At 58.8% G+C, this 115,343-nt stretch carries 104 protein-coding genes and 2 pseudogenes (1 of these 106 cut by a window edge); 59 read left to right on the top strand and 47 right to left on the bottom strand.

The window, feature by feature from the left end; translation table 11 throughout:
* Positions 1-79: 79 nt before the first annotated feature.
* Both KP808_RS21835 and KP808_RS21830 read right to left on the bottom strand, forming a co-directional pair.
* Entirely contained in the window at positions 80-1,396 is a 1,317-nt protein-coding gene (locus KP808_RS21835; protein ID WP_058402605.1) for a bifunctional DedA family/phosphatase PAP2 family protein, read from the bottom strand.
* Positions 1,397-1,399: 3 nt separating this feature from the next.
* Complete coding sequence (locus KP808_RS21830; RefSeq protein WP_058402604.1) at positions 1,400-2,071, bottom strand: DNA-3-methyladenine glycosylase; 672 nt, start codon at positions 2,069-2,071, stop codon at positions 1,400-1,402.
* 284 nt (positions 2,072-2,355) lie between these two features.
* Here KP808_RS21830 and KP808_RS21825 point away from each other — a divergent pair, with 284 nt between their 5' ends.
* The 12 genes from KP808_RS21825 (at position 2,356) to lipA (ending at position 13,767) form a co-directional block, all read left to right on the top strand.
* Positions 2,356-3,621 (top strand): glutamate-5-semialdehyde dehydrogenase, encoded by a 1,266-nt coding sequence (locus KP808_RS21825; protein ID WP_002555339.1) that lies wholly within the window; start codon positions 2,356-2,358, stop codon positions 3,619-3,621.
* A gap of 22 nt (positions 3,622-3,643) precedes the next feature.
* Positions 3,644-4,303 carry a nicotinate-nucleotide adenylyltransferase gene (nadD, locus tag KP808_RS21820; RefSeq protein WP_161794688.1) on the top strand — a complete coding sequence of 220 codons (660 nt, stop codon included), beginning with the start codon at positions 3,644-3,646 and terminating at the stop codon, positions 4,301-4,303.
* Between the two features lie 60 nt (positions 4,304-4,363).
* The gene (gene rsfS, locus KP808_RS21815) at positions 4,364-4,750 is read left to right on the top strand and encodes a ribosome silencing factor (RefSeq protein ID WP_002555337.1); all 387 of its coding nucleotides are present in this window, start codon (positions 4,364-4,366) and stop codon (positions 4,748-4,750) included.
* A 9-nt stretch (positions 4,751-4,759) separates the two neighbouring features.
* Positions 4,760-5,227 (top strand): 23S rRNA (pseudouridine(1915)-N(3))-methyltransferase RlmH, encoded by a 468-nt coding sequence (rlmH, locus tag KP808_RS21810; RefSeq protein WP_002555336.1) that lies wholly within the window; start codon positions 4,760-4,762, stop codon positions 5,225-5,227.
* Positions 5,228-5,255: 28 nt separating this feature from the next.
* Complete coding sequence (gene mrdA / locus KP808_RS21805; RefSeq protein ID WP_058402603.1) at positions 5,256-7,151, top strand: penicillin-binding protein 2; 1,896 nt, start codon at positions 5,256-5,258, stop codon at positions 7,149-7,151.
* A gap of 31 nt (positions 7,152-7,182) precedes the next feature.
* The gene (gene rodA / locus KP808_RS21800; RefSeq protein WP_003368803.1) at positions 7,183-8,286 is read left to right on the top strand and encodes a rod shape-determining protein RodA; all 1,104 of its coding nucleotides are present in this window, start codon (positions 7,183-7,185) and stop codon (positions 8,284-8,286) included.
* A gap of 17 nt (positions 8,287-8,303) precedes the next feature.
* On the top strand, positions 8,304-9,311 hold the full coding sequence (mltB, locus tag KP808_RS21795) for a lytic murein transglycosylase B (protein ID WP_002555333.1): 1,008 nt from the start codon (positions 8,304-8,306) through the stop codon (positions 9,309-9,311).
* Complete coding sequence (locus KP808_RS21790; protein ID WP_002555332.1) at positions 9,311-10,339, top strand: septal ring lytic transglycosylase RlpA family protein; 1,029 nt, start codon at positions 9,311-9,313, stop codon at positions 10,337-10,339. Before mltB ends, KP808_RS21790 begins: the two co-directional genes overlap by 1 nt.
* Before the next feature lie 242 nt (positions 10,340-10,581).
* Positions 10,582-11,742: a D-alanyl-D-alanine carboxypeptidase family protein gene (locus KP808_RS21785; RefSeq protein WP_002555330.1), complete on the top strand. Its 1,161-nt coding sequence runs from the start codon at positions 10,582-10,584 to the stop codon at positions 11,740-11,742.
* A gap of 93 nt (positions 11,743-11,835) precedes the next feature.
* Entirely contained in the window at positions 11,836-12,111 is a 276-nt protein-coding gene (locus KP808_RS21780; protein ID WP_002555329.1) for a DUF493 domain-containing protein, read from the top strand.
* Positions 12,111-12,767 (top strand): lipoyl(octanoyl) transferase LipB, encoded by a 657-nt coding sequence (gene lipB, locus KP808_RS21775; RefSeq protein WP_005745386.1) that lies wholly within the window; start codon positions 12,111-12,113, stop codon positions 12,765-12,767. Before KP808_RS21780 ends, lipB begins: the two co-directional genes overlap by 1 nt.
* A complete protein-coding gene (gene lipA, locus KP808_RS21770) occupies positions 12,760-13,767 on the top strand; it encodes a lipoyl synthase (protein WP_002555327.1) in 1,008 nt (335 codons plus the stop codon). The genes lipB and lipA overlap by 8 nt, the downstream gene beginning before the upstream one ends.
* Before the next feature lie 121 nt (positions 13,768-13,888).
* Here lipA and KP808_RS21765 read toward each other — a convergent pair whose 3' ends face one another.
* The 5 genes from KP808_RS21765 to leuS form a co-directional block, all read right to left on the bottom strand.
* Positions 13,889-15,226, bottom strand: a complete 1,338-nt coding sequence (locus KP808_RS21765; RefSeq protein WP_058408687.1) for a lytic murein transglycosylase — start codon at positions 15,224-15,226, stop codon at positions 13,889-13,891.
* A gap of 83 nt (positions 15,227-15,309) precedes the next feature.
* Positions 15,310-15,465 carry an alternative ribosome rescue factor ArfA gene (arfA, locus tag KP808_RS21760; protein WP_002555325.1) on the bottom strand — a complete coding sequence of 52 codons (156 nt, stop codon included), beginning with the start codon at positions 15,463-15,465 and terminating at the stop codon, positions 15,310-15,312.
* A gap of 284 nt (positions 15,466-15,749) precedes the next feature.
* Complete coding sequence (gene holA, locus KP808_RS21755; RefSeq protein WP_057402161.1) at positions 15,750-16,787, bottom strand: DNA polymerase III subunit delta; 1,038 nt, start codon at positions 16,785-16,787, stop codon at positions 15,750-15,752.
* 41 nt (positions 16,788-16,828) lie between these two features.
* On the bottom strand, positions 16,829-17,434 hold the full coding sequence (locus tag KP808_RS21750) for an LPS-assembly lipoprotein LptE (protein WP_002555323.1): 606 nt from the start codon (positions 17,432-17,434) through the stop codon (positions 16,829-16,831).
* Between the two features lie 89 nt (positions 17,435-17,523).
* Entirely contained in the window at positions 17,524-20,130 is a 2,607-nt protein-coding gene (gene leuS, locus KP808_RS21745; RefSeq protein ID WP_058408688.1) for a leucine--tRNA ligase, read from the bottom strand.
* 311 nt (positions 20,131-20,441) lie between these two features.
* Here leuS and KP808_RS21740 point away from each other — a divergent pair, with 311 nt between their 5' ends.
* On the top strand, positions 20,442-20,771 hold the full coding sequence (locus tag KP808_RS21740; protein ID WP_058402600.1) for a hypothetical protein: 330 nt from the start codon (positions 20,442-20,444) through the stop codon (positions 20,769-20,771).
* A 106-nt stretch (positions 20,772-20,877) separates the two neighbouring features.
* Positions 20,878-21,648, top strand: a complete 771-nt coding sequence (locus KP808_RS21735) for a YdcF family protein (protein ID WP_058402599.1) — start codon at positions 20,878-20,880, stop codon at positions 21,646-21,648.
* Between the two features lie 48 nt (positions 21,649-21,696).
* On the opposite strand, the gene lnt is transcribed toward KP808_RS21735, so the two are convergent.
* The 5 genes from lnt to miaB all read right to left on the bottom strand — a co-directional run bounded on the left by lnt (position 21,697) and on the right by miaB (position 27,114).
* The gene (gene lnt, locus KP808_RS21730; RefSeq protein ID WP_058402598.1) at positions 21,697-23,217 is read right to left on the bottom strand and encodes an apolipoprotein N-acyltransferase; all 1,521 of its coding nucleotides are present in this window, start codon (positions 23,215-23,217) and stop codon (positions 21,697-21,699) included.
* A gap of 28 nt (positions 23,218-23,245) precedes the next feature.
* A complete protein-coding gene (locus tag KP808_RS21725; protein WP_002555318.1) occupies positions 23,246-24,088 on the bottom strand; it encodes an HlyC/CorC family transporter in 843 nt (280 codons plus the stop codon).
* Between the two features lie 5 nt (positions 24,089-24,093).
* Positions 24,094-24,594 (bottom strand): rRNA maturation RNase YbeY, encoded by a 501-nt coding sequence (gene ybeY / locus KP808_RS21720; RefSeq protein ID WP_002555317.1) that lies wholly within the window; start codon positions 24,592-24,594, stop codon positions 24,094-24,096.
* Positions 24,587-25,609: a PhoH family protein gene (locus KP808_RS21715; protein WP_004666280.1), complete on the bottom strand. Its 1,023-nt coding sequence runs from the start codon at positions 25,607-25,609 to the stop codon at positions 24,587-24,589. The genes ybeY and KP808_RS21715 overlap by 8 nt, the downstream gene beginning before the upstream one ends.
* Before the next feature lie 176 nt (positions 25,610-25,785).
* Positions 25,786-27,114 (bottom strand): tRNA (N6-isopentenyl adenosine(37)-C2)-methylthiotransferase MiaB, encoded by a 1,329-nt coding sequence (gene miaB, locus KP808_RS21710; RefSeq protein WP_005732197.1) that lies wholly within the window; start codon positions 27,112-27,114, stop codon positions 25,786-25,788.
* Positions 27,115-27,244: 130 nt separating this feature from the next.
* Here miaB and KP808_RS21705 point away from each other — a divergent pair, with 130 nt between their 5' ends.
* Complete coding sequence (locus KP808_RS21705; protein WP_003368785.1) at positions 27,245-27,571, top strand: DUF1820 family protein; 327 nt, start codon at positions 27,245-27,247, stop codon at positions 27,569-27,571.
* Between the two features lie 33 nt (positions 27,572-27,604).
* Here the strand turns inward: KP808_RS21705 and KP808_RS21700 are convergent, their stop codons facing one another.
* The 4 genes from KP808_RS21700 to KP808_RS21685 form a co-directional block, all read right to left on the bottom strand.
* Complete coding sequence (locus KP808_RS21700) at positions 27,605-28,153, bottom strand: tetratricopeptide repeat protein (protein WP_058402597.1); 549 nt, start codon at positions 28,151-28,153, stop codon at positions 27,605-27,607.
* Between the two features lie 296 nt (positions 28,154-28,449).
* The gene (gene hemL, locus KP808_RS21695; RefSeq protein ID WP_058402596.1) at positions 28,450-29,733 is read right to left on the bottom strand and encodes a glutamate-1-semialdehyde 2,1-aminomutase; all 1,284 of its coding nucleotides are present in this window, start codon (positions 29,731-29,733) and stop codon (positions 28,450-28,452) included.
* Between the two features lie 266 nt (positions 29,734-29,999).
* Positions 30,000-30,617 carry a thiamine phosphate synthase gene (gene thiE, locus KP808_RS21690; protein WP_044318441.1) on the bottom strand — a complete coding sequence of 206 codons (618 nt, stop codon included), beginning with the start codon at positions 30,615-30,617 and terminating at the stop codon, positions 30,000-30,002.
* Between the two features lie 23 nt (positions 30,618-30,640).
* Positions 30,641-31,438 (bottom strand): hydroxymethylpyrimidine/phosphomethylpyrimidine kinase, encoded by a 798-nt coding sequence (locus tag KP808_RS21685; protein WP_010193235.1) that lies wholly within the window; start codon positions 31,436-31,438, stop codon positions 30,641-30,643.
* Positions 31,439-31,809: 371 nt separating this feature from the next.
* Here KP808_RS21685 and KP808_RS21680 point away from each other — a divergent pair, with 371 nt between their 5' ends.
* The 4 genes from KP808_RS21680 to KP808_RS21665 all read left to right on the top strand — a co-directional run bounded on the left by KP808_RS21680 (position 31,810) and on the right by KP808_RS21665 (position 37,806).
* Complete coding sequence (locus KP808_RS21680) at positions 31,810-33,804, top strand: sensor histidine kinase (RefSeq protein WP_058402595.1); 1,995 nt, start codon at positions 31,810-31,812, stop codon at positions 33,802-33,804.
* A 125-nt stretch (positions 33,805-33,929) separates the two neighbouring features.
* Positions 33,930-35,579: an acyl-CoA dehydrogenase family protein gene (locus KP808_RS21675; protein WP_230016875.1), complete on the top strand. Its 1,650-nt coding sequence runs from the start codon at positions 33,930-33,932 to the stop codon at positions 35,577-35,579.
* Between the two features lie 52 nt (positions 35,580-35,631).
* Complete coding sequence (amn, locus tag KP808_RS21670; RefSeq protein ID WP_058408695.1) at positions 35,632-37,095, top strand: AMP nucleosidase; 1,464 nt, start codon at positions 35,632-35,634, stop codon at positions 37,093-37,095.
* 78 nt (positions 37,096-37,173) lie between these two features.
* Positions 37,174-37,806, top strand: a complete 633-nt coding sequence (locus KP808_RS21665; protein WP_230016872.1) for a pseudouridine synthase — start codon at positions 37,174-37,176, stop codon at positions 37,804-37,806.
* A gap of 13 nt (positions 37,807-37,819) precedes the next feature.
* Here KP808_RS21665 and KP808_RS21660 read toward each other — a convergent pair whose 3' ends face one another.
* Positions 37,820-38,299: an Lrp/AsnC family transcriptional regulator gene (locus KP808_RS21660; protein ID WP_002555305.1), complete on the bottom strand. Its 480-nt coding sequence runs from the start codon at positions 38,297-38,299 to the stop codon at positions 37,820-37,822.
* Positions 38,300-38,647: 348 nt separating this feature from the next.
* Positions 38,648-39,196: a hypothetical protein gene (locus tag KP808_RS26005; protein ID WP_326839552.1), complete on the bottom strand. Its 549-nt coding sequence runs from the start codon at positions 39,194-39,196 to the stop codon at positions 38,648-38,650.
* Here KP808_RS26005 and KP808_RS26000 point away from each other — a divergent pair.
* On the top strand, positions 39,140-39,862 hold the full coding sequence (locus KP808_RS26000; protein WP_219171842.1) for a DUF6515 family protein: 723 nt from the start codon (positions 39,140-39,142) through the stop codon (positions 39,860-39,862). The two genes, KP808_RS26005 and KP808_RS26000, sit on opposite strands and share 57 nt — an antisense overlap.
* Positions 39,863-39,868: 6 nt before the next feature.
* Here KP808_RS26000 and KP808_RS21650 read toward each other — a convergent pair whose 3' ends face one another.
* Together KP808_RS21650 and KP808_RS21645 are read right to left on the bottom strand one after the other, a co-directional pair.
* Positions 39,869-40,762 (bottom strand): cation diffusion facilitator family transporter, encoded by an 894-nt coding sequence (locus KP808_RS21650; RefSeq protein WP_002555303.1) that lies wholly within the window; start codon positions 40,760-40,762, stop codon positions 39,869-39,871.
* A gap of 25 nt (positions 40,763-40,787) precedes the next feature.
* Positions 40,788-41,207: a hypothetical protein gene (locus tag KP808_RS21645; RefSeq protein WP_002555302.1), complete on the bottom strand. Its 420-nt coding sequence runs from the start codon at positions 41,205-41,207 to the stop codon at positions 40,788-40,790.
* 288 nt (positions 41,208-41,495) lie between these two features.
* Between KP808_RS21645 and KP808_RS21640 the strand changes: the two genes are divergently transcribed.
* Positions 41,496-42,422, top strand: a complete 927-nt coding sequence (locus tag KP808_RS21640; RefSeq protein ID WP_058402591.1) for a Gfo/Idh/MocA family protein — start codon at positions 41,496-41,498, stop codon at positions 42,420-42,422.
* Positions 42,423-42,496: 74 nt separating this feature from the next.
* Positions 42,497-43,468 (top strand): alpha/beta hydrolase, encoded by a 972-nt coding sequence (locus tag KP808_RS21635; protein ID WP_230016869.1) that lies wholly within the window; start codon positions 42,497-42,499, stop codon positions 43,466-43,468.
* A gap of 9 nt (positions 43,469-43,477) precedes the next feature.
* Here KP808_RS21635 and KP808_RS21630 read toward each other — a convergent pair whose 3' ends face one another.
* Together KP808_RS21630 and KP808_RS21625 are read right to left on the bottom strand one after the other, a co-directional pair.
* Positions 43,478-44,017, bottom strand: a complete 540-nt coding sequence (locus KP808_RS21630; protein ID WP_230016866.1) for a DsbA family protein — start codon at positions 44,015-44,017, stop codon at positions 43,478-43,480.
* A 343-nt stretch (positions 44,018-44,360) separates the two neighbouring features.
* Positions 44,361-45,056: a tRNA (adenine(22)-N(1))-methyltransferase gene (locus KP808_RS21625; protein WP_326839551.1), complete on the bottom strand. Its 696-nt coding sequence runs from the start codon at positions 45,054-45,056 to the stop codon at positions 44,361-44,363.
* A 167-nt stretch (positions 45,057-45,223) separates the two neighbouring features.
* Between KP808_RS21625 and KP808_RS21620 the strand changes: the two genes are divergently transcribed.
* From KP808_RS21620 to KP808_RS21590, 7 genes and pseudogenes are all read left to right on the top strand, one after another.
* Entirely contained in the window at positions 45,224-45,607 is a 384-nt protein-coding gene (locus KP808_RS21620) for a RidA family protein (protein ID WP_230016865.1), read from the top strand.
* Between the two features lie 126 nt (positions 45,608-45,733).
* Complete coding sequence (locus tag KP808_RS21615) at positions 45,734-46,723, top strand: hypothetical protein (protein ID WP_080396422.1); 990 nt, start codon at positions 45,734-45,736, stop codon at positions 46,721-46,723.
* A gap of 49 nt (positions 46,724-46,772) precedes the next feature.
* The gene (locus tag KP808_RS21610; protein ID WP_058402587.1) at positions 46,773-47,396 is read left to right on the top strand and encodes a glutathione S-transferase family protein; all 624 of its coding nucleotides are present in this window, start codon (positions 46,773-46,775) and stop codon (positions 47,394-47,396) included.
* 397 nt (positions 47,397-47,793) lie between these two features.
* Positions 47,794-48,693, top strand: a pseudogene (locus KP808_RS21605) (J domain-containing protein); the annotation flags it as partial.
* A gap of 119 nt (positions 48,694-48,812) precedes the next feature.
* On the top strand, positions 48,813-51,347 hold the full coding sequence (gene hrpB, locus KP808_RS21600) for an ATP-dependent helicase HrpB (RefSeq protein WP_219170261.1): 2,535 nt from the start codon (positions 48,813-48,815) through the stop codon (positions 51,345-51,347).
* A 207-nt stretch (positions 51,348-51,554) separates the two neighbouring features.
* Entirely contained in the window at positions 51,555-52,511 is a 957-nt protein-coding gene (locus KP808_RS21595; RefSeq protein ID WP_230016861.1) for a hypothetical protein, read from the top strand.
* A 1-nt stretch (position 52,512) separates the two neighbouring features.
* A complete protein-coding gene (locus KP808_RS21590) occupies positions 52,513-53,007 on the top strand; it encodes a hypothetical protein (protein WP_230016858.1) in 495 nt (164 codons plus the stop codon).
* A gap of 772 nt (positions 53,008-53,779) precedes the next feature.
* Here the strand turns inward: KP808_RS21590 and KP808_RS21585 are convergent.
* Positions 53,780-55,552, bottom strand: a complete 1,773-nt coding sequence (locus KP808_RS21585; RefSeq protein WP_230016856.1) for a retron Ec67 family RNA-directed DNA polymerase/endonuclease — start codon at positions 55,550-55,552, stop codon at positions 53,780-53,782.
* A 411-nt stretch (positions 55,553-55,963) separates the two neighbouring features.
* On the bottom strand, positions 55,964-56,212 hold the full coding sequence (locus KP808_RS21580) for a hypothetical protein (RefSeq protein ID WP_004666267.1): 249 nt from the start codon (positions 56,210-56,212) through the stop codon (positions 55,964-55,966).
* 305 nt (positions 56,213-56,517) lie between these two features.
* On the opposite strand from KP808_RS21580, the gene KP808_RS21575 reads away from it, so the two are divergent.
* Positions 56,518-57,285 (top strand): hypothetical protein, encoded by a 768-nt coding sequence (locus KP808_RS21575; RefSeq protein ID WP_230018946.1) that lies wholly within the window; start codon positions 56,518-56,520, stop codon positions 57,283-57,285.
* A gap of 121 nt (positions 57,286-57,406) precedes the next feature.
* On the opposite strand, the gene KP808_RS21570 is transcribed toward KP808_RS21575, so the two are convergent.
* From KP808_RS21570 to KP808_RS21560, 3 genes are read right to left on the bottom strand one after another with little or no spacing between them, the layout of a single operon-like run.
* Positions 57,407-57,817 (bottom strand): hypothetical protein, encoded by a 411-nt coding sequence (locus KP808_RS21570; RefSeq protein WP_230016854.1) that lies wholly within the window; start codon positions 57,815-57,817, stop codon positions 57,407-57,409.
* 49 nt (positions 57,818-57,866) lie between these two features.
* The gene (locus tag KP808_RS21565; RefSeq protein ID WP_230016852.1) at positions 57,867-59,009 is read right to left on the bottom strand and encodes an endonuclease/exonuclease/phosphatase family protein; all 1,143 of its coding nucleotides are present in this window, start codon (positions 59,007-59,009) and stop codon (positions 57,867-57,869) included.
* Positions 59,010-59,042: 33 nt separating this feature from the next.
* Positions 59,043-59,705, bottom strand: coding sequence for a YciC family protein (locus tag KP808_RS21560; protein ID WP_230016848.1), 663 nt, complete (start codon positions 59,703-59,705; stop codon positions 59,043-59,045).
* A gap of 197 nt (positions 59,706-59,902) precedes the next feature.
* Here KP808_RS21560 and KP808_RS21555 point away from each other — a divergent pair, with 197 nt between their 5' ends.
* From KP808_RS21555 to KP808_RS21545, 3 genes are all read left to right on the top strand, one after another.
* A complete protein-coding gene (locus tag KP808_RS21555; RefSeq protein WP_230016844.1) occupies positions 59,903-60,607 on the top strand; it encodes a DUF2076 domain-containing protein in 705 nt (234 codons plus the stop codon).
* Positions 60,608-60,877: 270 nt separating this feature from the next.
* Entirely contained in the window at positions 60,878-61,354 is a 477-nt protein-coding gene (locus KP808_RS21550; protein WP_002555259.1) for an NYN domain-containing protein, read from the top strand.
* Between the two features lie 21 nt (positions 61,355-61,375).
* On the top strand, positions 61,376-61,987 hold the full coding sequence (locus KP808_RS21545; protein ID WP_044321051.1) for a 3'-5' exonuclease: 612 nt from the start codon (positions 61,376-61,378) through the stop codon (positions 61,985-61,987).
* A 4-nt stretch (positions 61,988-61,991) separates the two neighbouring features.
* Here the strand turns inward: KP808_RS21545 and KP808_RS21540 are convergent, their stop codons facing one another.
* A complete protein-coding gene (locus tag KP808_RS21540) occupies positions 61,992-62,459 on the bottom strand; it encodes an Lrp/AsnC family transcriptional regulator (RefSeq protein WP_002555257.1) in 468 nt (155 codons plus the stop codon).
* A gap of 167 nt (positions 62,460-62,626) precedes the next feature.
* Here KP808_RS21540 and yedA point away from each other — a divergent pair, with 167 nt between their 5' ends.
* A complete protein-coding gene (gene yedA / locus KP808_RS21535) occupies positions 62,627-63,541 on the top strand; it encodes a drug/metabolite exporter YedA (protein WP_230016843.1) in 915 nt (304 codons plus the stop codon).
* Positions 63,542-63,603: 62 nt separating this feature from the next.
* A complete protein-coding gene (locus tag KP808_RS21530; RefSeq protein ID WP_010193188.1) occupies positions 63,604-64,932 on the top strand; it encodes a DEAD/DEAH box helicase in 1,329 nt (442 codons plus the stop codon).
* Between the two features lie 17 nt (positions 64,933-64,949).
* Here KP808_RS21530 and KP808_RS21525 read toward each other — a convergent pair whose 3' ends face one another.
* Both KP808_RS21525 and KP808_RS21520 read right to left on the bottom strand, forming a co-directional pair.
* Positions 64,950-66,188, bottom strand: coding sequence for a TIGR03862 family flavoprotein (locus KP808_RS21525; RefSeq protein ID WP_230018944.1), 1,239 nt, complete (start codon positions 66,186-66,188; stop codon positions 64,950-64,952).
* A gap of 106 nt (positions 66,189-66,294) precedes the next feature.
* Complete coding sequence (locus tag KP808_RS21520) at positions 66,295-67,212, bottom strand: histone deacetylase family protein (RefSeq protein ID WP_002555253.1); 918 nt, start codon at positions 67,210-67,212, stop codon at positions 66,295-66,297.
* Between the two features lie 120 nt (positions 67,213-67,332).
* On the opposite strand from KP808_RS21520, the gene KP808_RS21515 reads away from it, so the two are divergent.
* From KP808_RS21515 to KP808_RS21505, 3 genes are all read left to right on the top strand, one after another.
* The gene (locus KP808_RS21515) at positions 67,333-67,902 is read left to right on the top strand and encodes a GNAT family N-acetyltransferase (RefSeq protein WP_044322982.1); all 570 of its coding nucleotides are present in this window, start codon (positions 67,333-67,335) and stop codon (positions 67,900-67,902) included.
* A gap of 139 nt (positions 67,903-68,041) precedes the next feature.
* Positions 68,042-68,911, top strand: coding sequence for an acyl-CoA thioesterase II (gene tesB / locus KP808_RS21510; protein WP_044322981.1), 870 nt, complete (start codon positions 68,042-68,044; stop codon positions 68,909-68,911).
* Complete coding sequence (locus tag KP808_RS21505; protein WP_058402578.1) at positions 68,908-69,498, top strand: HAD family hydrolase; 591 nt, start codon at positions 68,908-68,910, stop codon at positions 69,496-69,498. Before tesB ends, KP808_RS21505 begins: the two co-directional genes overlap by 4 nt.
* 177 nt (positions 69,499-69,675) lie before the next feature.
* On the opposite strand, the gene KP808_RS21500 is transcribed toward KP808_RS21505, so the two are convergent.
* From KP808_RS21500 to KP808_RS21480, 5 genes are all read right to left on the bottom strand, one after another.
* Entirely contained in the window at positions 69,676-70,665 is a 990-nt protein-coding gene (locus KP808_RS21500; protein ID WP_004655548.1) for a hypothetical protein, read from the bottom strand.
* A gap of 4 nt (positions 70,666-70,669) precedes the next feature.
* A complete protein-coding gene (ypfJ, locus tag KP808_RS21495) occupies positions 70,670-71,560 on the bottom strand; it encodes a KPN_02809 family neutral zinc metallopeptidase (protein ID WP_058402577.1) in 891 nt (296 codons plus the stop codon).
* Between the two features lie 136 nt (positions 71,561-71,696).
* A complete protein-coding gene (locus KP808_RS21490; protein ID WP_122259676.1) occupies positions 71,697-72,980 on the bottom strand; it encodes an MFS transporter in 1,284 nt (427 codons plus the stop codon).
* Between the two features lie 1,724 nt (positions 72,981-74,704).
* A complete protein-coding gene (gene trmA / locus KP808_RS21485; RefSeq protein ID WP_004666256.1) occupies positions 74,705-75,790 on the bottom strand; it encodes a tRNA (uridine(54)-C5)-methyltransferase TrmA in 1,086 nt (361 codons plus the stop codon).
* Entirely contained in the window at positions 75,787-77,082 is a 1,296-nt protein-coding gene (locus KP808_RS21480) for an NCS2 family permease (protein ID WP_230016840.1), read from the bottom strand. Before KP808_RS21480 ends, trmA begins: the two co-directional genes overlap by 4 nt.
* A gap of 265 nt (positions 77,083-77,347) precedes the next feature.
* Here KP808_RS21480 and KP808_RS21475 point away from each other — a divergent pair, with 265 nt between their 5' ends.
* From KP808_RS21475 to KP808_RS21450, 6 genes are all read left to right on the top strand, one after another.
* A complete protein-coding gene (locus KP808_RS21475) occupies positions 77,348-77,878 on the top strand; it encodes a (2Fe-2S)-binding protein (RefSeq protein ID WP_002555244.1) in 531 nt (176 codons plus the stop codon).
* Positions 77,875-78,864 carry an FAD binding domain-containing protein gene (locus KP808_RS21470; RefSeq protein ID WP_230016837.1) on the top strand — a complete coding sequence of 330 codons (990 nt, stop codon included), beginning with the start codon at positions 77,875-77,877 and terminating at the stop codon, positions 78,862-78,864. Before KP808_RS21475 ends, KP808_RS21470 begins: the two co-directional genes overlap by 4 nt.
* Entirely contained in the window at positions 78,861-81,062 is a 2,202-nt protein-coding gene (locus KP808_RS21465) for a xanthine dehydrogenase family protein molybdopterin-binding subunit (RefSeq protein ID WP_230016836.1), read from the top strand. Before KP808_RS21470 ends, KP808_RS21465 begins: the two co-directional genes overlap by 4 nt.
* A 422-nt stretch (positions 81,063-81,484) precedes the next feature.
* Complete coding sequence (locus KP808_RS21460) at positions 81,485-82,924, top strand: cytochrome ubiquinol oxidase subunit I (protein WP_058401880.1); 1,440 nt, start codon at positions 81,485-81,487, stop codon at positions 82,922-82,924.
* 3 nt (positions 82,925-82,927) lie between these two features.
* Positions 82,928-83,935 (top strand): cytochrome d ubiquinol oxidase subunit II, encoded by a 1,008-nt coding sequence (gene cydB, locus KP808_RS21455; protein WP_058401879.1) that lies wholly within the window; start codon positions 82,928-82,930, stop codon positions 83,933-83,935.
* A gap of 21 nt (positions 83,936-83,956) precedes the next feature.
* Positions 83,957-84,124, top strand: a complete 168-nt coding sequence (locus KP808_RS21450; protein ID WP_002555239.1) for a DUF2474 domain-containing protein — start codon at positions 83,957-83,959, stop codon at positions 84,122-84,124.
* A gap of 83 nt (positions 84,125-84,207) precedes the next feature.
* On the opposite strand, the gene KP808_RS21445 is transcribed toward KP808_RS21450, so the two are convergent.
* Positions 84,208-85,332: a methyltransferase gene (locus KP808_RS21445; protein WP_058409463.1), complete on the bottom strand. Its 1,125-nt coding sequence runs from the start codon at positions 85,330-85,332 to the stop codon at positions 84,208-84,210.
* 130 nt (positions 85,333-85,462) lie between these two features.
* Positions 85,463-85,696 carry a helix-turn-helix domain-containing protein gene (locus KP808_RS21440; RefSeq protein WP_005745352.1) on the bottom strand — a complete coding sequence of 78 codons (234 nt, stop codon included), beginning with the start codon at positions 85,694-85,696 and terminating at the stop codon, positions 85,463-85,465.
* A 336-nt stretch (positions 85,697-86,032) separates the two neighbouring features.
* Between KP808_RS21440 and KP808_RS21435 the strand changes: the two genes are divergently transcribed.
* Positions 86,033-86,809, top strand: coding sequence for a ferredoxin--NADP reductase (locus tag KP808_RS21435; protein ID WP_230016833.1), 777 nt, complete (start codon positions 86,033-86,035; stop codon positions 86,807-86,809).
* Between the two features lie 410 nt (positions 86,810-87,219).
* Here KP808_RS21435 and mscL read toward each other — a convergent pair whose 3' ends face one another.
* The gene (mscL, locus tag KP808_RS21430; RefSeq protein WP_002555236.1) at positions 87,220-87,666 is read right to left on the bottom strand and encodes a large-conductance mechanosensitive channel protein MscL; all 447 of its coding nucleotides are present in this window, start codon (positions 87,664-87,666) and stop codon (positions 87,220-87,222) included.
* Positions 87,667-87,860: 194 nt separating this feature from the next.
* Between mscL and radA the strand changes: the two genes are divergently transcribed.
* The gene (gene radA, locus KP808_RS21425; protein WP_002555235.1) at positions 87,861-89,228 is read left to right on the top strand and encodes a DNA repair protein RadA; all 1,368 of its coding nucleotides are present in this window, start codon (positions 87,861-87,863) and stop codon (positions 89,226-89,228) included.
* Between the two features lie 14 nt (positions 89,229-89,242).
* Here the strand turns inward: radA and KP808_RS21420 are convergent, their stop codons facing one another.
* Positions 89,243-89,617: a PilZ domain-containing protein gene (locus KP808_RS21420; protein WP_058401876.1), complete on the bottom strand. Its 375-nt coding sequence runs from the start codon at positions 89,615-89,617 to the stop codon at positions 89,243-89,245.
* A 298-nt stretch (positions 89,618-89,915) separates the two neighbouring features.
* Here KP808_RS21420 and KP808_RS21415 point away from each other — a divergent pair, with 298 nt between their 5' ends.
* From KP808_RS21415 to yjiA, 3 genes are all read left to right on the top strand, one after another.
* Positions 89,916-91,991: a carbon starvation CstA family protein gene (locus KP808_RS21415; protein WP_230016831.1), complete on the top strand. Its 2,076-nt coding sequence runs from the start codon at positions 89,916-89,918 to the stop codon at positions 91,989-91,991.
* Between the two features lie 27 nt (positions 91,992-92,018).
* Complete coding sequence (locus tag KP808_RS21410; RefSeq protein ID WP_002555232.1) at positions 92,019-92,216, top strand: YbdD/YjiX family protein; 198 nt, start codon at positions 92,019-92,021, stop codon at positions 92,214-92,216.
* A 95-nt stretch (positions 92,217-92,311) separates the two neighbouring features.
* Positions 92,312-93,289: a GTPase gene (gene yjiA / locus KP808_RS21405; RefSeq protein ID WP_230016830.1), complete on the top strand. Its 978-nt coding sequence runs from the start codon at positions 92,312-92,314 to the stop codon at positions 93,287-93,289.
* Between the two features lie 105 nt (positions 93,290-93,394).
* Here the strand turns inward: yjiA and glyA are convergent, their stop codons facing one another.
* Positions 93,395-94,648, bottom strand: a complete 1,254-nt coding sequence (gene glyA, locus KP808_RS21400) for a serine hydroxymethyltransferase (RefSeq protein ID WP_003340745.1) — start codon at positions 94,646-94,648, stop codon at positions 93,395-93,397.
* 455 nt (positions 94,649-95,103) lie between these two features.
* Positions 95,104-98,082: pseudogene (locus KP808_RS21395) on the bottom strand (sensor domain-containing protein); the annotation flags it as partial.
* Positions 98,083-99,322: 1,240 nt separating this feature from the next.
* Here KP808_RS21395 and ettA point away from each other — a divergent pair.
* Positions 99,323-100,987 carry an energy-dependent translational throttle protein EttA gene (gene ettA / locus KP808_RS21390; RefSeq protein ID WP_003368689.1) on the top strand — a complete coding sequence of 555 codons (1,665 nt, stop codon included), beginning with the start codon at positions 99,323-99,325 and terminating at the stop codon, positions 100,985-100,987.
* A gap of 66 nt (positions 100,988-101,053) precedes the next feature.
* Here the strand turns inward: ettA and KP808_RS21385 are convergent, their stop codons facing one another.
* The 4 genes from KP808_RS21385 to KP808_RS21370 all read right to left on the bottom strand — a co-directional run bounded on the left by KP808_RS21385 (position 101,054) and on the right by KP808_RS21370 (position 104,525).
* A complete protein-coding gene (locus KP808_RS21385; protein WP_004655509.1) occupies positions 101,054-101,551 on the bottom strand; it encodes a GreA/GreB family elongation factor in 498 nt (165 codons plus the stop codon).
* Between the two features lie 70 nt (positions 101,552-101,621).
* Positions 101,622-101,975, bottom strand: coding sequence for a hypothetical protein (locus KP808_RS21380; RefSeq protein ID WP_002555223.1), 354 nt, complete (start codon positions 101,973-101,975; stop codon positions 101,622-101,624).
* A gap of 135 nt (positions 101,976-102,110) precedes the next feature.
* Positions 102,111-103,964 (bottom strand): Lnb N-terminal periplasmic domain-containing protein, encoded by a 1,854-nt coding sequence (locus tag KP808_RS21375; protein ID WP_058401872.1) that lies wholly within the window; start codon positions 103,962-103,964, stop codon positions 102,111-102,113.
* 72 nt (positions 103,965-104,036) lie between these two features.
* Positions 104,037-104,525, bottom strand: a complete 489-nt coding sequence (locus tag KP808_RS21370; protein WP_002555221.1) for a DUF3015 domain-containing protein — start codon at positions 104,523-104,525, stop codon at positions 104,037-104,039.
* Positions 104,526-104,800: 275 nt separating this feature from the next.
* On the opposite strand from KP808_RS21370, the gene KP808_RS21365 reads away from it, so the two are divergent.
* The 5 genes from KP808_RS21365 to KP808_RS21345 all read left to right on the top strand — a co-directional run bounded on the left by KP808_RS21365 (position 104,801) and on the right by KP808_RS21345 (position 109,558).
* Positions 104,801-107,236 (top strand): Lon protease family protein, encoded by a 2,436-nt coding sequence (locus KP808_RS21365; RefSeq protein WP_054071850.1) that lies wholly within the window; start codon positions 104,801-104,803, stop codon positions 107,234-107,236.
* A 185-nt stretch (positions 107,237-107,421) separates the two neighbouring features.
* Positions 107,422-107,751: a PA4575 family protein gene (locus tag KP808_RS21360; protein ID WP_057401018.1), complete on the top strand. Its 330-nt coding sequence runs from the start codon at positions 107,422-107,424 to the stop codon at positions 107,749-107,751.
* A gap of 133 nt (positions 107,752-107,884) precedes the next feature.
* Positions 107,885-108,373 carry a TIGR00645 family protein gene (locus KP808_RS21355; protein ID WP_003313787.1) on the top strand — a complete coding sequence of 163 codons (489 nt, stop codon included), beginning with the start codon at positions 107,885-107,887 and terminating at the stop codon, positions 108,371-108,373.
* A gap of 108 nt (positions 108,374-108,481) precedes the next feature.
* A complete protein-coding gene (locus KP808_RS21350; RefSeq protein ID WP_005733678.1) occupies positions 108,482-108,790 on the top strand; it encodes a DUF6482 family protein in 309 nt (102 codons plus the stop codon).
* 150 nt (positions 108,791-108,940) lie between these two features.
* Positions 108,941-109,558 carry an FKBP-type peptidyl-prolyl cis-trans isomerase gene (locus tag KP808_RS21345; protein ID WP_002555215.1) on the top strand — a complete coding sequence of 206 codons (618 nt, stop codon included), beginning with the start codon at positions 108,941-108,943 and terminating at the stop codon, positions 109,556-109,558.
* Positions 109,559-109,637: 79 nt separating this feature from the next.
* Here KP808_RS21345 and KP808_RS21340 read toward each other — a convergent pair whose 3' ends face one another.
* Together KP808_RS21340 and KP808_RS21335 are read right to left on the bottom strand one after the other, a co-directional pair.
* Entirely contained in the window at positions 109,638-109,880 is a 243-nt protein-coding gene (locus KP808_RS21340; RefSeq protein ID WP_002555214.1) for a PA4570 family protein, read from the bottom strand.
* Between the two features lie 218 nt (positions 109,881-110,098).
* Positions 110,099-111,682, bottom strand: coding sequence for a peptide chain release factor 3 (locus tag KP808_RS21335; protein WP_230016825.1), 1,584 nt, complete (start codon positions 111,680-111,682; stop codon positions 110,099-110,101).
* A gap of 300 nt (positions 111,683-111,982) precedes the next feature.
* Between KP808_RS21335 and KP808_RS21330 the strand changes: the two genes are divergently transcribed.
* The 4 genes in view from KP808_RS21330 to KP808_RS21315 are tightly spaced (at most 14 nt apart) and all read left to right on the top strand, a layout consistent with a single transcriptional unit that may run on beyond the window.
* Positions 111,983-112,741 (top strand): ABC transporter permease, encoded by a 759-nt coding sequence (locus KP808_RS21330; protein ID WP_407692663.1) that lies wholly within the window; start codon positions 111,983-111,985, stop codon positions 112,739-112,741.
* 14 nt (positions 112,742-112,755) lie between these two features.
* On the top strand, positions 112,756-113,649 hold the full coding sequence (locus KP808_RS21325; protein ID WP_003431617.1) for a glycine betaine ABC transporter substrate-binding protein: 894 nt from the start codon (positions 112,756-112,758) through the stop codon (positions 113,647-113,649).
* Between the two features lie 13 nt (positions 113,650-113,662).
* Entirely contained in the window at positions 113,663-114,316 is a 654-nt protein-coding gene (locus tag KP808_RS21320; RefSeq protein ID WP_005745339.1) for an ABC transporter permease, read from the top strand.
* Positions 114,313-115,343 carry the 5' portion of an osmoprotectant ABC transporter ATP-binding protein OsmV gene (locus KP808_RS21315; RefSeq protein WP_122259403.1) on the top strand. It continues 136 nt past the right edge of the window, so 1,031 of the gene's 1,167 nt are visible here — the first part of the coding sequence; its start codon is at positions 114,313-114,315; its stop codon lies off the right edge, out of view. The genes KP808_RS21320 and KP808_RS21315 overlap by 4 nt, the downstream gene beginning before the upstream one ends.

Below are 115,343 nucleotides of genomic sequence, written 5' to 3'. Positions count from 1 at the left end.
GCCTCGAAAGAGCACTGGCAAGGTGCCAGATTTGAGAAGTGTCGCACCCGTTTCGTACGGGCGCGATCAGGTATGCCGATCAGTACTGGTAACGCAGTACCGCGTGGGAGAGGGCGCGCACTGCAAAAATGCCGAGCAGCGCGGTCATTGCCGGGACGATGAGCCACCAGACCCGGACCGACATGGCGGGCAAGGGGTCGTTGCGCTGAATGAATGCCAGGCTGGCGGCGCAGACACAGAACGCCAGGAGCATTCCAGCGAGGATGTCCGTTGGCCAGTGAACGCCCAGATAAACCCTGGAAAGCGCGATGGCCAGTGCTGGAATGCCGCCGACCAGCATCCAGCTCAGGCGCAGGCGCACGGGCTGGCCGCGCCCGGCCAGCACCGCCAGCGTCATGAACAGCGCAAAGGCCGCAGAACTGTGGCCACTGGGCATGCTGTAAGTGGTCAGCGGCTCTACCAGCACCTCCGGACGAGCGCGGGCGAAGAACGTTTTCAGGGTGCCATTGGCAATCGCGGTACCCAGTGTTGCGGTCAGGGCAAAGGCTGCGTGACGCCATTGTCTGGCAACGGCCAGCACGATGATCAGCAGGGAGGCCGCCAGCAACTGGGCCTTGAAGTCGCCGATGCTGGTGACGAAGATCACGATGTTCTGTGCGGCCTCGCTGCGATGCTCTTGAATGAGCGTCATCAGGCCGTTGTCGAAGTCTGCCAGATAGGGCCAGCCGATGAACAGCGCCGCGACCAGCGTCAGGCTGAGCACGGAAATAAGTTTGGTTGCATAACGCTTTTGGCGAATGCTGCTCTGAATACTCAGCCCGAACAGAATCGCCAGACCGGCACCGACCACTGCCGCCTCAGGCCAGAAGCCTTCCGGCAGCGGCAGGCGAATGGCCGCGCCCGCCGCCCAGCCCGGCATCAGGTAGGCAATCGACCAGCCTGCCGCGGCCAATACACTGACGGCCGCAAAGCGCGGCAGCGGCATGTCGCACATGCCGGCAATCATTGGCAGCATCGGGCGTAGCGGGCCGATGAAGCGCCCGACCAGCAAACTGGCGATGCCGTAACGGTGGAAGTATTTTTCCGCACCTTCCATCCACTCCGGGTGCGTGCGCAAGCCGGGCAACTGACGGATATTCTGATGAAAGCGCCGACCTATGAAGTACGACACCGCGTCACCCAGCAGCCCACCGAGAAAACCCAGTAACAGCACTTCGCTCAACGGCAGTATGCCGCTGCCCGCCAAGGCGGCGATGGCAAACATGATGACCGTGCCCGGCACGACGATCCCGACGATCGCGACGCATTCAGTGAAGGCCACCAAAAAGATCGCGACAGCCACCCAGGAAGGGTTTGCGGTCAGCCAGCCGGTCATGCCATTGAGCAGATCGCCCATCGGTCAGTTTCCTTGATCGAGAAATAAGTAGTCGCGGCCTTCGACCTGACCGCGTCTGAGAGGGTTCCGTGTGCAGAAACGGGCATAACCGGCATCTACGAAGCGATACATCAAATGCTCATCGCGCCCGGCAGGGATACCCAGGCGGGTGGTCTGGATAATGCGCTCGGGTGTCTGGCCGATGTCTTCGACCAGCAACCTCTGGGGGTCGAAGCGCCTGGCGTCCCACTCCGGTACTTTCAGACCAAGCGCCTTGCAAAGCAGCGTCTGGCCAGCACAGAGCCGTTGCGGCGGGCGGATTGCGCCGCTGGCGTCGGGGTTGTTCAACTGCATCTGCGCCAGGGCGTTTTCGTCGCTGGTTGCGTCGGTCCAGGGAAATGCCGATTTGATCAGCACTGCATTGCCCGGCCCCTCGGCGCTGAAATTCAGCGAGTCACCGCCGCGCGCGTAGTACATATAGATATGCCCGCCGTCGAGGAACAGTGCCTTGCGCTTTTCGGTATAGCCCAGCGAAGCATGGCTGCCTTTTTCAGCGCAGTAGTACGCTTCGGTTTCGATGATTCGGGCGGCCAGCCACAGCTCGCCCACCTTATGCCGAATGACCTTGCCCAGCAGATCGCGGGCCAGCAACTGAGCATCGCGATGGAAGAAATGGTCCGGAAGAGCTGCGGGCATAGTCAGGCAGGTACGTTGAGAAGGTGCCCGATAATAACAAGCGCAACTTTAATTGCAGCTGAATGTGTCTGGATTAACGGCTTTGTTGTTTCTGAACGTGACTGAATCATGACAAGCCATTCAGCGCCATGCGCGATGTCTGCATGCGCATGGCGTGCTGCAATGCCAGTCGCCGGTCAATAAATCTGCGCACTGATATCGACCATCCGCCTGTCTGCGCTGTCGTTCGTGCGGCACGACAGCTATAATCAGCCGCTTTCCTCTTTGCCAAGACCTCTGAGACCATGACTGAGTCCGTTCTTGACTACATGACCCGCCTGGGTCGCGCCGCCCGCGAAGCATCGCGAGTGATCGGTCGTGCCAGCACTGCGCAGAAGAACCGCGCCCTGCAAGCCACTGCCGCTGCTCTGGATGAAGCGCGCGCCGAGCTGTCTGCCGCCAATGCGCTGGACCTGGCCAATGGTCAGGCCAACGGCCTTGAGCCGGCAATGCTGGAACGACTGGCCCTGACCCCCGCGCGTATCGACAGCATGATCGTCGGGTTGCGTCAGGTAGCAGGTCTGGCAGACCCGGTCGGTGCGATCCGCGACATGAGCTATCGGCCGTCGGGTATTCAGGTCGGCAAGATGCGTGTGCCGCTGGGGGTTGTGGGAATCATCTACGAGTCGCGTCCGAATGTGACCATTGATGCGGCCAGCCTGTGCCTGAAGTCCGGTAACGCGACCATTCTGCGCGGCGGTTCCGAGGCCATTCATTCCAATCGTGCCATTGCCGCCTGCATCGAGCGTGGTCTGGCCGAGGCCGGTCTGCCTGCTGCCGTGGTGCAGGTGGTTGAAACCACCGACCGTGCAGCGGTTGGCGCATTGATCACCATGCCCGAGTACGTTGACGTCATCGTTCCGCGTGGCGGCAAGGGCCTGATCGAGCGGGTCAGCCGCGATGCGCGTGTGCCGGTCATCAAACATCTGGACGGCATCTGCCACGTGTATGTCAGCGCTCACGCCGATCTGGCCAAGGCGCAGAAGATTGCCTTCAATGCCAAGACCTACCGCTACGGCATCTGCGGCGCGATGGAAACCCTGCTGGTCGATCAAACCATCGCCGCCGACTTCCTGCCCGCCATGGCCGCGCAGTTTCGCGAGAAGGGCGTCGAGTTGCGCGGTTGCGAGCGCACCCGTGACCTGATCGACGTAATTCCGGCCACCGAAGACGACTGGCACACCGAATACCTGGCTGCAATCCTGTCGATTCGCGTCGTTTCAGGGCTGGACGAAGCCATCGAGCACATCAACCATTATGGTTCGCATCACAGCGATGCCATCGTTTCCGACCATCAAAGTCAGATTCGCCGGTTCATGGCCGAGGTCGATTCCAGTTCGGTCATGGTCAATGCACCGACCAGCTTTGCGGACGGTTTCGAATACGGATTGGGTGCCGAGATCGGCATTTCTACTGATAAGCTGCACGCCCGCGGTCCAGTCGGGCTTGAAGGGTTGACCTGCGAGAAGTACATCGTGATCGGTGATGGTCAATTGCGCGGACAAGCCTGACTTGAACAACCCCACGACAGCGCTGCCCAGACGTATCGGTATGCTTGGGGGTACGTTTGACCCGGTTCATATCGGTCACTTGCGCGGTGCGCTTGAAGTGGCCGAACTGCTGGAGCTCGATGAGTTGCGCCTGACGCCCAGCGCCAGGCCTCCGCATCGTGACATGCCGAGTGTCACCGCCGAGGACCGTCTGGCGATGGTTCAGAGCGCGGTTGCGGGCGTGTCGCCCTTGACGGTGGATGACCGTGAACTGAAACGGGACAAACCGTCGTATACCCTCGACACACTGGAATCGATGCGCGCCGAACTGGCACCTCAGGACCAGCTGTTCCTGTTGCTGGGTTGGGATGCCTTTTGCGGGCTGCCGACCTGGCACAGGTGGGAAGAACTGCTGGAGCACTGCCATATCGTGGTGCTGCAACGCCCGGACGCGGACAGCGAGTCGCCGGATGCCATGCGCAATCTGCTGGCGGCACGCGCGGTCAGCGACCCCAAGGCCCTGAAAGGGCCGGGTGGACACATTACATTCGTCTGGCAGACGCCTTTATCGGTGTCTGCCACCCAGATCCGTCAACTGCTGGCCAGCGGTAAGTCGGTACGTTTTCTGGTGCCAGACGCGGTACTGGCCTATATCGATGCACGCGGACTTTACCGCGCGCCGAACACTGATGGGTCGTCCTGAAACTGCTTTGATCGATAAGCGTTTGAACGGTCCCACACATACGAGCTGAATGAGTTTTATATGACAAAGCAAAAAATGAGCAGTGAAGAAGTCATCAATGTTGCGATTGCAGCCCTTGAAGAAGTCAAGGGTGCCGACATCCTGACCATCGATGTGCGTGACAAGACCAGCATCGCCGACTACATGCTGATCTGCACCGGTACGTCCAACCGTCAGCTGAACGCACTGGTCGATAACGTCCGTGACAAGGTCAAGGCGGCCGGCCTCAAATCCCTGAGCGAAGAAGGCAAGGGCGACAGCGACTGGGTTCTGCTGGACCTGGGCGATGTGATCGTTCACGTAATGACCGCTGCGGCACGCCAGTTCTACGACCTGGAACGCTTGTGGCAGGGTGCCGAACAAAGCCGTGCCGCAAGCGCTGCGCATCACACTCCAGGCAACGAATAAGGCCTTGATGTGCGTCTGCGTCTGATTGCTGTGGGTTCGCGCATGCCCAAGTGGGTGGAGGAAGGTTGGCACGAGTACGCCAAGCGGATGCCCTCCGAGCTTGCGCTGGAACTGGTGGAAATCCCGCTCAATACCCGAGGCAAGAACGCCGATGTCGCGCGCTTCATCCGTCAGGAAGGCGAGGCGATGCTGGCGAAAGTGCAGCCGGGCGAGCGGATTGTCACGCTTGAAGTGCATGGCAAACCGTGGAGTACCGAACAGCTGGCGGTCGAACTCGATCGCTGGCGCCTCGATGCGCGCACGGTCAACCTGATGGTCGGCGGCCCCGAGGGGCTGGCACCTGAAGTCTGTGCCCGCAGTGAGCAACGCTGGTCTCTGTCGCCGCTGACCCTGCCGCATCCACTGGTGCGCATTCTGATCGGCGAACAGATGTATCGCGCCTGGACGGTCCTGTCCGGGCACCCTTATCACAAGTAGCATCGTCTTTACTGTGAATACGGCCTAAATGTCTCAACCGATCCGCCTCAAAGACCACGAAAAGGACGCACGCCTGGTGCGCGGCAGGGTCGTGTTCGGTGCCGTGGCGGTGGTGTTGCTGGTGTGCGTGCTGATTGCCCGGTTGTATTACCTGCAGGTCATCCAGTACGAGTATCACTCCACGCTTTCGGAAAACAACCGCGTTCACGTTCAGCCGATTCCACCTAGTCGTGGGCTGATCTACGATCGCAATGGCGTTGTGGTCGCCGACAACCGGCCCAGTTTCAGTCTCAGCATGACCCGTGAGCGTGCCGGCGAGTGGTCCAGTGTGCTCGACACCATTGTCGAGATCCTGCAGCTCACCCCGGATGATCGCATCATCTTCGAAAAGCGTATGAAGCAGGGGCGTCGGCCGTTCGAGCCGGTGCCTATCCTGTTCGAGCTGAGCGAAGAGCAGATCGCCCTGATTGCGGTCAACCAGTTCCGCCTGCCAGGTGTCGAAGTGGTTGCGCAACTGGTCAGGCATTACCCGCAAGGGCCGCATTTTGCTCACTCGGTCGGCTACATGGGACGGATCAACGAGAAAGAGCTCAAGAGCCTCGACCCGATCAATTACAGCGGCACGCACCACATCGGCAAGACCGGTATCGAGCGCTTTTACGAGCCCGAGCTGCATGGTCAGGTCGGCTACGAAGAGGTCGAGACCAACGCCCGTGGTCGCGTACTGCGTGTGCTCAAGCGCACCGACCCGATCCCTGGAAAGGACATCGTTCTTAGCCTGGACATCAACCTTCAGGAAGCTGCCGAGGCCGCACTGGGTGGGCGTCGTGGCGCGGTAGTGGCGCTGGACCCGGCCACCGGAGAAGTGCTGGCGATGGTCAGCGCGCCGAGTTTCGATCCGAACCTGTTTGTCACCGGTATCAGCTTCAAGGCCTACGCCGAGCTGCGCGATTCCATCGACCGACCGCTGTTCAACCGCATTCTGCGCGGCCTTTACCCGCCCGGTTCGACCATCAAGCCTGCCGTGGCGATTGCCGGGCTGGACGCCGGTGCGGTAACGCCCGGTTCAAGAGTGTTCGACCCGGGGTATTACCAACTGCCCAATTACGATCACAAGTACCGTAACTGGAACCGCACCGGCGATGGCTGGGTGGATCTGGATACCGCGATCATGCGTTCCAATGACACGTACTTCTACGATCTGGCGCACAAACTGGGCATCGACCGGCTTTCCACCTACATGAACAAGTTCGGCATCGGGCAGAAAGTGTCGCTGGATATGTTCGAGGAATCCCCCGGTCTGATGCCGTCCCGTGAATGGAAGCGCGCGACCCGTCGTCAGGCGTGGTTCCCTGGCGAAACGCTGATTCTCGGCATTGGGCAGGGCTATATGCAGGCCACGCCGTTGCAACTGGCCCAGGCGACCGCATTGGTAGCCAACAAGGGTGTGTGGAACCGTCCGCATCTGGCCAGAACCATCGAAGGCAAGGCGCCTGTGGATGAAAACCCGATGCCGGATATCGTGCTGCGTGATCCGGCCAACTGGGGGCGAGTCAACCATGGTATGCAGGAAGTGATGCACGGCGCGCGTGGTACGGCGCGCAAGGCTGCCATTGGTGCGCAATACCGGATCGCGGGCAAGAGCGGTACGGCTCAGGTTGTCGCCATCAAGCAGGGCGAGAAATACGACCGCACCAAGGTTCAGGAGCGTCACCGTGACCACGCCCTGTTTGTCGGCTTTGCACCGGCCGACAACCCGAAAATCGTTGTTGCAGTGATGGTCGAGAACGGCGAGTCCGGTTCCGGCGTTGCTGCACCCGTTGTGCGTCAGGTGATGGACGCCTGGCTGCTCGACGAAAACGGCCATCTCAAGCCTGAGTATGCCGGTTCCCTGAATCTGGAGGCTGCGGCCCGTGAAGAGTAATTTCGACCGCATCCTGTCCAGCGAAGACGTGATGCGTCGCCGTGCCACTTTTTTGCAGCGCATTCATATCGATGGCCCGTTGTTGATCCTGTTGCTGACCCTGGCGGCTGGCAGCCTGTTTGTCCTGTATTCGGCCAGCGGCAAAAACTGGGACCTGCTCATCAAGCAGGCCAGCTCGTTTGGTATCGGTCTGGTGGCGATGGTGGTGATCGCCCAGTTGGAGCCGCGCTTCATGGCGCGCTGGGTGCCGGTACTGTATGTCATCGGCGTCCTGCTGCTGGTAGTGGTGGATGTCATGGGTCACAACGCCATGGGCGCGACGCGCTGGATCAACATTCCCGGGGTGATCCGCTTCCAGCCTTCGGAGTTTCTCAAGATCATCATGCCGGCGACCATCGCCTGGTATCTGTCCAAACGCACGCTGCCCCCGCATTTGAAGCATGTAGCGGTCAGTCTCGCCCTGGTCGGTGTGCCGTTCATTCTGATCGTTCGCCAGCCTGACCTGGGGACGTCACTGCTGATTCTGGCCTCAGGTGCCTTTGTGCTGTTCATGGCCGGCCTGCGCTGGCGCTGGATTATCAGTGTGCTGGCGGCCGCTGTGCCTGCGGCGGTGGCCATGTGGTTCTTCTTTATGCACGACTACCAGAAACAGCGTGTGCTGACCTTCCTTGACCCGGAAAGCGATCCGCTGGGCACCGGCTGGAACATCATTCAGTCAAAGGCAGCCATCGGTTCGGGCGGCGTTTTCGGCAAAGGCTGGCTGCTGGGCACTCAGTCTCACCTGGACTTTCTGCCGGAAAGCCACACCGACTTCATCATCGCGGTGCTGGGTGAAGAGTTCGGTCTGGTAGGCATCTGCGCGCTGCTGATCATCTATATGCTGCTGATCGGCCGCGGGCTTGTGATTACTGCGCAGGCGCAGACATTATTCGGCAAACTGCTGGCCGGAGCGTTGACCATGACGTTTTTTGTTTACGTTTTCGTCAACATCGGTATGGTCAGTGGCCTGCTGCCAGTGGTGGGGGTGCCATTGCCCTTCATTAGCTACGGCGGAACTTCGCTGGTGACCCTACTGTCAGCGTTTGGGGTTTTGATGTCGATCCATACACACCGTAAATGGATTGCTCAAGTTTGATTAAGGTGAACTATTAAATGCAAGCAATGCGTAACTGGGCTCGATATGCTCCGGTGGTCGGTCTGGTGGGCATCCTTGGATCGGTGCAAGAGGCACTGGCCGGCGACTATGAAGGTTCGCCCCAGGTAGCGGAATTCGTCGGTGAGCTGACCCGCGATCACGGTTTTGCCGGTGAGCAGTTGATGAGCCTGTTCCGTGAGGTCGAGCGCAAGCAGGCCATTCTCGATGCCATTTCCCGCCCGGCCGAACGGGTCAAGCAGTGGAAAGAGTATCGGCCGATGTTCATCACCGATACGCGCATCGCCCGCGGTGTCGATTTCTGGCGTCAGCACGAGGCCGCATTGGCCCGCGCCGAGCAGGAATATGGCGTTCCGGCGCAGATCATCGTTTCGATCATTGGCGTGGAAACCTTTTTCGGCCGCAACACCGGCAATTACCGGGTGATCGATGCATTGTCGACGCTCGGTTTCGATTACCCGCCACGCGCCCAGTTCTTCCGCAAGGAGTTGCGCGAGTTTCTGCTGCTGGCGCGCGAACAACAGGTTGACCCCTTGACCCTCAAAGGCTCGTACGCCGGGGCAATGGGCCTGCCGCAGTTCATGCCGAGCAGTTTCCGCGCTTATGCAGTGGATTTCGACGGCGACGGCCATATCAACATCTGGACCGATCCGGACGATGCCATCGGCAGCGTTGCCAGTTACTTCAAGCGTCATGGCTGGGTAGCCGGGCAGCCGGTAGTCAGCCGCGCGACCGCACGTGGCGACCGGGTTGACGAAGGGTTGAGCCCTGCGCTTGATCCGGTAATGTCGGTCGGGGAGTTGCGACAGCTGGGCTGGGCGAGTCATGATGCGCTGCGCGACGATATGCCGGTGACGGCGTTCCGTCTGGAAGGCGACAATGGTCCTGAATACTGGCTGGGTTTGAACAATTTTTATGCAATCACCCGTTATAACCGCAGTGTGATGTACGCCATGGCCGTGTATCAGCTGTCTGAATCGTTGGTTCAAGCTCGAGGCGTCAAGTAATGCGGGCATTGCCGATTCTGCAAACATTCAAGCTTCTGGCGTTGACCGGCCTCGCAGTGCTGGTTGCCAGTTGCTCGTCGCCGTCACGTACAACCTCGTCACAGTCGCCAAAAGGCGGTGCCGCGGTGCGCTCGATGCCGGGGCTGGACATCAACCGTGCCCACAAGGACGGCGCGCCGTGGTGGGATGTGGATGTCTCGCGCATCCCCGATGCGACGCCGACCCTGCACACCGGTGCCTATAAGGCCAACCCGTATACGGTGCTGGGCAAGACCTATTTCCCGATGAGCGATTCAAAGCGTTACGTCGCTTCGGGCACCGCTTCCTGGTATGGCACCAAGTTTCATGGCCAGAACACCGCCAACGGCGAGGTGTATGACCTGTATGGCATGAGCGCCGCGCACAAGACCCTGCCGCTGCCCAGCTATGTCAAAGTGACCAACCTGGACAACAACCGCACGGTGATTCTGCGCGTCAACGACCGCGGGCCGTTCTATTCGGACCGCATCATCGACCTGTCCTATGCTGCCGCCAAAAAGCTGGGCTATGCCGAAACCGGCACTGCCCGGGTCAAGGTCGAAGGTATCGACCCGCAGGAATGGTGGGCCCAACGTGGCCGTCCGGCACCGCTGATGCTCAATCAGCCGCAAGTGATGGCCCAGGCCACGCCGCCCGCGCTGTCGACATCGACCGGAACCGTCGAGCAATACACGCCGCCACCGCAGCAACACGCCGCACCTGTCGTGCCGTTGCAGGTTGACGCAAAAAAAAACGCTTCAGGACAAGCCGCTGGGCTGTTTCTCCAGGTGGGAGCCTTCGCCAACCCGGACGCTGCGGAGCTCCTGAGGTCGAAACTGAGCGGGATGGTTCGAGCGCCGGTATTCGTCAGCTCGATAGCTCGCAATCAGCAAACGCTCTATCGGGTCCGGATGGGACCGATCGACACGCCGGGTGAAGCCCAGCAACTGCAAAACAGCGTCAGGTCGGCCAATCTTGGTCAGCCAAGCGTAGTGACATCGGATCAGTAAGTTTTATCGACAACCGTTCTCCGGCAACAATAGAGGACGGTATGCAGTCGCAGGCGGCGCAGCTTTGCCATCAGGGCACGCGTTGCAGGTAACTGCCCACAAGGTCGTGTGTCGAACAGGCGACTTTGTCAGCCAGGGTTACAGCCTGGCGCCACGAGCCGTACCGAGGCGTTTTCGCCTCGCCGGTCTGTTCAGTTTTGCCCGCAAGGGCATGTTTGCCCATTAGGATTCTAGAGAGACGGATGAACATCACCACCTTTGCAAAACGTTTGTGCCTGCTTGTTCCACTGATTATCACCCCGACCGTCTGGGCGGCAGAGCAGATGACGCCTGCTGCACCGCAACTGGCAGCCAAGTCCTACGTACTGATGGATGCCACCAGCGGTAACGTTCTGGTCGAGAACAACGGTGACCAGCGTCTGGCGCCTGCCAGTCTGACCAAGCTGATGACCGCCTATATCGCGACCCTGGAAATTCGTCGCGGCCAGATCGGCGAGAACGATCCGGTGACCATCAGTGAAAACGCCTGGCGCACGGGCGGTTCGCGGATGTTCATCAAGGTGGGCAGCCAGGTGACGGTCAGCGACCTGCTGCACGGCATCATTATCCAGTCGGGTAACGACGCCAGTGTTGCGATCTCCGAGCACATTGCCGGCAGCGAAGATGCATTTGCCGACATGATGAACAAGACCGCTGGCGACCTGGGCATGACCAACAGCCACTTCATGAACCCGACCGGTCTGCCGAACCCCGAGCACTACTCGTCGGCTCACGACATGGCGATCCTGGCGCGTGCAATCATTCACGAAGACCCGGCTCACTATGCGATCTACTCGCAGAAAGAGTTCTTCTGGAACGGCATCAAGCAGCCTAACCGCAACCTGCTGCTGTGGCGCGACAAGACCGTTGACGGTCTGAAGACCGGTCACACCGACGAAGCCGGCTACTGCATGGTGTCTTCGGCTGTACGTGACGGCATGCGTCTGATCGCGGTAGTGTTCGGCACCAACAGCGAGCAGGCCCGCGCGGCTGAAACCCAGAAGCTGCTGACCTATGGCTTCCGTTTCTTCGAAACCCAGAACTTCTATCAGAAGGGCACCGAGCTGGCTCAGGCTACCGTCTGGAAGGGCACCGAGCGTCAGGTCAAGGCCGGTCTGGCTGAAGATCTGAGCATGACCATGCCCAAAGGCGACATGAAGAAGCTTTCCGCCAGCATGACCATGAACCCGCAACTGGTTGCGCCAATCGCCAAGGGCGACGTGATCGGCAAGGTCGAGGTCAAGAAAGACGATCAGGTGGTTCACACCGCTAATCTGATTGCGCTTGATGCAGTTGAGGAGGGTGGCATTTTCCGCCGCGTGTGGGATAGCATCCGCCTGTTCTTCTACGGCTTGTTCAACTGACCTTCCAGTAACTACTGCCGACCTTCTCGCGGCCTGCTCATGATCTGAGCGGGCTGCGTGTCCGTCGTCACGGCTTGTGAGACCTTTACTGCCATGACTGATACCGACATCAAGTCGCACAAAATCGAATTCCCCTGCGATGACTATCCGATCAAGGTGATCGGTGATACCAGCGTGGGCTTTACTGCTGCTGTCATGGAAGTCCTGCACAAGTACGCACAGGTCGACCTCAAGACGCTCGCCGAGCGTCAGAGCAGCAACGGCAAATACACCACCGTCCAGTTGCACATCGTCGCTACAGGCGAAGATCAATTGCGCGATATCAATAGTGCCCTTCGCGCTACGGGTTTCGTGCACATGGTGCTCTGATGACGGCTGCGCTGGGTTTTCGTGATCTGGGCCTGATCGATTACGAAACTGCCTGGCACGCCATGCAACGCTTTACCGATGGGCGTGGCCGCGAGGCTGCCGATGAGGTCTGGCTGGTCCAGCACCCCCCGGTTTTCACCCAGGGGCAGTCCGGCAAGGCCGAACATTTGCTGCTGCCGGGCAATATTCCTGTCGTACAGGTCGATCGTGGCGGCCAAGTGACTTATCATGGCCCGGGCCAACTGGTGGCTTACCTGATGCTGGACGTCAGGCGCCTTGGTTTCGGCGTTCGCGATCTGGTAACCCGGATCGAGAATACCCTTATTGCCTTGCTCGCCGACTACGGCGTCAAGGCAGCCGCCAAGGCCGATGCACCGGGTGTATACGTCGACGGCGCGAAAATCGCGTCGCTCGGTCTGCGCATTCGCAACGGCTGCTCGTTTCATGGTCTGGCGTTGAACGTCGACATGGACCTTGAGCCGTTCCGCCGCATCAACCCTTGCGGATACGCCGGGTTGGCCATGACCCAACTGAGCGATCAGGCAGGGCAGATAGAATTTTCCGAGGTAAGTGCCCGACTGCGTGCGCAGCTCGTCAAACACCTCGACTACGCTGAGCAGGCGACCCTTACGGGCGGAATAAACCATTATGACTGACACCGTGCAAACCCTGATCCCGACGCTGGATGTTTCCGAGCGAGTGGCCCGTCCGAAAGTCGAAGCGGGCGTCAAGCTTCGCGGAGCGGAAAAGGTTGCGCGCATCCCGGTCAAGATCATTCCAACGGTAGATCTGCCGAAGAAACCCGACTGGATTCGCGTGCGCATCCCCGTTTCTCCGGAAGTCGACCGTATCAAGCAATTGCTGCGCAAGCACAAGCTGCACAGCGTCTGTGAAGAGGCGTCCTGCCCGAACCTGGGCGAATGCTTCTCCGGTGGCACCGCAACGTTCATGATCATGGGCGACATCTGCACCCGTCGCTGCCCGTTCTGCGACGTGGGTCATGGTCGTCCGAAGCCGCTCGACGTCAACGAACCGAAGAGCCTTGCCATCGCAATTGCCGACCTGCGTCTGAAGTACGTAGTGATTACCTCGGTAGACCGCGATGACTTGCGTGACGGTGGTGCTCAGCACTTTGCCGACTGCATTCGCGAAATCCGCCTCCTGTCGCCGGGCGTACAGCTCGAAACACTGGTGCCCGACTACCGTGGCCGGATGGACGTGGCGCTGGAAATCACCGCTGCCGAGCCACCGGATGTGTTTAACCACAACCTGGAAACCGTGCCGCGTCTGTACAAGGCTGCGCGTCCGGGTTCGGACTACCAGTGGTCGTTGACCCTGTTGCAGCGCTTCAAACAGATGGTCCCGCATGTACCGACCAAATCCGGGCTGATGCTGGGCCTGGGCGAGACCGACGAAGAGGTTATCGAAGTCATGCAGCGCATGCGCGAGCACGACATCGACATGCTGACGCTGGGTCAATACCTGCAACCGTCGCGTAACCACCTGCCGGTGCAGCGCTTCGTGCACCCGGACACTTTCGCCTGGTTCGCCGAGGAAGGTTACAAGATGGGCTTCAAGAACGTCGCATCCGGGCCGCTGGTGCGTTCTTCGTACCATGCCGACGAACAGGCCAAGATTGCCAAGGCGATGCTCTGATAGATAGCGAGCGTTGAAACGAAGAAGGGCCAGGTAGCGATACCTGGCCCTTTTTTGCGGTTGATTATCGTGCCGATGCTCTGCGTTGGCATGCCGTTCTGGACGCTCTGCGTCCTCCCGATTACTGCCCCGCAGGCTTGCGCAGGGCCTCCAGCAATTCATGCGTCGGGTAACCATCGGCTGGCCAGCCGAATGACTGCTGCGCGCTACGAATGGCCTTGCGCGTATTGGCACCGATAATGCCGTCTGGTGCGCCTGCGTCGTACTGGCGTGCCGAGAGCAGGGTTTGCAGTTCAATGCGTTCAGAGCGGCTCAGCGGAGTGTCCCCGCGTGGCCATGCGCCTACTACGTAGCCAGCCCCTTTGAAGCGGTCAGAAAGCAGACTGATCGCCAGTGCGTAGGAGGTGGAGTTGTTGTACTTGAGAATGGCGCGGAAGTTATCCAGCACCAGAAAGGCTGGCCCGCGATAACCGGCTGGCAACAGCAAGGCGGCTTGCTGCTGGCTGGCTGCAACTGGAATCGCCGAGCCGTCCGGCTGTTTCAGGCCCAACTGCTGCCACTCCGCAAGACTCTTGCGGGTGGTCGAATCTGCCAGTGAGTAATCAAACCCGGAGCCGAGCACCACTTCAAAGCCCCAGGGCTGACCACGTTGCCAGCCAGAGCTTTGCAGGTAATGCGCAGTGGAGGCCAGGGCATCGGCGGGAGTGTTCCAGATGTCACGGCGGCCATCGCCGTCAAAGTCGACGGCGTGGGTGTTGTAGGTGGTCGGGATGAACTGGGTCTGGCCCATCGCACCGGCCCACGAACCCAGCATCTTGTCCGGTGTGATGTCGCCATGCTGGATGATTTCCAGCGCGGCCAGCAATTGGCTCTGCGCAAAACCCGGACGACGGCCTTCATAGGCCAGCGTAGCCAGCGAGCGAATGACGGATTGCGTGCCCTGGAACGACCCGAAATTACTTTCCATGCCCCATACCGCGACCAGCGCCTGACGATCCACACCATACTGCTGCTCGATCTTCTGCAGGTCGTCAGCGTATTGCGAAAGCAGCGCCTGCCCCTTGCGCACGCGTGCGGCGGAGATGGCACCGTCCAGGTATTCCCAGATCGGACGGGTGAACTCAGGCTGGCTGCGGTCGGCCTTGACCACGCTCATGTCGGGAGTGACACCGGCGAATGCCAGATCGAATACATCCGCCCGGATACCTGACTTTAACGCCTGAACACGAAAACCGGCCTGCCATTCGCTGAAGCTGACGGCGGGTTGAATCGTGAGGGTGTCATCAACGACCAGCGCAGGCGTAGGGGCTACGGCAGGAGCGTTTGTCTGTGCTTTGCTGGATTGAAGAGGCGTGGCATCGGCTGCAGTGGGTTTTTCTGCGCAGGCTACCAAGGCAATAAGGCTGGAGGCAGCGATGAGTTGGCGCAGCTGCGGGCGATGGGTAAAACGAGAAGGCATGCTTGAGTCCAAGGGTATTACCGTTAGGTGCAGACCATAACACGGCTAAGCGGTTGAAAGCGCCTCGGAGATGTTGCTCGATATCAGGCCGCCATAAAGCAGGAAGCCTCCCAGCTTTTAGACTGGAAGGCTTCGCGGCGGTAGCTGCCTTTGCCCTTGGCGGGTTGTTCCTGACGACTGCGGAACAATGGCTGGGCGATAATGGATTTGGCCTTGTTCGGCCGCTTTGGCTTGCTCATGGCGGGGGACTCCTGATGGGTGTTGTAAAACGCTGCAAATCATCGGGCAGATTGACGGTTGTGTCTAATAGTCGTGTGCTATGACGCTGAGCACGGACTTGAATGCAATACCTGTGGGAGCGAGCTTGCTCGCGAAGGGGGCAGTGCAGGCGCCTCACTTTGATTATCGTGCCGATGCTCTGCGTCGGCATGCAGTTCGTGACGCTCCGCGTCACAAGAGGACGCAGAGCGTCCTGAAGGGCATTACCACGCAGAGCGTGGGAACGAGAGTCGACAGCACCTGCCTACTCCGCAGGCAATGCCAGCCGTTGCCCGGCCATCAGCAGCGCCAGCCTGCTCAGGCTGCTCCAGGGCGAGCCTGCCGCCTGACCCTTGATCTGCGCATCGATGCGCTGTGCATCCATTAGCAGCTGGCTCCAGCGTTTTGCCGAATGGCGTTGCAGGGCTTTGCTCATCAGCGGCTTGCGCTTGTCCCAGATTGGCGGGCGGGCCGAGCTGAACACTTTGTCGAGCGGCACGCCCTGACTGAACTGCTGGGACATGTTGGCCAGTGCGCGCAGCTCGCGGGTCAGGGCCCAGAGGATCACGGGGGTTTCGACCCCTTCGCCGCGCAGGCCTTCCAGCATGCGCAACGCATGGGCTGCTTCGCCGTTGAGCACTGCATCGGTCAGACCGAATACATCGAAGCGTGCACTGTCGGCCACGGCCGCCTGTACTGTCTCGACGGTGATCTGGCCTTCTTCGGCCATCAACTTGAGCTTTTCGATTTCCTGCGCGGCTGCCAGCAGGTTGCCTTCGACCCGGGCAGCGATCAATTCGACAGCGTCCTGGGTCGCAGCAAGCCCTGCCTGAGAGAGGCGCTGGCGAATCCATTGCGGCAGTTGGCCAATGTCTACCGGCCAGATCTGCACGAACTGGGTTTGCGCACCCTCAACCAGTGCCTTGCCCCATTTGGTTTTCTGCGCACTGCCATCGAGCTTGGGCAGGCTGATCAGTAGCAGGGTGTCTTCGGCCGGCCTTGCGCAGTATTCCATGAGCGCCGCAGCGCCTTTGTCACCGGGTTTGCCTGAGGGTAAACGCAGTTCCAGAAGACGGCGCTCGGCGAACAGTGACATGCTGGCGCCGGCCTGAAGCAACGTACCCCAGTCGAAACTGGCGTCAGCGCTGAACACCTGTCGCTCATCGAAGCCTTGCTGGCGCGCAGCGGCGCGCACGGCGTCAGCCGCTTCCTGGCAGAGCAGCGGGTCGTCGCCGCTGATCACGTAGACAGGCGCAAGTGCACCTTGCAGGTGTTTACCCAGTTGGGCGGGGGCGAGTTTCATGAGTCAGAGCATGTCGGGGCCAGCTGACTGGCCCCGGACACTTACCTGGCCGGTACTTCGACAGGCGACTGCTGAGGCGTCTCGTCACGGATCCGCTGAGCGGCTTCCTGTGCGTCGGCTTCAGCCTTGGCAACTGCGTCAGCCTTGGCCTGCAGCTGTTCCAGGCGTGCCGGCGTCATCTGCTGCAAGCGCGCCATCAATTTCTGGATCAGGTCGTTGCGCATTTCCTGACGAACCTGGGCGGCTTCCTGATCGGAACCGGTCAGGTTGTTGCCATCGTGAACGTAGGAGCGGTCCGTGCTGACCTTGTCGCCGAGCAGGAAGCGATCTCTGTCGCCATGCACTTCATAGGTCAGGGTGGTGGTCAGCTGGTATTCAGCCGAGCGGCCCGAGCCCGAGTAGCTGACGGTGCGCTGGGTTTCGGCTTCGTTGGTCAGCATGAGCTTGTAAGGCGCGCCGGTGTAGACCTTGACGCCGGAACTGGTCAGCAGGCGAGTGAGTTGAGTCACGGTTTCGCCATAGGCGTTACGCGCGCTGACATCCAACTCCTTGATCGCCAGCTCGGTGGTGCCGGTGCCACGCAGCTGGAAGCCACAGGCACTCAACAGAACAGCCAGGCCCATCACCAGCAAATTGCGTTTGATCATCTTGATGCTCCCCTTGAATCCGTTTGGGCCGCCAGTGCGTACCCTGGAAATATGTTCGGCGCCCGGCGTTTGCCTGGCGCCCGATCCAATCAGCTTGCGACGATATTGACCAGCTTGCCAGGCACGACGATCACCTTGCGAATGGTCAGGCCATCAGTGAAGCGCAATACGTTCTCGTTGATACGTGCGGCCGCTTCGACTTCTTCGCGGCTGGCGCTGGCGGGCATTTCGATATGGCCGCGCAGTTTGCCGTTGACCTGAATCACCAGTTGCAGGCTGTCCTGAACCAGCGCATTTGCATCGCATGCAGGCCAGCCAGCGTCGATCACCGGCTCATTGTGGCCCAGTTGCGTCCACAGCTCGTGGCTGATGTGCGGCGTGATAGGTGCCAGCAACAGGGTGACCGTTTCCAGACCCTCTTGCAGCAGCGCGCGATCCTGCGGTGTGTCCTGCGGGGCTTTTTCCAGCACGTTCATCAGCGTCATCACTTGCGCGACAGCGGTGTTGAATTTCTGGTTCTGGCCAATATCCTGGCTCGCCTGTTTGATCGCCTGATGAATTGCGCGGCGGATGACTTTCTGCTCATCGGACAATGCCGCAACGTCCAGGCCGGTCGACGGGCCTTGAGCGATATGCGCCTGAGCCAGACGCCACACGCGGCGCAGGAAGCGATGCGAGCCTTCAACGCCCGAGTCGGACCATTCCAGGCTCATGTCGGGCGGGGAGGCGAACATCATGAACAGACGGCAGGTATCGGCACCGTACTGATCGATCATGGTTTGCGGGTCGATGCCGTTTTTCTTCGACTTCGACATCTTTTCAGTGCCGCCGATTTCCACCGGCAGGCCATCGCTGGTCAGCTTCGCGCTGATCACCTTGGCCTTGGCGTCTCTTTCCAGGGTCACGTCGGCCGGGTTGATCCAGGTCTTCTTGCCGCTGGTTTCCATGCGGAAGTAGGTTTCGGCGTTGACCATGCCTTGGGTCAGCAGGTTCTTGAACGGCTCGTTCGAGGTCACCAGGCCTTCGTCACGCATCAGCTTGTGGAAGAAGCGCGCGTAGAGCAGGTGCAAAATGGCGTGCTCGATGCCGCCGATGTACTGGTCCACCGGCAACCAGTGGTTGGCAGCGTTCGGCTCGACCAGACCACCCTCGTAATGCGGCGACGCATAGCGAGCGTAGTACCACGAGGACTCGACGAAGGTGTCCATGGTGTCGGTTTCGCGCTTGGCCGGTGCGCCGCATTTCGGGCAGCTGCATTCGTAGAACTCGGGCATGCGCGCCAATGGCGAGCCAGCACCGTCGGGCACTACGTCTTCAGGCAGGACAACCGGCAACTGGTCTTCAGGAACCGGCACGTCGCCACAGGTATCGCAATGCACGATAGGGATCGGGCAGCCCCAATAACGCTGGCGGCTGATGCCCCAGTCACGCAGGCGGAACTGGGTGCGCGACTGGCCGAGGGATTTTTTCACCAGTGCCGCTTCGATGGCATCGAATGCGGACTGGAAATTCAGGCCGGTGAATTCGCCGGAATTGATCAGCTCGCCATGCTCGCCGTAGGCCGGCTGCCATGGGGCAGGCGTCTGGTCGCCAGCACTGGTGCGTACTACGGGCTTGATCGGCAGACCGTACTGCGTGGCAAACTCGAAATCACGCTCATCGTGTGCCGGTACGGCCATGACAGCGCCATCGCCGTAGTGCATCAGCACGTAGTTGGCGACCCACACCGGCAGTTTTTCGCCGGTCAGCGGGTGCTCGACGAACAGCGAAGTCGGCTGGCCTTTCTTTTCCTGAGTGGCAACGTCGGCTTCGGCAACGCTTCCGCCTTTGCATTCATCGATGAACGCTTGCAGCTCAGGGTTGCCTTGAGCGGCCAGGGTTGCCAGCGGGTGTTCGGCGGCAACGGCGACATAGGTCGCGCCCATCAGTGTGTCAGGGCGGGTGGTGAAGACTTTCAGTGCACCGGCTTCGCCGATCGAGGCCTGATCGTACGGAAACTGCACTTCCATGCCGCGCGACCTGCCGATCCAGTTGCGCTGCATGGTCTTGACCTGTTCAGGCCAGCCCGGCAGCTCGTCGAGGCTTTCCAGCAGCTCGTCGGCGTAGGCGGTAATTTTGAAGTAGTACATCGGGATTTCGCGCTTTTCGATCAGCGCGCCGGAACGCCAGCCGCGGCCGTCGATGACCTGCTCGTTGGCCAGTACGGTCTGGTCGACAGGGTCCCAGTTGACGGTGCCGTTCTTGCGGTAGATCACGCCTTTTTCGAACAGGCGAGTGAACAGCCATTGTTCCCAGCGGTAGTAATCAGGCTTGCAGGTGGTGACTTCGCGCGACCAGTCAACCGCCAGACCCAGGCTCTTGAGCTGGTTCTTCATGTAGGCGATGTTTTCGTAGGTCCACTTGGCCGGCGCGACGTTGTTGTCGATGGCGGCGTTTTCGGCCGGCATGCCGAACGCGTCCCAGCCCAGCGGCTGCAGGACGTTCTTGCCCAGCATGCGCTGGTAACGGGAGATCACGTCACCAATGGTGTAGTTGCGCACATGACCCATGTGCAGCTTGCCGCTCGGGTAAGGAAACATCGACAGGCAATAGAAAGTGTCCTTGCCTGGCTGTTCACTGACTTCAAAAGACTTTTGCTCATCCCAGAATGTTTGGGCAGCGGCTTCGATTTCGCGGGGCTGATAGAGTTCGTGCATGGCTACTTTTTACTAAAGATTAGTGACCCTTGACCTCTTCATTGCTTCGCCGAGTCAGGTCGGCACCGCGTGGCGGACAATTGCAACTGTCTGTGCGGTGCGTTCGGGCTCAAGAGCACGGAAGTGGAATTACAGGAAGCGCAGTAGCATACATGAGGGCTGTCTATCGAGGGAAACCCTGATTGCGCCTCGCGGGGCTCAAAGCCCGGCTGACAGCCCCATCTGCCCGTTGGTCGCAGTTCCATGCCGGTTTGCACAGCAGCGCTAAGCTCAATTTCGAGGGTGATGATTATCTTCGATGAGGTGAGCGGATGACCGAGTTGCAGCATGTAATAAGCCTGTCCGAGCTGTATGAACGTCTGATCGACCGCCTCGGGCTTGCGCTCGAGACGGCAAGTACTTCAGTCAGGCTACGAAACGAGTCGCCAGCCGAGCTTGAGCTCAAGGGCTTGAGCAGTGCCGAATTCCAGCTGATCGAAGCCTATCTGGAAAAAGGCCTGAGGGCTGCGGACGTCGCTGTCAGGGAGCGCCTGGTGTTCCAGCCGGATCTCGGCAGGCCTTCCAGAGCGTCAGCGACTATCATCTGGCTGAAAGACAGGCGACGAGGCGGGGGCCTGGCACGGTTGGGTCGCCACAGTTAAGTACTTAAAATCTCGCTTCTGCGCGCAGGCGAAGGGCCTGCTTACTTCGGGCGTTGTCGCCTGGCTTCAAACATTCTAGGCTGCGGACATCCATGGAGATGTCCCGATGCCTCTGCGCTACCTGCTCAAAACCCTCCTGTTGCCGCCCGGTATCCTCTTTGTTCTGCTCATTCTTGGCTGGTGGTTGCGTCGCTCCCGTCCGCGCCTGGCAACGGCATTTTTTGCCGTCGGTCTCGGCGGGTTATGGCTGATGAGCCTGCCTGTGGCGGTGGAATTCGCTGCCCGAAAAATTGAGCAGGTCCCGCCCTTGCCGCAGCAGCAATGGGCAACACTGGCGCAGCAGGCGGACGCCATTGTGGTGCTGGGCAATGGCCGTGAGCGCAATTCTCCGACGTGGGGCACAGATACACCGACCGGGCTGGGGCTGGAGCGACTGCGTCTGGCGGCGCGGTTGTCGAAAGCGTCCGGGCTGCCAATACTCACCACCGGCGGCTTGCACTTTGACCAGCCGCCCAGTGAGGCGTCGATCATGGCGCAGGCGCTGCATGATGATTTTGGTGTGACGGTACGCTGGCAGGAAGGGCTGAGCCGTACAACATGGGAAAACGCGACGATGACCGCTGCGGTTCTTCAACCGCTAGGTATCAAGCGCGTGGTGCTGGTCACGCAAGCCTGGCACATGCCACGAGCGCGCTGGAGTTTCGAACAGGCGGGTTTTACCGTGGTGAGTGCGCCGGTCGGCTTTCTCGGTGTCGACAACGCCCGACCCTTTGGTGGCTGGCTGCCTGAAAGTCGTGTGTTCACGCAAAGCGGCGTGTTGCTTAACGAAGCGGCAGGCTGGCTGGTTTATCCTTGGATTTATCCGGCCAGCCACTGACTCCTTAACCGGTATCGCCTGAAAACAGGCGATACCGGCTTCATGCAATCAGACGGTTTTGGCAATCCGTGCGGCCATCAATGCCCAGCCGAACAGCAGCAGGCAGACAATTGCCAGTGGCCATGAGCGCCAGCGCAGGTAAGGCGTGAGTTCGTGCATCGGCACCACTTCGCCGTACAGCACGCCGCGTTCGAACTGCGGAATCTGTACCGTAATCCTGCCAAACGGGTCGATCAGTGCTGTCACGCCGTTGTTGGTGGCGCGGATCATCCAGCGGCCCGCTTCAAGGGCGCGCATCTGGGCCATCTGCAAGTGTTGCAACGGACCAATCGAGGTGCCGAACCAGGTGTCATTGCTCACGGTCAGCAACAGATCGCTTTGCGCCGACAGGCCTGCGGCGAACTCTGGATAGACCACTTCGTAGCAGATAAACGGCGCAATATGATAACCCTTGGCCTGCAACAGCGCCTGGTCGTTCGGGCCCCGAGCGAAGTCCGACATCGGCAGGTCGAAGAAGGAAATCAACCCGCGCAACAGGTCCTGCAGTGGCACGTACTCGCCGAATGGTACGAGCTTTTGTTTGAAGTAGGTGCCGTCGCCCTGACCGGTAACCGTGATGCCGTTGTAATAACGATACTCACCGCGCCCGGTCGGCTCACGCACCGGCACGCCGGTGATCAGCGCTGCGCCGCGGTCCGAAGCGAACTTGCCCATCATCGCCAGATAGCCTTCTGCGCTTTCCTTGAGCACCGGTACGGCGGTTTCCGGCCAGACGATCAGGTCAGCCTGCTGCGAACGGAAGGTCATGTCCCGATACAGCGCGAGCTGATCATTGAGCTTTTGCGGGTCCCATTTCATGCTTTGTTCTATGTTGCCCTGCATCGCCGCGACTTTCAGCGGCGGGCCGGACGGTGATGTCCAGGCATGATCCTTGAGTCCCAGGCCAGCAATCCACGGCGCCAGCAACAGCACCACACCCGTCGCCAGAAACGATTTGCGTGCCCGCAAGCGGTGCAGGTTGCACAGCAGTGCAGCAGTCAGGCCCAGTGAGAACGATATAAGCCATACACCGCCGACCGGGGCGAGCCCGGCAAGTGGTCCGTCAAGCTGGCTGTAACCGGAATAGAGCCACGGGAAACCGGTAAGGAACCAGCCGCGAAATGCCTCCTGCCACAGCCATAGCGCTGCAAACGCCAGTGCATCGGCCAACGGCGCTTCGTTGCGACGTAGCCAGCGCGCCCAGACCCAGGCGGGCAGGGCGAAAAACAGGGCAATGGCGGCGATGAACAGCAGCATCAGCAGCCCGGCCAGCAGTACCGAAGCACCACCGTAGGTATGGATGCTGACGTAGATCCAGCTGGTGCCCGCGCCGTACAGGCCAAAGCCGTAACACCAGCCACGAGCCAATGCCTGGCGCGGACTTAGCTCGCGCAGCCCCAGATAGAACAGGGCCACCGACACCAGCACCAGCGGCCAGAAGTCGAATGGTGCCAGGGCCAGGGTCGTGAGCCCGCCAGCCGCCAGGGCCAGCAGGTTACCGGGCCAGCCGGGGCGGGTTATCCAGCGCATGTAGATTCCTTAAAGCAGCATCAAGTGGTTACGGACGTGAAATGGGGGTCACGCGCAGCAAATGAATGCGGCGGCTGTCAGCGCTCAGGATGCGGAAACGATATGCACCGATTTCAGTGATTTCGTTGCGCTTGGGCAGATGGCCGAAGGCGTTCATCACCAGGCCGCCCACGGTGTCGAACTCGTCGTCGGAGAACGCACTGTCGAAGAATTCGTTGAAATTCTCGACCGGCGTGAGGGCCTTGACCAGGAAGTCACCGCTGGGCAGTGGTTTGATATAGCTGTCTTCCTCGACGTCATGCTCATCTTCGATATCGCCGACGATCTGTTCCAGCACGTCTTCGATGGTCACCAGACCTGCCACACCGCCGTATTCGTCAATGACGATGGCCATGTGGTTGTGGTTGGCGCGAAATTCGCGCAGCAACACGTTGAGGCGCTTGGATTCGGGCACGAACGTAGCCGGACGCAGCAGCTTCTTGACGTCGTCGCTGTCGCCGTCGGCTTTAAGGATCAGTGGTAGCAGATCCTTGGCCAGCAGCACACCGAGCACGTCATCGTGGCTCTCGCCGATCACCGGATAGCGCGAGTGCGCAGCATCGATGACCGCAGGCAGAAATTCACGGGGTGTCTGGGTCGCCTTGATGCTGATCATCTGCGAGCGCGGCACCATGATGTCGCGTACTTGCAGGTCAGCCACTTGAATGGCGCCCTCGACGATGGCCAGCGCTTCGCTGTCCAGCAGTTTGTTCTGGTGGGCTTCGCGCAGCAGCTCAAGCAGCTCCTGGCGGTTTTTCGGCTCATGGACAAAGGCCTGGGTCAGTTTACCCAACCATGACTTTTGCCCGTTGCTCGATCGGTCTTCGCTCATAGCCCTTACTCGTGGTCCTTGCTTGGTGTGTCTGAATGGGGGTGGTCGGCACTTTCATCTTCGGCGTAAGGATCGGGGTAGCCCAGCTCCTCAAGCAACGTTCGTTCCAGTGCTTCCATTTCTTCGGCTTCTTCATCATCGATGTGGTCGTAACCCAGCAGATGAAGGCAGCCATGAATGACCATGTGTGCCCAGTGCGCGTCAACGGACTTGCCTTGTTCAGCGGCTTCGCGGTTGACCACCGGGACGCAGATGACCAGGTCGCCCAGCAACGGGATGTCCAGCATGTCGTCCGGAACATCCGCCGGGAATGAAAGCACGTTTGTAGCGTAATTTTTATGTCGCCAGGTGTGATTGAGCTCGCGCCCTTCGTTTTCGTCGACGAGGCGGATGGTCAGCTCGGAATCGGCACTGCGCTGACGCAAGCCCATTTCACACCAGAGGCGGAATCGGGCTTCGTCGGGGGCGCTTGTTTCGCTTGCAATCTGCAGGTCCAGCTCAAGCATCGCGGTTCTTGTCCCGTGGGTAACTGTTGTTGCCCGACGAACCGTCGCTGAGCTGATCATCGAAGCGCTCGTAGGCCTCGACAATGCGCTGCACCAGCGGGTGGCGAACCACATCCTTGGGTTTGAAGTGCGTGAAGCTGATGCCCGGCACGTCCTTGAGCACATCGATGACATGCGTCAGCCCCGACCGGGTGCCCTTGGGCAGGTCGACCTGGGTGATGTCGCCGGTGATCACGGCGGTAGAGCCGAAGCCGATACGGGTCAGGAACATCTTCATCTGCTCGACAGTGGTGTTCTGACTCTCGTCGAGAATGATGAAGCTGTTATTAAGGGTGCGTCCGCGCATGTAAGCCAGCGGTGCCACTTCAATGACCTGCTTCTCGATCAGCTTGGCGACGTATTCGAAACCGAGCATCTCGTACAGCGCGTCATACAGCGGGCGCAGGTACGGGTCGATCTTCTGGGCCAGATCGCCGGGCAAGAAGCCCAGTTTCTCGCCCGCTTCGACCGCCGGGCGCACCAGCAGGATGCGACGAATCTGCTCGCGTTCCAGCGCATCGACTGCGCAGGCAACCGCCAGGTACGTCTTGCCAGTACCCGCAGGGCCGATGCCGAAGTTGATGTCGTTGCTGAGGACTTCCTTGACGTAACGCTGCTGGTTCAGGCCGCGCGGGCGAATCATGCCCTTTTTGGTGCGCAGCGAGACGCCGACTTCGGCGGCAGGGTGGTTGTCGAGGCCGTCCACGCCTGATTCCTGAAGGAACAGGTGGACCATGTCCGGCGTCAGCTCGGTACCTTTGGTTTCCCGGTACAGGCGGCGCAGAAGATTCTCGGCGGAGTGATTTTGTTTTGAGTCGCCAATGAGCTCGAATTGATTGCCGCGATTGCGGATCTCGATGTCCAGGCGTTGCTCGATCAGGCGCAAGTGCTCGTCGAGTTGCCCGCACAGGTTGGCGAAACGATGGGCCTCGAAAGGCTCGAGGGTGAAGCGATGAGGTTCTATGGGTGCGTTCAAGGTCGTTTAATGGCCGTCCGGCGGCAATTGAGATGTATTGAAGAATACCCCTGGCGCTGGTTGTGTGAAAGCTTTGCCGTGTTAAAGGCCGCGCCAGGGATTCACCGTGCTCAATGGTAGGGACCGCGCAGAACCGAATTCATTCGGCGATTCGTTTCTGCGGCGACATTCAAGGTTTACTGTAGCAGCGAGCCACGCAGAGAGTGAGGCTGCGCATCATCAATGTGTACGTCGGCAAACTGCCCGATCAGCTTCGGGTTGTTGCAGCGAAAATTCACAATCCGGTTGTTCTCGGTGCGGCCCTGCAGTTCGCCAGGGTCTTTCTTCGAATAGTCGGTTACCAGAATGCGCTGGATGCTGCCCACCATCTGCCGGCTGATCTCGAAACCCTGCTGGTTCAGGCGGTGTTGCAGCGCGGCCAGGCGCTCTTTCTTGAGGGCTTCTGGCGTGTCGTCTTTCAGATCTGCGGCAGGCGTACCCGGGCGCGGGCTGTAGACGAACGAGAACGAGAAGTCGAAACCTACGTCTTCAATCAGCTTCATGGTGTTGTCGAAATCTTTTTCGGTCTCGCCGGGGAAGCCAACGATGAAGTCGGAACTGATGCTGATGCCCGGCACGGCCGCCCTGAGCTTGCGCAAGCGGGACTTGTATTCCAGCGTGGTGTGGTTGCGCTTCATGGCCGCCAGAATGCGGTCGGAGCCCGACTGCACCGGCAAGTGCAGGTGTTTGACCAACTCCGGCACTTCCGCATGGGCCTGAATCAGGCTGTCGGAAAACTCCAGCGGGTGCGAGGTGGTGTAGCGAATACGGTCGATGCCATCGACGGCGGCAACCACGCGGATCAGGTCCGCCAGGTCTGCAACGCGACCGTCGTGGGTGGTGCCGCGATAGCCGTTGACGTTCTGCCCCAGCAGGGTGACTTCACGCACGCCGTTTTCGGCGAGGTGGATGACTTCGCTCAGCACATCGTCAAACGGCCGGCTGACTTCCTCGCCACGTGTGTAGGGCACCACGCAGAACGTGCAGTATTTGCTGCAGCCTTCCATCACCGATACATAAGCGCTCGGACCATCGACGCGCGGCTCGGGCAGATGGTCGAATTTTTCGATTTCCGGGAACGAGACATCGACCTGCGGCAAGCGGGTGATACGCGCTGCGTCGATCATTTCCGGCAGGCGGTGCAGGGTCTGGGGGCCGAACACCACGTCCACATAGGGCGCGCGATCACGAATGGCTGCGCCTTCCTGGCTGGCAACGCAGCCACCAACAGCAATCACCATTTCCGGATTGGCCAGCTTCAGTTCACGCCAGCGGCCAAGCTGGGAGTACACCCGGTCCTGGGCGCGCTCGCGAATCGAGCAGGTATTGAGCAGGATCACGTCGGCGTCTTCCGCGCGAGCGGTGACTTCCAGGGCCTGATGTTCGCCCAGCAGATCGACCATGCGCGAGCTGTCGTACTCGTTCATCTGGCAACCGTGGGTTTCGATATAAAGCTTCTTGGCCATGCGTGATCATCAACCGTATCAGTGAACCGAGCATTATAAGGATGAAGGGCTCGGGTTCCTAGCGTTGGCTGTCCGATGGACATGCTATAGTCCGTGCCCCTTTTTCATCTCCGATCGTTACCCGCCCGTTATGACCAAACGCGAAGCTCCAATCTACAAGGTGATTTTCCTCAACCAGGGACAGGTGTTCGAGATGTACGCCAAGCAGATCTATCAAAGTGATCTGTGGGGCTTTCTGGAAGTTGAAGAATTCGTTTTCGGCGAACGCACGACGGTTGTGGTGGACCCGAGCGAAGAGAAGCTCAAGGCCCAGTTCGAAGGCGTGGTGCGCAGTTTCGTGCCGATGCATTCGATTGTGCGTATCGACGAAGTCGAGCGCATGGGCACGCCGAAGATCAGCGAAGCGCGCGGCAGCAGCAACGTAATGCCGTTTCCCATGCCGATGCCGGAAAAATAAGTCTGAGTCGCAAGTGCCCTGAGCTATTGCTGGTCAGGGCAGCGGAGAGAAGGGGCTGCGCCCTTCGGCGGTCTGCAGTTCAAGCAGGTATTTGCGGAAGATCTGCCCCAGTACCTGGGTGGCAACTTCCAGTTCGTCGCGCTGCATCTTTGCCGACACCTCGTCGGCGGCATCCAGCGCCTCTTCAGAGCCATTGACTGCGGCCATCTTCAGCACGATATACGCCTGAATGTTATTGGCCTGCACCCCTTCGCCACGGCTGAACATCAAGCCCAGTTGATACTGCGCCTGGGCATGGCCCTGCAATGAGGCCTGCTCGAAGTAATTCAGCGCCTGCGGCAAATCGCGAGGTGCATTTTTGCCCTCGTAATAGAACTCACCCAACTCGTACTGCGCCTGCGCATCCCCACCCTTGGCGGCCTGCTGGCACGCTTCAAGCGCAGCGGGCAGGTTCTCTGGCTGGGTATTGAGGGTGCAACGACCCATCGCCGGGATTAACAACGAGTTGCCGCCAGCAGTCGCCAGCAGGGGATAGACAAGCAACAGGCAGCCCAATACAAGGGTGCGGCCGGTGCGGTTCATGGGAGTCGACTTACCTCTGAAAAAGGTGCGGGCATGCCCGGCCAGCTAAACGTGCTGGCTGCGCATTATGAAATAAGCAGAGCCAACCTTACAAAGTCTTTACGGATTTTCTGCTGCACGGCGTTGAAAACGCCCTTCTTTAGGGGGGCATTACCTGAAACAACACTTCCAGTGACCTGTGTTTGCAGCATCCGCCCTGCATTGTAGAAGCAAAATACGTACTTAGCGTTCCGTTTCATTCACAGGCATCACTCGCGCCGGTTCAATGACACCCGGCGCGGGTGAGTCTGACGAGCTTATTTCAGCGCAGCAAACGCTTTTTCAGCGGCATCGAGTGTCAGTTTCAACTCGGCATCACCATGGGCGATGGAGGTGAAACCGGCTTCGAACGCGCTCGGCGCGAGGTACACGCCACCTTCCAGCATCAAGTGGAAGAAACGTTTGAAGCGCTCGGCATCGCTGGTCATCACGTCTTCAAACGTTACGATTTCAGGGGCTTCACTGAAGTACAGGCCGAACATGCCACCCGCCTGGGTCGTCACGAACGCAATGCCTGCTGCATCGGCGCGCTGTTGCAGGCCTTCGAGCAGGCGACGGGTGTAGTCGCTCAATTCATCGTGAAAGCCCGGGCGGCTGATCAGGCGCAGGGTGGTCAGGCCGGCAGCCATCGCCAACGGGTTACCCGACAGGGTGCCCGCCTGATAGACCGGGCCAAGCGGTGCAATGTGCGACATGATTTCGCGTTTGCCGCCAAAGCAGCCGACCGGCATACCACCGCCGATGATTTTGCCAAAAGTGCTCAGGTCGGGCGTCACGCCGTAGTAAGCCTGTGCGCCACCGAGGGCTACGCGGAAACCGGTCATCACTTCATCGAAAATCAGCAACACGCCGTGCTCGTCGCACAGGTCGCGCAGACCTTGCAGGTAGCCAGGCGCAGGCGGCACGCAATTCATGTTGCCAGCAACGGGCTCGACGATGATGCACGCCACTTCCTGACCCACTTCAGCCAACAGGTCACGCACGGCGTCGAGGTTGTTGAAGGGTACGGTCAGGGTGTGTTTCGCGAACGCCGCCGGTACGCCAGGCGAGCTGGGTACGCCCAGGGTAAGGGCACCGGAGCCAGCCTTGACCAGCAGGCTGTCGGAGTGACCGTGGTAGCAGCCTTCGAACTTGATGATGCTGTCGCGGCCGGTGAAACCACGGGCCAGACGGATCGCACTCATGGTCGCTTCAGTGCCGGAGCTGACCATGCGCACCATTTCCATGGACGGTACCAGTTCGCAGACCAGATCGGCCATTTCGGTTTCCATGGCCGTCGGTGCACCGTAAGACAGGCCGTGTTCCAGCTGGCTGCGCACGGCATCGAGCACTTCCGGGTGGCTATGGCCAAGAATCATCGGCCCCCAGGAGCCCACGTAATCAACATAGCGTTTGTCGTCTTCGTCAGTCACGTAAGCGCCCGCAGCATGCTTGAAGAACAGCGGCGTACCACCCACGCTCTTGAAAGCACGAACCGGCGAATTGACGCCACCGGGGATGTGTTTTTGGGCGTTGGCGAACAGTGTTTCGGAACGGGACATGATCGGGTCTCTGCTTTGAAACGGGGAATTCGTGTCTACGCTGGGGTCAGCCGAGGCGGGCAGCTTCAGGGTGGGCTGCTTTATTGGGTGGCATGAGCCAGAGAAGGCGCAGGAACGCGCACTATATCAAATGAAGGAGGATCCACGTACTCGTGGGAGCGAGCTTGCTCGCGAAGGGGGCAGTGCAGACCCCGAAAACAGAGCATTTTGAACCATCGCCTTCGCGAGCAATGCGGATCCCCGGTCACTCCCACAGCAATTCTGCTCTACAACAACGCCATGAAGGCTTTTGCCCGGCGCGTCACTTCCTGGGTGTTTTCAGCGCCGAACAGGCCGTGTACCACGGCGAGCAGGTCTGCTCCATGTTCGACCAGTTGCGGGGCGTTTTCGAGGGTGATGCCGCCGATCACGGCAATCGGCAAGTGAACCCTGGCACGCACCTGAGCAATCAGGTCCAGCGGTACTGCGGGTGCGCCGGGCTTGGTCAGGGAGTTGAAGAACCTGCCAAATGCTACGTACGTAGCGCCATCAGCCTTTGCCTGCTCGGCCAGTTCCAGACTGCCGTGACAGGTGGCACCGACAATCGCCTTGTGCCCCAGCAGGGCACGCGCATCCGGCAACGAGCCGTCGGTCTGGCCCAAATGCACACCCACGCCCAGACGCGCCGCCAGTTCGGCGTCATCGTTGATGATCAGTCGCGTCTTGTAGCGCTCGCAGAGTTTGAGCAGCTCAGTCGCTTCGCGCAGACGGCGGGACTCGTCACTGGTCTTGTCGCGGTATTGCAGCAGCGTCACGCCGCCATCCAGCGCAGCTTCGACGTACGAGAGAAATTTGCCGGACAGCAACTGGCTGTCGGTAATGGCATACAGGCCACGTAGTTTCATGAATCGAGCCTCATGGCGATGTGTTACGAGCAAAAATCCAGCGGCAACCGACGAGGCACAAATTGCCCGCGGCCCAGCTGCTCGGCGTCCCTGAGCGTTCGCCAGGTGTAGTCCAGCGCCGATCTTACCGCGCTGACCAGTTCTTCTCCCTGGGCAATACGCCCGGCCAGTGCGCTGGCCAGTGTGCAGCCTGAACCGTGGTAGCTGCCGGGTAGACGTTCGCAAATGAAAGTGTGGGTCTGGCCGCCACGCACATAAAGACGATTATGGATTTGCTGCTCGTCACCATGACCGCCAGTGATTAGCAGGTATTCACAAAACAGCAGTAGCTTGTCGGCGCACTCGTCCGCAGTACCCTCAGGCAGCTCGGCAAGAATGCGTGCTTCCGGAAGATTGGGGGTCGCGATGGTCGACAATGGCAGCAGCCGTTCGCGCATGGCGTAGCCGACTTCGTCCTTGCCCAGCCGTCCGCCGCCGCCAGCACGCAGCACCGGGTCGCAGACCATTGGCAAATGCGGGTGAGCGAGAAGCAGGTCGACGACCGTGTCGACCATCTCCAGCGAACCGAGCATGCCCAGCTTGACGGCGGCTACGTTCGAATCGTTGAGGACGGCATTGGCCTGGGCCATGACCCATTCGCGATCGAGCACGCGAAAATCACTGACATCTACAGTGTCTTGCACGGTGAGCGCAGTAATCGCCGGAGCGGCGTGACAGCCTTGGGCGAGCAGGGCTTCTATATCGGCCTGCATACCGGCACCGCCACTAGGGTCGTGGCCGGAGAGGCAAAGGACAACGGGGCGGGAGCTATAGATATTCATGGTGCGCGAGCTTATCACTAAACCTTTCGCGGGCCGCTCGGGGTACCGGGTTTTTCTTGCTGGTAATGGTCCGTCGGCGACTGCCGCAGATTCGACAAGCCTGCAAAAAATACTCATGTTTGGCCTGAAATAGCCGATATAGAGCTATTGCCTTGATTTTTATCGCGATACTGTCTTTACGCTATTAGCGGCTATGCTTGTGTGGTCAGACCCATTACCGACGGTTTGCATCGTTTTTTATACCAATGTCTGCCGGGTTATCCCAACATTCAATGGTCTGTTTGAATCATTAGCCTGTTTCAAGGACAGAAAATTGCGGGGCGTCGTAATCAATGGATGGATTGAACGCGACGACCTACCTTGGGGCTTCAATGCGCTATCTGTTGATCATTCTGGCTCTTTGGCTGCCGTTGCAGAGTCATGCAGTCGAGTTTGATGAAAACACTCGTTTTCTGCCGTTGGGTCGTGCCATTCAGGTATTCGAAGACCCGACCGGCGAGGCGACCATTGAAAGCGTCATCGCCGCCGCTCACGCCGGTGCCTTTCAGTCCGTGCCTGCCGGGACCTTCAACGCCGGGTATTCGCATTCCGCCTTCTGGCTGAAAGTCGAGCTGACCTATCGCCCGATAGACGCCAGCATCCATAACGACTGGTTGCTGGAACTGGCCTATCCGCCAATGGACCACGTTGATTTCTATGTCCCGGATGCCGACGGGAATCCCGGGCGGGTCTGGCAGACCGGCGACATGTTGCCGTTCTCCAGCCGCCAGTTCGCCCAGAACAACTACCTTTTCCAGCTGGACCTGCCAGCGGGTCAGACGCGAACCCTGTACATGCGCATACGCAGTGAAGGGTCGGTTCAGGCTCCGCTCAATCTCTGGTCTACTCACGCCTACCTCGAGGCGCAGCCCACCAAGGTTTACGTCTTCGGACTGATCTACGGCGTGCTGCTGGGCATGCTGGTCTATAACCTGTTCATCTACCTCAGCGTCCGTGAGGTGGATTACCTGTACTACCTGCTGTATGTCGCCTCGTTCGGGCTTTACCAGATGTCGATCAACGGCGTCGCAATTGAATACCTGTGGCCTGACAGCCCCTGGTGGGCAAATGCGTCGACGCCCTTTCTGATGGCGCTGGCCACGCTGTTCGCGTGCCAGTTTTCCCGCAGTTTTCTGGGTACGGCACAGTTGGCGCGCTGGCTGGACCGCTTGCTGCTGATAGTCATCGGCGCTGCTGTGCTGGTGATGGGCATGGCCTTGTTCCTGGGTTACGGGCCAGCCCTGCGCGGGGCCACTCAACTGGTCATGACAGGGGCCGTGACGATCTACCTGGCGGGCATTGTCGCCATCATGAAAGGCGAGCGGGTAGGGCGCTATTTTGTGCTGGCCTGGTCGGTCTTCATGGTCAGCGGGTTGATCTTCGGGCTGATGCTGCTGGGCTATTTGCCCAACACTTTCCTGACCATGTACGCCTCGCACATCGGCACGGTGCTGGAAATGGCATTCCTTTCCATGGCGCTTGCCGACCGTATCAACCATGCCCGGTGCCAGCAGGCGCGAACGCTGCTGGCGGCAGGTCAGGATCTGGAGCGTCTCAATCAGCAATTGGCCAACAGTAACCGGCTGAAAGATGAGTTCCTTGCCACGCTTACCCATGAGCTGCGCACGCCGATGAACGGCGTGATCGGGTCGCTGGAAGTGATGCAGACACTCGATATGGATGACGAGCTGGAGATGTATCAGCAAACGGCTGCCAGTTCCGCGCGCGACATGATGAGTATGATCAACGGCATTCTGACCCTCACCGAACTTCAAGCCGGTGTGCTGTATGCCGACTGCAATGCCTTTTCGCCCGAAGACCTCGCCGACAGGCTACGCAATCGCTTCCTGGGCGCCGCTCAGTCCAAGGGGCTGATTTTGACGCTCGATCTGGACGATAAGCTGCCGCCGTGCCTGCGTGGCGACATCGGCAAGCTCTACCAGTGCATCGAGTGCCTGATGGACAACGCGATCAAATTCACCCGTAAGGGCGCGGTGCAAGTGCGCTTCAGCGGGCACCCGCAGGATCTGGAGCGCATGTACCTGCGGGTTGAAGTGATGGACAGCGGCATCGGTTTCAGCCGACTGGACGAAGCCCAACTGTATCAACACTTCTTTCAGGTCGACGGCTCCATGACCCGCGAATACGGCGGGCTGGGCATTGGTCTGGCGATTTGCCGGAAGCTGGTCGAGCTGCAGGGTGGCGAGCTGAGTCATCGTTCCGAGCCAGGCAAGGGCAGTTGCTTTACCTTGAACGTCCCGATGCTGATGGTTGTACCGGGCGCAGTGCGCAGAGCCCCAGAACTCAAAGCCCAGTGGGGTATATAAAGCGTCGTTTGATGTGCGCATCAGGTAAAAGCGCCGAGATTTCGGCGGCTACGGCACTTTTGCAAGTGTCGGGCGCGTGATTCACTGTCTGCATGTTGCGTGTGCACACAGGCAGGAGATGACTCATGAACCTGAATCAATTCGCCGAAACCCACGAAGTCACCAATCAACCGCCACCGCTGGACGGGGCGAACCTCTACCGTATCGACGTGCCGCTTCAGGAGTGGAGCAGCCGCTTCGGTGCGGGCTGGGCGCAACCGCGTATCGACGCTTACGGTGCGCTGGCAGGCGGCCCGCTGATGGAGGCGGGCTTTCTGGCCAATAAGAACAAGCCTGCATTCGCCAGCCATGACCGTTACGGGCACCGCATCGATCTGGTCGAATTTCACCCGGCGTACCACCAGTTGATGAGCGCTGCCATCGAGCACGGCATCCCGTCGCTGCCGTGGACCGATCCGCAGCCCGGCGCTCACGTGGCGCGTGCGGCCATGAGTTATCTGCATACCCAGGCAGAGCCTGGCAGCGGCTGCCCGCTGACCATGACTTTCGCCAGTGTTCCCGCACTCAGGCTGCAGCCGGATCTGGCTGAAATATGGCTGCCCAAGGTGCTGTCGACTGAGTACGACCCACGTAACGTGGGCATTGCGCACAAGCGTGGCGCAACCATCGGCATGGCCATGACCGAAAAACAGGGCGGCACCGACGTGCGCGCCAACACCACGCGCGCGTTCCCGGTAGGCGCAGGTGGCCCTGGCCAGGCTTATGAGCTGGTCGGACACAAGTGGTTCTGCTCGGCACCGATGTGCGACGCGTTTCTGACCCTGGCGCAGACCGACAAGGGCCTCAGCTGTTTTCTGCTGCCGCGCCACCGGCCGGACGACACCCGCAACGAGTTCTATATCCAGCGCCTGAAAAACAAGCTCGGCAACTGGTCCAACGCATCAAGCGAAGTCGAGTTTCGCGGCGCGCTGGCGTGGATGATCGGTGAGGAAGGGCGCGGTGTGCCGACCATTATCGAAATGGTCGCCATGACCCGTTTCGACTGCATGATTGGCTCCAGCGCCTTGATGCGTCAGGCGCTGACGCAGGCCACGCATCATTGCGCGCATCGTGCGGTCAGTGGCCGGTTGCTCGCCGAGCAGCCGTTGATGCAGAACGTGCTGGCTGATCTGGCACTGGAAAGCGAGGCCGCGCTGGCCCTGACCCTGCGGATGGGGCGCGCGCTTGATCACCTGGATGATGACCACGAAAAGCGTTTTGTGCGTCTGGTCACGGCAGTGGGCAAATACTGGATCTGCAAGCGCGCCCCGGCCATGATCAACGAAGCCGCCGAGTGCCTGGGCGGCGCCGGTTATGTCGAGGACAGCATTCTGCCCCGCTTGTACCGCGAAGCGCCGGTCAACTCGACATGGGAAGGCTCCGGCAACGTGCAATGCCTGGACGTGCTGCGAACCCTGTCCAAGGAGCCCGGCGCACTCGATGCGCTGTTCGACGAACTGGGCGACGGACATGGCGACCGGCAACTGGCGGCACATATCGGCAAGCTCAAGGCGGCGTTTCAGGACACCGGCGACATTCAGTACCGCGCCCGCCAACTGACCGAAGACATCGCCATCGCTTTGCAGGGCAAGTTGTTGCTGGAAGCGGGTAACGCAGCGGTCAGTGACGGCTTCATTGCCGGTCGACTGGTGTCTGGCGGGCGGGTGTATGGCGCTTTGCCCAAGGGTGTTGACGTAGAAACATTACTGCTCAGGTCCTCGCCACAGGTGGCATGAGCACGCGAACCCGTTACGATGCACGTCTGCAAGATCAGACAGGACATGAATCGTGACCCAAGCCTTTGTTGTTGTCGACACCGCCGAGCAGGCCGTAGAGCGGCTAGCCGAGCTGCATGAACGCGCGACCAGTGCGCTGAGTCAGGCGCTCAAGCGCTACCTGAAAGACCGCGTTGAGCCCACTGCCGAGGAGCGTGCGCAATTCAGCTACCCGGAACTGCGCCTGGTCTACAAATGCCAGGGTGAAGTGCCGGTAACCACTCGTGCCTACGCCAAGGTGCAGCTGCCGGGCACTTACAGCGTTACCGTCACGCAGCCCAAGGCCTTCAAAAAGTACCTGCTCGAACAACTTGTCCCGCTGATGAAAGATTTCACCGTGACGGTCGAAGTCGGCATGAGCGAGCAGAGCATTCCTTATCCTTACGTGGTCGAGCAGGGCGACGAGCTGGCCGGCACCGGTGTTACCGCAGCGGCGCTGGCGCGGGTATTCCCGAGTACCGACCTGTCGGCTGCGACCGATGGCATTGCCGACGGCCTTTATGACTGGGCCAACGTCGATCCGCTGCCACTGGCGCTGTTCGATGCCGCGCGGGTGGATTTCTCGCTACGCCGTCTGGTGCATTACACCGGTAGCGACTGGCGTCATGTGCAGCCGTGGATTCTGCTGACCAACTACCACCGCTATGTTGACCAGTTCATCCTGCACGGGCTGGAAAAACTCCGCGAAGACCCGCGTTTCGTGCGCATGGTCCTGCCGGGTAACGTGGTAGTCGACAAGAGCATGGGCCAGGAAGAAGCCCAGGCCATCGTCGCCAGCGTGGTCTGGCACCGCTACCAGATGCCGGCCTACCACCTGATCGCCGAAGACGGTCATGGCGTGACCCTGGTCAACATCGGCGTCGGCCCGTCCAACGCCAAGAACATCACCGATCACCTGGCAGTACTGCGTCCGCATTGCTGGCTGATGATCGGTCACTGCGGTGGCCTGCGTCAGTCGCAGACTATCGGCGACTACGTACTGGCGCACGCCTACATGCGTCGCGACGGTATTCTCGACCGTGTACTGCCGCCGCATATCCCTATTCCGGCGCTTGCCGAAGTGCAACTGGCCTTGCAGGAGTCGGCGGCGCAGATTACCGGCGAGCGCGGCGAAGAGCTCAAGAAGCGCCTGCGCACCGGCACTGTGTTGACCTATGACGACCGTAACTGGGAACTGCGCTGGGCTCAGGAACGTCCGTTGATCAACCTGTCGCGCGCAGTCGCGGTCGACATGGAAAGTGGCACCATCGCCGCTCAGGGTTATCGCCTGCGGGTGCCTTACGGCACGTTGCTGTGCGTATCCGACAAGCCGTTGCACAGCGAAATCAAGCTGCCGGGTTCGGCGAATGCGTTCTACGAACGTGCGGTCAGCCAGCACCTGAAAATCGGTATCGCCGCGCTGGACCTGCTGCGTACCGAGGTCAACTCGCTGCACTCACGCAAACTGCGCAGCTTCGACGAGCCGCCGTTCCGTTAATAGCATTCCGTTAATAGATTGGTATTTGCACAAAGGGCCACTAAAGTGGCCCTTTCTGTTTTTTGATTGCCTATCCCCATGTCCCGCACCCAACGCCCCGTTTCCCGCCGTCCTGCCTCCAACCCGGCAGGCGCTGCCCGGCGTGTCGCCAAAGCGCCACCGGCCGAGCCGAAGCTGTTCCTCTTCAATAAGCCATTCGATGTGCTGACTCAATTCAGTGACGAAGGAGGGCGCGCCACGCTCAAGGACTTCATCAAGATCCCCGGCATTTACCCGGCAGGACGCCTGGATCGCGACAGTGAAGGCTTATTGCTGCTGACCAACGACGGCCAGTTGCAGGCGCGCATCGCCGACCCGAAACACAAACTGGCCAAGACCTACTGGGTGCAGGTCGAGGGTGAGCCGACCGATGAGCAGTTGCAGCAGTTGCGCGACGGTGTCCTGCTCAACGACGGCCCGACCTTGCCCGCCGAAGCGCGGCAGCTCGATGAACCGCAACTGTGGCCGCGCAACCCGCCCGTGCGCTTTCGCAAGAGTGTGCCGACAAGCTGGCTGGAGCTGGTGATCAAGGAAGGGCGCAATCGGCAAGTGCGACGCATGACGGCTGCCGTTGGCTTACCGACCCTGCGGCTGGTGCGGGTCAGGATTGGCGACTGGACGCTGGAGGGCCTGGATCAGGGCCAGTACAGGGAAGTCGCCGCAAAACTGTGATACCGGTGCTGGCTCAGTTGCGCAGGTGAGTCAGCGGCATTTCGGTGCTGGCCAGCACTTGATTGAGGACAAAACTCGACTTGACGCTGGTCACGCCTTCGATGCGGGTCAGATGGCCCAACAGCAGCTTCTGATAGTGATCCATGTCCGGCACCACCACCTTCAGTTGATAGTCCGCGTCCATGCCGGTCACCAGGCTGCATTCCAGTACCTGAGGCAGGTTGCGGATCTGCTGCTCGAAGTTCTCGAAGCGCTCGGGTGTGTGCCGGTCCATGCCGATCAGCACGTAGGCGGTCAGGTTCAGGCCCAGTTTCTTGCGGTCCAGCAGGGCAACCTGGCGCACGATGTAACCGTCGTCTTCCAGTTGCTTGACCCGGCGCGAGCAGGGCGACGGCGACAGACCAATGCGTTCGGCCAATTCCTGGTTGGATATCCGTGCGTCCCGTTGCAATTCAGCCAAAATGCTCAGGTCGTATCTGTCGAGCTTGCTCACGATGCACCCCATTATCAATTCAATTGCGCTGGATTATTCATCTGAAGTCAAAAATTGCGCAAGTAATGTTTTAATCCGCAATATTAGCAATCTTCTGCCTCAGCCTCAGGCCTATTCTTTTAAACAGAATCACTGCCCGGACACAGCGTCCAGCGCGACCCGCCGAATCAGGCCAGTCGCGGCCTCCCACCCAACAGGGTGTGTCAGGCCCCCGGGCTACATACTGTCCAGAAGACGGCATGAGGTGAGCCAGCGTCAAAAGCGCTGCGCCAGGACGAAGTATCTCAAGGGGGCCATTTGGTCCCCTTTTCTTTGTCTGCTGATAAAGTGCGCAGAACGGCGCTACGCTTAAATAGTCTTAATGACGTCAACCCGCGCTCTAGTGAGGAAAGCATGAAATCTGGCATCTGGCAGTTTGCGGGTGTAAGTCTGTTGTGTCTGAGCATCAGTGCTCACGCGCTGGCCGACGAACGTGATGAACCGCCGCGCAATCCGCTTTACGGCAGCCCCGGTGAAAACGCGCAGCAGCGTCAGCAGCAGCAACAGCGTGCTCAAGAGCAGAACAATCAGCAGCGGCAGATCCAACAGCAGCAAAACCAGCAGCGCCAGGTCGAGCGTCAGCAGCAACAACTGATCAACCAGCAGCAGACCAATCAGCAACGCCAGATTCAGGAACAGCAGAACCAGCAACGTCAGGTCGAGCGTCAGCAACAGCAGCAGATCCAGCAACAGCAGCTTCAGCAGCGCAATGTCGAGCGCCAGCAGCAACAGCAGATCGAGCAGCAACAGCGCGATCAGCAGCGCCAGATTCAGCAGCAGCAAAACCAGCAGCGTCAGCAGTTGCGCCAGGCTCAGGACAACCTGCCGATTCAGAGCGGCCCGAAAGAGGCGTGGCAAACCCAGCCGCCGCGTCAGGGCTATTACCAGGACATTCCACGCGGCAACAATCGCAACTGGCAGGCCGGTAACGGTCGCCCGAATGATCACTGGGAAGGACGCCCGGACGGGCGTGGCAACGGCTGGGGACCCGGCCCGCAATACCGGCCTGGCTATGCGATAGATCGCGTACCGGGTGGCTACTCGCGTATTCCCTATCGTGGTCAGGACTATTACTACTCGGGTGGCTACTGGTATCGCCCGCAAGGCCCGCGTTATGTCGTGGTGACACCGCCTTACGGTGTGCGTGTCAGCAGACTACCGTCCTACTCTCAGGAAGTATGGATAGGCAGCAGCCTGCTGTTTCTGGCAGCCGGTACTTATTATGCCTACCAGCCTGACAGTCAGGACTACGTGGTGGTCAACCCGCCGCAGAACGAGGCGGTGTATCAGGCCCCTGCTGGACAGCAGGTCAATGGCTACGATCCGGTTGCCTACCCTGCCAATGGCCAGAGCCCGCAACAGGTCGAGCTTGATCACTATCAGTGCTACTTGCAGGCTGCGCAGCAGAGCGGCTTCGACCCGGCCAATGTCAGCGGCCAGCCGCCGCCGGATCTGGTGGATGCCTATCGTCGCTCGATGGGCGACTGTCTGGCGGGGCGGGGCTACAACGTCAGCGGCAATTGACGCTGATCAGACATTGGCCTGCTTGACGACTTCCTGAGGGTCGGCGTGCACCAGCACTTCGGCCTTCGGGAATTGCTCGTGAATAGCGTCGGCGACCTTGTCGCAGAGCGCATGGGCGACCGACAGGGTCAGTGTGCCCGGCAACTCCAGATGTAGCTGCACAAACCAGTGATTGCCGGATATCCGTGTACGCAGATCATGCGCCCCAAGCACGCCCGGCACGTCGCACGCCAGCGCCAGCATGCGCGTGCTGACATCGGCGGGCAATTCTTCATCCATCAACACCGACACTGTCTCGCGGGCGATCTGCAAAGCGCTCCACAAGATGTACAGCGCGATGCCCAGACCAAAATACGCGTCCAGCTGTTGCCAGCCGAAATACGCAAGGGTCAGCGCCACCAGAATACTGGCGTTCAGCAGCAAGTCGGAACGGTAGTGCAGCGAGTCGGCACGGATGGCCGCCGAGCCTGTCGCCTTGATCACCCGGTATTGCAAGGTGAGCAGTGCCAGCGTCAGGGCGATGGAAATAACCATCACCACCATACCCAACAGCGGCGCGCCCAGCGGTTCCGGGTTCTGGATGCGTTCGACCGCCTGAACCGCGATCAGCACGCCACTGACGGTGATGAACAGCGCCTGCGCCATACCCGACAGCGCTTCTGCCTTGCCATGACCATAGCGATGATCCTCATCGGCTGGACGCAATGCGTAATGCACCGCCAGCAAATTGAGGAACGAGGCCGCGCCATCAAGTAACGAATCGGTAAGACCGGCCAACAGGCTTACTGAACCACTCAGCCACCAGGCAACGCCCTTGGCCAGGATCAGCGTCACGGCAACCGCCAGCGAGGCCCGCGTCGCCAGACGCAGCAGTCGGGAATGTTCGGCAGTGGTGCTCATGACGCTTCCTTGAACCGTATCGATATCAGGCTGCCGGGACCAGGCCCAAAGCTGCCAGTTGTTCCACGCTGCCTTTGTGCTGAATCAGGCGTGGGTCGTTCAGTGGCAGGGAACGGCCCAGCTCGGTTTCAATGATGGCTTGCAGCTTGGTGTTGTCGACGCTGCCGTCAGCCTTGATCGCCTTTTGCAGCTTCTGCGGATCGATCTGCGCATGCTCGCCGGGCGCGTAATAGATAGCGCCCGTCGCGAAGTCCACCGCAAACGCAATCACCCCGGGAACGATATAGAACAGCAGCGCGAAAGCATCCAGCGCCGCAATGGCCGGGTCAACCTTGCCATCAATCTGACCGCGACGGTCAGGATAGAAAATACTGCCGCAGGCAGAAATCTGAGTCAGCAACGTGGCGACCAGAACGCCACCGATCAAGCGAGAAGGAATGCGCATGGAAAGCTCCTGAGATGAAGAGGGCAACTATACAAGGCAATGGCTGCAAGGCTAAGACTATTGAGTGATGGCGTGGTTCTGCGGCCGTTAAGTTAAACCAAATGGGATGCGGAGCCATCGCAGTGGTGGGAGTGAGCTTGCTCACGAAGGGGCCTGAGCAGGCGCTGAAGATTTGTCGAATATGAGATTGACCAGAGAAACAGCTCCCGCGCCGATGCCCCTTACCGACCACGATTAACATCTGGTTTACTGTGCCGCACGATAACTACAAAAACTCAGGAGTCATGTATGCAACCGATTCGTCTCGGTCTGGTGGGCTACGGCAAGATTGCGCAGGATCAACACGTCCCGGCGATCCACGCCAACCCCGCGTTTGAGCTGGTGGCCGTGGCCACGCAAGGCCAGCCGTGCGCCGGGGTAGAGAATTTCAAATCCCTGGGCGAACTCCTTGCGAGCGGGCTGCAGGTTGACGCGATTGCGTTCTGTACGCCCCCGCAAGGTCGCTTTGCCCTGGTGCAGGAAGCGTTGGCGGCCGGCAAACATGTGTTGGTCGAGAAACCGCCGTGCGCGACCCTGGGTGAGGCGATGGCGTTGGTGGAGCACGTGTCGGAGCAGGGCGTCAGTGGTCTGTTCGCCTGGCATTCGCGTTATGCGCAGGGTATCGAAGCGGCGCGTGAGTGGTTGTCCACCCGCACTCTGCACAGCGTTCAGATCGACTGGAAGGAAGATGTGCGCAAATGGCACCCCGGTCAGGCGTGGATCTGGCAGCCCGGTGGCCTGGGTGTGTTCGATCCGGGCATCAACGCCCTGTCGATAGTGACCCATTTGCTGCCACTGCCATTGTTCGTCGAATCTGCCGAACTGCGCGTGCCGAGCAACTGCCAGTCGCCAATTGCCGCGTCTATCAAGATGTCCGACACGCACCATCTCGATATTCGTGCCGAGTTCGACTTCGATCACGGTCATGACGAACTCTGGAGCATCGAGATTCGTTGCGCCGAAGGCACCTTGCGCCTGGATAACGGCGGCGCATTGTTGAGTATCGATGGCGTGCGCCAGACGGTTTCGGAGGAGGGCGAGTACGCGGCGGTGTATCGACACTTCCAACAGCTGATCGGCAACAAGGCCAGTGACCTGGACCTGCAACCGTTGCGGCTGGTCGCGGACAGTTTTTTCGTGGGCAGTCGGGCATCCGTTGAACCGTTCTACGACTAAGAGCCTCTCAGGTACAGGTGGGGGCAAGCGCTTTGTCGGCCCCCGCACACGTCAGCCTGACAAGAGAGCAGAAATTGGACACAAAACAGCCTTGGCCTTGCAGTGAGCAGGAGTTGTCAGAAGTGCGACGGTTTAATAAAACCCTCGCGCGAATGCCGCGTTTCCAGATTCGCAATCGTGTTACACCCCGGCTGATTCAGGCGTTATTGCGTGCAGCTCAGATCGGCAGCGCCCTGAAACCGGGAGGCCACGACCTGCGCATAGAGAAAAGAACGGTCAGTTCGGATAACGTACCGGTGCCCGTGCGCATCATCCGCCCCAAAGGTAAACCCAAGGGCGTGGTGTTCGACATCCACGGCGGCGGATGGGTGATCGGTAACGCCCAGATGAACGATGATCTCAACGTCGGCATGGTCAACGCCTGCGACGTAGCCATTGTTTCGGTTGATTACCGACTTGCTGTAACAACCCCCATCGAGGGCCTGATGGAGGATTGTTTTTCTGCCGCCTGCTGGCTGTTGGGCAAAGACTGCGAGGAGTTTGCCGGCCTGCCGGTTATCGTGGTCGGAGAATCCGCTGGCGGGCATCTTGCCGCAGCCACGCTTCTGAAATTGAAAAGCCGACCTGATCTGCTCGAGCGGATAGTGGGGACGGTGCTGTACTACGGCGTCTACGACCTGACAGGCACCAAGAGCGTGCGTACCGCAGGGCCGGAGACGCTGGTGCTGGACGGTCCGGGCATGGTCGGCGCCATGCGCGCGCTCACCCCCGACCGAAGCGACGATAAACGCCGCGAGCCGCCACTGTCACCGCTGTATGGCGATTTGACCGGCCTTCCGCCCGCACTGATGTTCGTTGGAGAGATCGACCCGCTGCTGGATGACACACTGCAAATGGCCGAGCGCTGGGCCGACTCGGCAGAGGTCGAAATGCACCTCATGCCCGAGTCGCCGCACGGCTTCATCCACTTCCCGACCACCTTGGCGCGCAGGGCTCTGGCGCGGAGCCGCGAGTGGATCAATGAGCGGATCGACGCGCTGGGTTGAGCCCGCTGCTCAACCCAACTCTGCGACCCACTTCGACACGGGGTCGCCACTGCTCAAGCCCGGCTGCACAAGACCGTCGATCATGAAGGTCGGCGAGACGTGTATGCCGTTCTGGCGGGCGTATTTAGCGTGCCATTTCACGGCGTGCTCAAGCTCGGGATTGGCGAATGCGTCAGCCAGCGCAAGGCCGCTGTAACGCTCGATACGCGCGATGATGTCATTGGGCGTCGCATCCATGTTCGGGCCGCTTGCGTGGTGTTCAAACTCGAACTCTTCACGGTGCGAGGCAACCGCTGTCATGACGGCCTTGGCGCTTTCCTTGCCGCCTTCCAGCGTCGCAGCCGCGAGTATGCAGCGCACGATAACGCCCGAAAACATGTGCCAAGGCTGGGATTGCAGGCGGATTCGGACAGTGATCTTGTCTTCTCCGGCCTGAGTCAGCAGCTCATCAAGCTTGAAGAACGCCTTCACTGAAAAAGGGCAGGTTGGCTCAAGGAAGACTTCGAACAGACGAGGTCCGTGGCCCCAGGAAAGTACGTCTGAATACATGGTCGTGTTGCTCCCGTCGATGGTTGTACAGAAAACGCGCCGGGCTGATTGCCTTGCGCCGAGCATGGTCACCAGAAGCGTTCTCCCGAACACCTCTCGTTCCTCACGCAGAGCATTGGCGCGAGATAAACAAGGCGCGCCCGGCTGATTTGCCTTGCGCCGGGCATGGTCACGAGAAGTAATCTCCCGCACACCTCTCGTTCCTCACGCTCCGCGTGGGAATGCAGTTCGTGACGCTCCGCGTCACACATTGCAACTTTGACACCACCAGATGGAGGCGCCATAAAAGCCTGAACTGCGGATCATGCGGGTTTGAGAGCAGGTTCGGGCATGAGTTCGATTTTCAGGCCAGCAATGCGCTAATCCAGCGAATCTGCTGCGCAACCTCCTGCCATTTTTCTTCGCTCACGGCTTTCTGTGCTCTTTCGAAGTTGTTCAGCGTTTTCTTTTTCTTGCCCAATAAACGCTGCCACTTGAGCAGAAACGCCGGGCTGCGCGCCTGCATCTGCAGTGGGCCGAAATACAGCTCCTCGGCGGTGTAGGTCACGGGCCCGGTGCGCTCGGCGACGATGATTTCGTAGTCGAAGCGGTTTTCCCGCAGCACCTCTTCGCTGATGATGCGGTAGTCATGCTCCATCAGCCAAAGACGCAACGGCTGCTCGCCGCCGTTGGGTTGCAGGATCAAGCGTTCCCGACCGCTCAGGCGCGCCTTGCCACGTTCAAGGATGTCGCGGATCGTCTCGCCACCCATCCCGCACATGCTGACCGCCGTTATCTCGTCTTGCGCCTCAATCGCCGCCAGACCATCGGCCAGACGCACGCTAACCTGTTGCTCCAGTTCATTCTCGCGCACGCTACGTTCGGCTGCGTGGAACGGCGTCAACGCCACCTCGCCAGCCACCGCCGCCGAGATGGCGCCACGGTTCAGCAGCGCGACCGGCAGATAACCGTGATCCGAGCCGATATCAGCCAGCCGTGCACCGGCGGGTACGTGCGCCGCCACGCGCTCAAGGCGCATGGACAATCTCTGTTCGTTCAACGGCAACCCCTTTCAGCACAAGCGTCCGGCAGCACGGCCGGGTCCGGGCGCGATTCTGTAGAGCAACGCGGCGCATTTCAACTTTCCGCGACAAAGCCCACGGCTCGACCCCCACCTGTCGCTCGCGTAGGCTTGGCGTTTTCCATCCTTTGCAAAGCAGAGATCCCATGGCAAACGCAGACATCACCTTTACCCCCGATCCAGATCCGGAGTCCATCTCGTCGGACGTCGCCCACTTCAACGGCGTGCTGGTCAGCACCCAGATCCCTACTCATCCCGACGGTAGCCTGGAACTGGGCGGCATCACCGAGCAGAGCGAATGCACCCTGCGTGCCCTGAAAGACGCCCTCGAACGCGCCGGCAGCTCGATGGACCGGGTCATGCACCTGACCATCTACCTGACCGACATGGCAGATCGCGCGGCTTTCAATGAAGTGTACAAACGCTTCTTCAAAAAGCCGTGGCCAGTGCGCGCAGCAGTGGGCGTGGCATCGCTGGCGGTCGAGGGTATGCGCGTGGAAGTAACGGCGATGGCGGCCAAGGCGGGCTGAATGCAGTCGCTCGTTCCACACTCTGCGTGGGGACGCATTTTGTAACGCTCTTCGTCATAACATGCTTGTCATGAATAATGAGGCGAAGCACGTCTGTCAGCCTCCAGCAGCACTAAACATAAGGAGATGTATGTGAGACCGGGTCGTAGACTGTTGATGATCTCGGGAGGGCTGGCAGTGCTGGGTTTTGTTGGCCATGCCGTATATGAAGCTCTGCCCGGTGATATGGGTAATGAACATATCAATGTCGTATGCGAGGAGGTTGTTAGCGGGCGCTTCAATGGAGACGGGACCATTGATGATTCAAAAAAGAAGACACGAAAGTGTTCTTCGGATCTTCGTACTCTTTCTGCCCATTACGTGGTGCTTGACGACGACGTCTATTGGATGAACCAAGTACGTTATAAGGAGAAACCCTGCATTACTGGCGCCGGCGATGCCTCAGGAGCGATTAGTAATTTTTCGTTTTCATGCCTATTATCAAAACAAGGTCAGATCAACTCGATAGAGACGCGCGAGCTTAACCTGGTGGCACATTACTCGCCTTCCTTCAAGCCGCTGGAGGGCAGCCTTCAGGGGGGTGTTGACTGGCAGACTGATCAGCTTGCCTATTACGCCAAAGACGATATTTCTGTTTACTATGGGGGACGAAAGATAAAGGGCGCAGATCCACATCTTTTTTCGGTGGTTTTTCCCTTGGGTGACGACAAAAAGTGGCGCAGTCTTAGTGCCTCTATGAGCGGCACCGAGATGTTCGTCGGCGGTTTGAGTATTGGCGACATTGATTTATACGATTTTCGTCCGTTGATTCCTGTTGATTGTCCTGAACACGGTATTTCTGAATGTGCGGGGCATAGAGAGTTAGAGGATTTTTTAAAGTATGATAATTGGGGTCAAGGCCTGCTGGGGGTGGTAGGCAATGATCTCGTCTTTCTGCATACCTCTGGCGCTGAGCGATTTGCTGATATGGCGTCTTCCGACACATTTATGTTCGCGACCAGCAAGAAAATCTATGTTTACACCAAAGCGAAATTTTATGAGCTCGGCGGTGAGTATTCATTTAATAAAAAATTGGTGCCTATGGACGTGAATGACTTTACAAATAATCGTGGGTGATTCGATTTTTGCGATGGCGGCCAAGGCGGGCTAACCATAAGGAGGTGGAATGCTACAGATACTGGGCAAAGCCTCATCAATCAATGTCCGCAAAGTGCTCTGGACCTGTGCAGAGTTGGAAATCCCGTTCGAACGGCAGGACTGGGGCTCTGGTTTCAGGGAAACCAACACGCCTGAATTCATGGCTCTCAACCCCAATGCGATGGTTCCAGTCATTGAGGATGATGGCTTCGTTCTGTGGGAGTCGAACACGATCATCAGGTACCTGGCGAACCGCAACAACGCCGTGCATCTTTACCCGGTGGACGCAATAGCCAGAGCCAGAGTGGATCAATGGATCGACTGGCAGGCCACAGACCTCAACAAATCCTGGGGTTATGCCTTAATGTCGCTGGTCAGGCACAGCGTCGCCCATCAAGACCCTGACGCGCTGGCTGCCGGATGCCGTCAATGGACCCGACACATGGCGATCCTGGATCGACAACTTGATGCCACCGGGGCGTACGTCAGCGGCAGCGAGTTTTCGCTGGCAGACATCCCGATGGGCCTTTCAGTAAATCGCTGGTTTGAAACCCCGTTAAGTCATCCGGACTTCCCGGCAGTGAAGGCCTATTACGAACGACTGAGCGAACGTCCCGGCTACCGCTTGCACGGCCGAAACGGAACGCCGTGATCCCTGCGCTTGAGAGCTCAGCGTTATGCATAAGTTTGCTTTTGATTCTGGCCGAAGGTCGTGGGAGATTCCCGCGGCCGCGATAATGGTTGTAGAACTCTTTCCATGCACTCTTCAGCTAGCCGACCTGGCTGTGTTGTGCAGCAATCGACGAATTTCCGAGCACCCTGTGGCTTGGTCAGCGATCTCCGGCCGTTTTTTGGCCTGAGTTAGTCACCCTCGGATCCATGCCCAAAAAGGCGACCTTGCTCGCGAAGGCGTACTCACATTGAGCATAAAACTTCGGCGTTCATAAGGGCCTCTTCGCGAGCAAGCTCACTCCCACAAACCCGGTACACATGACCCCTGTGGGAGCGAGCTTGCTCGCGAATGGGCCAGTACAACTGCTGAAAATGGGGCGTTGCAGGTCAACAGCTCATCGCTGGAGCAGAAAGGCCGGCTCAACGAGCGTCAGCAGAAAGGCCTCGCGGTAATCCTGGACGCGTTGCGCGGCAAGGAACCGGTGACCAATGTCGAGACTCACGAAGGCGGAGGCCGATTCAATCTGGCACGAGCTGCCTTTGACTTGGCCGGCGTTGTCTGGGAGCGCGACAAGTCGATGCATAACGTGATGAGCTTTTTGGGCGTCAGCGACAGCCAGGGCAAGATGTTGTTCTCTCTGGGCAAGAAGCTGGTCGACGCGATGGCCAAGCCTGAACCCGAGCAGGGCAAGGGAAATAGTGAGGCGCACCATGCGTTCTTCTCCAGCAACCTGAAGCTGAACAAGCTGATGAACGACATCGCTGACCAGTTGATCAACGAGGTTCGTCAGTCGAACACCGATCGCGTGCGACGACCCACACCGGGCCCATCCTGGAGACCTGACAGCGCCCAACAGCAAGCACGTCCGCAAACGCCTCCACGCACTCGCCCCCAGGCTGCCAACAGCGCGCCGCCGCCACCGAAAGCAAAGCCCAATGCAGGCGCTGAGCGGCCTTCAACACAACGGCCTTACGACACACCAGCCGCTGACGCTTCCGCGAAGGTGGGCGATTCCGTCCCCGCCAAGCCACCCGTCAAGCCGTTGTACGAACACTTGGGCCTCTCGGACATGACGGCAGATCTCTCCGCAGTCAAAACGGCCTACAGGAAAGCCTCGCTGAAGAATCATCCTGATAAGAATGTCGGTAAGGAGGCTGAGGCGACTGAGCGTTTCAAAGTGATTTCAAATGCGTTCAAGATTTTGTCCGATCCAGAATTGCGCAAGAAATACGACAATGGCCTTATTGATGAGAAAGGCGACGAGGTCCAGGTCTGATTTTTCGGCGTGAGGCATGCTTGCGGCAGTCTTTCTGGCGACTGCCGTTCAGCTAAAACACGCCGCCTGATTCCCCAACCCCACCCCGGTATACTCCCCGCATCTCTCCGGGAGCCCCCATGATTTCGTTACCCATCGATGCCGTCCTGCCAGCCCTGCGCCAGGCCCTGACCACGCGCCATGAATCTGTACTCGAAGCCCCTCCCGGCGCGGGCAAGACCACGCGTGTGCCGCTCGCGCTGCTTGAGGAAACCTGGCTGGCCGGGCAGACCATTCTGATGCTGGAGCCGCGGCGACTGGCGGCAAGAGCAGCTGCCGAGCGGCTGGCCAGTGAGCTGGGCGAGAAGGTCGGCGAGACGGTGGGTTATCGGATTCGTCTGGAAAGCCGGGTCGGCCCGAAGACGCGTATTGAAGTGGTGACTGAGGGGATTCTCACGCGTCGCTTGCAGGACGACCCTGCGCTGGAAGGTGTGGGGCTGCTGATTTTCGATGAGTTTCATGAGCGCAGTCTGGACGCCGATCTGGCCCTGGCCCTGAGCCTCAATGGTCGTGAGCTGTTTCGTGACGATCAGCCGCTGAAGATTCTGCTGATGTCGGCCACGCTGGAAGGCGAGCGGCTGGCGGCGTTGCTGGACGATGCACCGGTAGTGCGCAGCGACGGGCGGATGTTTCCGGTGAAGATGCAGTGGGGGCGTCCTTTTCAGCCGGGTGAATTCATCGAGCCGCGTGTCGTGCAGACGGTGCTGGATGCGCTGGGCAGCGAGTCCGGCAGCCTGCTGGTGTTTCTGCCGGGGCAGGCCGAGATTCGTCGTGTCAACCAGCAACTGGCAGAAGCGCTGGGCGAACGCGCCGACATTCTGCTCTGCCCCTTGCATGGCGAGCTTGATCTCAATGCGCAGCGTGCGGCCATCGAGCCTGCCCCCCAAGGTACGCGCAAGGTCGTGCTGGCGACCAATATTGCGGAAACCAGCCTGACCATCGACGGCGTGCGTGTGGTGATCGATGCCGGGTTGGCGCGGGTGCCGCGTTTCGATCCGGGCAGCGGCATGACGCGTCTGGAAACCCAGCGTATCTCGCGTGCCAGCGCCACTCAGCGTGCCGGGCGGGCAGGGCGGCTGGAGCCGGGTGTGTGTTACCGGCTGTGGTCCGAAGCGCAACACGATCAACTGGCCGCCTACGGCGCGGCAGACATTCTTCAGGCGGACCTTGCCGGGCTTGCGCTGCAACTGGCGCGCTGGGGCGTCATGCCTGCGCAACTGGCTTGGCTCGATGTCCCGCCAGCGGCGGCTTATGCGCAGGCGCAGGATTTGCTGGTGCGGCTTGAGGCGCTGAGCAACCAGCCGGGCCAACCGCCAGCGCTGACGTCCCACGGTCAGGCGATGGCCGAGCTGCCCGCACATCCGCGCATCGCGCACCTGCTGCTACGCGGTCATGCATTGGGCTTGGGCGAACTGGCGTGTGACGTGGCCGCACTGTTGGGCGAGCGCGATATTCTGCGCGGCGGCGGGGCCGATCTGCACAGCCGCCTGACCTTGTTGGCGGGCACCGAGCGTGCTGCGCGTGGTGCACAGGGCGGTGTGCAGCGAGCTAAACAGCTGGCACGGCAATATCGCGGATACCTGCGCGGCACTGCGAAAAGCCCGGTCATCGATCCCGATCATTCACGCTGGCTGGGCGCTCTGCTGGCACTGGCCTACCCGGATCGCGTGGCACAACAACGTCGCCCCGGCGGTGCTGAATATCGCTTGGCCAACGGTCGCGCGGCACTTTTCGCCGAGGCCGACGCACTGATGAAGCAGCCTTGGCTGGTCATCGCAGATTTAGGCAGCCGTCAGGGGCAGCGTGAGGAGCGGATTTACCTCGCTGCCGAATTCGATCCAGCGCTGTTCGACTCTGTGCTGGCCGAGCAGGTCATCACCGTGGACCAGATTGAGTGGGATGAGCGCGAAGGCGTGTTCCGCGCAGAACGGCAGCGCAAGGCGGGCGAGCTTATTATCAACCGCGAACCGCTGACCGGCCTCGATGACGCAGCTCGCAGCCAGGCACTGCTGGCGCTGGTACGTCGCAAAGGCTTGGAACTGCTGCCGTGGACGCCCGAACTGCGCCAGTGGCAGGCGCGTGTCTCGCTGCTACGCAATCTGGACATCGACAAAAGCGCAGCAAGCGAATGGCCCGACCTGAGTGACGCGCAACTGCTGGCGACACTCGAAAACTGGCTGATGCCCTACCTGGGCAAAGTCACCCGGCTCAGCCATTTCAGCCAGCTCGACCTGCCCTCCATCCTGCGCAACCTCCTGCCGTGGCCAATGCCGCAACAACTGGAAGCGCAGGCCCCGCAGACCATCCAGGTGCCGTCTGGCTCGAATATCCGTATCGACTACAGCGAACAGCCGCCGATTCTGTCGGTGCGGCTGCAAGAGCTGTTTGGCTTGTCCGATACCCCGCGCATTGCCAATGGGCGGCAGGTGTTGAAACTGCATTTGCTGTCTCCAGCACGCCGCCCGGTGCAGGTGACGCAGGACCTGGCCAACTTTTGGCGGTCTACCTATATTGAGGTGAAGAAGGATTTGAAGGGGCGCTATCCGAAGCATTACTGGCCGGATGATCCGTTGGTGGCGGAGGCTACGGCGCGGGTCAAGCCGAGGGGGACTTGAGGGTAGCTCCGAGTGCAACTTCGCGATCACGCGCACTTTTCGAGTAGTGGGTGCGTCGATAGGCTACCTATGGTGAGCAAGAATATGTCAGTTGCTGGGCATGGAGAGAGCAGACATGCTATGTCTACGAGCTCACGTGATGTGCCCGGATTTTGATTGATCTCATATTGATATCAATTGCTAAATAACGTAGCTTGCTTGATAAGAATGGATCGTAAATTTAAAGGGTGTTTTGTGAAAGGATTCAAGTCGTTTTTGGTGCTGCGTTACTCGTTAATCAAAAATAAGCAGGGTACTCTCGTTTCCGAACCTCTACCAAATCCCAAGGGGGCCGTTGTTGTTCCTGCCCTTCAAGATGATGGACGTGAGTTTTTTAAAAACAACGTTCGCTATGGTTTTGTGGGTTTTTCATATGTGGAGCCCTCCGATGACGAATTTCCGAAACGCAGGTTTTTAGTCGGTAAAACGGCTAAGCACAAAATCACCAAAGTTGGCGATAAAATACCTGGCGATATTGTACCTCATGATGCGGATGATTGGGTTCCGATAATTACAATAGTCGATGTAATTGATCAATATATCTTTGTACAGCATGACTGGCGATTTGGTACTGAGGATCAGATTATGAATGCCATTCATGCTGGATTGAAATCTGCGGTCTTAGATCAATATAATTATTCTATTTTTATCGAGCCTAAAACTATAAAAGGCGAGTTCTGGAATATTATAAATACTCATAAAAAAGTTTACAAGGTTGAGTTGGATCTCATATCCCCCAATATTCTGGAGACTAACGTAAAAGCCCGGGACGCTCTTAAGGCTATGAAAGAGCTTTTTGATCAGGATGAAGTGAAGGTCATACTGAGTAATGAGTATGGTGACCTTAAGGTTCCAGCGGCTCCTGTTGAGGGTTATATAGATTACATTGAAGAGGGCGAGGGTAAATGGAGTGTCACGACTGAAGGGGATAGAGGTGGCAAGAAAGTCTATAAGAGTATGTCTGCTGTAGTTAAGATTGATCTTGAAGTGCCAGCGGACGAAGTAGTTATGCAAGAACAGCAATTGGAGCTTGAAACCGGTAAGCCCGCACCAGGACGTTTTGATAGCGATGCTAGATTGGTTGCTGAGACATATTCTAAAATAATTAGTCTTTTGAGGCGCTAGTATGCTTCGTGTATTTTTCGTGTTTTTTATATCATTTGGTCTCTCATATGTTTCTTTGTGGGGTAGTGAAGGGCAGTTTAGCGCTGTGTTTAGTAATGCCAATGCTGTTTTGTTTGCTTTGGCTGCGCTCTTTGGGGCTATGTCTCTGGCGTTCTTTAACTATGTGGAAGGTGTTATGAAAGACGTCCCTAAAAAGTTAAAAATTCAAAATTCGCAGGCTTATGCGAAAGTTGTAAGTGCTCTGACTGAGTTGAAACAAGAGATTATTTCTAATATTTTTCTGGTTGTTATTTTGCTTCTGGTTGCGTTTGTTGCAGGTGCTGTCGGTGACATGGTTTTTCTTAAACGCGTGAAATTTTCTGATTTTCTTGTGTGGGCTGTGCTTTCTATTCGTGGTGCATGCCTGTTGAGTATAGTAGTTGCGACACTGGTGCAGCTTGCTGGATTCGTTACGGCGAACAAGTTGCGAGCGGAAATATCTATGTGGGCTGAATAGTTGTAATGTATAGCTTTTTGGCAGTCATACAGCAAGGCAAGGTGTCAGGGTTTTTAAGATTTCGGATGATGCAGGGGTTTTTGCTAAATGCAGAAAAAGGCACCATGGTTAGGCAGCTTCTTCAGGCAGTAACGAGAGCTTCAAATTATAATTTAGAGCTTCGCCATTTTAGTATGAGTACGAAGGTAATAGTGAATCAAGCCGTTTTCGTTGCTTGTCCGTAATCGATCGATATCACATTAGTGTTTAAGAGGTTTTATATGGTGTATTTAGGATAAGCGGTTTCGGATATTTTTGATGGTATATGCGTAAATAAATTAAATGGGCAGGGCTTACGCATCATTGCTTTTCACTCGGAGGGCAGGGTAGAGATACCGGTGCGGATTATCTAATAAGTAACTCCGAAGAATTTGCAATGACTGGGTTCAAGTATTCCGAGCTCCAGCATGAGGTAGAAGGGAAAAGTGTTGAGAGGATCTAGTCAAGAACAAAAACTCGTGAAGTTTACGACAAGAGCAATTTTGTAGAATGAAAGCGTTGTTTTTCATAGCTGATACTGTATCCATCAATCAAGAACGTTCGCTTCGCTTCATGCGGCTTATCCGCGAAAGTTAAATTTTCAGCCGAGATATGCTTCTCGTCCATAGACAAAATTTCCATACGGCTAGGATTGCCCACTTTTGCTGCCTTGAGTGTGGAGTCAGTTGTCGGGTAAGTCAGGTATTGATACGAGTACTTCCAGTAAAGTAGCAGCTTTAACAAAGCTCTGGAGCTATAATGGTTTCACCAGCTTCACTGTAGTGAAATGTTGAATGCATTTATTGATGCGCTCTAAAAGTGGGTTGAATCCGGAAAAGTTTATTTTGTCTTTGTTGGGGGTCACAACCTTACTCGCAAAATACTCCTTGCCATATTCAGTTTCGCTGTCGGTCTTATTTTGTTTGTTAAATACTTTTCCTCCAAGTTTTGTGGCTCTGATTTTTATTGGAAATAATTCCTCGATCGAACTTTTCTCAGTCTTGCCTTTTCGTGGGGTAAGTACGATATAAAGATTGTGTGCGATATATATAAATTCTGCATTTCGAAAATCGTTAGCTGGTAAGGTGCTAGGGAAAATTGTCGGATTGTACCTCTTTCCTTTTAAAGCTCCTTCAATTTTTCCAAACCCATCGTCGTTGTCTAGAATTATGATCACGGGGTGAGTCGGCACGGGTGCTCTATAAAAATTGAAGTACTCATCATAATCGAGTATGAACTCTTTCAAGTATGGGGTTCCTCCATAGAGCTCAAGTAGAAATCTTGTACGGCTAGTATAATTGATAAAGCGGACAAGGAGTTCGTATGGGTCGTTCCCAGACTTAGGTTTGGCGAGGCTTGGAAACGCAGATGCACGTTTGTTTATTGCAGCTTTCAGGTAGACGTTGTCTGTCTTGCCTTCGCATATAATAGTAGGTTTAGTATTTCCATAAAAATACTTATAGAAAAGAAATCTGCTGAATGTACGTTCTCTTCCATTAAGCAGTTTTCTAGTTTTCGATTTGTTTTTTGAAGGCTCGTATTCTGGATTCAATAGTGGCTTACTTCGTTTTCTATTAAATAAATCAATCTGGTCTATAAAATTTAGTTTTCCCTCCAGTACAAAAATATTACCCGTCTGAGGAGGATTTGAATTGTTCTCTAAAAACTTCCCGGTTTGGAATAGCGCATGACACTGAGATCTGACCGTGCGCCAGTACTCTGACTTTGTTGCGGGTTTTTTGTTAACGACTAATCCTGTGACATCTTGGCGAGAATCTTTGTATTGGATTCTTGTTTTTGCAGGGTTGATACTAAATCCTGCTCGCTTAATTTCTGCTGCGAGCCTACTTTCAATAATATACCCAGATGCTCCGTCCGAAGTTAAATTATTTGGGAAAGCTTCTCTTCGAGTTGATATGGTGATGTCGTCAGCATATCTAGTATAAGTACACGAGTTATCTTTTGCCAATGATGCTAGTCTAATGTCAAGCGAATGGGTTATCAGATTTGTGATAACTGGAGAGCATGGGCTTCCTTGAGGTAGTTTGTTGTCGTAACAAGCAATTTGAGCAATTACTGTTGCAACAGCAGGGTCAAGCTGGAAATTTTTGTTCGATATAAAATACCCTCGCACCCTACCAAAATTAAACTGGTCAAAAAAATTGTTCAAGTCGATGTTCAAAACATTTTTTTTGTTGAGATGCATTATTGCATTTGTTAAAATTGATCGGTTACGTACAAAGCCGTGAGAAAGAGTCGGATTAAATTTCGTTCCCTTGGAAGTGTTTATTTCCTGCATGCAGTTTTGAAGTAAGTTAGATAGAGCTCTCTGAATTGACTTCAGCTCATCGGATGGAGCATAGATCGTACGTACCCCACCACTTTTTTTCGGGATGGTGAAACTCGTGTATTGAGTCGCCGGTTTAAGTCTATAAAGAATATTTGTGAGAAACGAAGCATCTATACCCATCAGCAAGGCAAGGTCTGGCTTAGTCTTTGCTACGCGCAAGGCACTGATCATTTTCATGTGTTGACTTAATTTTGTAAAAAGGAAATTGGCTTACGGGCACTCCTACGCACTGTGCCAGGACCGTCAAGAAGCGACAAGTCACCACAAGGGCAATCCTTTCGGACAATTTTTTCACTGATCGCGATGCGCGATCCAAAATCTGCCCGTAAGCCGATCCCGAGATTAACAAAATATTGGATCCGAAATCAATTTTTTAAAAGGGTCCGACGTAGTCTGATAAGCAGGTTTTTCATCGCCCATCCAAGCGAACGGGAGAAAGTGAACTCGCGCGCGGACACCGTCTATCTATATTCGTAGGCTGTCAGAGTGCTGTTGTGAATGGAGGATTAGCAGGCTGTCGTGGAGCTAAAACGCAAGGCGACAGCGCAAGATAACACCAGGGCACAACGCCCTGGCAGGCAGCAAACATCACTTTTTCTTTTTAGCCGGCTTTTCCGCCTTGTCTGACTTCTTGGCCTTGTCTGGCTTGCTATCAGCTTTTTTGGCTGCTTTCTTTGGCTCGGCGTCTTTTTTCTTGTCTTTCTTTTCGGAAGACTTGGAAAGCGTCGAAGCCGCTTCAGATTTTTTTGCCGGTGATGCTTTTTTGTCTTTCAGATCCTTGCTGGCTTTCGAGGCTTCGCCTTTGCTTTTCTTGTCGTCTTTAGCCACGTTGATCACCCTTTGGGTATGCCGGTATTGGCACGTAGCCTGTGGGAGTATCCACAGGCTAATCATTAGGCGAGCGCGTCTGAAAACGGTTCAAACTGTTTTGACCCTTTCAGTTGCTGAAGGACGACATTCAGATGCTCGGCGACTCGTCAGCTTATTGCGGGCTATAGGGCTGCCATTCGCACTCGGCTCCGGTATTTTCAATCACACGAATACTCAGGAATCGATCACGGAAAGTTTCCGAGCAACCGGGTAACCAGGGAAAGACATTGAACACTGCCAGATTTGTTTTCAAATCCCTTATCAAGCGCTGGATGAAAAACATCTTTTCACGTGAGTACCACCGTGACGGCGAGCTCAAACCCGAGTGGACATCCCAAGGCCCGGGTTCAATCCGCATGGAGCGGTATCACCATGTCGACGCCAGCGAGCAGGATAAGGACGGCTTCTACGACTATTACTATGAGTACGATATGTACTACTTCACGGAAGGCACTCTGTCCCTCGCCGCTCGCTGCTTCACGGATGATGCTGATGAAGCCAACTTTATGGGTATCGAGTTTGACGGATATGACCGAGCGCTTGAGCCTGACGATAGGTCTCTCCCGTTGGTGAGCGCAGCTCTGGCCCAGTTGAAGGCTGATGGAAAAACGAAATTCTTTACGTTCACCGGGAAAGGTTATGAGCCCATATTTGCCAGCTCCGAGCATGAAGGCGACACCATGCGCGGAGAGCGCATTGAAGTGATCGCCCTGTCCCCAAGTGCTCGCTATCGTGTCCAGACGACGCCTTACGAGGCACTTGCCACGCAATGGATTTACCCACCCGAGATAATCGACATCAGGCGCGACATCCGCGTGTTTGCTTTCGAAGACAATGGCTGGTCAGCCGATCAGGCACGCTGGCTGGATTGCTCATGTGTTGAGTTGACCCTGCGCAAATACCCCGGACGGCTCACCGGTGCTGGAATCACGGTGATTATCGACTGCGCTCGTGGCACGGCGGCTTACGGCGATGGCATCGAGATCAAGACGCCTGCGCTTGAGCGGGCGCTTGATGCGATGTGGAGCGGCGCGGACTGACGCAGCGGGGGATACGCTTCAATTATCAGGTGCGTGCGATAACGCAGGCCCATATCTACAACCCGACGCTCATGAGCGTCCTGTCTTTTTTCAGGGCGAGCACAAAGACGCACCTGTTGCTTTACTCGCAGTCTTTGCGTGAAAGCGTGATCGATGTAATGAACTCGCCTGTCGAGCTGGAGTACGAATAAGTGATTTTGTTATCCAGCTCCAGCACCAATAGATAGGCTGTCTGCTTACACAAGCTGCCTTGGATTTGCTGAGTCAGGTAGCTGTCGTAGTAGACTTTTTCGCCAGGCCTTCCGTTGTAACCATTGATCGTGAGGTTGTAGAGGACGGTGTGATCAGCATAGGCAATCGTGTCTATTCGGGTCATAAGGTCCAGCATGATGGGAAGCTGTGTCTTTTGCTGATCGATTACCGCCGCCAGCGCTTCGTTTCCATCTTTAGCCCAGAGGGGAGTCAGGGGAGTCATGAAGCAAAGTGCTGCAGCGCCCCCCAGAATAGTTTTAGCAACGTTAAGTTTTTTCAATTCAATATCCTTATTTTAGAAAACTATCTGATTACAGAGCAGGAACCCCTCAGGGCAAAACCGGCAACAAAAACCGCCCAATCACCGGCAGGTGATCAGATATCAACAAAGTATCGTCCCGCCGCACCCGCGCACTGACCCGCTTCAAACTCGGGCTGTAAAACAGGTAATCCACCGTCCGGTCCGGCCCGTTGATGCGGCTGTCGTTGGGGAAGTGCGTCAGCCATTTGCTGCGGTCTATGCCGCTGGATTCGGCGTTGTCGGGGATCATCGGGTATTTTTCCCACAGCTCGTGCAGTTCGCTGTCGGCGGCGTAGCCGAGGCGTTGCTCCTCTGGGAGGCGTTGGTATTGACCCAGCGGCAGCAGGTTGAAGTCGCCGCCGATCAGCCACGGTGTGCCGCCGCTTTCCAGCTTGTCCAGCTGCGTCTCAGTGGCAGCGACCTGTTTTTGTGCGGTGTCGCCTGTGTGTCTGGCGGTGGTCAGGCTGGTGTTGATGACGGCCAGTTTGCCGCCGTCACGCAGGGGCAGGTAGCTGACCAGCAAGGCATCCTTGGGCTGGAACTGACGGCTGATGATATTGGCGTCTGGCACCGGCAGTTGCACGCGTTCGGCACTGTCGATGTGGAAGCGGCTGAGGGTCGCCAGTTTTCTGCCGACGCTGCCCCAGATATGCGGGTTGGGTACGAACTCTGCCTTCCAGTAGAACGCCTGCGTGCTGCAGGGGTAGAGGTCCGCCACTCGCTCTTTGATCAATGCCAGTTGGTCTTCGTAATCGGAGTTTTTGGCACCATCGTCGACCCCTTGCAGCAGTACGATATCCGGCTGTTCATCACGGATGACCCGCGCCACTTCATCCAGGTTGTAGGCCAGGTCTTCATGCGTCGGGCGTTCGTCCGGGCCGCTGCCGTCGGCCATGTCGTACCAGAACACATAGCGCTTGCCCGCCAGGTACTGGATGTTCCAGGTCATGACTTTCAGGGCTTGCCCCGGCACCAGCTTCGGCGCCTGAACCGCAGGGTTGCAGGTGGCCGGGAGTAACTCGCGGGCTGGAGGGCGCCAGGTCAGTTGGTACACCATTACCAGCAATACGGCGACCAGCAGCAGGCTGTACAGAGTCAGACGTAGCAGTAGACGTGGCATCGGCTCGACTTGGAGCGCCAGGCGCTCGGTGAGGGATTCGGTATTGAGCATACCGAATCGGTGCGTCTGGCGTCAGCTGTTGGTTCAGGCCCTGTGCGCGGGCTCGCTGATCAGCATGAACAGGCGGAAGGTCACAATGGTGGTGAACAGTTGCAGGAAGCTGCCGATGCTGTCGGTGATCACGGAAACCGCTGCGCTTTGCGGTTCCGGAAACAGGTACAGGCTGGCGCCCTCAAGCAGCCACAGGGGAATGTAGACGCTCAGCACGCACACCAGAATGCGGATGAAGTGCCCGGTGGTCATCAGCATGCTTTCGCGCATGGCCATGAACGGTGTGAGCTTGCGCAGGACCAGCAGGTATTCGCAGAACGCCAGTTTGATCATGACCCAGAGGCCGGGGACCACGAACAGCGAAAGGCCGAACATGATCAGCAGGGTGCTCATTGCCGAGAGTACGGCGAAGGTGGGCCACAGGCGCAACGCCATGGCCAGCAGGTCGCGGGTGTAGACGTCTTCGCCACGGCTGCGTGCGTCGAGAAACAGGATCAGTGCCGCTGTATAGATAGGGTAGAAAAACAGCCCGATGACCAATTCGTAGGCAGGCGACGTGTCGGCGGACATGGCGTTGCTCAGCGCTTGTTTGGCCAGCACCTCGAGTATCACGACAGGCAGGCACAGCAGCACGATGCTGCCCAGATTGCGCCGAAAGAAATAGAGCGAATCCTGGATGACGGTCAACGGGTTCATGTAGATAGATCGCTGGCTAAAAGCAGGCGCACACTTTAGCCCATGGCCCCTGCCGAACCAAGCGCAGTGGTGGTGGGCCGAGATCTTCTTATCTTTTTCTTCATGTCATTGAAGCGGGTGGATGAGGCCCCATTTTCTGAGCATGGTCCTGCCGGTGCGGCAGGAAAGAATTCCAGTGGCAACTCAGTGAGGTGGTCATGAACAGCGAAGAGCAAACCCTGATTGATGGTCTTTTCTCGAAACTGAAAGACGCAGAAACGGCATCCGCCCCGCGAGATGCTGCGGCCGAGGCGCGCATCAAGGAGCATCTGGCTCGCCAGCCCGCTGCGCCGTATTACATGACGCAGGCGATTCTGGTGCAGGAAGCTGCGGTCAACCAGCTCAATCAGCAGGTGAAACAGCGCGACGAGCAGATTCAGCAGTTGCAGGCCGAGCTGCAGCAGGCCAAAGGGCAATCTTCGTCAGCACCGGCCAGCGGCGGGTTTCTGTCGAGTATTTTCGGCAGCAGCGCCTCGCGAGCGCCTCAGGCTCAGCCGGCCCAGGCTTCGGGTGGCGGCTGGCGCGACGGTGCCGGTTTCAATCCAGCCCCTGCGCCCGCAGCGCCGCAGGGCGGTTATGCCGCGCCTGCTCCGGCTGCGGGCAGTGGCTTTATCGGCGGTGCGTTGAAGACCGCGGCCGGTGTGGCGGGCGGTGTGCTGCTGGCAGAGGGCATCAGCAGCATGTTCAGCCACCACAGCCAGCCGCAGGAGATCGTCGAGGTCATTCACGACGCGCCACAGGCTCAGGACACTGGCTCGTTCAATGATCAGGGCGGCTGGGGACAGCCGGATCAGCAGTACACCGCCGATGACAACTTTGACGATGGCGGCGACATGTTCTCTGATGATGATTCGTTTGTGTGAGGACGCAGTGATCGCTTCTCACGCTCCAGAACAGACAATTATCGTTCCGCACGCTCCAGCGTGGGAATGCCCTGGGTGACGCTCCGCGTCACAGGTCTGCGCCGCTCCGGCTATTCAAGATCGGACGTGGAGCGTCCAGAAATGCGTGCGACGCGGAGCGTCGCACGATAGTTGAAGCTCAATTCCGTTCTCAAGCTGGCATACTGGGCGCCGATTCACATTCCGGATCGCTGTAACCAGTGGGCGTGTTGCCCGCCATGAGGAATTGCGGTGAAGAAGATCGCGGTGTTCGCCGACGTGCAGAACCTGTATTACACCGTGCGCCAGGCGCATGGCTGTCATTTCAATTACGCCGCCTTGTGGGCGGATATCAGCAAGCGCGGCGAGATTGTTCACGCGTTTGCCTACGCCATCGATCGTGGCGACAGCAAACAACAGCAGTTCCAGCAGATCCTGCGCAATCTGGGGTTTACCGTCAGGCTCAAACCGTACATCCAGCGCAGCGACGGTTCGGCGAAAGGGGACTGGGATGTCGGCATCACCATCGATATCATGGATTTCGCGCCGCAAGTGGACGAAGTCGTGCTGGCATCGGGTGATGGCGATTTCGACATGTTGCTCGAACGTGTGATCAGCAAACATGGTGTTGAGGCGGTGGCCTATGGCGTGCCGGGGCTGACCGCGAACTCGTTGATTCGCGCAGCCAGTCGTTATGTGCCTATCGAAGGCGCGTTGTTGCTGAAATGAATTTACAGGGTCAGGCCAGTGTTGGAACGTATTGCAGTCATCGACTTTGAAACCACCGGCATCTCCCCGGGCCATAGCTGCCGGGCAACCGAGATTGCCGTGGTCATCATGGAGCAGGGGCGTATTGTCGAGCGCTTTCAGAGCCTGATGAATGCCGGAGTGCGTATTCCTGCGTTCATCGAAGGGTTGACCGGTATCAGCAACAACATGATTCGTACCGCCCCCAGCGCCGAACGGGTGATGGGCGATGTGGCAGATTTCGTCGGTGCCACGCCGCTGGTCGCGCACAATGCCTCGTTCGACCAGAAATTCTGGGACTACGAACTGTCGCGCATTCAGCGCAAGCGCGAACAGAGCTTTGCCTGTTCGATGCTGCTGGCCCGACGCCTGATGCCTGGCGCACCGAATCACAAGCTTGGCACGCTGACCAGCTACGCGCGCCTGCCCAATACCGGCAAGGCTCACCGGGCGATGGCCGATGCGGAAATGGCCGCCAACCTCACGGCGTATCTGACCAACGAACTGCGCAACACTCACGGCATCGCGTCAATCTCCCACCAGATGCTGTGTTCCCTTCAGAAAGTCCCCGCCGCCAAGATCGGCGAAACGCTCAAGCGTCAGCGCGGCTTCTGATCTTTTAGTGTTCCTGCTTGCCGTTGCTGGTCAGATAATCGGCCGGCAGGCTGCGTTCCACCGCTGTCGACAGCACGATTGAGGTTTTGCTGAAGCCAAACCTGGCGATCCGATTGATCAGGTCTTCCAGGTGCGGCATCGAATCCACCGCAGCCCTCATGATCACGCACGGGTCGCCCGTCACCCGGTAACACTGGATCAGCTCAGGGACCTGCCACAGCTCCTTGTACGCCTGTTGATTGCCGTGACTGCCCATGCGCAACTCGATCAGGCATTGAATCGGCAAACCGACCTTCGACAGATCGACCTTCGCTTCGTACCCGGTAATCACACCGCTCGCCTCAAGCTTGGCGACCCGCTCGGCCACAGCAGGGGCGGACAGGTTGACCAGTTTCGCCAGCTGCGCAAAAGACGCCCGGCCATTTTTCAGCAGCTCATCGAGCAGAATCCGATCGTATTTATCCAGCGTCATGACGTGCCTCGTGCTGTGCGATGGGTAATTTTAAAATAAAAGGAAAGCAGACCTTACAAGCATTGAATCGTAAGTTTCAGTGCGGTTTAAACAGGTTTTTCTGCTTAATATCCGCCTTAGGCCTTCATACAATAGGTCCACCATAACAATGATCCCAGAGCCTTGCCATGCCTCAGTCCGTTCGTATTTCGCCGTTGCTCATTGGTGCCTTTCTGGCCTTGTACCTGATCTGGGGCTCTACCTATCTGGTCATCCGTATCGGCGTGGAGTCATGGCCGCCGCTGATGATGGCTGGCGTGCGTTTTCTGATTGCCGGGTGCCTGATGTACGGCTTCCTGCGTTATCGCGGCGTGCCAGCACCGACCTGGCGCGAGTGGAAGGCGGCGTTTGTGATTGGCTTCCTGCTGTTGGCATGCGGTAATGGCGGTGTGACGCTGGCCGAACACGCAGGCGTAGCATCAGGCGTTGCGGCGCTGGCGGTGGCGACCATGCCGCTGTTTACCTTGCTGTTCGGCCTGTTCTGGGGCAACCGCACCACTAATCTGGAGTGGGCGGGCATCGTGCTGGGCCTGATCGGTATCGGTCTGCTGAATCTCGGTTCCAATCTGCAAGCCAGCCCTTATGGCGCTGCGCTGGTGCTCTTTGCCGCGGCGTCTTGGGCGTTCGGCTCTGTATTAAGCAAGCATATGCCGTTGCCCAAAGGTCCGATGGCCAGTGCGGCAGAAATGATCACTGCCGGCGCGACGCTGCTGATCGGCAGCACTTTGAGCGGCGAGCGCCTTGCGCACATGCCGACTGCAGCGGGCTGGGGCGCGCTGCTGTATCTGGTGGTGTTTGGCTCTATCGTCGCATTCAGCGCGTATATGTACCTGCTCAAGAATGTGCGCCCGGCAGCCGCAACCAGCTATGCCTACGTCAACCCGGCAGTGGCGGTGATGCTTGGCGTGGTGTTTGCGGGAGAGACAATCGGTATTGAAGAGTGCATGGCCATGGTGGTGATTATCAGCGCTGTGGTGCTGATTGGCCTGCCGCAATGGCGCAGGTCGGCGGTACGAAAGGTCGGATCGACACGCACAAGCTAACCGAGGCGGGCCGGACAGGTTAAACTGCGCGCCTTGCGTTGAATTTTTCCTACGGTATCTCCATGACATTCGCCTCTCTCGGCCTGATCGAACCCTTGCTGCGCGCCCTTGAAGCGCTCGGTTACCAGACTCCGACGCCTGTACAGACCCAGGCAATTCCTCCGGTACTGGCGGGCCGCGATCTGATGGCAGCTGCCCAGACCGGCACCGGCAAGACCGCAGGTTTTGCCTTGCCGCTGTTGCAGCGCCTGACCATGGAAGGGCCGAAAGTCGCGCCTAATTGCGTTCGCGCGCTGGTATTGGCCCCGACCCGCGAACTGGCCGATCAGGTTCACGAAAGCATTCGTCAGTATGCCGAGCACCTGCCGTTGAGCACTTACGCAGCCTACGGTGGCGTGAGCATCAACCCGCAAATGATGAAGCTGCGCAAGGGCGTGGACGTGCTGGTTGCGACACCGGGACGTCTACTCGACCTGCATCGTCAGAATGCAGTCAAGTTCTCGCAGTTGCAGACCCTGATCCTTGATGAAGCCGACCGCATGCTTGATCTGGGCTTTGCCGAGGAATTGCGTGGCATCTACGCGGTACTGCCCAAGCAGCGCCAGACCTTGCTGTTCTCCGCGACCTTTTCCGACGAAATTCGTCTGCTGGCCGCGCAGATGCTCAATGATCCGCTGACCATCGAGGTCAGCCCGCGCAACGTGGCGGCGTCGTCGGTCAAGCAATGGGTTGTGACCGTGGACAAGAAGCGCAAGGCTGATCTGTTCATCCATCTGATGAAAAAACATCGCTGGGGCCAGGTGCTGGTGTTCGCCAAGACCCGGGTTGGCGTTGATCAACTAGTGGACCGTTTGCAGGGTCTGGGTCTGAACGCTGATGGCATTCACGGCGACAAGCCGCAGGCTACTCGCCAGCGTGCGCTGGACCGCTTCAAGAGCAATGAAGTGAAGATTCTGGTTGCCACCGACGTGGCGGCTCGTGGTCTGGATATCGATGATCTGCCTACGGTCGTCAATCTGGACCTGCCGATTGTGGCCGAGGATTACATCCACCGTATTGGCCGCACCGGCCGGGCGGGGCTTACGGGCGAGGCGATCTCGCTGGTGTGTGCTGATGAAGTCGAACTGCTGTCGGCCATCGAAGTGCTGACCCGCCAGACCCTGGAGCGCAAGGAAGAACAGGACTTTGAGCCTGAGCACCGGGTGCCGACTACAGATGCCAGCGGCCAGATCCTGAAAAAGCCCAAGAAACCGAAAAAGCCCAAGGTCTCGGGCAGCAAACGTAACCTGGGCAAATGGGTCGACAGCGGCGAGTCAGAGCCTGCGCCAGCGGTCAAACCCGTACGTAAAGTGCCGGTCTTCAACACCGGCCCGCGCAAGAAGAAGCCGTGATCACGTGGGGGACAAGATCAGCGCGATTGCAGCCACTCCACCATCCCCAACCCCGCAGCGCGGCCGCTGGCGAAGCAGGCGGTCAGCAGGTAGCCGCCTGTAGGGGCTTCCCAGTCGAGCATTTCGCCTGCGCAGAACACGCCGGGCAATTGCCTGAGCATCAGACGTTCGTCCATGGCTTCGAAGGTCACGCCACCTGCGGTGCTGATGGCCTCATCGATGGGGCGTGGTTTGATCAGGGGCAGTGGCAACGCCTTGATGGCTTCACTCAACAACAGCGGATCGGCAAACGCTTCACGAGGCGCAAGTTCGCGTAAAAGCGCTGCCTTTGCGCCGTCCAGGCCCAATTGGCTGTGCAGGTGCTTGGACATCGAGCGCGAGCCACGTGGTTTGCTCAGGGCTTTTTGAATATCTGTCAGCGTTTTGCCGGGCAGCAGGTCAATGTCCACAATCGCCGAACCGTGAAGGTTGATCTGTTCACGAATCTGCGCCGACAGTGCATACACCAGGCTGCCTTCCACACCCGTCCCGGTCAGTACACATTCGCCCAAGCGCAGGGCATGGCCATGCAGGCCCATGGCGATGTTTTTCAACGGCGCACCGGCAAACTTGTCGCGCAGCAGGTCGCTCCAGGCGCTCACCTCGAAACCACAGTTGGCGGCCTGCAAAGGCGCAACCTCGACCTGCCTGGCTTGCAGCCATGGCAACCAGGCCCCGTCAGACCCCAGCCGCGCCCAACTGGCTCCGCCCAGCGCCAACAATGTGGCTGCCGGGTTGAGCGCCTTTTCGCCATCGGCGCAGGCAATGCGCAGGCTGCCATCAGCGTTCCAGCCCAGCCAGCGATGCCGCGTGTGAATCGTGACACCCGCATCACGCAGGCGCTTGAGCCAGGCGCGTAGCAGCGGTGCTGCTTTCATGTCAGTGGGGAACACACGGCCCGAGCTGCCGACAAACGTCTCGATACCCTGCGCATGAATCCACTGGCACAGCTCATCGGCACTAAAACTACGCAACAAAGGCGCGATCATCGGCGAACGTTCAGCGTAGCGCGACAGAAAAGCCGGGTAGGGCTCGGAGTGCGTTATGTTCATGCCGCCCACCCCGGCCAGCAGAAACTTGCGTCCTACTGAAGGCATGGCGTCATACAGATCGACGTTCAGCCCTGCCTGGCTCAACACCTCTGCTGCCATCAACCCCGCAGGGCCGCCTCCGATAATGGCGACGGTTCGGGAAGCAGGAGAGGCGAGGTCGGTCATGGTCAGCGAAGTATCGATAGCAGAGGAGGTGGGCATTCTACCCGAGCGTTGTTTTCAGGTGTGGTGCAACTCATTGGCTGCGACTGTGGTGAGGTGCAGCGCGCTGTCATAAGCCCATGTCGTCCCAGACCCGTTGCGCACTGTGATGCAGGATCCCGTGGCGTCTTGCCAGCGCCTGACGGTCCTTGCTGTAGCCGCCGCCGATCACGCCCATGACCGGAATGTCGCGGCTCAGGCAATGACGCAACACGGCTTCGTCGCGATTGGCCACGCCCTGATCGGTCAGTTGCAGATAGCCCAGCGCATCATCCTTGTGAACGTCCACTCCTGCGTCATACAGCACAAGATCCGGCTTGTAGAACGGCAACAGGTAGTTGAGCAGATCGTCGACCACGTTGAGGTAATCGGCGTCGCCCATCCCCATCGGCAGCGGGATATCCCAGTCGCTCTGCGCCTTGCGCGCCGGGAAGTTCTTTTCGCAGTGCAGCGAGACGGTAATGGCGTCCTCGGTATCGGCCAGAATACGCGCCGTACCGTCGCCTTGATGCACATCGCAGTCGAAGATAAGGACCTTGTCCACGCGGCCGCTTTGCAACAGGTACTGACTGATCACCGCCAGGTCGTTGAAAATGCAGAAACCGGCCGGGTAATCATAGTGCGCATGGTGGGTGCCGCCCGCCAGATGGCAGGCCATGCCGTGCTTCAAAGCCTGCTCGGCAGTCAGTAACGAACCACCCACGGCACGAACCGTGCGACGGGCCAGCGCCTCGCTCCATGGCAGGCCCAGACGCCGCTGGTCTTCACGGGACAGGTCGCCATTAAGGTAGCGGCTGATGTAGGACGGGTCATGAGCCAGCGCCAGAATGTCCGCCGGGCATAACTCGGGACGCATTAATTGAACGTCACTGGTCAGGCCGCTGTCGACCAAGTAGTCACGTAACAGACGGAACTTGTCCATCGGGAAGCGGTGATCCGCCGGGAAGTCCGGGCTGTAGTCTTCATGGTAGATAAGCGGTAGGGACATTTTGCGTCCGTTGACAGGTCGAAGCCCGATAGTGCCAGCAAAGCGTGCGCACGCCCAGTTGTCTGGCGCAGTGGATAACTACGCTGACGCCCACTTATGTCTCGTTACACGGGGGAATCGATGGAACCGATACTCAAGCTAGACAGCGCCCGGCTGCTGATGCGGCAGTGGCGCGACGATGATTTGCCAGCATTCGCCGAGATGTGCGCGGACCCGCGCGTGATGCGTTATTTCCCCGAACCGCTGAGCCGTCTTGAAAGCGCCGCCATGATCGGACGGTTACGTGGTCATTTTGCCGAATTGGGCTTCGGGTTTTGGGCGCTGGAGCGTAAGGATACCGGCGAATTCATCGGTTTTACCGGGCTGCATGTCGTGGGTTTCAAGGCATCTTTTACGCCGGCCGTGGAAATCGGCTGGCGGCTGGCTTATGACCACTGGGGCCTGGGCTTTGCCAGCGAGGCGGCATGGACCGCGCTGGGCTGTGGTTTCGAGCGCCTGAATTTGAAGGAGATCGTGTCGTTTACCGCGGTTAATAATCAGCCGTCGCAAAAAGTTATGCAGGCAATCGGTATGCAGCAGGATGAGTCCGGCAACTTCGATCATCCCAATCTGGATGACGGCCATCCGCTCAAGCCGCACGTGCTGTACCGGATCAGCCATGAGCAGTGGCTCAGGACGCTGAAGCCTTGATCAGGGTGTAGATTGAATTAGGCCAACCATCTTAAATCTGTATCATTCCATTCCAGTGGGATGGGCCAGAGGCCTGTCGGAAAATGCAGCGACTGCCGTTGCCGTAAAAGTGCAGAGTCGATGTGCAAGAGGAGTGAGAATGAGCCAAGTGCTGGATGATCTGGTTGAGTTGCTGACGCTGGAAGCCATTGAAGAGAACCTTTTTCGCGGCCGCAGCCAGGACCTGGGTTTTCGCCAGCTGTTTGGCGGTCAGGTGCTGGGGCAGTCGTTGTCTGCCGCCAGTCAGACCGTCGAAGAGGACCGCCACGTTCACTCGCTGCACGGCTATTTTCTGCGCCCTGGCGATGCAGGCCTGCCGGTGGTCTATCAAGTGGACCGCGTGCGCGACGGCGGCAGTTTCAGCACGCGCCGTGTGACTGCCATTCAGAAGGGCAAGCCGATTTTCACGTGCAGCGCCTCGTTTCAGTACGACGAAGAGGGCTTTGAGCACCAGGCGTCGATGCCGCAGATTGTCGGTCCGGAAAACCTGCCGTCCGAGCTAGAGCTGCTGACGGGCCGAGCACACCTGATTCCCGAAGCGATGCACGACAAGTTTCTGCGCCCCAAACCGATTCAGTTCCGCCCCGTGACATCCGAAGATCCGTACGATCCCAAGCCAGGCGAGCCGGTGAAGTACGTGTGGTTTCGCGCCGATGGCAGCCTGTCGGACGTGCAGGCGCTGCATCGTTACATGTTGGCTTATGCCTCCGACTTCAACCTGCTGACCACTTCGTTACGGCCGCATGGCAAGACGGTCTGGCAGCGCGATATGCAGGTCGCCAGCCTCGATCACTCGCTGTGGTTCCACAACGACCTGCGTACCGATGACTGGCTGCTCTATGCGATGGACAGTCCCTGGGCTGGCAACTCCCGCGGCTTCTCACGCGGCAGTATCTTCAACCGCGCCGGGCAACTGGTTGCATCGGTCAGCCAGGAAGGGCTGATCCGCCACCGTAAGGATTGGGCATGACACTCGACGGTATACGGCACTGGGTTTTCGACATGGATGGCACCCTGACCATCCCGGTCCATGACTTTCCGGCAATCAAGCGTGAACTGGGCATCCCTCAGGACCACGATATTCTGGGGCATCTTGCCGCGTTGCCCGCTGACGAGTCGGCGGCCAAGCATGCATGGCTGCTGGAACACGAACGGGAGCTGGCGCTGGCTTCGCAGCCAGCCGAGGGCGCGGTCGAACTGGTTCGTGAGTTGTCGGCGCGCGGTTATCGGTTGGGGATACTGACCCGTAACGCTCAAGAGCTCGCGTACATCACCTTGAAAGCCATCGGCCTGGCGGACTGCTTTGCTGTCGAGGATGTACTGGGCCGCGACGAAGCGACCCCCAAGCCGGATCCGGCGGGTTTGCTGAAACTGGCCAATCGCTGGAGTGTCGAGCCGGAGCAGATGGTCATGATCGGCGACTACATGCATGACCTGAACTGCGGCCGTGCGGCGGGCGCCAAGACCGTTCTGGTCAACCTGAAAGACAACCCCTGGCCTGAGCTGACGGACTGGCATGCCGTGGATTGCACTGTGCTACGCGGGATGTTGGGGTGAAGGCGGGAGGCTGACCCCGCCTATCGTGCCAATGCTCCGCGTTGGCATGCATTTCGTGACGCTCTGCGTCACAGCTCTGCGCAGCACTGCACACGCAGGATAGGACGCAGAGCGTCCGGACATGCATCCCCACGCGGAGCGTGGGGACGATAGTTATAGTGCTCGAGAGTCATCCAATCAAAACGGCTTGAACAACACCGCCTGACCCTCGGGCGAGGTGAAGATCCCGTCGCCGTTGTGGCCGACTTTCGGCACGATCACCAGGCGCTGGTTCAGCCCTTCAGGGTGGCGCTTCTTGAGGTAGTTGAAGTAGTTCTGGCCACGAATCAGGCGATACGCGCCTTGCGCTTCGGCGGCACAGGTCTTGTCCAGAGCAGGGTGGTTGCGATCGGTGTCCAGCTCGCCCATCAGGTAAGTGATGTCGCGCTTCACGTAATTCTTCTCGATGTCAGCCGGTTTTTCCTTGCCCGAATAGAACGGCATCTTGTTCAGACCGTATTTCCACTCATCGAAATCAGGGCAGCTCTGCGCCGTTACCGGTTCAGGCCGCTCTGCGTCGAAATAGGCATAGGACGACGGGTTGGCAATCACATAACGCAGCTTCACGCCTTCCCGCTGCAGCAGCGCATCTTCCTTGCCGCCGATCATCGCGTAGCGCTGCACCACCTGAGCACCACCGGAATGCCCGGCAATGACCACTTCTTTCAGATTCGGGAACAGCTTGCTGTCGCTCAGACGCTTGAGGATATGGTCCAGGACCAGAAACGAACTGACGGGCTTGGGATTGGTGGCGGTTGCGCCTTCCATCCAGCTGTTCTGGCGCCAGCGCAGAATCGACTCCGGCAGGTGATGCGCGACAATGTCCTTCTCATCCAGAAACTGCGGGGCGATCAGCAAGGTCTTGCTGCGCTCTTTGGATTGATTAGCGGCACGTTCGATGCTGCGCAGGTAAGTTTGCGCATTGCGCAGGCGGCCGTGCAGCACGATTACCGCGCGCTCGATCTTCGGCTTGGGGTGTACCCATTCCTGACTCAGCCCGAGTGTCGCCTCTGCACCATTGATGGCCAGGCGATCCGGACTGATAGACGTAACCGCTTGATCCTCGGCATGCGCCCCGAGGCTCGCGAAGGCAGTGCTCAACAACAGGACCAGAAGCGGTTTAATCATGTGTTCAGAGACTCTTGGCGGCGAATGTATCGCATTGATTGATTTGGCCTTGGGCAAAGCCTGCCTTGAACCAGCGTACACGCTGGGCAGACGTCCCATGAGTAAAGGAGTCCGGAGCGACTCGACCACTGCTTTGCTGTTGCAAGCGATCATCGCCGATAGCGTTGGCCGCATTCAATGCCTCTTCAATATCACCCGGCTCAAGCCAGTTCAAACGATTTTGTGCGTTGTACGCCCAAACACCTGCAAAGCAGTCCGCCTGAAGCTCCTGGCGGACCAGTAAACCGTTGGCACCTTCCATTTTTTGCCCGCCCTGACGAGCCTTGTCGACTTTGGCAGAAATGCCCAGCAGGGTCTGCACATGGTGCCCGACTTCGTGGGCGATCACGTAAGCCTGGGCGAAGTCTCCAGCGGCGGAAAAGCGTTGGGCCATTTCGCGGAAGAAGTCCATGTCCAGATAGACCTGCTGGTCAGCCGGGCAGTAGAACGGGCCGGTCGCCGAGGTGGCGCGACCGCATGCCGAGTTGACCTGGCCGCTGAACAGCACCAGCGTCGGGTCCTTGTACTCGCGACCGTTCTGAGCGAACACGGCGCGCCAGGTGTCTTCAGTGTCGCCGAGGATACTGCGTACGAATTCGGCTTGCTGGTCGTTGGCCGGTGGTGCCTGACGCGTTTGCGCGCTGGGTGGAGCGCTTTGCTCGGTGCTTTGCCCGGTCAGTTGCCCGAGGATCTGCATCGGGTCCTGTCCGGTCAGCAGGCCAATGGCAACGATGATCACAATGCCGCCCAGGCCCAGCCCCTTGCCACCGATGCGCATACCACCGCCGCCGCCACTGCTGCCGCCATCGCGCGCATCGACTACGTTGTCGCTACGTCGGCCTTTTTTCCAGAGCATGTCGGATCCCTCTTCTTTTCGTGCAATGAGTGTCGCTGCTGATACAGGTCTGCGCCAGTCTGGCGGTCCGGCCAGCGTGTGCAGGATGCGAGGGTATAGAGGTGCGAGAGCGCCGATTGGTTCGGGAAGTCCGTGTCTAGCTTTTCACGGGCTGCGCCTGCAACACGTCAGGCGGCGACGCATCGGCAAAACGGTCGACCTGCCGCAGCGATTTGAAGCACGTCATCCATGCGCCGACCACGCCCAATGTGCAGACGCCACCCATGATTGCCGCAGGTATGGCGCCGACCAGCGAGGCGCTGGTGCCTGCGCGAAACTCGCCCAGTTCATTGGATGAACCGATAAACAGCATGTTCACGGCATTGACCCGGCCGCGCATGTTGTCCGGCGTCGAAAACTGCACCAGCGCCGAGCGAATGAACACGCTGACCATGTCCGCCGCGCCCGCGACCAGCAGAGCCAGGCACGACAGCCAGAACAGTGTCGACAGTGCAAACACCAGATTCGCTACGCCGAACAGGCCGACGGCAAGAAACATGGTTATGCCGACGTTGCGCTGCAGCGGACGCATGCTCAGGTAAATACCGACGCCCAGTTCGCCCAGGCTCATCGACGCACGCAGCATGCCCAGCCCTTGGGGGCCCAGATGCAGCACTTCATGGGCATAGATCGGCAGCAGCGCTACCACGCCACCGAGCAGCACGGCGAACAGGTCCAGTGAAATGGTGCCGAGGATGATCGGTCGCGAGCGGATGAAGGCAATGCCCGCGGTGAACCGGCCCCAGGCGCTGGAGCCCAGTTCCACCGGTTTGCCGGCAAAGGGCGTCGCTACAGGGGCCAGAAACAGGATGCCAGCTATGAATGCTGCCACGCAGACTGAATACGTCAGCTCTGCGCCGCCCAGCCAGTACAGATAGCCGCCGATCAGCGGGCCGCCAACGGTCGAACAGCGCATGATCACGCTGTTGGTGGCAATGGCCGAGGGTAACTGATCACGCGGGACAATCTGCGGCAGCAGGCTTTGCAGCGCCGGCCCGGTGAAGGCGCGGGCGCAGCCGTAGAGCATCAGCGCGCCGTAGATCAGCCGCAGGTCTTGTAGCTTCAAGGCCGAGAACACAAACAGAATGGTGCCGCAGAATGCCTGCACGCCCCAACTGATCATCAGGATGACCTTGCGGTTGTAGCGGTCGATCAGGTCCCCGGCAGGCATCAACAGCAGCAACATGGGAATAAACTGAGCAAGGCCGACGTACGCCAGTGCCATTGGCTCGCGGGTCATGTCATAGACCTGCCAGGCGACCACCACTGCCTGAATCTGCATGGCAAACACTGCCATCAGGCGCGAGAGTATAAAACTGACGAAACCGGGCTGGCTGGACAACTTGACCGGGGCAGGGGCGGCGGAAGACTCAGAGCTCAAGAAAGGGATCCCATTGAAGCGGCTAATTCACGTTTTCGGTTTATACCTTAGCGTATCGATAGGAAGCTAATAAATATTCTGACAGTTTCGCCGTGACGGGCATGAAAGAATCTGCGCCGCGCCACATGTACAGGATAGGACGCGGAGCGTCCGGAACGGCATGCGACGCGGAGCGCCGCACGATAGTCGAGATAATCGTTCCTCACGCTCCAGCGTGGTAATGCCGTGGGTGACGCTCTGCGTCACAGATCTGCGCCGCGCCGCCTGTACAGGATAGGACGCGGAGCGTCCGGAACGGCATGCGACGCGGAGCGCCGCACGATAGTCGAGATAATCGTTCCTCACGCTCCAGCGTGGTAATGCCGTGGGTGACGCTCTGCGTCACAGATCTGCGCCGCGCCGCCTGTACAGGATAGGAGGCGGAGCGTCCGGAACGGCATGCGACGCGGAGCGCCGCACGATAGTCGAGATAATCGTTCCTCACGCTCCAGCGTGGTAATGCCGTGGGTGACGCTCTGCGTCACAGATCTGCGCCGCGCCGCCTGTACAGGATAGGAGGCGGAGCGTCCGGAACGGCATGCGACGCGGAGCGCCGCACGATAGTCGAGATAATCGTTCCTCACGCTCCAGCGTGGTAATGCCGTGGGTGACGCTCTGCGTCACAGATCTGCGCCGCGCCGCCTGTACAGGATAGGAGGCGGAGCGTCCGGAACGGCATGCGACGCGGAGCGCCGCACGATAGTCGGGATTATCGTTCCTCACGCTCCAGCGTGGTAATGCCGTGGGTGACGCTCTGCGTCACAGATCTGCGCCGCGCCGCCTGTACAGGATAGGACGCGGAGCGTCCGGAACGGCATGCGACGCAGAGCGCAGCACGATAGTCGAGATAATCGTTCCTCACGCTCCAGCGTGGTAATGCCGTGGGTAACGCTCTGCGTCACAGATCTGCGCCGCGCCGCCTGTACAGGATAGGACGCGGAGCGTCCGGAACGGCATGCGACGCGGAGCGCCGCACGATAGTCGAGATAATCGTTCCTCACGCTACAGCGTGGGAGTGCCGTGGGTAACGCTCTGCGTCACAGATCTGCGCCGCGCCGCCTGTACAGGATAGGACGCGGAGCGTCCGGAACGGCATGCGACGCAGAGCGTCGCACGATAGTCGGGATTATCGTTCCTCACGCTCCAGCGTGGTAATGCCGTGGGTGACGCTCTGCGTCACAGATCTGCGCCGCGCCGCCTGTTCAGGATAGGACGCAGAGCGTCCGGAACGGCATGCGACGCAGAGCGCCGCACGATAGTCGGGATTATCGTTCCTCACGCTCCAGCGTGGGAATGCCGTGGGTGACGCTCTGCGTCACAGGTCTGCGTCGCGCCGCATGTTCAGGATAGGACGCAGAGCATCCAGAACGGCATGCGACGCAGAGCGCCGCACGATAGTTAAGGTTATCGTTCCTCACGCTCCAGCGTGGGAATGCCGTGGGTGACGCTCCGCGTCACAGATCTGCGCCACGCCGCATGTTCAGGATAGGACGCAGAGCGTCCGGAACGGCATGCGACGCGGAGCGCCGCACGATAGTCGAGATAATCGTTCCTCACGCTCCAGCGTGGTAATGCCGTGGGTGACGCTCTGCGTCACAGGTCTGCGTCGCGCCGCATGTTCAGGATAGGACGCAGAGCGTCCAGAACGGCATGCGACGCAGAGCGCCGCACGATAGTGATATGCCTCAACGGCGAACCAGCAGTACACCCGATTCCATGTGGTGGGTGTATGGAAACTGGTCGAATAGGGCGCAGCGCTCGACCCGGTGTGTGTCGTGCAACTGGGCGATGTTGGCGGCGAGGGTTTCCGGGTTGCAGGAGATGTACAGAATGCGCTCGAAGCGGCGGGTCAGTTCGCAGGTGTCCGGGTCCATGCCGGCGCGTGGCGGGTCGACGAAGACGCTGCCGAAATCGTAGCTCTTCAGGTCCACACCGTGCAGACGGCGGAACGGGCGAACCTCGTTCAGTGCTTCGGTCAGCTCTTCAGCCGACAAACGCACCAGCGTGACGTTGTCCACGCCGTTGTCATCCAGGTTGCTCAGCGCGGCATTGACCGAAGTCTTGCTGATCTCGGTTGCCAATACCTTGCGCACGCGGGTGGCCAGCGGCAGGGTGAAGTTGCCGTTGCCGCAGTACAACTCCAGCAGATCGTCTTGCCGCTCGCCCAGCGCATCAAACGCCCAGTTGAGCATCTTGCCGTTCACCGTGCCGTTGGGCTGGGTGAACGCGCCTTCCGGTTGGCGGTAGCTGAAGGTGCGGCCAGCCACGTCGAGCTTCTCGGTCACGTAATCCTGGCCGATGATCAGCTTCTGGCCCTTGGAACGACCGATCAGGCTCACGTTCAGCTCAGCCGCCAATTGCTCGGCAGCGGCTTGCCATTCAGCGTCCAGCGGGCGGTGATAGCACATGGTGATCATCGCATCACCCGCCAGCGTGGTCAGGAAGTCCACCTGAAACAGCTTGTGATTCAACGTCGGGCTGGCTTCCCAGCGCTCGCGCAGCACCGGCATCAGCGCGTTGATGCGCTCGCTGGCGATCGGCAGGCCTTCCAGCAGGATCGGCGTTCGATTGTCGCCCGGCGCGAACATCGCGTAATAACGCTTTTGGTCTTCGCGCCACAGGCGAAATTCGGCGCGCAGCCGATAGTGCTCGCGCGGTGAATCAAACACCTGCGGCTCAGGTGCATCGAACGGCGCCAGCAACTCGCGCAGGCGAACGGTTTTTTCTTCGAGCTGACGGTCGTAGCTCGCAGGGTCGAAAGGAACACTCATGCGTTGAACCAGCCCAGCTTGATCACGAACAGGACAGACAGGATCACCAGCGCGGAATTCAGCTCGCGCCAGCGTCCCGACAACAGCTTGATCGCTGTCCAGGAAATGAAGCCAAAGGCAATGCCGTTGGCAATGGAGTAGGTGAACGGCATCGCCAGGGCAGTGATCACCACCGGCGCTGCGACGGTGATGTCGTCCCAGTCGATTTCAGCCATGCCGGACGCCATCAACACGGCGACGAACAGCAGCGCCGGTGCGGTGGCGAAGGCGGGCACGCTGCCGGCCAGCGGGGCGAAGAACAGCGCCAGCAGGAACAGCACGGCGACCACCACGGCAGTAAGACCGGTGCGCCCACCGGCGCTGACGCCCGCAGCCGATTCGATGTAGCTGGTGGTGGTCGAGGTGCCTAGCAGGGAACCGGCCATCGCGGCAGTACTGTCGGCGATCAGCGCACGGCCCATTTTCGGCATGTGCCCGTCCTTGCCCATCAGCCCGGCGCGTTTGGCCACGCCGATCAGGGTGCCGGAGTTATCGAAGATATCGACGAACAGGAAGGCGAAGATGATGCTCACCAAACCAACGTCCAGCGCACCCATGATGTCCAGTTGCATGAACGTGGGTGCCAGCGAAGGCGGCATCGACACCACACCGCCAAACGGCGAGAAGCCCAAGGCGATGGACACCAGGGTGACCGCGAGGATGCCGATCAGCACGGCGCCGCGCACTTTGAGGTAATCCAGGGCCACGATCAAAAAGAAGCCCAGCGTCGCAAGTACGGGGGCTGGCTGTTTGAGATCGCCCATGCCGACCATGGTCACCGGGTTACTGACCACGATTCCGGCGTTATGCAGGGCGATCAGCGCCAGAAACAGGCCGATACCGGCGGCAATGGCCGAACGCAGGGGCAGGGGAATGCTGTTGATGATCCATTCACGGATGCGAAAGATCGACAGAATGAAGAACATCACCGCCGAGATGAACACTGCACCCAGCGCGACCTGCCAAGTGTGGCCCATGTGCAGGACCACGGTGTAGGTAAAGAAGGCGTTCAGGCCCATGCCCGGAGCGAGGGCGATAGGGTAGTTGGCGATCAGGCCCATCACCGTCGAGCCGATGGCGGCTGCCAGACAGGTGGCGACGAATACCGCGCCTTTATCCATGCCGGTTTCGCCGAGGATGCTCGGGTTGACGAACAGGATGTAAGCCATCGCCAGGAAAGTCGTGACGCCCGCAAGAATCTCGGTCCGCACGTTGGTGTTGTGTGCCTTGAGTTGAAACAGCCTTTCCAGCATGTCTGGCTCTCCGTGACGCGGCGCGCGTCGTGAATGATCGACTCCAGCAGCAATGCACAGACTGCAGGGCAGCCCGTTTGATTTTTGCGGGTCGGAAAAAGCCGCGCATCATACCAGCAGCTTGGCGGGATGGCTGCCTGTGGATGACTGCCTTTCGATGACAAGTACGCTCATCAAGAAAGCCTGAACGTTGCAAACCTCGCGAAGTCCCACCCCTTAAGACGCATAAAAAGTGCGCTAAGCGACCGCCTACCGTGAGGTTTCCATGAGTGCAACGACCCCGAACCCGAAGGATTTCGCGACCCACGCGATCTCTCTTACCCTGAACGGGCAGCAGCGCCAGCTGGACGTGCTGCCCTGGACCACCCTGCTGGACCTGCTGCGTGATCAGCTTGACCTGGTCGGCACCAAGAAAGGCTGCGACCACGGCCAGTGTGGTGCATGCACCGTACTGCGTGATGGTACGCGCATCAATGCCTGCCTGACGCTGGCGATCATGTGCGACGGTGCCGAGCTGACCACCATTGAAGGCCTGGCTGATGGCGACCAGTTGCACCCCATGCAGCAGGCGTTCATCAAGAACGATGCGTTCCAGTGCGGCTACTGCACGCCCGGGCAGATCTGCTCGGCTGTCGGGCTTGCCAATGAAGGTCGCGCCAGCACGCGTGCCGAGATTCAGGAACTGATGAGCGGTAACCTGTGCCGCTGCGGTGCCTACAGCAATATTCTCGCCGCCGTCGAAGAGGCGTTGCCACAGTTCCACAATGCGGCGCCGAAGCCGGAGGTGAACGCATGAATCCGTTTACCTACAGCAAGCCGACCGACATCACCGCAGCGGTCAACCTGAGCGGCCCGGCCACGCGCTTCATTGCGGGCGGCACCAACCTGCTCGACCTGATGAAAGAAAACGTCGCGACGCCCGAGCACCTGATCGACATCACCGGCCTGCCTTTAAGGGATGTCACTGAAACCGCGTCGGGCGGTCTGATGATCGGTGCGTTGGTCAGCAACGCCGACCTCGCGTATCACCCGTTGATCGAAGCGCGGTACCCGTTGCTGAGCAAAGCCGTACTGGCCGGTGCCTCGCCACAGTTGCGCAATATGGCCAGCACTGGCGGCAACCTGTTGCAACGGACCCGTTGCTATTACTTCTATGACACCGGTGTTCCGTGCAACAAGCGTGAACCGGGTAGCGGCTGCCCGGCGCGTGAAGGTCTGAACCGTATTCACGCAATCCTCGGTGCCAGTGACGATTGTGTCGCCACGCATCCATCCGATATGTGCGTTGCCCTCGCTGCGCTGGAGGCTGTGGTGCATGTCGAAGGACGTGCCGGTCGTCGCACCATAGAGTTCGCGGATTTCCACCGCCTGCCGGGTGATGCGCCGCAACGCGACAATCAATTGGCCGATGATGAGTTGATCATCGCGGTCGAGCTGCCTGCACAGGGCTTTGCCAGTCACAACGCTTATCTGAAGATTCGTGACCGTGCGTCCTATGCGTTTGCCCTGGTATCGGTCGCTGCTGCCATCGATCTGGACGGTGACGTGGTACGCGACGTGCGTCTGGCGCTGGGTGGTGTCGCGCACAAGCCATGGCGCGACAAGGCGGTCGAAGCGCTGCTGATCGGTAAACCGGTCACTCGCGAGAACTTCGCCGCTGCGGCAGACGCCATGCTTGAGCACGCGCAGCCTCTTGAACATAACGGTTTCAAAGTCAGGCTGGCGCGCCGCGCGATCATTCGCGCCTTGAGCGACGCAGCAACAGGAGGGAGCGCCCAATGAACCAGCCATTTTCGCCAATGGGCAAGCCGGTGGACCGCGTCGACGGCCAACTGAAAGTGACAGGCGGCGCGCGCTACGCCGGTGAGTACCCTGAAGAAGGGCTGCTGTATGCCAGCGTGGTCTCCAGCACCATCGCCAACGGGCGCGTCGCCAGCATCGATACGAGCGAGGCAATGAAGGTTCCGGGTGTGGTCGCTGTTATCGATCATACCAATCGACCGTGGCTGGCCAGTTACGACGAAAACTATGAGGACGCCGATTCGGCTGACGGTTCGCCGTTTCGTCCTTTTTACAACGACAACGTGATGTACAGCGGCCAGCCACTGGCGCTGGTCGTTGCCGATACGCTGGAACTGGCGCGGCATGCGGGCTCGCTGGTGCGTATCGAATACGAGCAGCAGGAGCACCAGACCGATCTTCAGGCCATGCTCGACACCGCCTATGACGCGCCTGCCGAATTGCCGCCGCCGCGTGGCAACTTTGAGGGTGAACTGGCCAGCTCTGCGCTGAGTGTGGACGTGACGTACAGCACGCCCAGCGAATACCACAACCCGATGGAGCCGCACGCGTCGACAGTCCTGTATCAGGCCGACGGCAGCTTGCAGATTCACGACAAGACCCAGGGTACGCAGAACTGTCAGGACTACCTGCACAAGGTCTTCGGTCTGGAAAAGGACAAGATCCGCGTGCTGGCAGCCTTTGTCGGCGGTGCCTTCGGTTCAGGCCTGCGCCCGCAATATCAGCTGCCATTGGCGGTGATGGCGGCGTTGCATCTGAAGCGCTCGGTGCGCCTGACGCTGACTCGACAACAGATGTTCACCTTCGGCTATCGCCCGCGCACCGTGCAGCGCTTGCGTCTGGGGGCGGCTGCCAACGGTCGTCTGTTGGCCATTGGACATGAAGCCATCGGTCAGACTTCGCGTTTCGAGGACTTCAGCGAGCATGTTGTCGAGTGGAGCGGCATGCTCTATCACTGCGATAACGTGCAACTGACCTACAAACTGGTGCCGCTCGACGTGTTCACGCCGTTGGATATGCGTGCGCCGGGCGCTGCATTGGGCATGATTGGTCTGGAGTGCGCCATGGACGAGCTGGCCTGTGCGCTGGCCATCGATCCTGTGCGTCTGCGCCTGACCAATTACGCCGAACGCAACGGTAATGAAGACAAGCCTTACTCCAGCAAAGAATTGCGTGAGTGCTATCGCCAGGGTGCCGAGCGTTTTGGTTGGGAAAGTCGCAACCCCGAGCCGCGCAGCATGCGTCAAGGTCGCCAACTCGTCGGTTGGGGCATGGCGGGCGGTGTCTGGGAAGCCATGCAAATGAAAGCCAGCGCCAAGGCGCGTCTTGAGGCTGATGGCACTTTGGTGGTCAGCAGTGCCACGACCGACATCGGCACGGGGACGTACACCGTGATGACGCAGATCGCTGCTGAGGCTTCGGGCATCGATGTGGAGAATGTCACCTTTCTGTTGGGCGACTCTTCGTTGCCGACCGCGCCTTTGCAGGGCGGCTCGTTTACCGTGTCTTCAGTGGGTACAGCGGTGCAGCAGGCGTGTCAGGCCTTGCAGCGTCAGGTGCTGGAAGTGGCCAAAGGGCTGCATCCGCAGTTTGCGTCTGTTACGCCGGATGAAGCTCGCTTTGAATCAGGCAAGCTGTACCTTGGCGATCAGGTGCTGTCGATGGCAGAACTGGCAGCGTCTCAGGCTCACGGTGTCATTGAGGTGCAAGTCGACGCCGAACCGGACAAGAAGCGTGAAGCCTACGCAGCGGCGACGCACTCGGCGGTATTCGTCGAAGTGCTGGTCGACGAGGACCTGGGCACGATCAAGGTCAATCGCGTGGTCAGTGCCGTGGCGGCGGGCAGGGTCGTGAACCCGAAGATGGCGCGCAGCCAGATTCTGGGCGGTGTTGTCTGGGGGATGGGCATGGCGCTTCAGGAAGAGGCGATGCTCGATCACACCCTGGGTCGCCCGATGAACCACAGCCTGGCCGAGTACCATATTCCGGTTAATGCTGATATCGGCGACATTGACGTGCTGTTTGTCGAAGAACACGACGAGATCGTCAACGCGCTGGGTTCCAAAGGCGTCGGCGAGATCGGCATTGTGGGCGTACCGGCAGCGATTGCCAACGCGATCTACCACGCCACCGGCAAGCGGATACGCGAGTTTCCGATCACGCTGGACAAGTTGTTGTAACCGCGCGCGCAAATCCAACGGCCTATCATGCCAATGCTCTGCATTGGCATGCAGTGCGTGACGCTCTACATCCTCCTGCGCAGGCAGTGCGGCGCAGGGGTGACGCGGAGCGTCACGAACGGCATTCCCACGCGGAGCGTGAGGAACGATAGGTGCCCGGAAGGACTCCGCATCTGCAAGCGCTGTGCAGGTGAGACAACCCGCCACGCGACAATAGACCACACGGCTCAAGCGGCTGAACAGGACTACTCTTTCATGGTCGATTGATCTGCATCATTGCGTTCAGGCAGTGATCAGTGCTTCGGCCAGCGTTTTCGCCATTGGAAACGCCAGAATAAAGAAACATAAGCACTCATTACCGTGGGAGCAATCGTTGTTGGCTCACAGCCGGCAACAGGTTTCATCTGAGAGAGGAACATATTATGTTCGGTTTAGAGGCTATAGATCTCGCCCGAATTCAGTTCGCATTCACCATTTCGTTTCACATCCTGTTCCCTGCCATCACTATTGGTCTGGCAAGCTACCTGGCTGTGCTCGAAGGTCTGTGGCTGAAGACCCGCGATGACGTCTACCGTGACCTGTACCACTTCTGGTCGAAGATCTTTGCCGTCAACTTCGGCATGGGCGTGGTCTCCGGACTGGTCATGGCCTATCAATTCGGCACCAACTGGAGCCGCTTCTCTGACTTTGCAGGTGCTGTTACCGGCCCGTTGCTGACCTACGAGGTACTGACCGCCTTCTTCCTGGAAGCGGGTTTCCTCGGCGTCATGCTGTTCGGCTGGAACCGTGTCGGCCGTAAGCTGCACTTCTTTTCCACGGTGATGGTTGCCATTGGCACGCTGATCTCCACGTTCTGGATTCTGTCGTCCAACAGCTGGATGCAGACGCCGCAAGGTTTCGAGATCATCGACGGCCGTGTCATTCCGACCGACTGGTTCGCGGTGGTCTTCAACCCCTCGTTCCCGTACCGCCTGACGCACATGGCCATCGCCGCGTTCGTGGCAACTGCGTTCTTCGTCGGCTCGTCGGCTGCCTGGCACCTGTTGCGCGGTCGCGATACACCCGCCGTGCGCAAGATGCTTTCGATGGCCATGTGGATGGCGTTGCTGGTTGCGCCGATTCAGGCAGTGGTCGGCGACTTCCACGGTCTGAACACGCTCAAGCATCAGCCCGCGAAGATCGCGGCCATCGAAGGTCACTGGGAGAACGTCGGTGACGAACCGACCCCGCTGATCCTGTTCGGCATTCCCGACATGAAGGAAGAGCGGACCAAGTTTGCGGTGGAAATTCCGTACCTGGGCAGCCTGATCCTGACTCACAGTCTCGACAAGCAGGTGCCGGCGCTCAAGGAGTTCAAGCCTGAGGATCGCCCTAACTCGACAATCGTGTTCTGGTCGTTCCGGGTCATGGTCGCCCTCGGCATGCTGATGATCTTCACCGGCCTATGGAGCCTGTGGTTGCGCAAGCGCGGCACGCTGTATAACTCGCGTCCGTTCCTGTACCTGGCGTTGTGGATGGGGCCGTCTGGCCTGATCGCGATTCTCGCCGGCTGGTTCACCACCGAGATAGGCCGTCAGCCGTGGGTCGTGTATGGCTTGCTGCGCACCGCCGATGCATCGTCCGGCCACAGCGTGGCGCAGATGAGCATCACCCTGGTGCTGTTCGTGGTCGTCTACTTCGTGCTGTTCGGTGCAGGTCTTGGCTACATGATGCGTCTGGTTCGCAAAGGGCCGAAAGCCTACGTCGAACATGTGCCTCACGGTGGTCCCGGCCAGCAACGCACTCCGGCCCGTCCTCTCTCCGCTGCTGTTGAAGGCGAAGAAGATGGCGACCATCCTGACCGTCTCGGCAAGGGGATTTAAGCCATGGGTATCGATCTTCCGCTGATCTGGGCCATCATCATCGTCTTCGGCATCATGATGTACGTGGTGATGGACGGCTTCGATCTGGGCATCGGGATTCTCTTCCCGTTCATGAAAGACAGTTCCGACCGTGACGTGATGATGAATACCGTCGCGCCGGTCTGGGACGGCAACGAGACCTGGCTGGTGCTGGGCGGTGCGGCACTGTTCGGTGCATTCCCGCTGGCCTACTCGGTGGTCTTGTCTGCGCTGTACCTGCCGCTGATGTTCATGCTCATGGGCCTGATCTTTCGCGGCGTGGCGTTCGAGTTTCGCTTCAAGGCGACCGAACAGAAACGCCACCTCTGGGACAAGGCGTTCATTGGCGGTTCACTGGCTGCAACCTTCTTTCAGGGCGTTGCACTGGGCGCCTACATTGAAGGCATTCCGGTGGTCAATCGCCAGTTCGCAGGCGGTTCACTGGACTGGCTCTCGCCGTTTCCGATGTTCTGCGGCCTGGCCCTGATCGTCGCCTATGCACTGCTGGGCTGTACCTGGCTGATCATGAAAACCGAAGGTTCGCTGCAGAAGGCGATGCATGATCTGGCCCGCCCTCTGGCACTGGCCGTGCTCGCGGTCATGGCGGTGGTCAGCCTGTGGACGCCGCTGGCCCATGCGGACATTGCCCATCGCTGGTTCAGCATGCCCAATCTGCTGTGGTTCATGCCGGTGCCGGTGCTGGTGCTGGTGACTATGTACGGTCTGTTCAAGGCGGTGGCCCGCAATGCCCACTACACGCCGTTCCTGCTGACGCTGTTGCTGATATTCCTGGGTTACAGCGGGCTGGGCATCAGCCTGTGGCCAAACATCATTCCGCCTTCGGTAACGATCTGGGCAGCCGCAGCGCCGCCGCAGAGCCAGGGCTTCATGCTGGTCGGCACGCTGTTCATCATTCCGTTCATCCTGGGCTACACCTTCTGGAGCTACTACGTATTCCGCGGCAAGGTGACGGCTGCAGACGGTTATCACTAGTTCGAACCGAGGAGATTGACGATGTCTGGTAAAAATTCCATGCACGATCCTGATCCGGCGCTGAGCAAGCCGCTCTGGCAACGACTGGCCTGGCTGGTCGGGATCTGGGCGGGCAGCGTATTTGCGCTGTTCATCGTAGCCAGCCTGATGCGCATGTTCATGAGCGCAGCGGGCCTGACGACACACTGATTCCGAATTCCCGTTCGTGTCTGCGGACACGTTTTGCGACCCTCTTGCCACCCGCTGGCAAGAGGGTCTTTTTTTGCGCGGTATTACTTGCGTGCTTTCAGAATGACGAATTTCGGCGTGGCCGCCACTTGCTCGACGCCGCGGAACAGGCGTGACAGCTTGGTGTGATACCCCAGGTGACGATTGCCGACGATATACAGCGCGCCGCCGGTCACCAGTGCGGCACGCGCCTGGAGGAACATGCGCCAGGCAAGAAAATCTCCCACCACCTGTTGCTGATGGAAGGGTGGGTTGCACAGCACCACATCCAGCGAGTCAGGTTCCTGAGTGTCCAGCCCGTCGGCTGCCCGAACTTCCACCGCACGTTCGCCCAGCGTTGCGCGCCAGTTCTCGGCTGCCGATTGCACGGCCATGAACGACTCGTCGACCAGCGTGTAGTGCGCCTGCGGGTTGTCCAGCGCGCTGGCAATGGCCAGCACGCCGTTGCCGCATCCCAGGTCGGCGACCCTTGCGGTGCCGAGGTTTTTCGGCAGATAAGGCAGGAATGCCCGGGTACCGATGTCCAGCCCGTCGCGGCAGAACACATTGGCGTGGTTGAGCAGTTCGATGGCCGGCTCGTCGAGACGGTAACGGGTCGGGTAGGGCGAAGTCCGCACTTCCATGGGCTGTGGCGTAGCGAACAGCAGCCGGGCTTTTTTCACCGCCAGTGAGGCCTGCACCGGCCCTACGTACTCCTCCAGCAGGTCGCCAGCCGAACGTGGCAAATGCTTGACCATGGCTGCAGCGACAACGCGAGCACCCGGTGCCAGTTGACCCTGCAGGCGTATCAGTTGCTCTTCGAGCAGCGCCAGGGTCTTCGGCACCCGGATCAGCACCCAGTCGAACGGCCCGTTCAAGGGCTCGCTGGCCGGGATGTGCGGTACGGCGTCATAGCTCATGCCGTTGCGTGCCAGGTTCTTTTCCAGGCCTTGTGCAGCCAGGAAAGAGTCGGTGCTGCTGACCACTGTGGCATGAGACGCCAGACTCGCCGCCAGCGCGCCGAAACTGTCATTGAGCACCAGTACCCGGCTTTGCAGGCTCAGCCCGGTTTCTGCAACATGATTGAGCAGGTACTCGTCAGCAGCATCGAATGCCTGCAGCGGCTCATCCTGTTGCTCGGGTTGGCGAATGAGATCAAGTTCAGCGAAAGGACTGATGAGCAGGGGCATTGGCGGGAGAACTCTGTGCAATCGAAAGTGTGCCGGTGAGCCCGAAGACAGGTGGGCTCGCCGAGACAGACGATTTTACGTATTTTTTCGTTTTGATACCTGTTTGATTGCGGCTCGGCTGCCGGCTTTATCAGAACATCCCGCTCAGTGCGGCCTGTACGGCAGCAGCCGTCTTGTTGCAAACGCCCATTTTCTGAATGGCGCTGGCAATGTGAAAGTGGATGGTGCGCTCCTTCAGGCAGAGAATCATTGCGATATCGCCAGCTGTCTTGCCTTCGGCGGACCACTTGAGGACTTCGATTTCTCTCTGAGTCAGGTTTTTTGCTGGCGAGGGCTGTGAAAATTTTATTTCCATTGTGTTCATGTAGCCTCCTTGCAGTACGTGTCCAGACCTTGCTGTTCGTTTATCCAGTCTAGGAACAAAAACATCGCAAACTGCGCCTGCGCGCATTACCCGGACGGATGGGCTGATGGCACTTGGCAGCGTGTTATCGGCCTTTTGGCTGGAACCCCTGTGCAAGAGAGGTCGCGGCAATTTGCCCTGTAGAGGTTCGGTCGGGCATTGGCTGACTCAAGAACCAAATACTCTAAGCCGCAGGGTGGCTGACCGGGTAATTCACCACAAACAGCCGGTGTTTATCGGGCCCGCTTTGCGGGACACTGGGTTCTGCTTTTCATATTCAGGAGTTCAAAGCACACCATGACCGTCAGTGACGACAAATTCACCCGACAGACACTGCAGCGTGTCACGCCGCTGACCAGCAACCTGTTCACCCTGCGCACCACGCGCGATCCCGGTTTTCGCTTTCGGGCAGGACAGTTTGCGCGCCTCGGTGTGACCAAGGCCGACGGCACCACCGTATGGCGTGCCTACTCGATGGTGTCTTCACCGCACGACGAGTTTCTGGAGTTCTTTTCCATCGTGGTGCCGGATGGCGAATTCACCAGCGAACTGAGCCGTCTGCGCGAAGGCGACGAATTGATGGTGGAAAAACTCGCGTTTGGCTATCTGACCCTGGACCGTTTTGTCGATGGACGCGACCTCTGGCTGTTATCCACCGGTACGGGTGTCGCGCCGTTCCTGTCGATCCTTCAGGATTTCGAGGTATGGGAGAAGTTCGAACGGGTGATTCTGGTGTACAGCGTTCGTGAGTCCCGCGAACTGGCCTATCAGCAGTTGATTGGCGAACTGATGCAGCGTGAATACCTGGCGGAATACGCAGACAAGTTCCTGTTTCTACCGACTGTGACCCGCGAACAGCATCCGGGCGCATTAAGTGGCCGCATTACGCAGTTGATTGAAAACGGCGAGCTTGAGCGCGCTGCAGGCATCGCACTGACACCTGAGCATTCCCGGGTAATGCTGTGTGGTAACCCGCAGATGATCGACGACACACGCGCAGTGCTCAAACAGCGCGACATGCGCCTGAGCCTGTCACGCAAGCCGGGGCAGGTTGCGGTGGAGACGTATTGGTGATGGCTCGCGGCTAACGATGACTATCGTGCCAATGCTCCGCGTTGGCATGCAGTTCGTGACGCTCTGCGTCACACAGCGGTTCTTCGACATCAGGCGAATTGGTGCCCGACTCAGGTCACCTTTTCGCCCCTCGGCGAGTGACTTTGACGGGGCAAAGTAACCAAACCCCCTCGCTCCTGTTTCCGGCCCGACTTCGTCGGGTTCCTTCGCCCTGTCACTGATCCGGGGGTCGCCGCAACGGACCATCCATGGTCCGGTGCGGCTAGCCTGGCGTCCTGCCAGGCTACCCCCGGATCAGCGCCAGGACTCAGCCGTCACTAAGGTCGCACTCTGCGTCGTCTGTGCCATCGCGTTTGAAAAGCACTGCGTGGGGATGCGATAGCCATCTCCTACGCACTCCGGACGTCAAATCAAAGCGGACGCGTAGGGTCGACAGTGACTGGCGCGGCCGGTTTGTTCTGTTCCTTGAGCAGGTCACGAATCTCGCTCAGCAACACTTCCTGCTTGGACGGCGTCGGTGGCAAGGTCGGTGCCTTGGCCTCTTCGCGCTTGAGGCGGTTGATGGCCTTGACGCCCATGAAGATCGCGAACGCGACGATAATGAAGTCGATAACGGTCTGGATGAACTTGCCATAAGCCAGCAGCACAGCAGGTGCCGTACCTTGCGCAGGGCGCAGGGTGATGGCCAGGTCACTGAAGTCGACGCCGCCGATCAGCAAGCCTAACGGTGGCATGATCACATCGCCGACGAACGACGAAACGATCTTGCCGAATGCCGCGCCAATGATGATACCGACGGCCATATCGACCACGTTACCTTTGACCGCGAAGGCCTTGAACTCGCTAAGTACGCTCATGGGTAATTCCTTGTTACAGATAAAAGTGATCCGAGAGAGTGTAGTCCAGCCTTACAGTTGCCGTCCGTTCTACGTTCAATCGACCGAAGCGGCCTGTGTAAGTTTTATCCGGTTTTGAAAGTCATGGTTCGCTGCGCAGGTAGCTGCCGGCTCAACCTGCGTTATCATGGGCGTTTTTTACGACTGGGGTTGTCATGGCCAAGGCCAAACGCTTGTACGGCTGCACCGAGTGCGGCGCGACATTTCCCAAGTGGGCGGGCCAGTGCAGCGAATGCGGCGCCTGGAACACACTGGTCGAAACCATGATTGAGAGTGGCGCTGCTGCGCCGCCCACCGGGCGCACCGGCTGGACCGGTTCACAGGCGCAAATCAGAACCCTGGCAGAAGTCAGTGTCGAAGAGATCCCGCGCTTCTCCACCAATTCCACCGAGCTCGACCGGGTGCTGGGCGGCGGGCTGGTTGACGGCTCGGTGGTGCTGATTGGCGGCGACCCCGGCATCGGCAAGTCCACGATCCTCTTGCAGACGCTGTGCAATATCGCCCAGCGCATGCCCGCGTTGTACGTCACCGGCGAGGAATCCCAGCAGCAGGTGGCCATGCGTGCCCGACGCCTGGGGCTGCCGCAGGACAAACTGCGCGTCATGACTGAAACCTGTATCGAAACCATCATTGCCACGGCAAAGGTCGAGAAGCCCAAGGTCATGGTGATCGATTCGATCCAGACGATTTTCACCGAACAGTTGCAGTCCGCGCCGGGCGGCGTGTCGCAGGTTCGTGAAAGCGCGGCCTTGCTGGTGCGCTACGCCAAACAGAGCGGCACGGCGATCTTTCTGGTCGGTCACGTCACTAAAGAGGGCGCGCTGGCCGGTCCGCGTGTGCTTGAGCACATGGTCGACACCGTATTGTATTTCGAGGGCGAGTCCGATGGCCGTCTGCGTCTGCTGCGCGCTGTGAAGAACCGCTTCGGCGCGGTCAACGAGCTGGGCGTGTTCGGCATGACCGACAAGGGCCTGAAAGAAGTCTCCAACCCGTCGGCGATTTTCCTCACCCGTGCTCAGGAAGAGGTGCCGGGCAGTGTGGTCATGGCTACCTGGGAAGGCACGCGGCCGATGCTGGTGGAGGTTCAGGCGCTGGTGGATGACAGCCATATGTCCAACCCGCGTCGTGTAACGCTGGGTCTGGATCAGAATCGTCTGGCCATGCTACTGGCGGTCCTGCATCGACACGGTGGTATTCCGACTCACGATCAGGACGTGTTTCTCAACGTAGTAGGTGGTGTGAAAGTGCTGGAAACCGCATCCGACCTGGCCTTGATGGCGGCGGTGATGTCCAGCCTGCGCAATCGTCCGCTGCCGCATGACTTGCTGGTGTTCGGTGAGGTAGGGCTGTCGGGTGAAGTCAGGCCGGTGCCCAGTGGGCAGGAACGACTCAAGGAGGCCGCCAAGCACGGCTTCAAACGCGCCATCGTGCCCAAGGGCAACGCGCCAAAGGAAGCACCACCCGGTTTGCAGATCATTGCCGTCACGCGTCTGGAGCAGGCACTGGATGCGTTGTTCGAGTAACCTCGCCCTGAGGATTATCCCTGCAGTTCGATCAAGGCTGCCAGTTCCCGATCCAGTTCTTCGGGGTCTCCGAGGTTCAATACGACCAGCCGCTTCAGGTGGCTGATTGACTCCAGCCCTATGTGCCGGCAAACGAATCCCAATTGCCGGTTGTTGTCATGGGTGATTTTGACATCCATTTTTACATTGGCTTCGTTGCTTAGAATGATGTCGACTTCAAAGAGCTGCGCCTGATCACCGTTCCACGGATCAGGCCGTTCGATGAGCAACCCTTTCAGGGAAATATCGACCAGTTGAACCTTCCAGGTCTGATCGCCTTGCTTCAAATCGGTTTTGGCATCAAAGGCAATGCGTTTGAAACGACGGCGATCTTCGGGTGAGTCGGTCATCGAATGAACTCTCTTGTTGACCGCCACCGGGGGGGCAGCGGGGGGGGCAGCGGGCAGGTCGTTATCTGATCAATTCTGTTGTTCCTGCACGATAGACCTGAAAGCCATTACAGAACAGTTCCGCATCACTGTTTTGTGATCCGGCAACCATCTGTCGAGTCCATTCCAGCCCTCTATGCCGGGTATCTGCCGCAATTGATCAAATTTCGCTCTAGACCATGGTTGGGGGTGGTCTTTCGCTGATCCAGCGCTAAACTCGCACTGCTTGCCTTCTAGTCAACTCTGCTGGAATAAAAAAATGAAAAATAATAATAGTCTGATGCGCCATGTTCCCTGGCTCATCGTCGCAATTGTCGGGGCATGTGCCCTTGGGGTCGTGGCCTTGCGTCGCGGAGAAGCGATCAACGCTTTGTGGATAGTGGTCGCTGCGGTGGCTATCTATCTGGTTGCCTATCGTTACTACAGTCTGTTCATCGCCACTCATGTCATGCAGCTCGATCCGTTGCGCGCGACACCGGCGGTGGTCAACAACGATGGTCTGGACTACGTGCCGACCAACAAACACATCCTTTTCGGTCACCACTTTGCTGCCATCGCTGGTGCAGGCCCGCTGGTCGGCCCGGTACTGGCCGCGCAAATGGGTTATCTGCCCGGTACGCTCTGGCTGATCGCTGGCGTGGTGCTGGCCGGTGCGGTACAGGATTTCATGATCCTGTTTCTCTCCACGCGCCGTGACGGTCGCTCGCTGGGCGACATGGTTCGCGAGGAAATGGGCCGTATTCCCGGCACCATCGCCCTGTTCGGCTGTTTCCTGATCATGATCATCATCCTGGCGGTGCTGGCGCTGATCGTGGTCAAGGCCCTGGCCGAGAGCCCGTGGGGCATGTTCACGGTCATGGCAACGATCCCGATCGCGATGTTCATGGGCATCTATATGCGCTACATCCGTCCGGGCCGTATTGGTGAAATCTCCATCGTCGGCGTCATTCTGTTGCTCGGTTCGATCTGGGTCGGCGGCATGGTCGCGGCGGATCCGACCTGGGGGCCGATGTTCACGTTCACCGGTGTGCAGATCACCTGGATGCTGGTCGGCTACGGTTTTGTCGCGGCCATGCTGCCGGTCTGGCTACTGCTTGCGCCACGTGACTACCTGTCGACCTTCCTCAAAATCGGCACCATTCTGGCACTGGCAATCGGCATCCTGATTCTGGCTCCCGAGCTGAAAATGCCGGCCCTGACCCAGTTCACCAACGGCACAGGCCCGGTCTGGAAGGGCGCACTGTTCCCGTTCCTGTTCATCACCATTGCCTGCGGTGCGGTATCGGGTTTCCACGCGCTGATCTCTTCGGGCACCACGCCCAAACTGTTGGATAACGAAAAGAACGCTCGTTACATCGGTTACGGCGGCATGCTTATGGAGTCGTTCGTGGCCATCATGGCAATGGTTGCCGCCTCGGTGATTGAGCCAGGCGTGTACTTCGCCATGAACAGCCCGGCTGCGGTAGTTGGCAGTGACGTGGTGACTGTCGCGCAGACTGTCTCCAGCTGGGGCTTTGCCATCACGCCGGAGCAATTGACTGCTGTCGCGAAAGACATTGGTGAAAACACTGTGCTGGCGCGTGCCGGTGGTGCGCCGACGCTGGCGGTCGGTATCGCGCAGATCCTCCACCAAGTGCTGCCGGGTGAAAACACCATGGCGTTCTGGTACCACTTCGCGATTCTGTTCGAGGCACTGTTCATTCTGACCGCAGTCGACGCCGGTACACGAGCCGGACGCTTCATGCTGCAGGACCTGCTGGGCAGTTTCGTTCCGGCCTTGAAACGCACCGAGTCGTGGACGGCCAACGCCATCGGCACCGGTGGTTGCGTGGCGCTGTGGGGCTATCTGCTGTATCAAGGCGTAATCGACCCGCTGGGCGGCATCAATACCCTGTGGCCGCTGTTCGGCATCTCCAACCAGATGCTCGCCGGTATCGCTCTGATGCTGGCCAGCGTCGTGTTGATCAAGATGAAGCGTCAGCGCTATGTGTGGGTGACCATGCTGCCTGCCACCTGGCTGCTGATCTGCACCGTGACCGCTGGCCTGATCAAGCTGTTCGACGCCAACCCTGCGGTGGGCTTCCTGGCTCTGGCCAAGAAATACAGCGCGGCGGCAGATGCTGGCCAGATTCTGGCCCCGGCCAAAACCATGGACCAGATGCAGCATGTGATCTTCAACGCTTACACCAACGCCGGGCTGACCGTGCTGTTCCTGTTCGTGGTGTTCAGCATCCTGTTCTACGCCATTAAAGTCGGCCGAGCGGCCTGGAGCACCAAGGAGCGCACCGACAAGGAAGCTCCGTTCCAGGCCATGCCGCCAGCGTCGCAGGTGTGACCATGCTTACCCATAGAGGATTTGCCCATGTTCAATGACCTGAGTCGCCTCGGCAAATACCTCGGTCAGGCCGCGCGTCTGATGGTGGGCATGCCTGACTACGACACGTACGTAGAGCACATGCAGAACACCCACCCGGATAAGCCGATGATGACCTACGAGCAGTTCTTCCGGGAGCGGCAAGAGGCACGTTACGGCGGCAAGGGCGGTCCGAAGTGCTGCTGATCCGCTGATCTGCGTTATTGTTTGATCCGACGCGCCGCAGGCCATCACCTGTGGCGCGTTTTCATTTCTGCTCAATGCATCACGCCAGGAGCCTTATGACTGAGTTGCAACCCATCCCAGTGACCGTGCTGACCGGTTTTCTGGGCGCAGGCAAAACCACCTTGCTGCGCCACCTGCTCAAGGCCGAGCACGGCCTGAAAATCGCCGTGATTGAAAACGAATTCAGCGATGCAGGTATCGACAGCCAGTTGCTCGGCACCGATCCAGTGCAGATCATGACCCTGTCCAACGGCTGCGTGTGCTGCACCATCCACACCGACCTGACCAAGGCGCTCTACCTATTGCTGGAGCGCCTGGACAGTGGCGAAATCGCTTTCGACCGGCTGGTGATCGAGTGCACCGGGCTGGCCGACCCCGCACCCGTCGCGCAGACCTTCTTCATCGATGAAGAGCTGCGCGAGCGCTATATCCTCGACGGCATCATCACCCTGGTCGATGCTGCCCATGCCGATACCCACCTGGCGCAAACCATTGCCCAGGCGCAAATCGGCTTTGCCGACCGATTGCTGGTGAGCAAGCGTGATCTGGTCGACGACGCAGCCTTCGATACCCTTAGCGCGCGGCTGACCCGCATCAACCGCCGCGCCCCGATCCGCATCGTCGACCATGGCAACATTGACCTTGCCGAACTGCTCGACGTGCGCGGCTTCAACCTCAACGCCGACCTCATCGGCGGCATGATACTGCGCCCACTGGCCCCGGTCGGCAATTCAGGCGACCGCATCACCAGCCTTGTTCTGCGCAGTGAAAAACCGCTGAACCTGGACCGTCTCAGCGAGTTCATGAACGAGCTGCTGGAAGACCACGGCAAGCAACTGCTGCGTTACAAGGGCGTGCTCAACATCGAGGATGAACCACGCAAAATGGTGTTTCAGGGCGTGCTCAAACTGTACGGCTTTGACTGGGATACCGAGTGGGCCGAGGGAGAATTGCGTGAGAGCGTAATCGTGTTTATTGCCGATGAGTTGCCGGAGGAGAAGATTCGGGCGGGGTTCGAGAAGGTATGCGGCTGAGAGGTCGGGCAGCGGCTGAGCTTCTGCCCATACAGCGACCCGCCCAACAAAAAGCCCCGGCTCTCACGAGTCGGGGCTTTTGGTACTGCGTTTAAACGAAGCTTATCAAGCGCCGTAAACCGGCAGCTTCGCGCAGATGGCCTTGACCTTCTCACGAACGGCGTCGATCACCGCTTCGTTGTTCAGGTCAGCCAGGATGTCGCAGATCCAGCCGGCCAGTTCCTTGCACTCTGCTTCCTTGAAGCCGCGAGTGGTCACTGCCGGGGTGCCGAAGCGCAGGCCGGAGGTGACGAACGGGGAGCGCGGGTCGTTCGGTACGGAGTTCTTGTTGACGGTGATGAAGGCGCGACCCAGGGCAGCGTCGGCGTCTTTACCAGAGATGTCCTGTTTGATCAGCGACAGCAGGAACAGGTGGTTTTCAGTACCGCCGGAAACCACGTCGAAGCCGCGTTCGATGAACACACCGGCCATCGCCTTGGCGTTCTTGACCACTTGCTGCTGGTAGGTCTTGAACTCAGGCTGCAGCGCTTCCTTGAAGCACACGGCCTTGGCTGCGATGACGTGCTCCAGCGGACCGCCCTGGGAGCCAGGGAATACCGCGGAGTTCAGCTTCTTCTCGATTTCGGCGTTGGCGCGCGCCAGGATCAGGCCGCCACGTGGACCGCGCAGGGTCTTGTGTGTGGTGGTGGTCACGACGTCGGCAAATGGCACCGGGTTCGGGTAGACGCCTGCGGCGACCAGACCGGCTACGTGAGCCATGTCGACGAACAGGTAGGCACCGACCTTGTCAGCGATTGCACGGAAGCGCGGGAAGTCGAGGATCTGCGAGTAGGCAGAGAAACCGGCGACGATCATTTTTGGCTTGTGCTCGACAGCCAGGCGCTCGACTTCGTCGTAGTCGATCATGCCGTTGGCATCGATACCGTACTGAACGGCGTTGTACAGCTTGCCCGAGGACGAAACACTGGCGCCGTGGGTCAGGTGACCACCGTGAGCCAGGCTCATGCCCAGAATGGTGTCGCCGCCTTGCAGCAGGGCCAGGTAGACCGCCGAGTTGGCTTGCGAACCCGCATGTGGCTGGACGTTGGCGTAATCAGCGCCGAACAGCTCCTTGGCGCGGTCGATGGCCAGTTGTTCGATAACGTCGACGTACTCGCAACCACCGTAGTAGCGCTTGCCTGGATAGCCTTCGGCGTACTTGTTGGTCAGGGCCGAGCCCTGAGCTTCCATGACGGCCGGACTGGTGTAGTTTTCCGAGGCAATCAGCTCGATGTGTTCTTCCTGACGCAGAGCTTCTTGCTCCATGGCGGCAAACAGATCGGCGTCGTACTTGGCGATAGTCAAATCACGGCTGAACATGGCAGTCCTCAAGGGGGCATGGCGGAAAAGGCGGGTATTCTACCCTATCGGGTTTTATCTGGCATATGAAAGGGAATCATCTTGAGTAGCAAACAGGTTCAAGCGGCAAGCTTGACTGTCTACCGCTCGGCTTGAGTTACGCATCGCGGCCCGGATAGGACGCAGAGCGTCCCGAACGGCATTCCCACGCTGGAGCGTGAGGAACGATAGTCTTTTAACTATCGTGCCGATGCTCCGCGTCCTGTCCCGAGCTTGCAGCGCAGAGCGTTCCGAACGGCATTCCTGCGCTGGTGCGTGAGGAACGATAGTCTTGTAACTGTCGTGCCGATGCTCCGCGTCCTGTCCCGAGCTTGCAGCGCAGAGCGTTCCGAACGGCATTCCTGCGCTGGTGCGTGAGGAGCGGCAGGTGTCCGGTAGAGCACCTGTTTTGCCCATCCCTCAGCTTGCCGTCGCCCTTAATCCAGCATGAATAGCGCATCGTTGCTGAATTGCGCTTCGAACTGGCTTGCTGGCATCGGGCGGCCGAACAGGTAGCCCTGGACTTCGTCGCAGTCGTGCTCGCGAAGAAACTCCAGTTGCTCGTGGGTTTCCACGCCTTCGGCGATGACCGAGAGGTTCAGGCTGTGGGCCATGGCGATGATGGCGCGAGCGATCTGGGCATCCTGTTCGCCCGACGGAAGGCCGTCGACGAAGGTGCGGTCGATCTTCAATACGTCGATCGGGAACTGTTTGAGGTAGTTCAGCGACGAGTAGCCGGTGCCGAAGTCATCGACAGCGATACTCAGGCCAAGGTTTTTGAGGCCGTCGAGGATCTGCATGGCTTCGTTGACCTCGCGCATCAGGATGCTTTCGGTCAGTTCCAGCTCCAGGCAGGCAGGTGACAGGCCGGTCTGCTCCAGGATGTTGGCGATGCGCTTGCCGAGCTGGCCGTCCGAGAACTGTCGCGCCGAGATGTTGACCGACACTTTCGGGACGCGAACTCGCGCCTGATGCCACTGTTTGAGCTGACGGCACGCTTCAGTGAGCACCCAGTCGCCGACTTCCACCACCAGCCCAAGCTCCTCGAGCACCGGGATGAAGTCGTTGGGCGGAACCAGCCCGCGGCGTGGGTGGCGCCAGCGCAACAAGGCTTCCGCACCCGTCAGGCGCTTGCCGTCGCCGCTGAACTGCGGCTGGTAATAAAGGGTGAACTCCTGCTGTTCCAGCGCATGCCGCAAGTCGCTTTCCAGCTCCAGACGCTCCAGAGCGGTTGCGTTCATGTCCGCCTGATAGAACTGGAAGTTGTTCTTGCCACGCTCTTTGGCGTGGTACATCGCCGTGTCGGCGTTCTTCATCAACTGGCTCAGTTCCTTGCCGTCCTGCGGACTGAGTGCGATGCCGATGCTGGCAGTGACAAAGAACTCGCGGCCTTCAAGTACAAACGGCGTTACCAGACTGGTCAGAATCCGCTCGGCCACGTGGATGGCGCGAGTCAGTGCGGCTTCGCGCGAGGTGTCCGGCTGCAGCAACAGGGTGAACTCATCCCCGCCCATACGTGCCACGGTGTCGTCGGAAGATACGCAGGCGAGTAGCCGCGTGGCCATTTCCTGAAGCATCCGGTCGCCAGCGGCATGGCCCAGAGAGTCATTGATCGGTTTGAAGCGGTCCAGGTCGAGAAACATCAGCACCACCCAGGCCTGTTGGCGCTCGGCGTGTTGCAGCGCCGAATGCAGGCGGTCCTGAAACAGGGTGCGATTGGGCAGGTGAGTCAGGGCGTCGTAGTAGGCCAGACGGTGGATACGGTCTTCACTGGCCTTGCGCTCGCTGATATCGCTGAAAAAGCACACATAACTCGCCAGATCGCCTTCATCGTCGAGCACTGCGGTAATGCCGACCCAGGCCGGGTAGTGCTCGCCGTTACGGCGCTTGAGCCTGATTTCACCTTCCCAGGTGCCTTGGCCGTTCAATTGTTTGAGGATGTAGCGCAGGTGGTTTTCCTGTTCCGATTCCACCGTGAGCATGCCCGGTAGCTGGTCGAGCACCTGGGCAACTTCATAGCCGCTGACGCGGGTGAACGCCTCGTTGGCCTGAACGATATAGCCGGCAGGGTCGGTAATGAGGATCGCCGATGTCGAGTGTTCAAATACGGTGGCGGCCATGCGCAGGTCTTTTTCTGCCCGACGCTGCTGGCTGATGTCCCGGCCGACCCCGAAGATGCCCTCGAAATTGCCGTTTTCGTCCCACACCAGAACCACCCGCAATTCCACCGGGATTTTGCGACCGTCTGCACGCAGGCAGTCGAACAGAAACATTCTGGTCGTCACCTCTTCGCGCAATCTGGCGAGTTCCTGAGGTTTGTGCAGCACCTTGCCGATGCGGCTGATGAGCGCATCGAAACCGATCACTTGTTGAGGGTTGGCAATGACGGCGGACCAGCCGTTCTGGAGAATCCACTCGGCGCTGTATCCCAGTGCGCGTTCCACCGAGGGGCTGACGTAATTGACTGCCAACTGGCCATCCGTGGAAAAGATCACATCGCTGATGCTTTCAGCGAGCATCCGGTAACGCTGTTCGCTGTCACGCAGCGACTGGCTGGACGCGACCTGCTCGGTAATGTCCTTGGCGATGCCGATGATGCGGGTGACCAGGTTTTCTGCGTCCCAGGCCAGCGCCTGTTCGCGCACATCGAAGCAGCGCCAGTTGTTCTCGCGATCCCGAAAGCGCAACACGCATTGCAATAACTCGTTATGGCCGTGATGGCGCTGGCGCAAGCGCATGTCCTGATAGCTTCTGGCGTCGTCAGGGTGCAGCAGGATTTCCCAGAAGAACTCGCCCATGGCGCGCAGCTCGGATTTGCTGTAGCCCAGCGTGTAGCCGAAATGGTGGTTGCTGTAGATCACTCGCTGGCTGAGTACGTCCTGAACGTACAGGTGGTCCGGCACGGTTCGCACCACGTCGGACCAAAAGCTCTCGCGGTCCAGCAAGGACAGCTCGATCTGTTTGCGGCTGGTGATATCGCCGATGCTGAGAATAACGGCATCGAAGTCGCTACGTGACTCGGGCAGGCGCATGACCAGCCATAGATGCTGGTCCTGGCCGCTCGCGCGTGTCAGGCATATTTCCAGTTCCAGCCTGGGCAGCCCGGCGAGAACAGCCTGAATAACCTGAACGCCGATGCCGGGGCGCGAGCGCGATTCGCCCTCGATCAACGGCTGCCACGCCTGTTCACTGTGTTCGATTTCCAGCAGGCCCAGGGCAACTTCGTTGAGTTCGTTGATTCGCAACTGCTGCAACAGTCTTTTCAGCGAGGCTGGCTGGCTTTTGAGCAGAAGTTCGAAGTCTTCGTCCGTTCTGACTTCGAGTGCTTCCAGTTGCTCTTGCAGACCCGACATGTCCATGACGCAGATCGCAACGCCCGCACCCTCGAAGATATCGCGATAGCGGCGGCGGCTTTGCAGCATCTGGCGCTGACGCTTGCGCAGGCTCATCAGCGCGATCAGCGGCAGGATCGACAGCAGCAGGCCGACCAGGCACTTGCCGATCAATGGCGCAAGCAGCTCGCTGCGGGCCTTGTAGGTATCGAACAGGCCCCGCAGTTGCCAGTCACTGTTGCTCAGTGGCTGAAGCAGAACGGTCTCGGAAAGACCGCTGTCCGCCTCGTTGGAGGGTGCCGGTTCACGGATGAGAACCCGCTGGGTCTTGCGTTGTTCCAGGCGCCACACATGTTGAAAGTCTTGAGCGGGCTGGCTGGTCAGGTCCTTCAAGGCATCGGGTGCCATGCGCAGCGCCCAGTAATCGCCGCTGACGCCACCGCCTTGGCGAATCAGTACATAAATCTGTTTACCGTCTTCGGTGCCGGTGTAGAAATAGGGGTGGCCTTGGGCCTTTTTCATGGCCTGCTTGAGAAACTCTCCGTCGCGGGATGCCTCGGCGCTGTCACTGACAATGTCACCCGTCGGGTTCAGTCGCGCGGCGCTGCGCAGCGCGGGCAGGGCAGTACGAAGGGTTGCCAGCGCCGTCGGCTGCTCCAGCCGGTCTCCGGAGGATTGCGCTTCGTCCAGCAGATTCATGGCGATTTGCGCCTTGAGTGCCATGTTCAGACTCATCCGGTCGGAAAGCTGGATGCTGTACTCCAGGCTGCGCTGGCGCTGGCGTTCCTGAGTCTGATGAAACTGTTCGATCAATTGCCAGAGCAGCAGTGCAAGCACCACCAACACCAGCGCGGCCAATGCACCTTTCACTGAGCCGCGCAAAGGCCTGGTCGCACTGTCTGTAGCGACACTGGATGACGGCAGAGGCGTTGAAGTGGGCAAATCGTTGTTCCTGACTGCTGGACTGAAGCAGCGATGCTTTATGTAAAATAAGCGGGTCGCCCAAAGAGGGCGGCTAGCATGCCTTTACTTGTGGCAGAGTGCCAGCCCCATTGGGCCGGATCGTTTGCCCTGCACGCTGCATTCGGGTAGCTTTGCGCAACGCGTGGTATCCACCGACTCCTGCATGAGTGACTCCACTTTTTGCAATATCGACCAGGCTTTATATGTGTCAGCACGGCCCGATCTGTTTCTGCCTGGGTTCATTCAAGGCTCGGAACGGTCTCGCGGCAAGTCTTGCGGACAAATAAAAGCTTTTTTCCGGCCGGAGCTTTAAGCTCGCGTTCTAAATCGGTCCTCATCACAGACGCTAGGTTTTCATTTCATGGCTCAATACGTCTACACCATGCATCGGCTGAGCAAAGTTGTGCCGCCGAAGCGTGAAATCCTGAAAAACATCTCTCTGTCTTTCTTCCCCGGCGCCAAGATCGGCGTGCTGGGTCTCAACGGCTCGGGCAAGTCCACGCTGTTGAAAATCATGGCTGGCGTCGACACCGAATTTGACGGCGAAGCGCGCCCGATGCCCGAGCTTAATGTGGGTTATCTGCCGCAAGAGCCACAACTTGACCCGAACAAGACGGTCCGTGAAGTGGTTGAAGAGGCAGTCAGCGTGATCAAGGACGCCCAGGCGCGTCTTGATCAGGTTTACGCCGAATATGCCGAGCCGGACGCTGATTTCGACAAGCTGGCAGCCGAGCAGGCCAAGCTTGAAGCGATCCTGCAGGCCAGCGACGGTCACAACCTGGAACGCCAGCTGGAAGTAGCCGCCGACGCACTGCGTCTGCCCGCCTGGGATGCCAAGGTTTCGGTCCTGTCAGGTGGTGAAAAGCGCCGTGTTGCGCTGTGCCGCCTGTTGCTGTCGGCACCGGACATGCTGCTGCTCGACGAACCGACCAACCACCTGGATGCCGACTCTGTCGCCTGGCTGGAGCATTTCCTGCACGACTTCCCGGGCACCGTGGTTGCGATCACGCACGACCGTTACTTCCTGGATAACGTGGCTGGCTGGATTCTGGAACTCGACCGCGGCGCGGGCATTCCTTACGAGGGTAACTATTCTGGCTGGCTTGAAGCCAAGTCTGACCGTCTGGCTCAGGAGTCCAAGCAACAGACCGCCCACGAAAAGGCCATGAAAGACGAGCTGGAATGGGTCCGCAAGGGCGCCAAGGCGCGTCAGTCCAAATCCAAGGCGCGTCTGCAACGCTTCGAAGAAATGCAGTCGCAGGAATTCCAGAAGCGCAGCGAGACCAACGAGATCTATATCCCGGCCGGTCCGCGTCTGGGCGACAAGGTTATCGAGTTCAAGAACGTTACCAAGGGCTACGGCGACCGCGTATTGATCGACAACCTGTCGTTCTCCATGCCTAAAGGTGCCATCGTCGGCGTGATCGGTGGTAACGGTGCCGGTAAATCGACCCTGTTCCGCATGCTGATGGGCAAGGAACAGCCGGATTCGGGCAGCATCGAAGTTGGTGAGACCGTGCAACTGGCCTGCGTGGACCAGAGCCGCGATGACCTGGACGGCAGCAAATCGGTGTTTCAGGCGGTGTCCGACGGTTCCGATGTGATCCGTATCGGCAACTATGAAATCCCGTCGCGCACCTACGTTGGCCGCTTCAACTTCAAGGGCGGCGATCAGCAGAAGTTCGTCAAGGACCTGTCCGGTGGTGAGCGTGGCCGTCTGCATCTGGCGCTGACCCTGAAAGAGGGCGGCAACGTGCTGCTGCTCGACGAACCGTCCAACGACCTCGACGTTGAAACCCTTCGTTCGCTGGAGGAAGCGCTGCTGGACTTCCCGGGCGCCGCCATTGTGATCTCCCACGATCGGTGGTTCCTTGACCGTGTAGCGACGCACATCCTGGCGTACGAAGACGACTCACAAGCGATCTTCTTCGAAGGTAACTACACCGAGTATGAAGCGGATCGCAAGAAGCGTCTGGGTGAAGCAGCTGCCCAGCCGCACCGCGTGCGTCACAAGAAGCTGGCCTGATCAGCGTTAAGGCATGCGCCGTTCCTGACCGGGAACGGCGCTGCCGTTATTGTTCATCAGCGCGCTTTAAGCATCCGGCTCGATCAGCAGTATTTCAATCGACTGATTCCCTGCCGGCCGCTCCCACACCACTTCATCGCCTTTCTGCGCACCGATCAATGCACGTCCCAGTGGCGAGCCCCAGTTGATCAGCCCTTTGGCGGCATCCGCCTGATCCTCCCCGACCAGATGCACGCGCTGCCGGTTGTCTTCTTCATCCGCGAACGTCACCCAACTGCCAATTTGTACCTTTTCGGTCGAGACGGCCGTTGTCACAACCTGCGCGCTTTGCAGGCGCTGGGTGTAGTAACGCAGGTCGCGTTCAAGGTCAGCCTGGCGCTGTTTGTCAGCGGCGTCTCCCAACGCGGTTTGCGCACTGTGCTGCGCCTGCAGGCTGCTGACGTGCTTCTTGAGCAACTTCAGGCCCTCGGCAGTGACGTAATTGGTCTGTGCGCTGACCAGCCGCTCTACCGGTTGCTCGGCATCGGCGGCAGCGTTGTCTTCGTTTACAAATGCGCGGCTCATGAGGTGTCCTCCCTAATGAGCTTTGGGCCACAAGCGGACAGCATTGGTTTCGTCGATTTTCCCGAGTGCGTCAGTTGGGGCGATAGGCCTTGGCTGCACTGCGGGTCTTCTCTCGCTCCCAGGCACGGTCACGATCGTTGAAGACCTGGCCGGGGTCGAGTCGGTCGCGGTTATCCTGCGAGGCCTGACACTGGCGAAAACCGTCAGTCCAGCCTTGGGCGTAGAGCTTGTCCTTCAGATAGCGGGGTACGTTTTTTCTGAATTGACCGGTGCTGGCACCTGCTGCGTCCCTGCCACTGCTGCAACCATCCTGATAACCGTCTGCAAAGCCCGGCGGATAACCCTCGGCCAACATCTGGTCACGGGTGGACTGACAACCTGCCAGCACGATGGCCAGCGACAACAACACCCAATACCGCTTCATGGTGGTTCCCTCTACTTATGAGAGGAGTCTAGAAGGTAATTTGTGAGTTATTTGTAAAAGCGATGTAGGGAATAAGTGATGGCGGCGTGCCTTTATTTTGAGGCAGCGCCGCCCGCAGTTTTTGCACTCACCTTGTCAGTAGTGATACCACTTCACTTCAAGCATTACTTCGTTTTGCGGTGAACTCATCTGGCTGAATTCGCGTTGGGCACTCAGGCGCAGGCCGAGGTTGCGCGACAGCTCCCACTGCTGATTGAGGCTGACGCTGCGGCGTACTTCGCCATTGGTGAAATAGTCGCCCTTGGCTTCCAGGCTCAGGTTACCCAGCGGGTTGCGCCACAGTACGCCAGTGTTGAAACCAGCAGCGGGGGAGATGAATTCGGCGAAGTCGTTGTTGTGCTCGACGCGCACGGTGCCCAGCGCAAAGCCCAGCACTTCGTCGCCCAATTGCCAGGTACCGCCACCACCACCGTTGACGTGGCTGACAAGGTTTTCATCGCCATGTTTGCCAAGTACCCGTTCCAGCCCGCCGGTGACTTGCCATGACCAGGGTTTCAGCAGCTCGGTACGCGGGGTCAGGGAACGAATGGTGGCCAGGTCCAGTTGCTGAACTTGCCAGTCGTTACCTTCGTATTGGCGCACCTTGAGCTGAAGAATTTCGATCTGCGCACCCAGCGGAAAGCCATAGGCGTTGTCGTTCAGGTCGTGATAGGCCATGCGCAGGCCATATTCGGCGAACGCTTTGTCACCGCGCGTGCCGGCACCCAGTTGCCAGGTACGTGATTCGTGGCCTTCTTCCGGCAGGCCGGGACGCGGGATGTCCAGCTGTGGCGGCGGGTTCTGATTGATCGCCTGCAGCAATTCGAAACTGCGTTGCGAGCGCTGCGTGTCGCGTTCAAGCCCGTTGGCGCGGTAGCGCTCCAGACGATAGGCCGCGTCCTGAATCAACGCGCGGCGTTCTTTCGGCTGCGCGAGGTACTCGCTGTTTTGCAGTTGTTTCTGATCGGCGCTGACTTTCAGCACCCACTGTTGCTCGTCGGCATCAAGGGGCTCGGCGCGGCTCAGCAGTTCCCGCTCGCGGGAAGGGCGATAGTCGATCTTTTCAACCAGCCCTGCAGCCTTGATCGCCTTGACCGTATCGGTCGGGATCGCAGTCAGGCCGAACTGCTCGGTGAGATTCAGCCCGGGTCGTGCGACCTGCAGCAATTCCAGCAGACGGTACGAGCAGTTTTCGTCGAAGAAGAAATAGCTGAAGCGAATCTGCTTCAATTCCCAGACATGTTCGACCATGCGCCCGGTTTCTTCCGGGGTCAGGTTCAGTCGGTATTCCCACAGGTCACGGTTTTCCAGGCTGCGGTATTCCGAGAGCTTTTCCTGATAGGGCACCAGCGCAAACAAGCCAGGGTAGCCGCCAGCCAAGCCTTTCCAGGCATACAGAATGCTGTTGTCCATGCCTTCTATGTAGGCACCGAAGTTGATCGCATAGCTGAGTAACGTGGTGTTGTTGGTTTTCGCGCTGGCCGGATCGATGCGCAGTAACGTGTGGCCGAACATCGACGAGGGGCTGTTGAGGTATGCGGCCGGAAAAATCAGCACGGTGCTGTCCGGTGCCACATCCTTGTACCAGGCCTTGAACTCCTTGCAGTCCGGCGTGGGCAGGTCAGTCAGTTGCAACTGGTCGCGCAGCCAGCGGGTGCGTGCCGGGTACACGCACTGGGCGTGGGTCTGTTCGTTGGTTACGGGGGCGTATATGGCGTCAAGTGTCGCGCTCAGTTCCGCCTTCGGGTCGTGTGCACCGTCGGCAGCGAGAAAGAATTTCGGGTCTGTCACATAGCTGCGCCAACCACCGAGCTTGCCTGCCTCGTAGTGACCCAGTGAAATCCAGAACGGCTCATTGGCCAATTGCTGCAAACGGTCAGCGGTAGCATGAGGTGCCGCAGACAAGGGGGCACAGACAAACAGCGCCAGCGAGACAAGACGTTTGAGCATAGAGGGCAACTAGTCAGGAGAAGTCAGGAAAGGTGATCCCGCCCTTTGCAATGAAAGGGCGGGCGAACGACTTTAAGCCTGGGTAGCGTACTTGGCCAGAGTCGGATCGTTTTTCAGAACGTTGACGGTGTTGGTGTGAACGTCTTCAGCGGTGGCGTCGGCCTTGCTGAAAATTTGCGAGAAGTGCTCGTGAGTGACCGCAGCGAAGTGCTCACGATCTTCTGGTGCAACGCCCAATACCACAGCGTAGGTAGTCAGTGCTTCGCCCTGACCCATCGCCATGTCCTTGGAAAGTTCATCCATCATGCCGTTCATGGCAAGCCAGGATTTACCGCCGTAAGTCAGTGCGCCGTTGGTCGAGCAGCCGTTGGTACCGGAGGTCATGCCGAAGGTGGCGTTACCCGAGGTGCCGTTGGTGGTTGAGGCCAGGAAGTGAGCTGGAGTGCCGCGTTGACCTTCAAACAGCATGTTGCCCCAGCCGCAGTCCGGACCGCCTGGCGCTTGAGCCATAGCGTTGATGGATACAGCGGCGAAGAGCGTTCCAAGAAGAATCCGTTTCATAGCTTTTTCTCTTTTTAGTTCAGCCAAGGGTCGAGTTTCTTGAGTAGTCACATCAAGACAGACGGCCAACCAGCAACCACCTGTGCAGTTTGGAGCTTAGGCGGGTTCCAAGGGTTCCGTGAGCTATTACAGATTATTGCCGGAAATGGAAATTTTCCGGGCCGCGGGCAATTGCTTTGAGCCTGTAGGCGCCTTTCGGTTTTTCCTGCCTTGCAAGTCTTGTACGGCGAGCGCCAGAATGCCGACATCTGCCCCGCCTGATGTAAGGATTACTGATGCCCGATTCTGTCGCAGCCAACCTACGCCTGGCGCCACATGCGCTGACCCGTCCGTTTTCCGCTGAGCAGTTCAGCTTTGCGACCACTAACGAGCTTGAACCCTTTCGCGGTGTACTAGGCCAGGAGCGTGCCGTAGAGGCCTTGCAGTTCGGCGTTGCCATGCCGCGCCCCGGTTACAACGTATTTGTCATGGGCGAACCCGGCACTGGCCGCTTTTCGTTCGTCAAACGCTACCTCAAGGCCGAAGGCAAGCGGATGAAGACGCCTTCGGACTGGGTTTACGTCAATAATTTCGATGAGCCCCGCGAGCCCAAGGCGCTGGAACTGCCACCAGGCACTGCCCATGAGTTCACGGCCGACATCGGTGGCCTGATCGATAACCTGCTGGTGACCTTCCCGGCGGTTTTCGAGCACCCGTCCTATCAGCAGAAAAAAAGCTCGATCGACCGTGCGTTCAATCAGCGCTACGACCGCGCACTGGATGTGATCGAGCGCCTGTCGCTGGAAAAGGACATCGCGCTGTATCGCGACAGCTCCAACATCGCCTTCACGCCGATGGCTGATGGCAAGGCGCTGGACGAGGCCGAGTTTTCGCAGTTGCCCGAGGCTGATCGGGAGCGTTTTCACGAAGATATCTCCGCCCTTGAGGAGCGCCTCAACGAAGAGCTGGCCAGCCTGCCGCAGTGGAAGCGTGAGTCGAACAACCAGCTTCGTCAGTTGAACGAAGAAACCATCACGCTGACCTTGCAGCCACTGTTGGCACCGCTCTCGGAAAAATATGCCGAGAACGCTGCGGTCTGCGCGTACCTGCAAGCGATGCAGGTGTACCTGCTCAAGACGTTGGTCGAGCAGCTGGTCGACGACGCCAAAACCGATGCTCAGGCACGCAAGTTACTGGAAGAGCAGTACAGCCCGAGCCTGGTGGTGGGAAATACCCGCGACGGCGGCGCACCGGTGGTTTTCGAGCAGCATCCTACGTATGACAACCTGTTCGGGCGCATTGAATACAGCACCGATCAGGGCGCGCTGTACACCACGTATCGCCAGTTGCGGCCCGGTGCGCTGCATCGCGCAAATGGCGGCTTTCTGATTCTGGAAGCCGAAAAAATGCTCGGCGAGCCGTTCGTCTGGGATGCGCTCAAGCGCACCCTGCAGTCGCGCAAGCTGAAGATGGAATCGCCGCTGGGCGAGCTGGGGCGCGTGGCAACCGTGAGCCTGACGCCGCAGGTTATTCCGTGGAACGTCAAGATCATCATCATTGGTTCGCGCTCGCTGTATTACACCCTGCAAGACCTCGATCCTGACTTTCAGGAGATGTTCCGGGTACTGGTCGATTTCGACGAAGAAATTCCGATGGTCGACGAGACGCTCGAGCAATTCGCCCAATTGCTGAAGACCCGAACCTCGGAAGAGGGCATGGCGCCGTTGACCGCCGATGCGGTGGCGCGACTGGCGACCTACAGCGCTCGACTGGCTGAACATCAGGGGCGTTTGTCGGCGCGTATCGGCGATCTGTTCCAGTTGGTCAGCGAGGCAGACTTCATCCGCCAGTTGGCCAACGACGACAAGACCGACGCCGGGCATATCGAGCGTGCGCTGAAGGCCAAGGCCACGCGCACCGGGCGGGTTTCCGCGCGGATTCTCGATGACATGATGGCGGGTGTGATCCTCATCGACACGGACGGTGCCGCGGTCGGCAAATGCAACGGCCTGACGGTTCTGGAAGTCGGTGATTCGGCGTTTGGCGTGCCGGCGCGTATTTCCGCCACGGTCTATCCGGGTGGCAGCGGGATTGTCGACATCGAGCGCGAGGTCAATCTTGGCCAGCCGATCCACTCCAAAGGCGTGATGATCCTCACCGGCTACCTGGGTAGCCGTTACGCTCAGGAATTCCCGCTGGCGATCTCCGCGAGTATCGCGCTTGAGCAATCCTACGGTTACGTGGACGGCGACAGTGCGTCGCTGGGCGAGGCCTGCACGCTGATTTCAGCGCTGTCACGCACACCGCTCAAGCAGTGCTTCGCAATTACCGGCTCCATCAACCAGTTCGGCGAAGTGCAGGCGGTGGGCGGGGTCAACGAGAAAATCGAAGGCTTCTTCCGTCTTTGTGAAGCACGCGGGCTGACGGGCGAGCAGGGCGCTATCATTCCGCACGCCAACGTCACCACGCTGATGCTGGATGAGCGTGTGGTGCAGGCCGTGCGTGACGGGCAATTCCATATCTATGCGGTACGTCAGGCTGACGAGGCCTTGAGCCTGCTGGTCGGCGAGCCTGCCGGTGCGCCTGACGAGAATGGCGAGTTTCCGGAAGGCAGCGTGAACGCACGTGTGGTTGAGCGCTTGCGCGATATCGCGGAAATGCTCAGCGACGAAGACCTCAAGGAAGAGCTGGAGAAGGAGCCAGCCCAGTTACAGCCTGAACTGAAGGTCTGACAACGGCGCTAGCCGGGCGGTGCTTACGCCGCCCGGTATTGCGTTCATCAGCAATCCGTTCATCAGGGATATTTCCCGCGGGACGGTTTTCTTCTAATCTTGATCATGACCGCAGTGGCCAATCGGATTGGCGCACATCCTGCTTTGCCAGACGGATGAATACTGTTGCTGATCAGGAGCGCATCATGCAGCGTAGCCTTTGCCTTACCCGAGAATGCATGGGGCTGATGACCCGCATCGAATGTGTCATTCGGCCTCTTCCCCACGATGGCGGACAGTGGATGGTGTTTTTCGCTGCCGGCATGGCTGAAGAACAGCCCTCCGCGATCAAGTCCCAAGGGCCGTTCAACGGCCTGCCAGCAGCGCAGGCGGTACTGACGAGCATCATCGAGAGCCTGTCGCTGCATGGTTATCAATGCGCCGATGATGTACCAATATGGACCTTGCATATTCAAGCCGAACTGCGCCGTATCAACAGTGGCATGGTGGTATGTGAGCGCTCATCGCTTTTCTAGCCAGTCGGCGCTACGCCAACCGGTCTCCTGACAGTGCATATCTGCGTGCTGTGCGATATTTTGTCGCATCTCCAGAGCAGCGCTTTACCGCTGATATACTCGCCCGCTTCTTCAAAACACCTTGCGAGTATCAATGGAACGTTTTTTTGAAAATGCCATGTACGCATCGCGCTGGCTGCTGGCGCCGATCTATTTCGGTCTTTCTCTTGGGCTGCTGGCGTTGTGTCTGAAATTCTTCCAGGAAATCTTTCACGTCATCCCCAACATCTTCTCGCTGGCCGAAGCTGATCTGATTCTGGTGCTGCTGTCGCTGATCGACATGGCGCTGGTGGGTGGTTTGCTGGTGATGGTTATGATTTCCGGCTACGAGAACTTCGTATCGCAGCTGGACATCGATGAGGACAAGGAAAAGCTCAACTGGCTGGGCACCATGGATTCGTCTTCGTTGAAGATGAAAGTGGCGGCCTCCATTGTGGCAATTTCCTCCATCCACCTGCTGCGGGTGTTCATGGATGCCACCAACATCAAGCCTGAATACCTGATGTGGTACGTGATTATCCACATGACCTTCGTGATATCCGCGTTTGCGATGGGCTATCTGGACAAGGTCACCAAGCACTAAGGCGACGCGCGATGAAAGGGGCGGGCGTTATCGTTTCTGGCATGTCGGCGCTGTGTGTTGTAAAACGTCCGTTCCGATGCATCAGGCATTTGCGCAGGAGGTTCGATCATGAATTATCAGGAATTTATCGAACACGCCCAGGCCGGGCGGGTCGATGAGCTGAACCTGATCTCCATCGAAGGCGGCATCTATCTGCTGGATGTGCGCATGAATGGCACTTCGGTGATGCTCAAGGACCCGGCAGGCAAGACCCTGCATCTTCGCTCGGTGGAGCATGCGCGGGATTTGCTCAAGGACATACCGGTGGTGCCTTTTTACCTGGTCCATTGTGTGGTCCATGACGAGCTGTGCGGCATGCCGGTCAATGACCGCTCTGAAATGCGCCTGCCGATCTCGTTTCATTCCTCCTGGTCCTGATCGCCAGCCGCGTATTGCTGCTGCGGTAGGGGCTGTAGCGGCAATTGTGCTAGGCTGCTCGGCCTTTTGGTTCGGGGCGCATCAGGGTAGCGTGATTGCCGTTCAGGTTTTGCGCGATACCGACTGCGTGCCCCTCTGCGGAGCAGTGTCATGTCCGAAGTCAATCTGTCCACCGACGAAACCCGCGTCAGCTACGGCATTGGCCGTCAGTTGGGCGATCAGTTGCGCGACAACCCGCCACCGGGTGTCAACCTGGAAGCCATCGTGGCTGGCCTGCGTGATGCGTTTGGCGGTCAGCCAAGCCGAGTGGGGCAGGAAGAGATGTCCGCCAGCTTCAAGGTCATCCGTGAAATCATGCAGGCCGAAGCGGCCGCCAAGGCTGAACAGGCTGCGGGTGCCGGCAAGGCTTACCTGGCAGAAAATGCCAAGCGCGAAGGCGTGACCACACTGGCCTCGGGTCTGCAATTCGAAGTGCTGACCGCTGGCGCTGGCGCCAAGCCAACCCGTGAAGATCAGGTGCGCGTGCACTATCACGGTACGCTGATCGACGGTAACGTCTTCGACAGCTCCTACGATCGTGGCGAGCCTGCGGAATTTCCGGTCAGCGGCGTGATTGCTGGCTGGACCGAGGCACTGCAACTGATGAACGCTGGCAGCAAATGGCGTCTACACGTACCGAGCGAGCTGGCTTATGGCGCTCAGGGCGTAGGCAGCATCGCACCGCACAGCGTGCTGGTGTTCGACGTGGAACTGCTGGACGTTCTGTAAGCGACCCGGTCGATGCAGATAGTCGCTGAACGAATCGCGCTGATTCGTTCAGCGGTGGGGTTGTGCTGATGCTCCATGCTCAGTGCAACTCACCCATCGGGCGCAACGCCCGCGCGTAGCAGAACAGAAACAGGTTTCTCACCAGTTCCTTGAGCACCAATGGCTCGCTGGAACTCAAGCTGCACACATCCAGATCGCCCTGATCACGTAACTCCTCCAGCGCTTCCTCTTCCAGCACCGCACACACTTCGCCTGTCTCGCGATGAAGAATTCTCAGGTAAGGGTGGGGTCTGTCCAGCCATGCATCGATCAAATAGGTCATGTCTCATCTCCTGTGTAAGTTAGATGAGAATAATTCTTATCGGGATAATAGCAAGGCTCTATTGAGATTAATTCTCATTTTGCGCTGAATGGTTGATCCAGATCAGCGAATGCCGACGCGGAGCGTCGGGACGATAGTTACAGAACTATCGTTCCTCACGCTCCGCGTGGGAATGCCGTTCGTGACGCTCTGCGTCACACAGCGACGCCGTCGGCCTGTCAGTGATGCTCGCGGGTCGCGCGGAATTTCACGTCGGGCCAGCGTTCTTCCATCAGCGCCAGGTTCACGCGGGTAGGGGCGAGGTAGGTCAGGTGACCGCCGCCGTCCATTGCCAGGTTTTCCACCGCCTTGTTCTCAAACTCTTCTAGCTTCTTCTTGTCGTCGCAGTCGATCCAGCGGGCAGACCACACGGTGATCGGCTCGTAGGCGCATTCGACCTTGTATTCTTCCTTCAGACGGCTGGCGACCACATCGAACTGCAGCACACCGACGGCGCCGAGGATGATGTCGTTGCTGCGCTGCGGGAAGAACACCTGCGTGGCGCCTTCTTCGGCCAGCTGTTGCAGACCCTGACGCAATTGCTTGGACTTGAGCGGGTCCTTCAGGCGCACGCGGCGGAACAGCTCCGGGGCAAAGTGCGGAATACCGGTAAAGCCCAGTGCTTCGCCTTCGGTGAAGGTGTCGCCGATCTGGATGGTGCCGTGGTTGTGCAAACCGATGATGTCACCGGCATAGGCTTCTTCCAGTTGCTCGCGCTCCGATGAGAAGAACGTCAGCGCATCACCGATCCGCACGTCCTTGCCCAGGCGCACGTGGCGCATTTTCATGCCCTTGTCGTAACGGCCAGAACAGATACGCATGAACGCGATACGGTCGCGGTGCTTGGGGTCCATGTTCGCCTGGATCTTGAACACGAAACCGCTGAATTTCTCTTCGGCCGGCTCGACGGTGCGCTCGTTGGCCACGCGTGCCAGAGGCTTGGGAGCCCAGTTCACCACGGCATCGAGTACATGGTCGACGCCGAAGTTGCCCAGCGCGGTACCGAAGAACACCGGGGTCAATTGGCCGTCGATGAATTCCTGCTGGTTGAACTCGTGGCAGGCACCCTGCACCAGTTCCAGTTGCTCGACAAAGCGGTCGTACTCGTCACCCAGATGGGCGCGGGCTTCGTCCGAATCGAGCTTCTCGATGATTTTGGTTTCGGTACGCTCGTGGCCGTGACCTGCGGTGTAGACAATGATGTAGTCGTCGGCCAGGTGATAGACACCCTTGAAGTCCCGGTAGCAACCAATCGGCCAGGTGATCGGTGCCGCCTTGATCTTGAGCACGGCTTCGATTTCATCAAGCAGCTCGATCGGGTCGCGGATATCGCGGTCGAGCTTGTTGATGAAGCTGACGATAGGCGTGTCGCGCAGACGGCAGACATCCATCAGCGCGATGGTGCGTGGCTCGACGCCCTTGCCGCCGTCGAGGACCATCAGCGCGGAGTCGACTGCCGTCAGGGTGCGGTAGGTGTCTTCGGAGAAGTCTTCGTGGCCCGGCGTGTCGAGCAGGTTGATCATGTGCTCGCGATACGGAAACTGCATCACGGACGTAGTAATGGAGATACCACGCTGTTTCTCCATTTCCATCCAGTCGGAGGTGGCGTGACGGTCGGATTTACGCGACTTGACCGTACCGGCGACTGAAATGGCCTTGCCCATCAGCAGGAGTTTTTCCGTGATGGTGGTTTTACCCGCATCCGGGTGGGAAATAATGGCGAAAGTGCGGCGTTTCGCGACTTCGGCGGCCTGTTGGGTCATGGGAAATCGCCTGGGATGGGATTGAAAAAGGGCGCAGATTATAGCTCAACTCGCGGCAATAACCGAACCGTTCAGACAATAAACGATGGCCAGATAATGTCTCGTGTGGGAACCTTTCAGGTCGTGGAGACGTCCACTCCCCCGTCAAGGCTCGCAACGAAGCCAACGCAAGGGGCTGATTCATCAGCATGTTGGTTTGACGAAGCTGCGCTTATGGCTTGTGTTTTCGCCGAGGTTAAACCCTTACCGGCGACCCACCCGCTGCTCTTCGCGAACGTTATTGCCGGTGTCCTTGTTTGGATGCTCTGGTCAACGCGTTCGCCGACTGAAATAAGGAGTCCGCCTGTGGCTAATCGCTATGGCAAGGGGCTATTGGGAGGTGCGGTTGTGATCGCACTCCTGGCCCTGCTGATCCACTGGATCGGCATCAGTACTATCAAGCAATACCAGGATGACCTGCTGTTCTACCTTCAGGCTCACCTGATTCTGGTTCTGGTTTCAATGTTGGCGGCCCTGGTGGTCGGCATTCCTGCAGGCATTGCTCTCAGCCGACCGAGCATGGTTGGCCGCGCTGAACGCTTCATGCAGATCTTCAACATTGGCAACACCGTTCCTCCTCTCGCCGTTCTGGCCATTGCCCTCGGAATTCTCGGGATCGGCAGCGGGCCGGCGATCTTCGCGCTGTTCCTCGCCTCTCTGTTGCCTATCGTGCGTAATACTTACGAAGGCCTGAAAAACGTCCAGGGTTCACTCAAGGAAGCTGCCGTCGGTATTGGCATGACTCCGCGTCAGGTGCTGTGGCGTGTCGAGCTGCCCAACGCCGTGCCGATCATTGTCGGCGGTGTGCGTGTCGCGCTGGCGATCAATGTCGGGACCGCGCCACTGGCGTTTCTCATCGGCGCCAACAGCCTTGGCAGCCTGATTTTCCCGGGCATTGCGTTGAACAACCAGCCGCAACTGGTGCTGGGTGCAGCGTGTACCGCTCTGCTGGCGCTACTGCTCGATGGTCTGGTGACACTGGCCAGTCGTCTTTGGCTGGAACGCGGACTGGCTCGCTGAGCGAAGGAATTCTCATGAAAAGAATATGCTTGTTTTTAGGCTTTGCCTTGCTGTTTCCGGCACTTGCCCAGGCTGCGGAAAAGCCGCTGCTACGTATCGGCGCACGGGTGTTCACCGAACAGACCATGCTTGCCGAACTGACCGCGCAATACCTGCGGACCAAGAACTACGACGTCCAGATTACCGGCGGCCTTGGCAGCAACCTGGCGCGCAGCGCTCAGGAGAGCGGTCAGCTGGATCTGCTGTGGGAATACACCGGTGTATCGCTGGTGGCCTACAACCACATCGACGAAAAACTCGACAGCGCTCAGACCTATGCGCGGGTCAAGGAAGTGGATGCGAAGAAAGGCCTGGTCTGGCTTTCACCGTCGAAGTTCAACAACACCTACGCGCTGGCACTGCCGCAGAAAGTGGCTGACAAGTACCCGCAGATCAACACCATGACCGACCTGACCAAAGTGCTCAAGGACGAAGCCAAAGAGGGTCATGTCGTAGCGCTGGACACCGAGTTTGCCAACCGTTCCGACGGCCTTATCGGTATGGTCAAGCACTACGACATGAACCTCGGTCGTGAAAACACCCGGCAGATGGACGCCGGGCTGGTCTACACCGCGTTGCGCAACGGTCAGGTTTTCGCCGGTCTGGTGTACACAACCGACGGTCGTCTGAATGCGTTCAAGCTGAAAGTGCTGGAAGACGACAAGCACTACTTCCCTGACTACACCGCAGCGCCGGTGATCCGTCAGGAATATCTGGACAAGCATCCGGACATCGCCACGCTGCTCAAGCCGCTGGCTGACCTGCTGGACAACCAGACCATGATCGACCTCAACGCGCGCGTCGACGTCGGCCATGAAAGCCCCTCCACGGTGGCTGCAGACTTTCTGCGCCAGCACCCATTGAATTAAGGAAGGAGACGATATGAGTTTCTTGAGCGCCTTCTCCCATCTGGACTGGGCACAGGTTCTGCAACTGACCTGGCAGCACATTACGCTGGTGGGCATTGCCGTGACCCTGGCGATTCTCGTCGGCGTGCCACTGGGCGTCCTGATGACACGTTTTCCGGCTCTGGCGGGCCCGTTGCAGGCCAGCGCCACGGTATTGCTGACCGTGCCGTCGATTGCCCTGTTCGGCCTGTTGCTGCCGTTCTACTCCAAATTCGGCCAGGGCCTTGGCCCGATGCCGGCTATTACCGCAGTGTTTCTCTATTCGCTGCTGCCGATCATGCGTAATACCTACCTGGCGCTGACTGGCGTCGAACCGGGTATCCGCGAGGCCGCCAAAGGCATCGGCATGACCTTCGGCCAGCGCCTTCGCATGGTTGAACTACCTATCGCCGTACCCGTCATCCTCGCTGGTGTGCGCACCGCCGTGGTGATGAATATCGGTGTCATGACCATTGCCGCGACCATCGGTGCCGGTGGTCTAGGTGTACTCATTCTTGCTTCTATCAGCCGCAGCGATATGTCGATGCTGATCGTCGGCGCGGTACTGGTCAGCATTCTGGCCATCATCGCCGACCTTCTCCTGCAATGGCTGCAACGCACGCTGACTCCAAAAGGATTACTGAAATGATCGAACTCCAGAACCTCTCCAAGACTTTCCAGAGCAACGGCAAAGAAGTGAAGGCTGTCGATTCGGTCAGCCTCACGGTCAACGAAGGCGAAATCTGCGTCTTCCTCGGCCCCTCGGGCTGCGGCAAGAGCACCACGCTTAAAATGATCAACCGCCTGATCATGCCGACCTCCGGCAAAGTGCTGATCAATGGCGAAGACACCACTGATCTGGACGAAGTGACCCTGCGTCGCAACATCGGCTACGTGATTCAGCAGATCGGTCTGTTCCCGAACATGACCATCGAAGAAAACATCGTGGTGGTGCCCAAGCTGCTCGGCTGGGACAAGCAGCGTTGCCATGACCGTGCCCGTGAACTGATGAGCATGATCAAGCTGGAGCCCAAGCAGTACCTGCATCGCTACCCGCGTGAATTGTCCGGTGGTCAGCAACAGCGTATCGGCGTGATCCGTGCACTGGCTGCAGACGCACCCCTGCTGTTGATGGACGAACCGTTCGGTGCGGTCGACCCGATCAACCGTGAGATGATCCAGAACGAGTTCTTCGAGATGCAGCGCGCGCTGAACAAGACCGTGATCATGGTCAGCCACGACATTGATGAAGCCATCAAGCTGGGCGACAAGATTGCTATCTTCCGTGGCGGCAAACTGCTGCAGATCGATCACCCGGACACCTTGCTCGCACATCCGGCTGACGACTTCGTCAGCAGCTTCGTCGGCCAGGACAGCACGCTCAAGCGCCTGCTGCTGGTCAAAGCCGAAGACGCCGCCGACAACGCACCGTCGGTCAGCCCGGAAACCCCGGTGGCCGATGCGCTGGACGTGATGGACGAAAATGACCGTCGCTACATCGTTGTCACCGACAGCGAGAACAAGGCAATGGGCTACGTACGTCGCCGTGACCTGCATCGCCAGCAGGGCACGTGCGCGCAGTTCCTGCGTGAGTTCAACGCAACCGCCGCTTACGACGAGCACTTGCGCATCCTGCTGTCGCGCATGTACGAGTTCAACCGCGCCTGGCTGCCGGT

It is taken from the genome of Pseudomonas savastanoi (genome assembly GCF_020917325.1).
Taxonomy (GTDB): Bacteria; Pseudomonadota; Gammaproteobacteria; order Pseudomonadales; family Pseudomonadaceae; genus Aquipseudomonas; species Aquipseudomonas amygdali.
This window is presented reverse-complemented; position numbering and strand designations above follow the sequence as displayed.

Excerpts from the sequence above, each read along its gene's own strand:
- KP808_RS21615 (WP_080396422.1), top strand. The coding sequence starts at position 45,734 with ATGTATGTGAGACCGGGTCGTAGACTGTTGATGATCTCGGGAGGGCTG.
- trmA (WP_004666256.1), bottom strand. The coding sequence starts at position 75,790 with ATGAGTGTTCCTTTCGACCCTGCGAGCTACGACCGTCAGCTCGAAGAA.
- KP808_RS21640 (WP_058402591.1), top strand. The coding sequence starts at position 41,496 with ATGCAACCGATTCGTCTCGGTCTGGTGGGCTACGGCAAGATTGCGCAG.
- KP808_RS21340 (WP_002555214.1), bottom strand. The coding sequence starts at position 109,880 with ATGACCTATTTGATCGATGCATGGCTGGACAGACCCCACCCTTACCTG.
- thiE (WP_044318441.1), bottom strand. The coding sequence starts at position 30,617 with ATGAAACTACGTGGCCTGTATGCCATTACCGACAGCCAGTTGCTGTCC.
- KP808_RS21515 (WP_044322982.1), top strand. The coding sequence starts at position 67,333 with ATGGAACCGATACTCAAGCTAGACAGCGCCCGGCTGCTGATGCGGCAG.
- KP808_RS21380 (WP_002555223.1), bottom strand. The coding sequence starts at position 101,975 with ATGAAGCGGTATTGGGTGTTGTTGTCGCTGGCCATCGTGCTGGCAGGT.
- hrpB (WP_219170261.1), top strand. The coding sequence starts at position 48,813 with ATGATTTCGTTACCCATCGATGCCGTCCTGCCAGCCCTGCGCCAGGCC.
- KP808_RS21705 (WP_003368785.1), top strand. The coding sequence starts at position 27,245 with ATGACCAAACGCGAAGCTCCAATCTACAAGGTGATTTTCCTCAACCAG.
- KP808_RS21385 (WP_004655509.1), bottom strand. The coding sequence starts at position 101,551 with ATGAGCCGCGCATTTGTAAACGAAGACAACGCTGCCGCCGATGCCGAG.
- KP808_RS21475 (WP_002555244.1), top strand. The coding sequence starts at position 77,348 with ATGAGTGCAACGACCCCGAACCCGAAGGATTTCGCGACCCACGCGATC.
- KP808_RS21630 (WP_230016866.1), bottom strand. The coding sequence starts at position 44,017 with ATGTATTCAGACGTACTTTCCTGGGGCCACGGACCTCGTCTGTTCGAA.
- arfA (WP_002555325.1), bottom strand. The coding sequence starts at position 15,465 with ATGAGCAAGCCAAAGCGGCCGAACAAGGCCAAATCCATTATCGCCCAG.
- KP808_RS21685 (WP_010193235.1), bottom strand. The coding sequence starts at position 31,438 with ATGAATATCTATAGCTCCCGCCCCGTTGTCCTTTGCCTCTCCGGCCAC.
- mrdA (WP_058402603.1), top strand. The coding sequence starts at position 5,256 with ATGTCTCAACCGATCCGCCTCAAAGACCACGAAAAGGACGCACGCCTG.
- KP808_RS21450 (WP_002555239.1), top strand. The coding sequence starts at position 83,957 with ATGTCTGGTAAAAATTCCATGCACGATCCTGATCCGGCGCTGAGCAAG.
- KP808_RS21785 (WP_002555330.1), top strand. The coding sequence starts at position 10,582 with ATGAACATCACCACCTTTGCAAAACGTTTGTGCCTGCTTGTTCCACTG.
- KP808_RS21565 (WP_230016852.1), bottom strand. The coding sequence starts at position 59,009 with ATGCTCAATACCGAATCCCTCACCGAGCGCCTGGCGCTCCAAGTCGAG.
- KP808_RS21435 (WP_230016833.1), top strand. The coding sequence starts at position 86,033 with ATGACCGTCAGTGACGACAAATTCACCCGACAGACACTGCAGCGTGTC.
- ypfJ (WP_058402577.1), bottom strand. The coding sequence starts at position 71,560 with ATGCTCTGGAAAAAAGGCCGACGTAGCGACAACGTAGTCGATGCGCGC.
- KP808_RS21465 (WP_230016836.1), top strand. The coding sequence starts at position 78,861 with ATGAACCAGCCATTTTCGCCAATGGGCAAGCCGGTGGACCGCGTCGAC.
- KP808_RS21700 (WP_058402597.1), bottom strand. The coding sequence starts at position 28,153 with ATGAACCGCACCGGCCGCACCCTTGTATTGGGCTGCCTGTTGCTTGTC.
- KP808_RS21750 (WP_002555323.1), bottom strand. The coding sequence starts at position 17,434 with ATGATCAAACGCAATTTGCTGGTGATGGGCCTGGCTGTTCTGTTGAGT.
- tesB (WP_044322981.1), top strand. The coding sequence starts at position 68,042 with ATGAGCCAAGTGCTGGATGATCTGGTTGAGTTGCTGACGCTGGAAGCC.
- KP808_RS21835 (WP_058402605.1), bottom strand. The coding sequence starts at position 1,396 with ATGGGCGATCTGCTCAATGGCATGACCGGCTGGCTGACCGCAAACCCT.
- KP808_RS21825 (WP_002555339.1), top strand. The coding sequence starts at position 2,356 with ATGACTGAGTCCGTTCTTGACTACATGACCCGCCTGGGTCGCGCCGCC.
- KP808_RS21560 (WP_230016848.1), bottom strand. The coding sequence starts at position 59,705 with ATGAACCCGTTGACCGTCATCCAGGATTCGCTCTATTTCTTTCGGCGC.
- KP808_RS21500 (WP_004655548.1), bottom strand. The coding sequence starts at position 70,665 with ATGATTAAACCGCTTCTGGTCCTGTTGTTGAGCACTGCCTTCGCGAGC.
- KP808_RS21765 (WP_058408687.1), bottom strand. The coding sequence starts at position 15,226 with ATGCCTTCTCGTTTTACCCATCGCCCGCAGCTGCGCCAACTCATCGCT.
- radA (WP_002555235.1), top strand. The coding sequence starts at position 87,861 with ATGGCCAAGGCCAAACGCTTGTACGGCTGCACCGAGTGCGGCGCGACA.
- KP808_RS21650 (WP_002555303.1), bottom strand. The coding sequence starts at position 40,762 with ATGAGCACCACTGCCGAACATTCCCGACTGCTGCGTCTGGCGACGCGG.
- KP808_RS21520 (WP_002555253.1), bottom strand. The coding sequence starts at position 67,212 with ATGTCCCTACCGCTTATCTACCATGAAGACTACAGCCCGGACTTCCCG.
- KP808_RS21440 (WP_005745352.1), bottom strand. The coding sequence starts at position 85,696 with ATGAACACAATGGAAATAAAATTTTCACAGCCCTCGCCAGCAAAAAAC.
- KP808_RS21665 (WP_230016872.1), top strand. The coding sequence starts at position 37,174 with ATGTCCCGCACCCAACGCCCCGTTTCCCGCCGTCCTGCCTCCAACCCG.
- holA (WP_057402161.1), bottom strand. The coding sequence starts at position 16,787 with ATGAAACTCGCCCCCGCCCAACTGGGTAAACACCTGCAAGGTGCACTT.
- hemL (WP_058402596.1), bottom strand. The coding sequence starts at position 29,733 with ATGTCCCGTTCCGAAACACTGTTCGCCAACGCCCAAAAACACATCCCC.
- KP808_RS21540 (WP_002555257.1), bottom strand. The coding sequence starts at position 62,459 with ATGACGCTGGATAAATACGATCGGATTCTGCTCGATGAGCTGCTGAAA.
- KP808_RS21585 (WP_230016856.1), bottom strand. The coding sequence starts at position 55,552 with ATGAAAATGATCAGTGCCTTGCGCGTAGCAAAGACTAAGCCAGACCTT.
- KP808_RS21680 (WP_058402595.1), top strand. The coding sequence starts at position 31,810 with ATGCGCTATCTGTTGATCATTCTGGCTCTTTGGCTGCCGTTGCAGAGT.
- KP808_RS21590 (WP_230016858.1), top strand. The coding sequence starts at position 52,513 with ATGCTTCGTGTATTTTTCGTGTTTTTTATATCATTTGGTCTCTCATAT.
- KP808_RS21345 (WP_002555215.1), top strand. The coding sequence starts at position 108,941 with ATGTCCGAAGTCAATCTGTCCACCGACGAAACCCGCGTCAGCTACGGC.
- KP808_RS21735 (WP_058402599.1), top strand. The coding sequence starts at position 20,878 with ATGCCTCTGCGCTACCTGCTCAAAACCCTCCTGTTGCCGCCCGGTATC.
- KP808_RS21330 (WP_407692663.1), top strand. The coding sequence starts at position 111,983 with ATGCTCTGGTCAACGCGTTCGCCGACTGAAATAAGGAGTCCGCCTGTG.
- KP808_RS21595 (WP_230016861.1), top strand. The coding sequence starts at position 51,555 with ATGGATCGTAAATTTAAAGGGTGTTTTGTGAAAGGATTCAAGTCGTTT.
- KP808_RS21505 (WP_058402578.1), top strand. The coding sequence starts at position 68,908 with ATGACACTCGACGGTATACGGCACTGGGTTTTCGACATGGATGGCACC.
- KP808_RS21575 (WP_230018946.1), top strand. The coding sequence starts at position 56,518 with ATGAAAAACATCTTTTCACGTGAGTACCACCGTGACGGCGAGCTCAAA.
- leuS (WP_058408688.1), bottom strand. The coding sequence starts at position 20,130 with ATGCACGAACTCTATCAGCCCCGCGAAATCGAAGCCGCTGCCCAAACA.
- KP808_RS21525 (WP_230018944.1), bottom strand. The coding sequence starts at position 66,188 with ATGACCGACCTCGCCTCTCCTGCTTCCCGAACCGTCGCCATTATCGGA.
- KP808_RS21320 (WP_005745339.1), top strand. The coding sequence starts at position 113,663 with ATGAGTTTCTTGAGCGCCTTCTCCCATCTGGACTGGGCACAGGTTCTG.
- rodA (WP_003368803.1), top strand. The coding sequence starts at position 7,183 with ATGCGTCGCCGTGCCACTTTTTTGCAGCGCATTCATATCGATGGCCCG.
- KP808_RS21620 (WP_230016865.1), top strand. The coding sequence starts at position 45,224 with ATGGCAAACGCAGACATCACCTTTACCCCCGATCCAGATCCGGAGTCC.
- KP808_RS21420 (WP_058401876.1), bottom strand. The coding sequence starts at position 89,617 with ATGACCGACTCACCCGAAGATCGCCGTCGTTTCAAACGCATTGCCTTT.
- KP808_RS21410 (WP_002555232.1), top strand. The coding sequence starts at position 92,019 with ATGTTCAATGACCTGAGTCGCCTCGGCAAATACCTCGGTCAGGCCGCG.
- mltB (WP_002555333.1), top strand. The coding sequence starts at position 8,304 with ATGCAAGCAATGCGTAACTGGGCTCGATATGCTCCGGTGGTCGGTCTG.
- KP808_RS21470 (WP_230016837.1), top strand. The coding sequence starts at position 77,875 with ATGAATCCGTTTACCTACAGCAAGCCGACCGACATCACCGCAGCGGTC.
- KP808_RS21780 (WP_002555329.1), top strand. The coding sequence starts at position 11,836 with ATGACTGATACCGACATCAAGTCGCACAAAATCGAATTCCCCTGCGAT.
- KP808_RS21375 (WP_058401872.1), bottom strand. The coding sequence starts at position 103,964 with ATGCTCAAACGTCTTGTCTCGCTGGCGCTGTTTGTCTGTGCCCCCTTG.
- miaB (WP_005732197.1), bottom strand. The coding sequence starts at position 27,114 with ATGGCCAAGAAGCTTTATATCGAAACCCACGGTTGCCAGATGAACGAG.
- KP808_RS21610 (WP_058402587.1), top strand. The coding sequence starts at position 46,773 with ATGCTACAGATACTGGGCAAAGCCTCATCAATCAATGTCCGCAAAGTG.
- KP808_RS21645 (WP_002555302.1), bottom strand. The coding sequence starts at position 41,207 with ATGCGCATTCCTTCTCGCTTGATCGGTGGCGTTCTGGTCGCCACGTTG.
- KP808_RS21325 (WP_003431617.1), top strand. The coding sequence starts at position 112,756 with ATGAAAAGAATATGCTTGTTTTTAGGCTTTGCCTTGCTGTTTCCGGCA.
- KP808_RS21555 (WP_230016844.1), top strand. The coding sequence starts at position 59,903 with ATGAACAGCGAAGAGCAAACCCTGATTGATGGTCTTTTCTCGAAACTG.
- ettA (WP_003368689.1), top strand. The coding sequence starts at position 99,323 with ATGGCTCAATACGTCTACACCATGCATCGGCTGAGCAAAGTTGTGCCG.
- rsfS (WP_002555337.1), top strand. The coding sequence starts at position 4,364 with ATGACAAAGCAAAAAATGAGCAGTGAAGAAGTCATCAATGTTGCGATT.
- KP808_RS21460 (WP_058401880.1), top strand. The coding sequence starts at position 81,485 with ATGTTCGGTTTAGAGGCTATAGATCTCGCCCGAATTCAGTTCGCATTC.
- KP808_RS21360 (WP_057401018.1), top strand. The coding sequence starts at position 107,422 with ATGCAGCGTAGCCTTTGCCTTACCCGAGAATGCATGGGGCTGATGACC.
- lnt (WP_058402598.1), bottom strand. The coding sequence starts at position 23,217 with ATGCGCTGGATAACCCGCCCCGGCTGGCCCGGTAACCTGCTGGCCCTG.
- KP808_RS21725 (WP_002555318.1), bottom strand. The coding sequence starts at position 24,088 with ATGAGCGAAGACCGATCGAGCAACGGGCAAAAGTCATGGTTGGGTAAA.
- KP808_RS21415 (WP_230016831.1), top strand. The coding sequence starts at position 89,916 with ATGAAAAATAATAATAGTCTGATGCGCCATGTTCCCTGGCTCATCGTC.
- KP808_RS21370 (WP_002555221.1), bottom strand. The coding sequence starts at position 104,525 with ATGAAACGGATTCTTCTTGGAACGCTCTTCGCCGCTGTATCCATCAAC.
- KP808_RS21675 (WP_230016875.1), top strand. The coding sequence starts at position 33,930 with ATGAACCTGAATCAATTCGCCGAAACCCACGAAGTCACCAATCAACCG.
- lipA (WP_002555327.1), top strand. The coding sequence starts at position 12,760 with ATGACTGACACCGTGCAAACCCTGATCCCGACGCTGGATGTTTCCGAG.
- KP808_RS21365 (WP_054071850.1), top strand. The coding sequence starts at position 104,801 with ATGCCCGATTCTGTCGCAGCCAACCTACGCCTGGCGCCACATGCGCTG.
- KP808_RS21740 (WP_058402600.1), top strand. The coding sequence starts at position 20,442 with ATGACCGAGTTGCAGCATGTAATAAGCCTGTCCGAGCTGTATGAACGT.
- KP808_RS21445 (WP_058409463.1), bottom strand. The coding sequence starts at position 85,332 with ATGCCCCTGCTCATCAGTCCTTTCGCTGAACTTGATCTCATTCGCCAA.
- KP808_RS21480 (WP_230016840.1), bottom strand. The coding sequence starts at position 77,082 with ATGCTGGAAAGGCTGTTTCAACTCAAGGCACACAACACCAACGTGCGG.
- lipB (WP_005745386.1), top strand. The coding sequence starts at position 12,111 with ATGACGGCTGCGCTGGGTTTTCGTGATCTGGGCCTGATCGATTACGAA.
- yedA (WP_230016843.1), top strand. The coding sequence starts at position 62,627 with ATGCCTCAGTCCGTTCGTATTTCGCCGTTGCTCATTGGTGCCTTTCTG.
- KP808_RS21355 (WP_003313787.1), top strand. The coding sequence starts at position 107,885 with ATGGAACGTTTTTTTGAAAATGCCATGTACGCATCGCGCTGGCTGCTG.
- mscL (WP_002555236.1), bottom strand. The coding sequence starts at position 87,666 with ATGAGCGTACTTAGCGAGTTCAAGGCCTTCGCGGTCAAAGGTAACGTG.
- KP808_RS21830 (WP_058402604.1), bottom strand. The coding sequence starts at position 2,071 with ATGCCCGCAGCTCTTCCGGACCATTTCTTCCATCGCGATGCTCAGTTG.
- KP808_RS21530 (WP_010193188.1), top strand. The coding sequence starts at position 63,604 with ATGACATTCGCCTCTCTCGGCCTGATCGAACCCTTGCTGCGCGCCCTT.
- yjiA (WP_230016830.1), top strand. The coding sequence starts at position 92,312 with ATGACTGAGTTGCAACCCATCCCAGTGACCGTGCTGACCGGTTTTCTG.
- cydB (WP_058401879.1), top strand. The coding sequence starts at position 82,928 with ATGGGTATCGATCTTCCGCTGATCTGGGCCATCATCATCGTCTTCGGC.
- KP808_RS21335 (WP_230016825.1), bottom strand. The coding sequence starts at position 111,682 with ATGACCCAACAGGCCGCCGAAGTCGCGAAACGCCGCACTTTCGCCATT.
- ybeY (WP_002555317.1), bottom strand. The coding sequence starts at position 24,594 with ATGCTTGAGCTGGACCTGCAGATTGCAAGCGAAACAAGCGCCCCCGAC.
- KP808_RS21790 (WP_002555332.1), top strand. The coding sequence starts at position 9,311 with ATGCGGGCATTGCCGATTCTGCAAACATTCAAGCTTCTGGCGTTGACC.
- glyA (WP_003340745.1), bottom strand. The coding sequence starts at position 94,648 with ATGTTCAGCCGTGATTTGACTATCGCCAAGTACGACGCCGATCTGTTT.
- KP808_RS21350 (WP_005733678.1), top strand. The coding sequence starts at position 108,482 with ATGAATTATCAGGAATTTATCGAACACGCCCAGGCCGGGCGGGTCGAT.